Here is a 110,227-nt window from a genome sequence, read left to right as displayed (position 1 = left end):
TTGACGATTTCCAGCATAGCGAAGAGGCGCAGGCGTGGTGGCAGTCCGCAGCGACGCAGCAGGCCTTGCAGGCGGCGCGGCAAACGGATGATGTGGACTATACCGCGGTCACCACGCTGAAAATGACCGCGCTGCGTATGGCGTGGAAACGATTCTCTCGTCGTGAAGATGAGCAGATGACGGCGTTCCGCGAGTTTGTTCTGCGTGAAGGGGAAAGCCTTTACTGGCAGGCCGCTTTCGATGCGCTGCACGCCTGGCAGGTTCAACAGGACCCGCTGCGTTGGGGCTGGCCGGCCTGGCCGAAGGCCTTTCAGGATATCGACAGCCCGGAGGTGAAAGCCTTCTGCGTCGAGCATGAGGACGACGTCAGTTTCTATCTCTGGCTGCAGTGGCTGGCCTGGAGCCAGTTTGCCGCCTGCTGGGAAACCAGCCAGCGCGATGGGATGCCGATCGGCCTCTACCGCGATCTGGCGGTGGGCGTCGCCGAAGGCGGGTCGGAGACCTGGTGCGACCGTGAGCTGTACTGCCTGAAAGCGTCCGTGGGCGCGCCGCCGGATATTCTGGGTCCGCTGGGGCAGAACTGGGGCCTGCCGCCGATGGATCCGCATATTATTGCCGCTCGCGCCTATGAGCCGTTTATCGACCTGCTGCGCGCCAATATGCAGAACTGCGGCGCGTTGCGCATCGATCACGTGATGTCAGTGCTGCGTCTGTGGTGGATCCCCTATGGTGAAACCGCCGACCATGGCGCTTACGTTCAGTATCCCGTCGACGATCTGCTGTCGCTTCTGGCGCTGGAAAGCCAGCGTCATCGCTGCATGGTGATCGGCGAAGATCTGGGCACGGTACCGGTGGAGATCGTCAGCAAGTTACGCAACAGCGGCGTCTATTCTTATAAGGTGCTCTATTTTGAGAGCGATGCAGAGAAAACGTTCCGCGCGCCGGCGCTGTACCCGGAGCAATCAATGGCTGTGGCGACGACGCACGACCTGCCCACCCTCCGCGGCTACTGGGAAAGCGGCGATCTGACGTTAGGTAAAGCGCTGGGTCTCTATCCTGATGAGGTGGTGCTGCGCGGCCTGTACCAGGACCGTGAGCTGGCGAAACAAGGGCTGCTGGATGCGCTGCATAAGTACGGCTGTCTGCCCAAGCGTGCCGGTCATAAGGCCTCCCTGATGAGCATGACGGGGATCCTCAACCGGGGGATGCAACGTTATATTGCCGACAGCAACAGCGCCCTGCTGGGCCTGCAGCCGGAAGACTGGCTGGAGATGGCGTCGCCGGTCAATATTCCGGGCACCAGCACCGAGTACCCGAACTGGCGCCGGAAGCTTTCCGTCACCCTTGAGCAGATGTTTGCCGATGAACAGGTCAATAAGCTGATTAAGGATCTGGATAAACGGCGCAAGGCGGCGAGCAAAAAAGCCGCCTCCTGATGACTCCCCGCCGCGCGCTCCTCTGCGCGGCGAAGAGGATGTCCGATAAAAAAGGCCGGTCCGCATCATGCGGACCGGCCTTTTTCTGTGGCGGGAGTAACCTTAGACCACCATCCCCAGCAGCAGACAGCCTACCAGGCCGCAGACCGAGATAATGGTTTCCAGCACCGACCAGGACCTGATGGTCTCGCCGATGGTCAGGTTAAAGTACTCTTTGAACAGCCAGAAGCCCGGATCGTTCACGTGGGAGAAGATAACGCTGCCGGAGCCAACCGCGATAACCATCAGCTCAGGGCTGACGCCGGTGGTGGCGATCAGCGGCGCGGCGATCCCGCCCGCGGTGATGGCGGCAACGGTCGCCGAACCCAGCGCGATACGCAGTACCGCGGCGATGGACCATGCCATAAACAGCGGAGACATATTCGATTCGTGCATGATAGAAGCGATGTATTTATCCATGCCGCTATCCACCAGCACCTGTTTGAAGGCGCCGCCGCCGCCGATGATCAACAGCATCATGGCGATGATTTTAATAGAAGAGGTCAGGGTGTCGTTGATCTGCTCCATGGAGCGGCCGCGGTTCAAACCGAAGGTGAACAGGGCGATCAGTACCGCAATCAGGGTGGCCATGACCGGGTCGCCGAAGAATTCGGCAATCGGCAGGAAGGCGTGGCCCTTCGGCAGGATCATCTCGGCCACGGCGCGCATCGCCATCAGGATCACCGGAACCAGCGAGGTCCAGACGCTGACGCCAAAGCCAGGCATCTCTTCTTCAGTGAACACTTTCGGGTTATGCAGGCCTTCCGGGATCGGCTTATCAATGCCTTTCAGGAAACGGGCGAAAACCGGGCCGGCGAGAATAACCGTCGGGATAGCCAGAATGGTGCCGTAGAGCAGCGTTTTACCCATATCGGCGTGGAAGATGGTGGCGATCGCGGTCGGACCCGGGTGCGGCGGCAGGAAGCCATGGGTGACGGAGAGCGCGGCAGCCATCGGTACGCCGACGTACAGCAGCGGAATACGGGCCGAGGCGGCGATGGTAAACACCAGCGGCAGCATCAGTACGAAGCCCACTTCATAGAACAGGGCGAAACCGACGGTGAAGCCGGTCAGGACCACCGCCCATTGAATATGCTTCTTACCGAACTTATTGATAAGCGTGGTGGCGATACGCTGAGCGCCGCCGCAGTCTGCCAGCAGCTTACCGAGCATAGCGCCGAAGCCCATGATCAGCGCGAGGCTGCCAAGGGTGCCGCCAACGCCGTTTTTGATGGAAACGATCACTTTATCCAGTGGCATACCCTGCATTAATCCGACGGCGAGCGCCACCAGAACCAGCGCAATGAAGCCGTTCATTTTGAAACGGATCATTAACAGCAATAACAGGGCAACCCCGATAGCAACGATGACTAATGGCATGATTTACCTGGCCTTAATTTGTTATGGGTAACGTCAAAGTTTGAACCTGTAGAGCATCCGCTCCGTCAGGGAGCAAAATAGTCTGGCACCGTAAACGCTTGCATTATCCTTACCCAGAGAAAGGATAGCTGGCTATTTTTTTGCCGGTGGTGCCTGAAGTGGATGATACGGGTAACATGTGAGGGTTGAGAATCACCTGACCGGGGAAAATGTTAAATATGAGACTTAAGTCATACTCTTTCCCCGGTTTTTGCCGGTCGTTTAGTAAGAGATGTTGCGCGGTAACACAGAAAGGAGCAAGGAGAGCCGGCGACAGGGTGCCGCCGGAGGAAAGGCTTAGTAGTAGGAGTGCTCGCCGCGCTGGTGCTCGGTCAGATCGCGAACCCCTTTCAGCTCTGGAAACTCGTTCAGCAGCTGTTTTTCAATACCTTCTTTCAGGGTTACGTCGACCATCGAGCAGCCATTGCATCCGCCGCCGAACTGCAGGATAGCCAGACCGTCGTCGGTGATCTCCATCAGCGACACGCGACCGCCGTGGCCGGCCAGCTGCGGGTTAATCTGCGACTGCAGCAGGTACTCGACGCGCTCCATCAGCGGGGCATCGTCAGCGACTTTGCGCATTTTGGCGTTCGGCGCTTTCAGGGTCAGCTGCGAGCCAAGCTGGTCGGTGACGAAATCAATTTCAGCGTCTTCCAGATAGGGCGCGCTGAGCTCATCGACATAGGCGGTCAGCTGTTCAAATTTCAGCGCCGTGTCGGTGTCTTCCACCGCATCCGGTGGGCAGTAGGATACGCCGCACTCAGCGTTTGGGGTGCCGGGATTAATCACAAATACGCGAATTTGCGTCCCTTCTTCCTGATTTACCAGCAGTTTGGCAAAGTGCGCTTGTGCAGCATCGGAAATACGGATCATAGCGTTGGCCTAATAGTTGACTATTTTACTGGGTTATAATACGCCCATCAGCGGGGGTCTACAAGGTACGGCATATACACCATACCTGAACCGTCGCGGCGCCGTTTCGCAAAAGCAGGCGGGATATCTCGGCGACGGTGCTGCCGGTCGTGACGACATCATCCACCAGAGCGATATGGAGTCCCTGGACGGCAAATTCAAGCTGAAAGGCATTTTTCAGGTTCTGCCTGCGCAGGCGGGCATTGAGCGAATGCTGCACGGCGCCCGCTCGCTGGCGCGTCAGGCCGTCGCGACGCCAGACGCACCCACGCCAGCGGGCCAACGGTCGGCACAGCTCATCGCACTGATTATAACCCCGGCGCCAGCGGCGGCGATGCCACAGCGGCACGCCGACCAGCGCGTCTACCGGCGGCAAATCGTCGCGCTGTTTAAGGCGCAGCAGCAGCAGGCGCGCCAGGGCGGGGCCCAGTTCCGGACGATGGTGAAACTTCAGCTGCCGCACCAGGTCGCTCAGCGGCGAACGATAGTCATTGACCGCCACCATTCGATGCCAGGGCGGCGGCTTTTGCAGGCAGCGGCCGCAGGGATGCCGGGACATTGCCGCCGGCAGGCCGCACTGCGGGCAGAGCGGGGGGCAGGCGAGCAGGGCGCGGCTGCAGCGAGAGCAGATCCCCCAGCGGGCGACCGCCAGCGGCATTTGGCATAGCCAGCATAAGCTGTGTGCTGTTAGCATATTTGGCCTTCTGTCCAGTAAAAAAGAGAACGGTAACGGATGAACGACATCTGGTGGCAAACAATCGGCGAAGGTGATTGTCATCTTGTGCTGCTGCACGGTTGGGGACTGAACGCTCAGGTCTGGGATTGCATCACGCCGCAGCTGGCTTCGCATTTTACCCTTCACCTGGTGGACCTGCCTGGCTATGGCCGTAGCGGCGGGTTTGGGGCGATGTCACTGGAGGCGATGGCGCAGCGGGTGCTGGAGCAGGCTCCGCCTCAGGCGGTGTGGCTGGGCTGGAGCCTGGGCGGGCTGGTGGCCAGCCAGGTCGCGATTATGCGTCCGCAACGGGTGCAGGCGCTGGTAACGGTTGCCTCTTCCCCCTGTTTCGCGGCTCATGAGGACTGGCCCGGCATCAAGCCGGAGGTGCTGGCCGGATTTCAGCAGCAGCTGAGCGAGGATTTCCAGCGCACCGTCGAGCGGTTCCTCGCACTGCAAACCATGGGCACGGAGAGCGCCCGTCAGGATGCGCGGGCGTTAAAGCAGGCGGTGCTCTCGCTGCCGATGCCTTCCGCTGAGGCGCTGAACGGCGGTCTGGAGATCCTCAGAACCGTCGATCTGCGCCAGGCGCTGGTCGGGCTGCCGATGCCGTTTCTGCGGCTGTACGGTCGACTGGACGGGTTGGTGCCGCGCAAGATTGTCCCGCTGCTGGATAAGCTATGGCCGGAAAGCGAGTCAATTCTCTTTGACAAGGCAGCGCATGCGCCGTTTGTTTCCCATCCCGCAGCCTTTTGCGAGCCGCTGATGGCGCTCAAAAAACGGCTGGAGTAATTTTTTTTGCCGCGCCATGGTAAAAGGGCCATTCACAGCAATACTTAGGTTGTTACGGTGGTTGATTATTTCATTCCGCCACCGTGACCTACAATAACAACCTAATGGAGAGTAGAGGCTATGAAACTTGTTACAGGAATGGTTGCATCTCTGGTGATTGGCTGTCTTTCTTTTGGCGCATTCGCAGCGAAAGAGATCCAAAAAGAGGACGTGGCGAAGATGAATCTGACCAAGGTCGGCAGCATCACGACCTCAAGGACGACCTCGCCGATGGACGCCCGACGCGATCTGTCGAAAAAAGCTGATGAGCTGGGTGGAAAATACTTTGTGGTGATTGCCGGGCAGAAAAACGAAAAAACCGTTCACGCTAACGCTGACGTGTATAAATAATCCAGTCATAAAAAACGGGCCTGTTGGCCCGTTTTTCTCTGCTGTCACACTCGTTTTACCTCATGGCGCTGGCTGGCCTTACTCCCTTCATCGCAGCGCCCACCACTCCTGCTGGCACGCCGCTTTCCCTTCAGGACAGCTTTTACAGCTGCCGGAGAGGCAGCCCTCGCTCGTTTCGCTGATCCGTACCACCTTGCCCATGGCTTCCATGCGTTCGAGCATGGCGTCAATCAGCGGCTGAGGCGTCCGCAGGCGGGCGCTGAGCTGTTTCGCCTCCATGCGGCCCTGCAGGGCCAGCATATCGCGGACTTCCATTAACGACGCCACCGCTCCTCCTTAGTGGCAATCGCCAGCCGGGCTGGAACAGCAGGAGGTCGGCGTTTTCCGGGTGGCCAGCAGCGAGACGTCAACCCGGCTGCGCGCCCGACGCAGCAGACCGAAGAGCACCACGTTGAATAATACCACCGCCAGGATACACGCCAGGCTGTAGCGCGGATGGTCGCTAAAGCTGACGGTCTGGTAGTAGAGCGTCGAGAGCGAATAGGCGATATTCAGCCCCCACAGAATGGAGAAGGTCATCCAGCCGCGGCTCGATTCGCGGGCGATGGCGCCCATCACCGAGATGCAGGGGATGTAGAGCAGAACGAAGATCAGATAGCTGTAAGCCGCCGCGGCGCTGCCAAATTTACTGCCCATCACGCCCATCGCGCCGGTGGCCATTTCGCCATCGCCTTTGCTGGCTTCGATGGGGTTGGCCAGGACGCTGAGGCTGAAGGTGTCTTTCAGTCCCTGCCATGTCTCGTCGACGGCCGCCAGCAGTTCTTCGCCGAGGCTGAAGGTCTGCGGATTGAACTCCTCGTTCTGGATATCTTCGGCGGTATAGAGGGTGTTCAGCGTACCGACCACCACCTCCTTCGCCATCGCGCCGGTAAACAGGCCCACGGTGGCCTGCCAGTTATCTTCATGCACGCCGATCGGTTTAAACACCGGAGTAATGACCCGGCTCACCGAGGCCAGCGCGGAGTCGTTGATGTTGTCGACGACCTTACCGCTCAGCGAGAAGCTGTTCAGCGCGCTGAGGAAGATGCTGACAATGACGATCACCTTCCCGGCGCGCAGCACAAAGCCTTTCAGGCGCTGCCAGGTCTGGATAATCAGGCTCTTGATATGCGGGACGTGGTACACCGGCAGCTCCATCACGAACGGCGAGGCTTCGCCGCGCATAATGGTGTGCTTCAGCATCAGGCCGGTGAGAATGGCCATCACAATGCCCAGCACGTAGAGCGAGAAGACCGCCAGCGCGCCGTTCTGACCAAAGAACGCGGCCGCGAAGACGGCGAAGATCGCCAGCCGCGCGCCGCAGGACATAAACGGCGCCATCATAATGGTCATCAGACGTTCGCGCGGGGCGTCGAGGGTGCGGGCGCCCATCACCGACGGCACGTTACAGCCGAAACCGACAATCAACGGGACAAAGGATTTTCCCGGCAGGCCGAGAGCTTGCATCAGGCGGTCCATGACAAAGGCGGCGCGCGCCATGTAGCCGGAGTCCTCAAGGAAAGAGAGGAACAGATACATCATGCCGATCTGCGGCACCAGCGGCAGCACGGTGTTGATACCGCCGCCGATCCCCTGGGCGAGGAACACGGTCAGCCAGTCCGGGAAGTGCAGGGTGTAGCCCAGCCATTGAATACCGTGAATAAAGACCGCGACCGAGCCGGCGTCAAAAATCGGCTGCAGCGCGCCGCCGATGTTGATCGCCAGCAGGAACATCAGATACATGACAAAGAGAAAAATCGGCAACCCGAGGAAGCGGTTGAGGATCACCTTGTCCATCGCCGCGGTAAAGCGGCTTGGCTCGGCGGTCAGGGTGTTGCTGACGGCGTCGCAAATGGCGGCGATGGTCTGATAGCGCGCGTCAGCGATATGCAGCGCCGGGTCGTCGATCTCGTCGCTAAGATTCGCCAGGGCGATATCCAGTTTATCGGCGGCGTCGCCGGCATAGGCCCGGCTGTAGATGTCGCCCTCCAGCATCTGCAGACCGAGCCAGCGCCGTTGCTTGACCGGGATCTGCGCTGACATCTGCTGCGCCAGCAGGTCAGCTTCGCGCAGCAGCGGCTGCGGATAATGGACCAGCTCAATATCGCTGTTCGCCTGATGACGGTCGAGGGCAATCTTCAGCGCTTCGATCCCGCGTCCGCGGGTCGAAACCAGCGGAATGACCGGGCAGCCGAGGCGCGCGGCGAGGGCATCGATATCGATACGCACCTGCTGCTTTTTGGCAATATCCAGCATGTTCAGCGCCACGACGCAGGGGATCCCCAGCTCAAGCAGCTGCAGCGTCAAATAGAGGTTTCGCTCGAGGTTGGAGGCGTCGACCACGTTAATCAGCATGTCGGCCTCGCCGCTGAGGATGTAGTGGCAGGCGATCTGCTCGTCCAGCGAGGTCTGCGAAGAGATGGTGGTCAGAGAGTAGGTCCCGGGGAGGTCAACCAGCGTGACATGGTGGTCAGTGGTGGCGAACACGCCCTCTTTACGCTCAACGGTGACCCCGGCCCAGTTGCCCACGCGCTGGCGGGCGCCGGTCAGTTGATTAAATAAAGTGGTCTTGCCGGAATTAGGATTACCAATTAAACCAACGGTTAATTTTTTCATATTTCAGACTCTTGTGCCGGGCCAGCCGTTATTGTGCAACCGCTTCCAGTTCGATTAAGGCGAGATCTTTTTTGCGTAATACCAGACTGACGCGTCGGGTTTCAATATGAACAGGATCGCCGAGCGGCGCCACGCGCACCACATGAAAAGAGGATCCGGGCAGCATGCCGAGGGAGAGCAATTTTTGACGGTATGCTGGGCTAATATCGCGGGAGAATCCAATGATTTTCCACGCACTATCAGGTGTGAATTGCATAGGGCCTACTTGTCTATCGCTAACCGAAGATGAATTGACCGGGCGTCGGGATGTCACCGCGCCGGATACCATAGCCAACGAAAAAAGAAAAAATCATTCTGAAAGTGATGATAATGAGAATGGTTTTTATCATCAATACATATGATGCGATCAACGCTATTTTTAAAGCGGAAATCACTTTTTTATTGATGTGCCGCAAAATCTGTCTGTGATCGAAAATGCACGAAATATTATTTCGGCGATCTAATGTTTAATTAAGGTTTCTTAAGTTAACGAAATGAAAATATTAATTTCGCTGTCTTCAGGCGTGGAATAAAAACAGGTTATCAGAAACAACTGAACCTGTTTTGCGCGTGATGGCGATGGCCTGGTCATGAAAAGAAAACTGCCCCTGAAAAGGGGCAGGGTGGGATTAGCGTTTTTTACCCATCGCCGCCGCGAGGGCATCCATCATCGCGCTGTTGCCGGCAGGCTGCGCGTCGCGACCGCGAGGTTTGGCGGCTTTCGCGGCCGGGCGGTTGCCCTGCGGGCGATCCTGACCGCCGCCGCGGCGGGCGTTGCTGTCGCCCGGCTGCTCGTCGAGACGCATGGTCAGGGCGATACGCTTACGCGGCAGATCGACTTCCATGACCTTGACCTTCACGATGTCGCCCGCTTTCACCACGGTGTGCGGATCTTCAACAAACTTGTCAGAAAGCGACGAAATGTGGACCAGTCCGTCCTGATGGACGCCGATATCGACAAATGCGCCGAAGTTGGTGACGTTGGTGACGGCCCCTTCCAGAATCATCCCCGGCAGCAGATCGTTCATGGTCTCTACGCCGTCGGCGAACTTCGCTGTCTTAAACTCCGGACGCGGGTCGCGGCCCGGTTTTTCCAGCTCTTTGATGATGTCGGTCACGGTCGGTACGCCGAACTTCTCATCGGTGAAATCCACGGCCTTCAGGTGGCGCAGCGCACTGCTATTGCCCATCAGATCTTTCAGCGCCTGCTGGGTAGCGGCCAGAATGCGTTCGACCACCGGGTAGGCTTCCGGGTGAACGGTGGAGGCATCCAGCGGGTTGTCGCCGTGGTTGATACGCAGGAAGCCGGCGCACTGTTCAAAGGCTTTCGGCCCCAGGCGGCTGACCTTCAGCAGCTGCTGGCGGTTCTGGAACTGGCCGTTCTCGTCGCGCCAGGCGACGATGTTCTGTGCCATCATGCGGGTCAGGCCGGCCACGCGGGTCAACAGCGGCACGGAGGCGGTATTCAGGTCAACGCCGACGGCGTTCACGCAGTCTTCCACCACCGCGTCCAGCTTACGCGCCAGCTGGGTCTGGCTGACATCGTGCTGATACTGGCCGACGCCAATGGATTTCGGGTCGATTTTCACCAGCTCGGCCAGGGGATCCTGCAGACGGCGGGCGATGGAGACCGCGCCACGCAGCGACACGTCGAGGTCAGGGAACTCCTGCGCCGCCAGCTCGGAGGCGGAGTAAACGGAAGCCCCGGCTTCGCTGACGATCACCTTCTGGGCGGTGACCTTCGGGAACTGTTTCTGCACGTCGAGGAAGAAACGCTCGGTTTCACGCGAGGCGGTGCCGTTGCCGATCGCCACCAGCTCGACGTTGTGCTTCTCGCACAGCGCCGCCACGACAACCGCCGCTTTAGCCGCCTGGCCGGTGTGGGGGTAGATGGTATCGGTGGCCACCAGTTTGCCGGTACCGTCAACCACGGCCACTTTCACCCCGGTGCGCAGGCCCGGGTCAAGGCCCATGGTAGCGCGCAGCCCGGCGGGCGCAGCCATCAGCAGGTCGTGCAGGTTGCGGGCGAAGACGTTAATAGCTTCGTCTTCGGCGCGCTCGCGCACAGTGCCCATCAGCTCGGTTTCGAGATGCATCAGGACTTTGATCCGCCAGGTCCAACTGACGACGCCTTTACGCCAGCTGTCCGCCGGGGCGTTATTCAGGCGCAGGCCCAGATGGTCGATAATAATCTGCTCGCCGTGGCTCTCTTTCGGCGGCTCGTCAAACTGCGGGTCAGCGTTTAAAGAGAGCTGCAGGACGCCTTCGTTGCGACCGCGGAACATCGCCAGCGCGCGATGCGACGGCACGGTGGCGATCGGTTCATGGTGATCGAAGTAGTCGCGGAATTTGGCGCCTTCCTCTTCTTTGCCGCTGACGACGGTGGAGACCAGGTGGGCGTTTTTCCACAGATAGTCACGGACCTTCGCCAGCAGCGCGGCGTCTTCGGCAAAACGCTCCATCAGGATATAGCGCGCGCCATCCAGCGCCGCTTTGCTGTCGGCCACGCCTTTATCGGCATCAATATATTTTGCGGCTTCCGTTTCCGGATCGTGGGACGGTTCGTTCCACAGCAGGTCAGCCAGCGGCTCCAGCCCGGCTTCGATGGCGATCTGCCCGCGGGTACGGCGCTTCGGCTTGTACGGCAGGTAGAGATCTTCCAGTTCAGTTTTGCTGAGCGTGGTGTTGATGGCTTTTTCCAGCGCGTCGGTCAGTTTGCCCTGTTCAGCGATGGATTTGAGGATCGCCTGACGACGGTCTTCCAGTTCGCGCAGATAGCCGAGGCGGGTTTCCAGATTACGCAGCTGCGTGTCATCCAGACCGCCGGTGACTTCTTTACGATAACGTGCAATAAACGGCACGGTGTTCCCTTCATCAAGCAGGCGAACGGCAGCTTCTACCTGTTCGGCTCTGGCCTGAAGTTCACCCGCAATAATGCGGCAGAGCGAATCATTCATCATGGCTTTTAATTCATCTTTAGGGTCAAAAATCAGGGACTAGTTATACGGACTGACGGCTGAAAATGCCAGTCGCGCCGGGCGTCTCTCGGAAAGTTCTTGTCTATTTAACGTATTCGATCTCGTTGACATACCAGCTGGCTTCGCCCGCCGGCGTGTTGACGATGGCCAGATCGCCAACCTCTTTTTTTAACAGTGCGCGCGCCATCGGCGAGTCGATGGAGATATAGTCTTTGCGGCCAAAAATTTCATCGTAACCGACGATGCGAAAGCGCTTGATATCGCCTTCATCGTTTTCAATCTCTACCCAGGCGCCGAAGAAGACTTTGCCCTCCTGCTGTGGGGAGTAATCGACGATCTTTAACTGTTCCAGACATTTGGTCAGATAGCGGACCCGGCGATCGATCTCGCGCAGGCGCTTTTTGTTGTACTGGTAATCCGCGTTCTCGCTGCGGTCGCCAAGGCTGGCGGCCCAGGTCACCTTTTTGGTCACTTCCGGGCGCTCCTGGCGCCACAGGTAGTCCATCTCCTGCTTCAGTTTTTCATATCCCTCGCGGGTGATCAGCGGCGTTTTCATCGTGAGTTCAACCTTCTGACAGTCTGTCGTTGCGCACAATTTGTAGCGCGTAATAATACCGACAGGATAAATACTGTGTCTTATGATTAAATGTATACTTAACCTGCTGTTAAATATGCTTTGTAACAATTTAGCCTGGAATATATACCAGATTTAGCTGGTGAGCGCGCCGGGCTTTTTTGAGAATACGCACTGACTATTGCAGTGAACCTTTGGGAGTACAAACAATGCAAGAGAATTATAAGATTCTGGTTGTGGATGACGACATGCGCCTGCGTGCGCTGCTCGAACGTTATCTGACCGAGCAGGGCTTCCAGGTTCGTAGCGTGGCGAACGCCGAACAGATGGATCGTCTGTTAACCCGCGAATCCTTCCACCTGATGGTGCTGGATCTGATGCTGCCTGGGGAAGATGGTCTCTCGATTTGCCGCCGTCTGCGCAGCCAGAGCAACCCGATGCCGATCATTATGGTGACGGCGAAAGGCGAAGAGGTTGATCGTATCGTGGGCCTGGAGATCGGGGCCGACGACTACATTCCGAAGCCGTTCAACCCGCGTGAACTGCTGGCCCGCATCCGGGCGGTGCTGCGCCGTCAGGCGAACGAGCTGCCGGGCGCGCCGTCGCAGGAAGAGGCGGTTATCGCCTTTGGTAAATTCAAACTGAACCTGGGCACCCGCGAGATGTTCCGTGAAGACGAGCCGATGCCGTTGACCAGCGGCGAGTTTGCGGTCCTGAAGGCGCTGGTAAGCCATCCTCGTGAGCCGCTGTCGCGCGATAAGTTAATGAACCTCGCTCGCGGCCGCGAATACTCTGCGATGGAGCGTTCCATCGACGTACAGATCTCCCGCCTGCGCCGCATGGTGGAAGAGGACCCGGCGCATCCGCGCTATATCCAGACCGTCTGGGGTCTGGGCTACGTCTTCGTCCCGGACGGTTCTAAGGCATGAAACGCGTGCGCTTTTCGCCGCGCAGCTCCTTTGCTCGCACGCTGCTCCTGATCGTCACCTTGCTGTTCGTCAGCCTGGTGACGACCTATCTGGTAGTACTGAATTTCGCGATCCTGCCAAGTCTCCAGCAGTTTAATAAAGTATTGGCCTACGAAGTGCGTATGCTGATGACTGATAAGCTGCAGCTGGAGGATGGCACCCAGCTGGTGGTGCCCCCGGCGTTTCGCCGTGAAATTTATCGCGAGCTGGGGATTTCGCTCTATTCCAATGAAGCGGCGGAAGACGCAGGCCTGCGCTGGGCGCAGCATTATGAATTCTTGAGCCAGCAGATGGCTCATCAGCTTGGCGGCCCCACTGAGGTGCGGGTGGAGGTCAATAAAAGCTCCCCCGTGGTGTGGCTGAAGACCTGGCTGTCGCCCAATATTTGGGTGCGGGTGCCGCTGACCGAGATCCATCAGGGCGACTTCTCGCCGCTGTTCCGCTATACCCTGGCGATCATGCTGCTGGCGATAGGCGGCGCCTGGCTGTTTATCCGTATTCAGAACCGCCCGCTGGTGGATCTGGAGCATGCGGCCCTGCAGGTCGGGCGCGGCATTATTCCGCCGCCGCTGCGCGAGTATGGCGCCTCCGAAGTGCGTTCGGTGACGCGCGCCTTCAACCACATGGCCGCGGGCGTGAAGCAGCTGGCCGACGACCGTACGCTGCTGATGGCTGGGGTCAGCCATGATTTACGGACTCCGCTGACCCGCATTCGTCTGGCCACCGAGATGATGGGCGAGCAGGACGGCTATCTCGCGGAGTCGATCAACAAAGATATCGAAGAGTGCAACGCCATCATCGAGCAGTTTATCGACTATCTGCGCACCGGGCAGGAGATGCCGATGGAGCTGGCGGATCTGAATGCGGTGCTGGGGGAAGTGATCGCTGCGGAGAGCGGCTATGAGCGGGAGATCGCTACCGCCCTGCAGGCCGGCGAAATTCCGGTACGCATGCATCCTCTGTCTATCAAGCGCGCGCTGGCGAATATGGTGGTCAACGCGGCCCGCTATGGCAATGGCTGGATCAAGGTCAGCAGCGGCAGCGAAGCGAGCCGGGCCTGGTTCCAGGTAGAAGATGACGGACCTGGGATTAAACCTGAGCAGCGAGAGCACCTGTTTCAGCCGTTTGTACGCGGCGACAGCGCCCGCAGCACCAGCGGCACCGGGCTGGGGTTGGCGATTGTTCAGCGTATTATCGATAATCACAACGGGCGGCTGGAGATTGGCTCCAGCGAACGCGGCGGGTTACTGATCCGCGCCTGGCTGCCGGTGCACCGGGTGCTGGCGCCGATGAAACAGGCCAAAGAGAGCTGATCGCGCCCGCGGTTGGTTGGTCAGAACGCTGCACAATAAAAAGCCGGGCAAGCCCGGCTTTTTCATCTTTGCGCCCGTTAGCGCTGCGGCCCTGCCGCCACCAGCGCGGCGCCCGCTGGCGTATCGGTATACTTCTCAAAGTTCTCAATAAACAGCTTCGCCAGCTGGTCGGCTTTTTCCTGCCACTGCTCCGGGGAACCATAGGTGCTGCGCGGATCGAGGATCTGGGGATCCACGCCCGGGAGGGCCGTCGGGATCTGCAGGTTAAACATCGGCAGGGTAAAGGTCTCCGCGTTGTCCAGCGAGCCATTGAGGATGGCGTCGATGATGGCGCGGGTATCTTTAATCGAGATGCGCTTGCCGGTGCCGTTCCAGCCGGTATTGACCAGATAAGCCTGCGCGCCGGCCGCCTGCATGCGTTTGACCAGCACTTCGGCGTACTGTGTCGGGTGCAGCGACAGGAAGGCGGCGCCGAAGCAGGCGGAAAAAGTTGGCGTGGGTTCGGTCACGCCGCGCTCGGTGCCGGCCAGTTTGGCGGTAAACCCGGACAGGAAATGGTACTGCGTCTGATCGGCGGTCAGGCGGGAGACCGGCGGCAGTACGCCGAACGCATCGGCCGTCAGGAAGATCACTTTGGTGGCGTGACCCGCTTTGGAGACCGGTTTGACGATATTATCGATATGGTCGATGGGGTAGGAGACGCGGGTGTTTTCGGTCTTTGAGCCGTCATCGAAATCGATTGTCCCGTCGGCGCGCACTACTACGTTTTCCAGCAGGGCGTTACGGCGAATGGCGTGATAGATATCCGGCTCGGCCGCTTCAGAGAGCTTGATGGTCTTGGCGTAGCAGCCCCCTTCGAAGTTAAACACCCCGTCGTCATCCCAGCCATGTTCGTCATCGCCAATCAGGCGGCGTTTCGGGTCGGTGGAGAGGGTGGTTTTGCCGGTGCCTGAGAGGCCGAAGAAAATGGCGACATCGCCTTTCTCGCCCACGTTGGCAGAACAGTGCATGGAGGCGATGCCCTTCAGCGGCAGCAGGTAGTTCATGATCGAGAACATCCCTTTCTTCATCTCGCCGCCGTACCAGGTGCCGCCGATCAGCTGAATGCGCTCGGTGAGGTTGAAAGCGATGAAGTTTTCCGAGTTCAGGCCCTGCTCTTTCCACTGCGGGTTGGTGCACTTCGCGCCGTTCATCACGATGAAGTCGGGCGTGAATTCCGCCAGCTCTTCGTCGCTCGGGCGGATGAACATGTTTTTAACGAAGTGCGCCTGCCAGGCCACTTCGGTAATGAAACGTACGCTGAGACGGGTATCGGCGTTAGCGCCGCAGAAGGCGTCGACGATAAACAGGCGTTTACCGGACAGCTGCTGTGTTACCAGCCCTTTCAGATGCTGCCAGGTTTCCTGCGAAAGCGGCTTGTTGTCGTTTTTACCCTTGCCTTTATCGGACCACCAGACGGTATCGCGGGTGGTGTCGTCGCGCACGAGGTACTTATCTTTCGGAGAACGACCGGTAAAAATGCCCGTGTCGACGGCGATAGCACCCAGACTGGTTAATACGCCACGTTCGTAGCCTTCCAGGTTGGGGTCGAGCTCTTCCTGAAACAACATGTCGTAGCTGGGATTGTGGACGATATCCTGAACGTCATTGATACCATAAGCCTTGAGATCCTGCGGGGTTAAACCATGATTAACGCGCATGTCACTGCTCCTTAGCCAAGATGTACTGCTGTAAATTGTAGGGTTTATTACCGGGTATTGACCGCGACCAGGCTCATAGATTTACGTATCTCGACATTCTTCAGAATGACGAAAAAAACGGTGACTCCTGTCACGAAGTGAAGTGGATTATCTCAGGAAATGGCCGGATGGTGGGGTTAGATGTTTCTCAATGGTTAAAAAGGAATTAAAAAAACTGCTGAAATGTGAATGTAATCGCTTTCCTGGAATAAAATTACGTAACTCTTTCAGCGAAAATCGATTCAACTCGTGAATAAAAAGTCAGGCACCGGGCGACATACCACATCGCCGCCCGGTGCCTGAAGAAGAAGTGAGGATTAATGGACCTGCGGATCGGCCGGAGAGGCGTTGTTACGGATCTCGGCGATGTCCATGGCGTTGAAGATATAGTGGTTACCGCAGTAGTCGCAGTGCATATCAATCTCGCCTTCGTCGGCAAGGATGCTATCTATCTCTTCGTCCGGCAGGGTTTTCAGCGCGCCGGCGCAGCGTTCGCGGGAGCAGGTGCACTTGAACTCCACGCTCTGCGGATCGTAGACCGTGACTTCTTCTTCATGGTACAGACGCCACAGCACATCGTTCGCCGGCAGGGTGAACAGCTCTTCAGCCTTGATGGTCTCGGTGAGCGTCGCCAGGTGCTCAAAGTCGGCAGTCTGGGCATCCTGCGCCGGCATCACCTGCAGCAGCATCCCGCCCGCCATCGGCTGACCTTCATGTTCGCCGGTGCGGATAATAAGGCGCGTCGGCAGCTGCTCTGAACGCTGGAAGTAATCTTCCAGGCAGGCGGCCAGCGTATCGCCTTCCAGACCGACCACGCCCTGATAACGCTCACCTTCTTCCGGGGAGATGGTGATGACCAGATAGCCGTTGCCGACCATCGCTTTCAGATCCGCATCGTCCGCAATCTCGCCCTGCACGCGCGCGACGCCGCGCAGCTGCTGCTGGTTATTGCCGTTGATGACCGCCAGCTGTAAAGGCCCATCGCCCTGCAGCTGCACGGTGATGTCGCCGGCAAATTTCAGCGTTGCAGTCAGCAGGCTGGTGGCGACCAGCAGCTCCGCCAGCACCGTTTTCACCGGCTGGGGATAAGTGTGATTCGCCAGAATCTGTTCCAGGGTTTCCGACACCGTCACCAGCTCGCCGCGCACGGCATAGTTTTCAAACAGATAACGATGTAATTGATCGTGTTGAGTCATAATCATCTCTCTTTCTGGCGCGAGTTACTCACTCTCGCCGTGTTTAAATCTCATCAGGTCGCGGCGCTCTTTCTTGTCCGGACGTCTGTCAGGGTGCGGCATGGTCAGGGCGTTCATTTTGCGCGCCAGGGCCATTTTTTCACGCTTCTCGATACTCTCAGCCGTCTCTTCATACAGGGTGACGGCTTCGCTTGCCGGGCGGCGCTGTTCGGTGATACCGACGATGCGCACCGTCCGCTCGTCGTTGCCCTGACGCAGCGTTAGCATGGCGTCCAGTTCGACGATTTTCCCGGGCTTGCTGCGTTGTCCGTTGTAATGCACCTTGCCGCCTTCAATCATCTCTCGCGCCAGCGCGCGGGTCTTGTAAAAGCGGGCGGCCCAAAGCCATTTGTCCAGTCTGACGGTTTCGGTAGGCTTCTCTTTCATCGCCTCTCCTTCGGGGTAAGCGAAGGGATCAGTCGTCGGTAATCATTCAGCCCCGGATGGCGCAGATACTGCTTTTCCGCCAGCCCGGAGTCGGGATTGGTAATGCCCAGGCAGTAACGAATGCCAAACTCCCTCGCGGCATCCAGAATTGCCTCGCTGTCGTCGACAAACAGCGTTTTATGCGCCTCAAGGCCGGTTTCCTCCGCCACGGCGCGCCACAGACGCTGATCCTCTTTCGGATAACCAAATGTGTGGGTGGAAAGTAATAAATCAAGGTGCGCATCCAGGCCGGTGTGTTTGAGTTTCACCGCCAGATTGTGGGGATGGGCATTGGTCAACAGAATACGTCGCTTACCGCTGGCCTTGAGCGCATCAAGGAACGGCACGGTATCCTCACGCAGCGTGGCGCGCGGACCCTGTTCGCTGGTCATCGCACAAATATCCAAACCCAGGCGCTCGCTCCAGTAATCCAGACAGTACCAGTTTAGCGTATGCTGCACGGCGTGATACTCCTGGTGCATGGCCTCTTTCGCCTGTTGCAGATTGAGGCCGCGGGCGGCCCCCCAGGTTTCCGGCACCAGCGTTTGCCAGAAATAGTTGTCGAAAGCGAGATCCAGGAGCGTGCCGTCCATATCCAGCAGAACGGTATCGACCTCCTGCCAGGCGATATCAAAATGCATGATGACTCTCCAGCGAGCGGGAAATGGGCGACAGGGTATCACACCCTGTCGCCGGGAAAATTAATCTTGCGGGTCAGACGAGGGGAGCAGCACCGGGTTCAGGCAGCTTTCGTAATATTTCTGAATCTCTTCCATACGCTGGCGATGGCGTTGATAACGACGCAGCGCCTGCACCCCGTGGTAAGCCATGCATCCCACCATCGACAGCAGCAGCAGGGTGATGCCCAGATAGCGCCACAGGCCGCTGCGGTCAGGAATGCGGTGCAGGTTGATATGCTGAGTGCCGTTGGCGTCAGTAAACAGATTGGTGACTATCCCTTCGGCATGGAAGGGGGTATGCATCAGCATACCGGCCAGCCGCCGCAGTTCCCCCCACTGCTCATGCGCCGGGTAATCATACAGGCTCACCGCCGGCCACGGCTGATTGACCAGCACGCTACCCTCGTCGCTGGCGATGAGGAAGCCGCCCGGGGCCGGGCTGTTGAGCGCCTGCGCCGCCCGCGAGGTTTCACGCATGACAAAGGGGGCGGTTGAGGTGGTCACCAGATTCTCCAGCGACTCGGCGCTGACTGGCCGCAGCAGCACGTTCACGCCATCCAGTTTCCCGGCGGACGCACGCTTAGTTAACGTCTCCCAGTTACGGGTATTGCCGAGATTAACCAGCGCATTCTTCAGCCGCAGGCAATCATCGGCAGCGGAACAGAGATCGTTGGTTTTCTGAACGATATCGCCGAAATCATCCAGTAGCACCATGCCAGATTTTTGAATGGCGGAGCGCAGCGCCGGGCTGACGCGGGAGTCGTCGTCGGTTTCCGGGTGCAGCTGACGCTGGACGGACTGCATCAGAGCAGTCGCTTTGCTGACAATGTCAGACTCCGGCAGCGGCAGAGGAGGGGCATCGTTCCACACAATCTGCGAACAATCGAAAGGCAGGAACGGCGAATCCTCTTTGGCCGTCCAGCTGCCCGGCGTGCGGATGTTGCACATCCCGGTGCCGGTCAGGCGCAGCGTATCGCCAATGCGCACATGGGCCTTTTCCAGCTGGCTGACGGTCGTGGCTTCAATGGTCTGCGCCCCCTTCAGCCACGACAGGGTGAACTTAAACGGCATATTCAGCGGTACGCTGGCCCATAGCATGATTACCACCACCAGGGCGCCGGCGGCGATAATCGCGCTGCGCAGCCAGTACTGCAGCGGGAAGTTTTTCACTTCATCATGAAGCGACAAGTAGCGTCCCTGACGGGCTACATGGCGGTTGAGATAGATATCAATATCGGTCTGCTGTCCGAGGTCCTGGGCGATCCAGGGCTGCCAGTGGCGCGGATAGATGAGATCGATAATGCCCAGCGAGATATTATTGATATGCTCCTGATCGTTTTCGCCAAACAGCCCCCAGCGCTTAGGGACGCCGCGCAGGCAATGGATTTCGCGCAGCGAGGCGCGGCGCGGCGGGGCATAGATCCCCAATAGGCCGGCGGCGAGCAGCAGCAAACCGGCAGCCACCAGCCATGGGGTAAAGACGGCAGGCCCAATCAGACTGAAATAAAAGAACAGGAAAGAGGCGACGATCAGGATCGCTTCGCGCAGACCATCCGGGCGGTTCAGGGCGTGTTCTTCCGGGCTTTCCCGACGGATCTGCCGCAACTCTACCTGTTCGCTCTCTTCGCCGCGAATTGAGGCCTGGGTGGCCGAGGCGCGTTCCAGCGCGTAGCTTTGCGCTTCCTGACGATAGTCGCTCAGGGTATGGCCGTTAAGGGTGATAACCAGCGGCAGGCTGTCGGTGGGGATCAGCTCGACGCTGTTTTCATCGTTGATATGCTGTTCCCAGAACGGCGGCAGATGTACCTCCACCGAATCGAGAAAATAGCGCCATTTATTCGGCGCGTCGGTAGTGATCCCGTAGCGGGTGATGGCTCGCGTCACCCCATAGACGGTATCGCTCTGTTCGTTTAGCGCCAGAGCGATGGGCGCGCTGGTGGCGCCGGACGCGGGAACCTGCTGGGCGCGGCTCAGTTCGGCAAGATACTTTTCGATGGCCTGGCGCTCATCGGCCGCGATCGGCCGCGTGGTGGCATCGCTAAAGGCGTGCAGTAGAGGGAGCCGGCGGCGTCTGGCGTGCGTGCGATACCACCATCCAATGAGCAATACGCAGATTAGCAGAGCTGTAAGGAATATCAGAAAGGTGCCCATGCCCATCCCATCATAGTTATATTTTTCTTACGAAATCGTCGGTGAACGTGAAGACTAACGTCAAGCTGCAGTGTTAGCGGCGCACCTGCTTGCAGGGTAGTAAATATGTCATGCAGCAGCGTATTAGTTTACCAAAAACGTTAAAGGCCAGAAATCGGTAAATTCTCAAAGATAATTCAAGCTATTGACTTTTTTATCTTTATTACTTTCCCCTTTGCAGGGAAAAGGTTACAACTCTGTAAATAAGTAGCGATTTGGATTGCCGAAAGCGTGTTGCGTATCGCACAATGACTGCTTAATCACAGCATAGACCGATGACAATGAGCAAATCATTACAAAAACCCACCATTCTCAATGTTGAAACTGTCGCCCGTTCGCGCCTCTTTAATGTCGAAAGCGTCGATCTGGAATTCAGCAACGGTGTGCGTCGCGTTTATGAACGTATGCGGCCTTCCACCCGCGAAGCGGTGATGATTGTGCCGATTGTTGATGATCATATTATTTTGATTCGCGAGTATGCCGTCGGGACGGAATCCTACGAGCTGGGCTTCTCCAAAGGGCTGATTGATCCGGGTGAAACCGTGGATGAAGCGGCCAATCGCGAGCTGAAAGAAGAGGTTGGCTTCGGCGCCAATAAGCTGACGTTTCTGAAGAAGCTCAGTATGGCTCCCTCTTACTTCTCCAGCAAAATGAACATCCTGGTGGCGGAAGATCTCTATCCGGAGTCGCTGCCGGGCGATGAGCCCGAGCCGCTGCCGCAGGTGCGCTGGCCGCTGGCGCAGTTGATGTCGCTGCTGGATGAAGAAGATTTTAACGAGGCCCGCAACGTTAGTGCGCTGTTTTTAGTGCGGGAATGGTTGCAGGCCCAGGGCCGACTCTGAACGAGCGTTTACGCTAAGCAGCAATAAAAAAGCGCCCGCAGGCGCTTTTTTGTCAGAACAGCTCGTGGGTTTCACCGCCGCCGTCAGTCAGGGTGGTGCCCACCTCATGGACCGCCTGCTGCGTGGGCTGGGTACCCTCAATAAAGTATTCCGCCCGGCTGTTGCCACCGTTCGCCAGCTGACCGGTGCTGCGATCGATATTCACCGTGACGATTCCCGGCGGCGGCGTTAATGGCTCTTCCGGAACGCCTTCCAGCACGCTCTTCATAAAGCTGTCCCAGGCCGGCTGGGCGCTTTTGGCGCCGCCTTCGTAGCCGGAGATCTGATCTTTAATCGCCCCCGATGCGGTGGTCCGGCCAAGATCGCGACGATGATCGTCAAAGCCGATCCAAACCGAGGTCACCACGCCCGGTCCGTAGCCTGAGAACCAGGCGTCCTTCGAGCTGTTGGTGGTCCCGGTTTTGCCGCCGATGTCATGCCGCTGCAGGTCACGTCCGGCGCGCCAGCCGGTTCCCATCCAGCCCGGTTCGCCAAAGATGTTGCTGTTCAGCGCGCTCTTGATCAGGAAGGCCAGCGGGGTGTTGATCACATGCGGCGCGTATTCCTGGGCGCCGCTCTGCGCCACCAGTGACTGATTGGCCTGCTCCAGCTGCGGCTGCGGCGGCACGGTGCCATTCTGCGGTTCCGTCGAGGTGGCGACATCTTCCACATCTTTGTTTTCCAGCACGTTGGATTTTGGCGTATCGCCGTAAATCACCGGTAAATCACACTGCGGGCAGGCGATTTTCGGACGCTCTTCGAAGAGGACCCCGCCCTGATCGTTCTCAATCTTACTGATAAAGAACGGGTTCACCAGGAAGCCGCCGTTGGCCATCACCGAATAACCGCGGGCGACCTGCAGAGGCGTAAAGGAGGCGGAGCCCAGCGCCAGCGATTCGGTGTGGACAATGTTTTGCGCCGGGAAGCCAAAGCGCTGCAAATACTCGGCGGCATAGTCAACGCCCATGGCGCGCATGGCGCGCACCATGACCACGTTTTTTGACTGCCCCAGGCCCTGGCGTAAACGAATCGGACCGGCATACTGCGGCGGCGAGTTTTTCGGCCGCCAGTCGGAACCGGCTCCGGCGTCCCAGCGCGAGATTGGCACATCGTTGAGCATGCTTGCCAGAGTTAAGCCTTTATCCATCGCAGCCGTGTAGAGGAATGGCTTGATGTTGGAGCCGACCTGGCGCAGCGCCTGAGTGGCGCGGTTGAACTTGCTCTGGTTAAAGTCAAACCCACCGACAAGGGCGATAATCGCGCCGTTTTGCGGGTTAATGGAGACCAATGCCGAGTTGACGTCCGGCACCTGCGACAGCCACCAGCTGTCTCCCACTTTGCGAACCCAGATCTGCTGCCCGGCCTGCACGACGTCGTTGACTTTACGCGGGGTTGCCCCCTGCTGCGTATCGGAGATAAAGCGGCGAGCCCAGCGCACGCCGTCCATCGTCAGCGAAACGGAGTCGCCGTTAGCCAACAGCGCGACAGCCTCTTGGGCATTCGCGGAGGTGACCACCGCAGGAGAAAGCGGGCCAAAGCCAGGCTGGCGCTTCAGGGCGTCAACGATCTTTTTCGCCTCCCACGGCGTTTCGCCGACCTTCCACAGCACGCTGGCCGGGCCGCGGTAGCCGTGACGCATATCGTAATCCAGCACGTTATTGCGGACCGCCTGCTGGGCCGCCTGCTGGTTTTTGCGGGTAATCGTGGTGTACACCCGGTAGCCATCTTCGTAGGCCTGCTCGCCGTAGCGATTCACCATCTCCTGGCGCACCATTTCGCTCAGATAGGGCGCGGAGAAGGCGATTTTCGGCGCGTGGTAGCTGGCGTCGATGGGTTCGCTGCGCGCCTCATCGTATTGCGCCTGGGTGATGTACCCCTCGCTCAGCATACGCGACAGCACCACGTTGCGCCGGGCTGTGGCGCGATCCATCGAATAGAGCGGGTTAAAAGTGGACGGGGCTTTCGGCAGACCGGCAATCACCGCCATTTCGCTGAGGGTCAGCTGGTCGATAGGTTTGCCAAAATAGACCTGCGCTGCGGCGCCGACGCCATAGGCGCGGTAGCCGAGGTAAATCTTGTTCAGGTACAGCTCAAGGATTTCATCTTTGTTCAGCAGCTGCTCGATGCGGATAGCCAGAAAGGCCTCTTTAATCTTACGCATCAACGTCTTCTCGGGGCTGAGGAAGAAGTTACGCGCTAACTGCTGGGTGATGGTGCTGGCGCCCTGCGAGGCGTGGCCTGAAAACATCGCCACGCTGGCGGCGCGGAAAATACCCACCGGATCGACGCCGTGATGCTCATAGAAACGACTGTCTTCGGTAGCGATAAACGCTTTCACCAGCTCGGGGGGAATTTGCTGCAACGTGACAGGGATACGGCGCTTTTCGCCGTACTGCGCAATAAGCTCACCGTCGGCGCTATAGACCTGCATCGGGATCTGCAAACGCACATCCTTCAGGGTTGCGACGTCGGGGAGTTGCGGCTCTATGTATTTGTAGAGGCCAAAAATCGAGCCTGCTCCCAGCAGTACGCAACAGACTGCAAGGATCAATAGATACTTTACGAACTTCACCGGTGTTTTCCCATTTAGTTTTATTTGGGCAGTTTATAAACAAACGCGCGGTAGTATAAAGGCAAGCCAGGTGCATTGATATAGCCGGACAGTTTTGCCGGATAAGGAGATCATAAGCATGGCTTTCAGAAACTGGCGGATCGGAATGCATATCCAACAAGATAGCATTGCCATTGTCGCGCTACTGTTTGAGCGCTCACACTGGGCGCTGCGCCGCTGGTGGCGCATTCCGTTGCCGCCAGGCCTGGTGCGGCAGGGGATGGTGGCGGACGTCAGCGCCCTCGGCTCACGGCTGGCCGCCTGGCGGCGGGAGCTACCGGTACAGCATCAGATCAATATCGCCTTCCCCGCAGCTCGCACGCTGCAAAAACGCGTGCCTTATCCCCAGTTCGCCCTGCGAGAGCGGGAACAGGCGACGTGGATAGCCAGCGCCATGACCCAGCAGCTGGCGATGCCCGCCTCCTCTCTCTGTATTGATTATGCGCCCACCTCGCGAAATGACGGCTGGCAGGTTACGGCGGCGCAGCGGCTGGATATCAATGTTCTGCGGGAGCTGGCAGGGCGGCTGCGCCTGCGGGTAACTGCCATCGTACCGGATGCCAGTGCGCTCGGCGCTTTTTTCCCCTGGGTGACGGCAGCAGAGCAAGGCCTGGCGTGGCGGGATGAAAAGCACTGGCTATGGGCGACCCATGAGGCCTGGGGCTGTGACGCCTGCGATGCGATAGGGTCCTTGAGCCAGCTGGCGGGGCAGCTTCAGGTTCCTCTGCGCTTGTGCGCTGACGCGGGCGACGAGGCCAGTCGTTTTGATGTCTGGCAGGTGGTTCACCGCCGGCAGCCTCCGCTGCCAGCCGATGGCGATCGCTACGCCATTGCCCTTGGGCTGGCGCTGGGGGGGCGGGCGCCATGACGCATGTCGTTAATCTTCTCCCCTGGCGTGACCTGCGTCGCCGCCAGCGCCTGCGCTACACCCTGTTGTTAGCCATCGGTATCGTGCTGCTGGCGGGGATGACCCTGCAGGTGGGGCGAACGGCTGGTCTACAGCGCGACGCCCTGGCGAGGCTCCACGCGACGGCCGACGCAGCGCTGCTCGCCTCGCTCAAACAACGTGAACAGGCGATGCGCGAAGCGTGGCAGCAGCATCAACGCCAGCGCGAGCAGCTCCAGCGCAGATCGACGATCGCTGCCTGGCAACCCCGACTAATGGCGCTCGCGGCGGACCTGCCCGCTCAGGCATGGCTGACGCGGCTGGAGTACCAGGGGGCGCGCCTGACGCTGGATGGCCTGGCCCTCAACCTGCAGGCGCTGGCCGGAGTGGAGGCTTCTCTGGCCAGCGTCACGGGATTCGCGCCGGCTAAAGCCGGCGGAACGCAGCGCGACGCCGAGGGGCGCTGGCGGTTCAGTTTCACCCTGTCGGGAGCGCGCGCCGATGAGGATTAATACCCTGCGCACCCGGGCGGGGCTGCTGATCCTGCTCGCGATGGGGCTGACGGGGGGCGGCGTGGCGCTTTGGCGCGATGCCCGGCCGCCGCTGGCGGCGCTGTCCCGCGATGGCGCTCTGCAAACGCAGTGGCGGCGGATCATGGCGCTGCGCATCCCTGACGGTGAAAGATCCGGGGAGCGCATCGACAAGCAGCCGTTCTCGCCCATAGCCATTCCGCTCGCCGGGGCGAAGCTAATCGCCTGGCATCCGCAGGGGAGCGGCGGCGAGATGGAGCTGGCTCTCTCCTGGCCGACGGTACCCGCTCTGTTTTCATGGCTGGCGCGCAGCGGGATGAACCCGCGTTCGTTCTCGCTGGAGCGCGAGGGGCAGGCGCTGCGCATGCGGCTGCAGCTGGAGGCGGAAGATGGTTGGTAAATGCTGGGTTTTGCTGTGGTTGCCGCTGTCGCTGCTGGCGGCCGAGCGCGATCCTTTTCAGCCGGTTGAGGATCCCTGCCGCGCGGCGCAGCTGTCGCAATGGCGTTATGGCGGCGCGGCCGGCGATGGTGCAGGCTGGATGGGTTTTTTGCAGGACGGAAGCGGCACGTGGCGACGGGTGCGCCTGGATGAGCAATTGCCCACGGGCTGGCGGGTGAACCGGCTGACGGACAGTGAACTGGACATCGTCACGCCTCCGGGATGTGAACCGCCAGCGTGGCGCTGGCAACGTAAAGGAAAACAAGATGATGCGATGGATAAGCCTGCTTTTGCTGCTACCGCTGGCGGTGGTCGCCGCGCGAAATGATAAGCCGGTTTCGCTGGTCGTTGACGACGCGCCAGTGGCCCAGGTGCTGCAAGCCCTGGCCGAAATGAACCAGAAGAATCTCGTTGTCGCACCGGACGTCAGCGGCACGCTCTCCCTGCGCCTGCAGAAGGTTCCCTGGACCCAGGCGCTGCGGGCAGTGGCGGATAGCGCAGGCCTCTCTTTGCAACAGCAGGGAACGGTCATCTACGCACATACGCAGGCCTGGCAAAAGGCCAACCTGGCGCAGCGCGAAGCGGAACAGGCGAAACGTCTGCAGAATCTGCCGCTGCGGGCGGAGAGCGTGACCCTGCACTATGCCGATGCCGAGGAGCTGGCTAAAAGCGGCGGTAAGTTGCTTAGCGCCCGGGGAAACCTGATGGCGGACAAGCGGACCAATCGGCTGCTGATCCGCGATGATGCCCGCCATCTACCGGCGCTGAAGGCCTGGGCGCAGGAGATGGATCTGCCGGTCGGACAGGTGGAGCTGGCCGCCCATATCGTGTCAATGAGCGAAACCAGCCTGCGTGAACTGGGGGTGAAATGGCGGCTGGCGGAGGCTGAAAGCACGCCGGGATCCGGGCACATCACCACCCTAAGCAGCGATCTGTCAGTCAACGACGCCAGCACCCGCGCAGGCTTTAACATCGGCAAAATTAACGGGCGCTTGCTTGAGCTGGAGCTTTCCGCGCTGGAGCGCAAGCAGCAGGTCGAGATTATCGCCAGTCCTCGTTTGCTCGCCTCTCATATGCAGCCCGCCAGTATCAAGCAGGGGAGCGAGATCCCCTATCAGGTCTCCAGCGGTGAAAGCGGCGCCACGTCGGTGGAGTTTAAAGAGGCGGTGCTGGGCATGGAGGTGACGCCGACGGTGCTGCAGCAGGGGAGAGTGCGGTTGAAGCTGCGAATAAGCGAGAACACGCCAGGCCAGGTGCTGAAGCAGGATAACGGCGAGGCGCTGGCCATTGATAAACAGGAGATCGAGACCCTGGTGGAAGTCCGCAGCGGCGAGACCCTGGCGTTGGGCGGCATCTTTTCGCAGAAAAACAAAACCGCCCGCGACAGCGTCCCGCTGCTTGGCGATATCCCGGTGCTGGGGCGTCTGTTTCGCCGCGACGGGAAAGATAATGAACGCCGTGAACTGGTTGTCTTTATTACGCCACGGATTCTGGCAGTACGTTAAGCAGGTTTTTCATGCTAAACACGTTTCAGGTGTTTGACGTGAGGACGGATTTAGCATACAAGGGGTACCGATTTGAGAGTCGGGTACGACATCAATCCTCCCTATATTGTCCGGCGATTTTATTCAGTTGCCAAACCAGCCGGAGTATTGAGATAATTTTTAGTCTGACTCTCGCTCTATTGCATATGAGGTTTCAGTTCATGCCCTGCGGCGCTGGGTGTCTGCGAAGCGGGTTTATCATTAACGAATAGTCTTAGTAGTACCGAAAAAATGGCAGAGAAACGCAATATCTTTCTGGTTGGGCCTATGGGTGCCGGCAAAAGCACTATTGGGCGCCAGTTAGCCCAACAGCTCAACATGGAATTTTACGATTCCGATCAAGAGATTGAGAAACGCACTGGCGCTGATGTGGGCTGGGTCTTCGATGTTGAAGGCGAAGAAGGCTTCCGCGACCGTGAAGAAAAAATTATCAATGAGTTGACGGAAAAACAGGGAATTGTGCTGGCGACTGGCGGCGGCTCTGTAAAATCCCGTGAAACGCGTAACCGTCTCTCCGCCCGCGGCGTGGTGGTCTACCTGGAAACAACGATCGAGAAGCAGTTGGCCCGTACGCAGCGCGATAAAAAGCGTCCTTTGCTACAAGTCGATGCGCCGCCTCGTGAAGTACTGGAAGCGCTGGCTGACGAGCGTAACCCGCTGTATGAAGAGATCGCCGATGTGACTATCCGCACAGACGATCAGAGTGCGAAAGTCGTCGCGAACCAGATTATTCATATGCTGGAAAGCAACTGATTCTGGCTTAATAAAAGTGCGTCAGAGTAAAAGTCACTGAGGTGGATGTCGCGTTATGGAGAGGCTTACTGTTACCCTCGGGGAACGTAGTTACCCGATTACCATCGCGGCTGGTTTGTTCAACGATCCAGCTTCCTTCCTGCCACTTAAGTCGGGCGACCAGGCTATGCTGGTCACCAACGAAACGCTGGCGCCGCTTTATCTGGATACCGTCCGCTCTGCGCTTGAGCAGGCAGGGGTCAACGTTGACAGCGTAGTCCTGCCCGACGGCGAGCAGTATAAAAGCCTGGCGGTGATGGATACCGTATTTACCGCGCTGTTGCAAAAACCCCATGGCCGCGACACCACGCTGGTGGCGCTCGGCGGCGGTGTTATCGGTGATTTAACCGGTTTCGCCGCGGCAAGCTATCAGCGCGGCGTGCGTTTTATCCAGGTCCCTACCACCCTGCTGTCGCAGGTCGACTCGTCGGTCGGCGGCAAAACCGCAGTGAACCACCCTCTCGGCAAAAACATGATTGGCGCCTTCTGGCAGCCGGTTTCCGTGGTGGTTGATCTTAACTGTCTGAAGACGCTGCCGAAGCGCGAACTTGCTTCCGGACTGGCTGAGGTCATCAAGTATGGGGTGATCCTCGACGGCGCCTTCTTCAGCTGGCTGGAAAACAACATTGATGCCTTGCTGGCGTTGGATGAAAAGGCCATGGCGTACTGCATTCGCCGCTGCTGTGAGCTGAAAGCGGAAGTTGTGGCTGCCGACGAGCGTGAAACCGGGTTACGTGCTTTACTCAATCTTGGACATACCTTCGGCCATGCTATCGAAGCGGAAATGGGCTACGGTAACTGGCTGCACGGCGAAGCGGTGGCGGCAGGTATGGTTATGGCGGCGCATACGTCCGAACGGCTGGGGCAGTTCCGCGCGCAGGATACTCAGCGCCTTATCGATCTGCTCAAGCGTGCAGGCTTACCGGTACGCGGCCCGCAGGAAATGCGTGCGCAGGCGTATTTGCCCCATATGATGCGCGATAAGAAAGTACTGGCTGGCGAAATGCGGCTGGTGCTCCCGCTCGCAATAGGAAGCAGCGAGCTGCGCGGCGGAGTGCCGCACGATGTGGTTCTTGGCGCGATTGCTGACACTCAGCAGGCGCAACAATAAGAAGGTCTGGCCGCGTTCGCGCGGCGTTATCATTTCGGGTGATGTGCAATAATCGTGAGCATAAGCCTTTTAGTGGGGTGTTAAATGGATGATTTCAAACCAGAAGACGATATGAAAGCCGATCGCAACGATCGTCGTGCTGGTCGTTCCCGTCAGTCTTCCGAGCGTGATGCCGATCCGCAGATCAATTTTGACGATGTCGATCTTGATGCCGATGAAGGCCGTCCGACGCGCGCCGGCAAGGCCCGTCGTGAGCGTGAAGAGGAAGAATTCGAAGAAGAACTGGATGCGGAAGATGAGGAGATGCTCGAAGAGCAGCCTGTAGAGCGTCGTCCGCGTAAGCGTAAAAAAGCGCCGGCGAAACCCGCTTCCCGCCAGTACATCATGATGGGCGTGGGCATTCTGGTACTGTTGCTGTTAATCGTGGGTATCGGTTCCGCGCTGAAATCGCCATCTTCTTCCAGCCAGCAGACCGCTTCCGGCGAGAAGAGCATTAATCTGTCTGACGACCAGTCCACCAGCACGCCAGCTGCCGGCCAGGATCAGACTGCCGCCAATACCACCACACAGCAGGACGTCACGGTACCGCCTATTGCCGCGAACCCGACCCAGGGCCAGGCCGCGGCAGAGCCGCAGGGCCAGCAGCGCGTTGAAGTTCAGGGCGATCTGAATAATGCGTTGACCCAGCAGCAGGGCCAGCTGGACGGCGCCGTAGCTAACTCGACGCTGCCAACTGAACCGGCAACCGTCGCGCCGATCCGTAATGGCGCCAGTGGCACCGCGGCGCCGCGCCAGACGACCGAACGTCAGACGGCGGCAACGCCGCGTCCGGCTGAGCGTAAGCACACCGTCATCGAAGCGAAGCCGCAGCCGAAACCACAGGCGGTGGCAAAAGCGCCGGTAGAAACGAAGCCGGTTCAGCCGAAGCATGTTGAAAGCGCGGCGACCACTGCCCCGGCGAAAACGACCGTCGCGGAAAGCAAACCGGTAGCCACCGCGCAGAGTAAACCTGCAGCACCAGCAACCACCACCACCACTGCTGCGCCAGCCGCAACGGCGGCCGCGGCAGCGCCGGCGGCGAAGAGCGGTAAAACGGCAGGCGACGTCAGCTCGATGAAATCTGCGCCGTCGGGTAACTATACCCTGCAGCTCAGCAGCTCCTCTAACTATGAAAACCTGAACAACTGGGCGAAGAAAGAGAAGCTGGACAGATATGTTGTCTATGAAACATCGCGTAACGGCCAACCGTGGTACGTGCTGGTGAGCGGTATCTATTCATCGAAAGATGAAGCGAAACGCGCGGTCACCTCGCTGCCGCCGGACGTGCAGGCGAAAAATCCATGGGCAAAACCACTGCATCAGGTTCAGGCTGATCTGAAATAATGCCGTGGGGTAGTCTTAAGCGCAGGATGCTGTCGGAGCTTTCTCCACAGCCGGAGAACGTGTAATTAGTTAGGCAGCATGAAAAAGAATCGCGCTTTTCTAAAGTGGGCAGGGGGGAAGTACCCCCTGCTTGACGATATTAAAAAGCATTTGCCGGAAGGTGAGTGCTTAATCGAGCCCTTTGTGGGCGCCGGGTCGGTATTTCTCAATACCGACTTTTCTCGTTATATCCTCGCGGATATCAACAGTGATTTAATCGGCCTGTACAACATCGTCAAATTGCGCACCGACGAGTACGTCGCTGCCGCCCGCGAGATGTTTACCCCGGAAAATAACGTCGCTGAGCGCTACTACCAGTACCGTGATGAGTTCAATCAGAGCCAGGACCCGCTGCGTCGCGCGGTGCTGTTCCTGTATCTGAACCGTCACGGTTACAACGGCCTGTGTCGCTACAATTTGCGCGGCGAGTTCAATGTGCCGTTTGGCCGCTATAAGAAGCCCTATTTCCCCGAGGCTGAGCTCTATCATTTTGCCGACAAGGCGCAAAACGCTGAGTTTTACTGCGAATCTTATGAAGAGTGCATGCAGCGTGCGGATAGCCGCACGGTGGTGTATTGCGATCCGCCCTATGCGCCGTTGACGGCGACGGCGAACTTTACCGCCTACCACACCAACAGCTTCAACCTGGAGCAACAGGTGCTGCTGGCGCAAAAGGCGGAGTCGCTGATGAAGAAACGGATCCCGGTGCTGATTTCCAACCACCGCACGCCGTTGACGCAGGAGTGGTATAAAAACGCGGCAGAAACGCATATTGTGAAGGTTCGGCGCAGCATCAGCAGCAACGGTGGTACGCGTAAAAAGGTGGACGAGCTCTTAGCGCTCTACCGTCCGCCTAAGACCAAATAAATTTCAAGGAGATGCGGATGAAGCAGTATTTGATTGCCCCTTCGATTCTGTCGGCTGATTTTGCCCGTCTGGGTGAGGATACCGCGAAGGCGCTGGCGGCGGGTGCGGATGTCGTGCACTTCGACGTCATGGACAACCACTACGTGCCGAACCTGACGATTGGCCCGATGGTGCTGAAGTCGCTGCGTAACTACGGTATTACCGCGCCGATCGACGTCCACCTGATGGTGAAGCCGGTCGACCGCATCATTCCTGATTTTGCCGAAGCTGGCGCCAGCATCATCACCTTCCACCCGGAAGCCTCCGAACACGTCGACCGCAGCCTGCAGCTTATCAAAGAGCATGGCTGTAAAGCGGGCCTGGTGTTTAACCCCGCGACGCCGCTGAGCTATCTCGATTATGTGATGGATAAACTGGACGTGATCCTGCTGATGTCGGTTAACCCGGGCTTTGGCGGCCAGTCCTTTATTCCCCAGACGCTGGATAAACTACGTGAAGTGCGCCAGCGCATCGATGCGTCCGGCTACGACATCCGTCTGGAAGTGGATGGCGGGGTGAAAGCGAGCAATATCGGCGAAATCGCCGCGGCGGGCGCGGATATGTTCGTTGCCGGTTCGGCGATCTTCGGCCAGCCGGACTACAAGAAAGTGATTGATCAAATGCGTAGTGAATTAGCGAAGGTGAGTCATGGATAAATTACAGGCGATCCGCGGCATCGCGTTTGATCTCGACGGCACGCTGGTGGACAGCGCGCCGGGTCTGACCGCCGCCGTTGATAACGCCCTCTACGCCCTGGAACTGCCGGTGGCGGGAGAAGAGCGCGTCGTAACCTGGATCGGCAACGGCGCCGATGTCCTGATGGAGCGGGCGCTGAGCTGGGCTCGCCAGGAGCGTGCCACGTTACGTGCGGCGATGGGCAAGCCTTCCGTCGACGATCATGATATTCCGCAAGACGAACAGCTGCGCATTTTGCGTAAACTGTTTGACCGCTATTACGCCGAAGCGGCGGAAGAGGGCAGTTTCCTGTTTCCGGCAGTGGCCGATACGCTCGGCGCGCTGCAGGGCAAAGGTCTGCCGCTGGCGCTGGTGACCAATAAGCCGACGCCGTTCGTCGCCCCGCTGCTGGACGCGCTCGATATTGCGAAATATTTTACCGTGGTGATCGGCGGCGATGACGTCCAGAACAAAAAGCCGCATCCGGAACCGCTGCTGCTGGTAGCGCAAAAGCTCGGCCTGACGCCGGAGGCGCTGCTGTTCGTCGGCGATTCACGTAATGATATTCAGGCGGCCAAAGCGGCTGGCTGCTGCTCGGTTGGCCTGACCTACGGTTATAACTATGGCGAACCGCTTGCGCTGAGCGAGCCGGACTATCTCTTCGACCAGTTTAATGAACTCTTACCCGCTCTCGGGTTACCGCACAGTGAAACTCAGGAATTGAAACATGACTAAGCCCATCGTTTTTAGTGGCGCACAGCCCTCAGGTGAACTGACCATTGGCAACTACATGGGTGCGCTGCGTCAGTGGGTAAACATGCAGGACGATTACCACTGCATCTATTGCATCGTGGACCAGCACGCCATCACCGTGCGCCAGGATCCGCAGCAGCTGCGTAAGGCGACGCTGGACACCCTGGCGCTGTATCTGGCCTGCGGCATCGACCCGCAGAAAAGCACTATCTTCGTTCAGTCGCACGTGCCGGAACACGCCCAGTTAGGATGGGCGTTGAACTGCTACACCTATTTCGGCGAACTGAGCCGCATGACCCAGTTTAAAGACAAGTCCGCGCGCTACGCGGAGAACATCAACGCCGGTCTGTTTGATTATCCGGTACTGATGGCCGCTGACATCCTGCTGTACCAGACCAACCAGGTTCCGGTGGGCGAAGATCAGAAACAGCACCTTGAACTGAGTCGCGATATTGCCCAGCGTTTTAACGCCATCTACGGCGATATTTTTAAAGTGCCTGAGCCGTTTATCCCTAAATCCGGCGCGCGCGTGATGTCGCTGCTGGAGCCGACGAAAAAGATGTCCAAGTCCGACGACAACCGCAACAACGTCATCGGCCTGCTGGAAGACCCGAAATCGGTGGTCAAGAAGATCAAACGTGCGGTCACCGATTCCGACGAGCCGCCGGTGGTGCGCTACGACCTGAAAGAGAAAGCGGGCGTCTCCAACCTGCTGGATATCCTCTCCGCGGTCACCGGGAAAACCATTCCTGAGCTGGAGCAGCACTTCGAAGGCAAAATGTATGGCCACCTGAAAGGCGAAGTCGCCGAAGCGGTATCGGGCATGCTGATTGACCTGCAGGAGCGCTATCACCGTTTCCGTAACGACGAAGCGTTTCTCAATCAGGTGATGAAAGACGGCGCAGAAAAGGCCAGCGCGCGGGCTTCTCAAACCCTGAAAGCGGTATACGAAGCGATTGGCTTTGTCGCCAAGCCGTAAGCGACGCAACAGCTAAACAGGGCGGGATTATCCCGCCCTTTTTTATGCCTGTCGTTCACGCCGCGAGGCGAAGGTTAGTGGTTCGAGAACCAGTTCAGTTTATCCCGCAGGCCGACCACGCGGCCGACAATGATCAGCGCCGGGCTGGCCATCTGCTGCGCCAGAATATCCAGCTGTCCTAAGGTGCCGCTGACCACTTTTTGCGTCACGGCGGTGCCGTTCTCGACGATGGCGGCAGGCATATCTTCCGCCATGCCGTGGGCGATAAGCTTCTCGCGGATCGCCGGCGCCTGGTTCAGACCCATGTAGAACACCAGGGTTTGCTTCTCCACCGCCAGGTTCGCCCAGTCCAGCTCGCCGCCGGTTTTCAGATGGCCGGTGACCAGGCGCACGCCCTGGGCGAAATCGCGATGGGTCAACGGGATCCCCGAGTAGGCGGAGCAGCCGGAGGCGGCGGTGATGCCTGGCACAACCGAGAAGGGGATGCCCGCCTCGCAGAGGGTCTCCAGCTCCTCTCCGCCGCGGCCAAAGATAAAGGGATCGCCGCCTTTCAGCCGGACCACGCGTCTTCCTTTTTGCGCTTCGCGCAGCAGGATCTGGTTGATCTCCTCCTGAGGCACGCAGTGATAGCCTGAGCGCTTGCCAACGAACACCCGGTCGGCATCGCGGCGCACCAGATTCATGATGTCGTCGGAGACCAGTCGGTCATAGACCACCACGTCGGCCTGCTGGATCTGCTGCAGGCCTTTGAGCGTGAGCAGCCCGGCGTCACCGGGGCCGGCGCCAACCAGGACGACCTCGCCGCGATGCTCTAACGGCTCGGTCAGCAGTTGCTCGGTGGTATCCGCCACCGCCTGCCGATCATCATTGGCCAGCGACTGCGCCAGGCGGTCGTTAACGAACAGCTTCTCCCAGAACCGTCGGCGTTCGCCTACGGTGGCAAACTGCTGCTTGACGCGAGTGCGCAGATGGCCGGCGTAGCGGGCCAGCTGACCAAGATGCAGGGGTAAGATTGACTCCAGCTTCTCGCGCAGCAGGCGCGCCAGCACCGGTGATGTCCCGCCCGAGGAGACGGCGACCATCAGCGGCGAGCGGTCGATGATCGACGGCATGATAAAGCTGGCCTGGCGCGGGGCATCCACCACGTTACAGAAAATACGCCGCGCTTCGGCCGCGTCGCTGACCTGCTGGTTTACCGTTTCATTATCGGTAGCGGCGATGGCCAGCCAGCAGTTGTCCAGCAGCGAGGGGATAAACTCCCCCTGCACCAGGGTCAGCATCTGTGAATCGGCCCACACCTGAAACTGAGGGGTAAAGTCGAGCGCATTGACCGTGACGTTTGCGCCAGCATCCAGCAGCAGACGGGCCTTGCGTTCGGCGACATCCCCGCCGCCAACCAGTAAACAATCCCGCTGGCGTAACTGGCAGAATATGGGTAAGTGATCCACAGAATAACCTCATAAAAATAAGGGGTAGAAAGTGAGTGGTCGTAGAATAGCAGCAAAGGTAATACAAAACATGCGACATATCCCGCACTCATGCGCTGTCGGTCAGAAGTGTTACTTATATCTCCCCCCGTGACCGGGGGGAGGAAGCGGGACTCACGCTTTAAGCTGAACGTGGCCGTCTTTTACCCGGGCGTCGAAACGGGCGATAGAGTGGCTGGCATCTTCCATACACAGGCCGTCGCTCAGGCGGAAGCGCTGTTTTTTCAGCGGGCTGGCAACCCACAGGGCGCCGTCATGCTCAGCGATAATCCCGCGGGACAGCACGCTGGCATTGAAGAATGGATCGATATTGCTGATGGCGAACACCCTGTCGTCATGGTACGGACGGAAGATCGCCACCTGCTGCTGACCGAGCAGGGCGCAGACGCCGGTGGCGGGCAGGATGTCGTCAATTTTGCAGATGTTTACCCACTGGCTCATGCTTTTTCCTCCACCAGAGTAACCGGGATACGCTCATACGGCGTGGCCGGGCGATGCTGGTCACGTTCCGGCACCACCTGAACGTTCGGGTCGCGCTGGTCGCTGTTGATAAAGTGTTTGAAGCGAGTCTGCGCCGCCGGGTTATTGACGGTCTCGGTCCACTCGCAGGCGAAGGCGGCGCGCAGGCGAGCCAGCTCCTCTTCCAGATGGTCGTTCAGACCGAGCTTGTCATCGATGATCACGCTGCGCAGATAGTCGATCCCGCCTTCCATGTTGTCCAGCCACGGCGCGGTGCGGGTCAGCTTATCGGCGGTGCGGATGTAGAACATCATAAAGCGGTCGAGATACGTAATCAGCGTCTCGCGATCGAGGTCCGCGGCCAGCAGATCGGCGTGGCGCGGCTTCATCCCCCCGTTACCGCATACGTACAGGTTCCAGCCTTTCTCGGTGGCGATGATCCCGACGTCTTTGCCCTGGGCTTCCGCGCATTCGCGGGTACAGCCGGAGACGCCGAACTTCATTTTGTGCGGGGTGCGGATGCCTTTGTAGCGGTTTTCCAGTTCGACGCCGAAGCCGACGCTGTCGCCGACCCCGTAGCGGCACCAGGTGCTGCCGACGCAGGTTTTCGCCATCCGCAGCGCTTTAGCGTAGGCGTGGCCGGTTTCGAAGCCCGCTTCAATCAGCTGCCGCCAGATTTCCGGCAGGTCGTCTTTCTGCGCGCCAAACAGGCCGATGCGCTGGGAGCCGGTGATTTTGGTGTACAGATTGAATTCACGAGCGATACGGCCCACGGCGACCAGCCCTTCCGGGGTGATTTCGCCGCCCGCGGAGCGCGGAATGACCGAGTAGGTGCCATCTTTCTGGATGTTGGCGAGGAAGTTGTCGTTGGTGTCCTGCAGCGGCGTGTGCTGAGGCTTGAGGATGTACTCATTCCAGCAGGAGGCCAGCAGGGAGCCGACGGTTGGTTTACAAACTTCACAGCCGTAGCCCTGGCCGTGTTTGGCCAGCAGTTCGTCGAAGGTTTTGATGCCTTCCACGCGGATCAGGTGGAACAGCTCCTGGCGGGAGTAAGCGAAGTGTTCGCACAGGTTGTTGTTGACCTCGATGCCCTGTTTCGCCAGCTCGGCGTTGAGCACCTGGGTGACCAGCGGGATGCAGCCGCCGCAGCCGGTACCGGCCTTGGTTTCCGCTTTCAGCGCCGCGACGGTATGGCAGCCTTTGTTGATGGCGGCGATCAGGTCGCCTTTGCTGACGTCGAAGCAGGAGCAGATTTGCGCGCTGTCCGGCAGTTTATCGACGCCGATCGACGGCTTGCCGCTGCCGGCGTGGGCCGGGAGGATCAGCGAATCCGGATTCTCCGGCAGCTCGATGGCGTTGAGCACCAGCTGCAGCAGGTTGCCGTAGTCACTGGTGTCGCCGACCAGCACCGCGCCGAGCAGGGTTTTGTTGTCGGCGCTGACGATCAGACGCTTATAGACTTCTTTGCTTTCGTCAAGATAGACGTAGCTGCGGGCGCCCGGCGTGCGGCCGTGGGCATCGCCGATGCCGCCCACGTCCACGCCCAGCAGCTTCAGCTTGGCGCTGAGGTCGGCGCCGGTGAAGCTGTTTTCACTGCCGAGGAGGTGATCGACGGCCACCTGGGCCATTTTATAACCCGGCGCGACGAGGCCATACACGCGGTTGTTCCAGCTGGCGCATTCGCCGATGGCATAGATATCCGGGTCGGAGGTCTGGCAGCTATCGTTGACCATGATGCCGCCGCGCTGGGCAACCGCCAGCCCGCACTGGGTGGCCAGTTTATCGCGCGGGCGGATCCCGGTAGAGAAGACGATGAAATCGACCTGCAGCTCGCTACCGTCGGCGAAGCGCATGGTTTTGCGCGCCTCGATGCCCTGCTGAACGATCTCTTTGGTGTTTTTACTGGTGTGAACTTTCACGCCCATGCTTTCAATTTTGCGCCGCAGCTGCTCGCCGCCCATCTGGTCGAGCTGCTCGGCCATCAGCATCGGCGCGAATTCGATGACGTGGGTTTCCACGCCGAGGTTTTTCAGCGCGCCTGCGGCTTCGAGGCCGAGCAGACCGCCGCCGACCACCGCGCCGCGTTTGCTGCGACGGGCGCAGGATTCAATGGCGTTGAGATCTTCAATGGTGCGATAGACGAAGCAATCCTGGGTTTCCGCGCCTTTAATCGGCGGGATCCAGGGGTATGAGCCGGTCGCCATGATCAGCTTGTCGTAGAACACCGTGCGCCCGGCGCTGGAGTGGATCACCTTCTCCTGGCGGTTGATAGTGATGGCCCTTTCGCCGACCAGCACCTTGACGCCGTGTTTCTCATAGAAACCTTCGCGGACCAGCGACAGCTCTTCTGCGGTATGGTGGGAGAAATAAGACGACAGGTGGACACGGTCGTAGGCGATACGCGGCTCTTCACAGAACACGGTAATGTCGAATTGTCCGGCAGGCGCCTTATCAAGAAGCTCTTCGATAAAGCGATGGCCAACCATGCCGTTACCGATAATAGCGATTCTGACTTTGCTCATTTTTGCCTCGATTTCTTTTCTATTACCGCCTACCTTAACGATTCAGCCATCAGGCTTATTGATGCAAATCAATGACAACTTCACCTACCACTTAATGGGTATATAATTGATTTGTCTGTATTTTTCTAAGTTGTGGAAAACGCTGACTTTTCCTTTTTGCTGATTTTGTGTACAAGAATTGGGTGGGTCGCGATTGGGGTTGAGTAGAAAACAAGCCGTATTGAATGGAGAGGTTGATATGACAGCAGCGCCGCTTTGGTTGATTCAGAACGTACGCCTGGCAGACCGCGACGGCCTGTGGCAGATAGCGATAGATAAGGGGCGCTTTGGCGAGATCACGCCGATGGGGGAGGCGCGGGACGAAAGCTACGAAGTGTTGAACGCTCGCGGCGGGCTGGCGATCCCGCCTTTTATTGAGCCGCATATCCATCTGGATACCACCCAGACGGCCGGCGAGCCAAACTGGAACCAGTCCGGCACTCTGTTTGAGGGGATTGAGCGCTGGGCGGAGCGGAAAGCGCTGCTCAGCCATGAAGACGTTAAAGCCCGGGCGTGGAAAACCCTCAAGTGGCAGATCGCCAATGGCGTGCAGTTTGTCCGTACCCATGTCGATGTCTCCGATCCGACGTTGACGGCGCTGAAGGCGATGCTGGAGGTCAAACAGGAGGTGGCGCCATGGGTCGAGCTGCAGATTGTCGCTTTTCCGCAGGAGGGGATCCTCTCTTACCCCAACGGCGAGGCGCTGCTGGAAGAGGCCCTGAAGCTGGGGGCGGATGTCGTTGGGGCGATCCCGCACTTTGAGTTCACCCGTGAATATGGGGTGGAATCGCTGCATATCGCTTTCCGACTGGCGCGGAAATATGACCGCCCGCTGGATATTCACTGCGATGAAATTGACGACGAACAGTCGCGCTTTGTGGAAACCGTTGCCGCGCTGGCGTTAAAAGCGGGAATAGGGCCGCGGGTGACGGCCAGCCATACCACCGCCATGCACTCCTATAATGGCGCTTATACCTCGCGCTTGTTCCGCCTGCTTAAGCTCTCCGGCATCAATTTTGTCGCCAATCCGCTGGTCAATATTCATCTGCAGGGCCGGTTTGACGACTACCCGAAGCGACGAGGCATTACCCGGGTGAAGGAGCTGATGGCGGCGGGGATCAACGTTTGCTTTGGTCATGATGATGTCTTTGACCCGTGGTACCCGCTGGGGACCGGTAATATGCTGCAGGTCCTGCATATGGGGCTCCACGTTTGCCAGCTGATGGGCTACCAGCAAATTAACGACGGCCTGCAGCTTGTCACCGACAACAGCGCCCGCACGTTTGGCCTGACGGATTACGGCATCGTCAGCGGCAATCCGGCTAACCTGATCATTCTGCCGGCGGAGAATGGCTTTGAGGCGGTACGCTGCCAGGTGCCGGTGCGCTGGTCAATTCGCGAGGGAAGGGTGATTGCGACCACCCAACTGGCGCAAACCTGGATCCAGACCGACCGCGGTGGCGAGGAGCTTTCTTTTATGAGAAACAGCCCCCTTGCGGACGCAAAGGGGCCGAAGGCTTAGTGAGACGCCGCCTGAGCGTTGTTCTGGCGGTGACGGGAGACGAAGCCGAGGATAAAGCACATCACGAACACCACGGCGTAGAGGCCGTTAGCGGTGTGCAGCGCGGCCAGCGGACCGCTGGCTGCCACAATCGGGCCGGTGACCACGAAAGTCAGCATGGTGCCGATGGTGCCGCAGGTGAGGATAAAGTTCACCAGCTTTGGTGAAGCGACTTTAGTTTGCTGCGAACCGAGCGTAATGATCGAGGTGTAGATGGCGCTGGAGAAGAAGCCCAGGGTCAGAATAAACCACGGCATATGCTCCGGCGAACCATTGATAAACAGGTACATCAGCACCGTCGCGAGGCCGGCGAGGACGGTTAAGATGCGCTGCAGGTCGAAGAAGCGCAGGATAAAGCTGAATGACCACATGCCGATCATGTAGGACATCCAGAAATCGCTCACCAGCTTACCGGCATCGCCGAGGCTCATGCCAAGGCTCTTGGCATATTCCGGTACCCAGGAGATAAAGCCCAGCTGACCGAGGATATAGCACAGCGCCGCGACGGAGAGGAACAGCACGCCGATGCCCCACTTCTCTTTCACCACCGGCTGGCTGTTTTCGCTCTGCGCTTTTTTGCCGAGTACCGGGAAGTCACAGCCGAATGTCAGGACGAAAATAGCGACATACACCAGACCGATACAGGCGTAGACCCAGTACCACTCGATGCTGCGCGCCAGCAGGACTGCGGCGACCATCGGGAAAATCATTCCCGCCATGCTAAAGAAGGAGTCGGTAAACAGCAGACGCGCCCCGCGCTGACGGCCTTCATACATATGGGTGATCAGGAAGGTCCCGATCGACATGGTGATCCCGCTCACCAGGCCGAGAACGAACATTGATGCGGAGAACAGCGCCAGGCTGTGGCTGAGCATCAGGCCGGCCACCGCCAGCACCATCAAAATAAAGCCAAAACGCAGCTGAGTTTTCAGCGGCACGATCTCCATCAGCCAGGCATTGAGGAAGATGGAGATCAGAATACCGGCGTTCAGAAAGGTAAAGGTGTTGCTCATACTGGAAACGGGCAGATGGAAATAATCCGCAATGTTACCCATCACCATCCCGGTGACGATCACCAACGCGCCGGTCAGGGCGTAGGAGAAGAAGCTGATCCATGTGAGCTTAATACGGTTGCTGTTAGTCATGACTGGCCTGTGAATAGAAAGGTAAAGCGCGTTGACGCCGCGCCGGGCGGACAGATTTTAGTCGTTCAGGTGATGTAATTAAATGTTTATTGTGAAATACGTTATCTTTTGCATGTTTTAATGTGACTTGAATCACGTTTTTTCGACGCCAGAGAGAACGTTTGCGCGGTTACAATTATTACAGCTAAGTAAAATTTGGTAAAAGGCTGGCCCAGGATGCAAAGGCTCTTTAGAATCAAGGCACTCGCTTTTATTCTGCTCCGTTAAGGATTTTCCATGCTCAAATCAACACTGGCGGCGATGGCTGCCGTTTTCGCCATTTCAGCGTTCTCCCCGGCCATGGCGGCAAAGGGCGATCCGCATGTGCTGCTGACCACCTCGGCAGGTAACATTGAGCTTGAGTTAAACAGCCAGAAAGCCCCGATTTCCGTGGATAACTTCCTGAAGTACGTTAACAGCGGCTTCTACAACAACACTACCTTCCATCGCGTGATCCCGGGATTCATGGTGCAGGGCGGCGGCTTCAACGAGCAGATGCAGCAGAAACAGCCTAACCCGCCGATCAAAAATGAAGCAGACAACGGCCTGCGCAACACCCGCGGCACCATCGCCATGGCGCGTACCGCCGATCAGGATAGCGCCACCAGCCAGTTCTTCATCAACGTGGCGGATAACGCCTTCCTCGACCATGGCCAGCGCGACTTTGGCTATGCGGTGTTTGGCAAGGTAGTGAAAGGCATGGACGTTGCGGATAAGATCTCCCAGGTTCAGACCCATAACGTCGGCCCATACCAGAATGTGCCGACTAAACCGGTTGTTATCCTCTCTGCGAAAGTGCTGCCCTAATCTTCCCACGGCGCGGTAGTCTATCGCCGCGCCGGTTGCCTCCCGGCATAACCTGTAATTGCTGCTTATACTTGTGGCACACAGGGGACGATAAGGGGGCGACGATGCGTCCACTCACCGATAAGCAAAAATCCCGACTCTGGGAACAGACACGTAATAGCAATTTTCAGGCCAGCCGTCGCCTCGAAGGCGTATCGGTGCCACTGGTTACGCTGACTGCCGAGGAGGCGCAGGCGCGCCTCGCGACGCTGCGGAGGGAGTATGAGCGATAAATTTGGCGATGAACGCGATCCTTACCTCTATCCGGCCCTGAACGTCCTGCGCAACCGCCTCGGCATCCGCCAGGCCAACACTCTGCAGCAGGCTGCCCTGGAGATGACATCGCTGCGGGCGGCTACCCTGCCGCTGGGTCCGCGGGTGCGCGGCTTACCCTATCTGTGCGCTATTCATCATCAGCTTTATCAGGATCTGTTTGACTGGGCGGGTAGGCTGCGTGAAGTGAACCTCTACCTGGGCGATACGCCGTTCTGTCACTTTGCCCGCATCGAAGAGGAAGGGAACGCCCTGATGCAGGCCCTGGAGCAGGAGGATTATCTCTTCGGCCTGCCGCGGGATACCTTTATCGAACGCCTGAGCTGGTTCTATGGTGAAATTAATGTGCTGCACCCTTTTCGTCTCGGCAATGGCCTGACCCAGCGCATTTTCTTTGAACAGCTGGCGATACATGCCGGCTACCTTCTTGACTGGCGTGACGTCGATCCTGCCGCCTGGAGCACCGCCTGCCAGCAGGGCGCGATGGGCGATCCGGACCCGCTGGCGGCGATCTTTCGCAAAGTGGTAAGCGAAGCGCGGGAATCTGAGTAGAATAGCCCGGTTTGATTGTTCCGGAGCCGCTATGATCCTGCTTATCGATAACTATGACTCTTTCACCTGGAATCTGTATCAGTACTTTTGCGAACTGGGGGCGGAAGTGCTGGTCAGGCGCAACGATGCGTTGACGCTGGAGGAGATAGCGTCGCTGGCGCCGGAGAAGATGGTGATTTCGCCCGGTCCCTGTACGCCGGATGAAGCGGGGATTTCCCTCTCAGTAATCCGTCACTATGCAGGAAAAACGCCGCTGCTGGGCGTCTGCCTCGGGCATCAGGCGATAGCCCAGGCGTTTGGCGCGACCATTGTGCGGGCGGCGCAGGTGATGCATGGAAAAACTTCGCTTATCGAGCATAACGGCGAAGGGGTGTTTCAGGAGCTGAATAATCCTCTGACGGTGACCCGCTATCATTCGCTGGTGATTGACCCGCCGACGCTGCCGCCTGAGTTTATCGTCACCGCCCGCAGCGCCAGCGGTGAGATCATGGGGATTCGTCATCGCGACTGGGATCTCGAGGGCGTGCAGTTCCATCCGGAAAGCATCCTTAGCGAACAGGGCCATCAATTGCTGGCGAACTTTATTAAGCGGTGATTTCGGTTGCCATTGACTGACTTTTTATGCATATTTTGTGATTATATTATCATAATCATATCTGCATAACGAAGAGGGATGGGCAAGACATGGCAACTGAACAACCGGCAATCACCCGCGCCACATTCGATGAAGTTATTTTGCCAATTTATGCACCGGCAGAATTCATCCCGGTAAAGGGGAAAGGCAGCCGCGTCTGGGATCAGCAGGGCAAAGAGTATATTGATTTCGCCGGCGGTATCGCGGTGACGGCGCTGGGCCATTGCCACCCGGCGCTGGTGGCGGCGCTTCACGAGCAGGGCGAAACGCTGTGGCATACCAGCAACGTCTTTACCAATGAGCCAGCGCTGCGCCTGGGACGTAAGCTTGTCGATGCCACCTTCGCCGAGCGAGTGGTGTTTATGAACTCCGGTACCGAAGCCAATGAAACAGCCTTTAAGCTGGCGCGTCACTATGCGGTGACCCGCCATAGCCCATATAAAACCAAAATCATCGCCTTCCATAACGCTTTTCATGGCCGCTCTCTGTTTACCGTCTCGGTCGGTGGGCAGCCGAAGTACTCCGATGGTTTCGGCCCTAAACCGGCGGATATTGTCCATGTTCCCTTCAACGACCTGCAGGCGGTAAAAGCGGTGATGGATGACCACACCTGCGCGGTGGTGGTGGAGCCGATTCAGGGCGAAGGTGGCGTGACGGCAGCAACGCCGGCGTTCCTGCAAGGACTGCGCGAACTGTGCGATCAGCACCAGGCGCTGTTAGTCTTTGATGAAGTGCAGTGTGGTATGGGGCGTACCGGATCGCTGTTCGCCTATATGCACTATGGCGTAACCCCGGATATTCTCACCAGCGCGAAAGCGCTGGGCGGCGGTTTCCCGGTCAGCGCCATGTTGACCACCCACGAGATCGCCAGCGCCTTCCATGCCGGTTCCCATGGGTCAACCTACGGCGGCAACCCGCTGGCCTGCGCGGTCGCCAACGCCGCTTTCGATCTGATCAATACTCCGGCGGTGCTGGATGGCGTGAACGCGAAACGCGAACTGTTCGTCAAACACCTGCAGCAGCTGGATGCCGAGTTTGATCTGTTCAGTGATATTCGCGGGATGGGCCTGCTGATTGGCGCCGAACTTAAGCCGCAGCACAAGGGCCGCGCGCGCGATTTCCTCTATGCCGCTGCGGAAGCCGGCGTCATGGTGCTTAACGCCGGGCCGGACGTGATGCGTTTTGTTCCCTCGCTGATCATCGAAGAGCAGGATATCGCCGAGGGGATGGCGCGCTTTGCCCTGGCAGTGGCAAAGGTGATTAACGGCTGATCTTCCGTAGCCAGATGCCATGATGCGGCCGCTGACGCCATGCTACAGACGAGATAGTGTGCATGGTGTTCAGATGGCCCAGAATGCGTTGCAGATGCTGCTCCAGGGTGCTTAACGGACCGATCGGCACCTCGCTTTCCGGTGACTCCATAATATTGACATCCCCTGTGCTGCCGGGGCCATCGCTGTCCAGCCGCTGCTGACAGCGCTGCAGGGCAATCTCACAGGATTCGAGATAGCGCTGGGCAAGATCCGGGGTGAGCATCGTATGCTCCCGGGCCAGGGTGGTCATGGCGTTGATATGTTCGACGATAAACTGGCTGTGCGTCACCCATAGCTTCATATCTTCCAGGTAGTGGGTATTGAACCCCGGCTCCTGCATCGCCTGATTCAGGGAGTTGTAGAGCGCGTTGTGCGCCTGATTAACGCGCATACGTTGATAGGCCAGCGCGGGCGCTTTGGGATCGGGGCTGAGGATCAGGCGAATCGCCTGCTGGTCGGCCTCCAGCGCATCGTGGGCGTTTTTTTTCAGCAGGCCGCTCTGCCACTGCGGCCACAGCCAGACCATCCCGCCGAAGGCGATCAGGCAGCCGATCAGCGTGTCGATCAGCCGGGCGATAATAAACTGTTCGCCGTTGAGCGTCAGCAGCTGCAGGGTATATACCGCCGTCACCGTAAAGCCCACCATCGCCCAGCCATAGTGTTTGCGGATAATCAGATAGCTGAGCAGTGTGATCAGCAGCATCCCGCTCAGGGTGTAGCTCTCCGGAACGTGAAAGTGCAAGGTCAGCCCGGCTATGATCAGGCCGGCGAGCGTCCCCGCCGCCCGGTGGACAATACGAACCCGCGTGGCGCCATAGCCATTCTGGGTAACAAAGAGCACCGTCATCAGGATCCAGTAGGGCTTCGGCAAATGCAGGGCGTTGCCCATCAGGCTGGCGATGCTCAGCATCACGCTGATGCGGGCGGCATTGCGCAGCGCGGGCGATTTCAGCGACAGATAGTTTTTTAGCGCGGGAAACAGCGGTAAACGACGCTCTTTGTCAGCCATCAGATCCCGGGCATACAGCGGGCGCTGGGTATGCAGCACCCGGGCGATGCGGCTGAAGTGCCAGGCGCAGAAGTGGCCGACCGGGTTGTCCGGATGCTGGCGGGCGATCTTTTCCAGGGCGCCGATCTGTTTATCCATCTGGAAGCGCTGCGGAAAGCGATGATAGAGCATGTCATCCGCCAGCACCCGCAGACGGGCGGCGACGGTCTGCGCGTTCCAGCGGATCACCGCTTCGGCATGGCTGCGTTCTACCAGTTTTTGCACCTCTTCCGGCTGATGCAGGCTGACCGAAATATGCTCCTGTAGATCCAGCCCCATCTGGAACGCCCGCAGAAGACGTTTGTGGTCGTTACGTTGGTTGGCGGCCAGCATATGCATCTGCTGATAGCACTGGGTGATTAAATCGACCACCTTCTGCTGGCGGATGAGCAGCGGCGGCAGGGCGGTCGAGGGATCGGTATGCTGGGTCAACAGGCTATATTTGGCTTCGCAATAATTGGCCAGTTCCCGGTAGAGCAAACTGAGCGACTCCCGCAGCGGCTGTTCACGCCACAGCCAGAACCAGAACCAGTTAAACACGCCGTACCATAGCGTGCCGAAGGCGTAGATCAGCAGCGGCTCCCAGATGGGCATATTGCCCGCCAGGCTGAGAGTAAAAATGGCGGCGATCAGCGACGCGGGCAGCAGGCGCGCGTGCAGCGAACTGATCTCCGCGGTGACGCCGAGCAATAGCGCCAGGCCGCTGAGAATAAGCGGCAGAGGAATCGCCTGGGCGAGCAGCAGCTGCACCACCAGGCTGCATCCGGCAAACAGACAGCCGCCGATAATCAGACGTTTAAAAAAGCGCTTATGCGGGGTGTCGAGGCCGGCGATGTTGCAGCAGGCGGGGACTAAGGAGAACAGGAGCCCCTGCTGGAGATGGCCGAGCAGAAGACCGATGGCCACAGGCAGACACAGCACCAGCGTTTGCCGCAGTGCATAGTTAACTTCCGGGTGGTAAATCAGCCTGCGCCACATGAGGGAAAAACAAAAACGGCGTACTGCAGGAGCAATACGCCGCTTAGCAACTTAACGGGTACCGTAGACGACGATAGTTTTACCGTGGGCGGAAATCAGGTTCTGATCTTCCAGCATTTTCAAAATACGGCCAACGGTTTCACGAGAGCAGCCGACGATCTGACCAATTTCCTGACGGGTAATTTTAATTTGCATACCGTCCGGGTGGGTCATGGCATCGGGTTGCTTCGCCAGGTTCAGCAGCGTCTGGGCGATACGGCCCGTCACGTCGAGGAAGGCGAGGTTGCCCACTTTCTCAGACGTCACCTGCAGACGGCGAGCCATTTGCGAAGAGAGACGCATCAGAATGTCCGGGTTCACCTGGATCAGCTGACGGAATTTCTTATAAGAGATTTCGGCCACTTCACATGCGGTTTTCGCCCGTACCCAGGCGCTACGCTCCTGACCCTCTTCAAACAGGCCTAATTCACCGATGAAATCGCCCTGGTTGAGGTAGGAGAGGATCATCTCTTTACCTTCTTCATCCTTGATGAGTACAGCCACGGAGCCTTTAACGATGTAGTACAGCGTTTCTGCTTTCTCACCCTGGTGGATCAGCGTGCTCTTTGATGGGTACTTATGAATGTGGCAATGAGACAAGAACCATTCAAGGGTAGGGTCTGTTTGCGGTTTGCCAAGCACCATGCGCGGTTATCCTCTGTTATAAGCTATCTCCGGGCGCCGACACTACACGGCGTCCGGGCATGCAATCGTATTGTTTCCCTATACCTGGGAAGCTGGCTGATGATTTTTCGACAGCCCGTAATGTGAACTCCTCTGCATACATGCAGTACATCAATGTATTACTGTAGCATCCAGACTGTTTTAGCATAGCTTTCGCCGCATGTCTCCTGGTGTCTCGCTTCAGCATGACGCAGGTCGCCTTCCGTTGCGAGAATTGTTATGTGCGCGTAATCTGACAAGAATATTGCGATACTGGAGTTAAATTTTATGCAAGCGCGTGTGAAATGGGTTGAAGGGTTAACCTTTATCGGGGAGTCCGCGTCAGGACACCAGATTCTGATGGATGGCAACTCCGGGGATAAGGCGCCCAGTCCGATGGAAATGGTGCTGATGGCGGCGGGCGGTTGCAGTGCGATCGATGTGGTCTCCATTTTGCAAAAAGGTCGCCATGAGGTGACTAACTGCGAAGTGAAGCTGACCTCTGAACGCCGGGAAGAGGCGCCGCGCCTGTTCACGCATATTAATCTGCACTTTATCGTCACCGGTAAGGCGCTGAAAGATGCCGCGGTCTCCCGTGCGGTGGATCTGTCGGCAGAGAAATACTGCTCGGTGGCGCTGATGCTGGAAAAAGCGGTGAAGATCACCCATTCCTATGAAGTGATCGAGGCGTAGTCTTCGCCTGCTGTTGTGAATTTTCTTAACCCCGGCCTGGCCGGGGTTTCTTCTGTTAGCCGATCTTGCGGCCTTCCATCAGGCGTTCGACCAGCGGCGCCATAATAAGCTCCATCGCCAGCCCCATTTTACCGCCCGGCACCACCAGAGTGTTCATGTGCGAGATAAACGAGCCCTGTAGCATCGCCAGCAGCCAGGGGAAGTCGATGTTCTGCAGATTGCGGAAATGGATCACCACAAAGCTCTCGTCCAGAGAGGGGATCGCTTTCGCGGCAAACGGGTTGGAGGTGTCCACCGTCGGCACGCGCTGAAAGTTGATGTGGGTGCGGGAAAACTGCGGGGTGATGAAGTTGATGTAATCTTCCATCGATCGGACGACGGAGTCCATCACCGCCTCCCGGGAGTGGCCGCGCTCGCTGGTGTCGCGAATGAGTTTCTGTATCCACTCGAGATTAACGATAGGCACGACCCCGACCAGCAGGTCGACATGGCTGGCGACATCATGCTGCGGCGTGACAACCCCGCCGTGCAGCCCCTCATAGAACAGCACGTCCGTCGGCTCCGGCAGCGGCTGCCACGGGGTGAAGGTTCCCGGCACCTGATTCCACGGCACGGCTTCGTCATAGGTGTGGAGGTATTTACGCGACTGACCTTTGCCATGGCGGCCATAGTCGACAAAGGTCTGTTCCAGCAGACCGAAGTCGTTCGCCTCCGGGCCAAAGTAGCTGATATGTTTGCCCTGATCCCGCGCTTTGCGGATCGCCATGTCCATTTCCGGGCGGGTGTAGCGATGAAAGCTGTCGCCTTCCACCTCCGCAGCGTGCAGATTTAGCTGCGCGAAGATTTTGCGAAAGGCGAGGCTGGTGGTGGTAGTGCCCGCGCCGCTGGAGCCTGTGACGGCGATCACCGGATGTTTGGCAGACATAACAACTCCCTGGTTAAACGATGTAGTGGCGTCGCCTTAGCCGTTAAACAGGGCGCGCGGCATAATATTGACCGTCTCATGCAGTTCCGACCACACGAGGACTGCCTCTCCGCGTTTCAGCTGCTGTTTTACATCGGCGACTTTATCGGCAAGTGAACGTTCATGTTCACCATAATCGGTGCCTTCACGTAACACAAAGCTTTCAATCAGGTTATCCAGCGTTTCGGGATCCAGATCCTGCCAGGGAATAATCATACGGGAACCTCCAGCCAGCGGTTTAACCAGTCGGGAATGCGTCTTTCCAGCCACATCTCCGGTTTACGCAGGGTGCCGCCGACGAAGCCAACGTGGCCGCCTTGTTCAGTCAATTGATACTCGACGTTCGCCGGCAGTTGTTCCTGCGGGGGAATGGAATGGTGGTCCATAAACGGATCGTCTTTCGCGTGAATGATGAGCGTCGGCTTAGTGATATCGCTGAGCCGCGGCATGGCGCTGCATTGCCGGTAGTAATCCAGCGCATCGGCAAAGCCATGGATTTTGGCGGTGATCATATCGTCAAATTCCCGGATGCGGCGCATCCCTTTGAGCTGACGTAAATCGACGGGCAGCGAGCCAGGATACGCTTTCAGCTTGCGTGAGGCGTTGGCTTTTAACAGATTGAGCAGGTAGCGCTGATAAACCCGCGAGAAGCCCTTATCCATATGATAGCTGCAGGCTTCCAGCATGAAAGGCGCGGAGACGATCACCGCCGCATCCAGCGGGCAGCGGTCGCCTTCTTCTGCCAGCAGGCAGCCCAGCATATTGCCGCCCAGCGAATAGCCGACGGCGGCGGTCGGCGCGGGGCCAAACTCGCGCTGCAGCCAGTGCAGAAACCAGGTGCCATCTTCCGTTTCGCCGGAGTGATAGATGCGGTGATTGCGGTTAGGTTCGCCGCTGCAGCCGCGAAAATGCATGACTACGCCAAGCCAGCCGCGCTGCATCGCCGCGTGGATCAGTCCATGGGCATACGGGCTGTGCAGACTCCCTTCCAGACCATGAAAGACGACGAGGCGCGGCTTGTGGCACGCCTGGTGCGGGTCTTCGCTCCAGGCGAGATCGACAAAATCGCCGTCTGGCAGCTCAAGGCGCTGCCAGTGCGGGGTAAAGCGCAATTTACGGCGGATCAGCCGCGGCAGCATGGTTTGCAGATGACGATTGCCCACGCCGCGCATGGGATGGAACTCACGCGAATCGTTTTCGGGGGGCGTCATGTCTGTGGGGATGATTTCAACCATAGCACCAGAATAATTAATAAACGTGATGATGACTATACCGCGCAGGGCGCGCAGGAGTTAGCCAATATGTGGTCTTGTGGCCAGTGACGCCAGGTTACACCACAACAAACCATTGATGTCACTGATGGCCAGACCGCGAGGGCGGGCAGAAATACACTCTGCCCGCGCCGTAGTAGGCGCAGGCAGAATGATGACGCGGCGATTAGCCTTCCTGAAGCATGCGCTCCAGCTGCTCCTGTGCCTCCAGCCAGGCCATTTCGCACTCCTCCAGCCCGGATTTCGCGCTGGCCTGCTGCTGCAGGCATTCAGTTAGTTCTGCTTTACGCGAGGCGTCGTAGAGTTCGCTGTCGCCAAGTTTCTCTTCTGCACTGGCCAGCTGCGCGTTGAGCTTATCCATCTCTTTTTCCAGACGGGCGATCTCTTTGCGCAGCGGTTGGGTCTGGCTGCGTAGCTCCGCTTCCCGACGCTTCTGGTCTTTGCGCGCTTGCGCGCTGTTGCCGCTCTCTTTTGGCGCGTCGCCGCTCTGGGACTCCTGTTTTTGCGAGTCGCTGAGCCACTGCTGATAATCTTCCAGATCGCCGTCGAACGGTTCGACTTTGCCATCGTGGACAAGGTACAGATCGTCGGTGGTGGAGCGGATCAGGTGGCGATCGTGCGATACGACCACCAGCGCCCCTTCAAAGTCGATCAGCGCTTCGGTTAAAGCCTGACGCATATCGAGGTCGAGATGGTTGGTCGGTTCGTCGAGCAGCAGCAGGTTAGGGCGCTGCCAGACGATCAGGGCCAGCACCAGACGCGCCTTTTCTCCACCGGAGAAGCGGCGGGTCTCTTCGCTGACCTTATCGCCCTGGAAACCAAAGCCGCCCAGATAATCGCGCAGCTTCTGCTCCAGCTCCTGCGGCGCCAGGCGCGCCAGGTGCTGCAGCGGCGACTCATCGGCGCGCAGAAACTCCAGCTGATGCTGGGCGAAGTAGCCGAGCTTGATGCCTTTGGCGAGGCCGATCTCCCCGCTTACGGGCTGGAGTTCGCCAGCCAGGAGCTTAATCAGCGTCGATTTCCCGGCGCCGTTGCGGCCCAGCAGGCCGATACGCGACCCCGGCACCAGATTGAGCTTGATGGAGTCGAGGATAATACGCTCGCCATAGCCGGCGCTGACTTTCTCCATCTTCAGCAGCGGGTTAGGCAGGCTCTCCGGCTGGCGGAAGCTGAAGTGGAACGGGTTATCCACGTGCGCCGGGGCGATGAGCTCCATCCGCTCCAGCATTTTAATACGGCTCTGCGCCTGCTTGGCTTTGGTGGCTTTGGCGCGGAAGCGATCGATATAGCTTTGCAGATGCGCGACACGCTGCTGCTGGCTTTCGTACATCGCCTGCTGCTGAGCGAGCCGGGTGGCGCGCTGCACTTCAAACGAACTGTAGTTGCCGGTGTACTCAAACATCGTCTGCTGTTCGATGTGGATAATTTTGTCGACGATAGGATCGAGGAAATCGCGATCGTGGGAGATCAGGATCAGCGTCCCCGTGTAGCCCTTCAGCCACTTCTCCAGCCAGATCACCGCATCAAGGTCGAGGTGGTTAGTCGGTTCATCGAGCAGCAGCAGATCGGAGCGGCAGATCAGCGCCTGCGCGAGGTTAAGGCGCATACGCCAGCCGCCGGAAAAATCGCTGACCGGCCGCTCAAGCTGTTCATTGCTAAAACCCAGGCCGTGCAGCAGGCTGGCGGCGCGGGAGCGGATGGTCCAGGCGTCGATGGCGTCCAGCTTGCCGTGGACGGTGGCGATGGCATGGCCGTCGTTGCGCTCGTTAGCCTGCTGGAGCGCGGCTTCCAGCTGGCGATATTCACGATCGCCGTCAATGACATAATCGATTGCCGGCTGCGGCAGGGCCGGGGTTTCCTGATTCACCCAGGCCAGCTGCCAGTTGCCGGGAAAGGTCATACTGCCGCCGTCAGCGCTTATCTCGTTTTTCAAAAGCGATAGCAGCGTCGATTTCCCGCAGCCGTTTTTCCCCACCAGACCGACCTTCTGGCCAGGGTTGATGGTAGCGGTGGCGTTGTCCAGCAGTACGCGTACGCCGCGACGAATTTGTAACGAGGAGAAAACAATCATAAGGCGCCGTATGTTCAGACTATGTTAATTTGTCATTATGATAATGTAGTTTGGAAGCGAATCGCTTCACCGGGCCGCCATGGTAGCCCAAAACGAAGACGATACACAAAGTCATTCTGGCTGTGTCAAAAAGCCGGGGCTGTGCAGGCCGCCAGAAGACCTACGGGAGGGGAATGATGTCTCAGACAGCGAAAGTGTTGCTGCTGTATGCCCACCCAGAATCTCAGGATTCCGTGGCCAACCGGGTTTTATTACAACCCGCCTTACAGTTGCCGAACGTCACCGTGCACGATCTCTACGCGCACTATCCGGATTTTTTTATCGATATTGCTCACGAACAGGACCTGCTGCGCCAGCATGAGGTGATTGTTTTCCAGCATCCTTTATATACCTGGAGCTGTCCTGCGCTGCTCAAAGAATGGCTGGATCGTGTCTTAAGCCGCGGCTTCGCCAGCGGCGCCGGAGGGAACGAACTGGCGGGAAAGTACTGGCGCAGCGTGATCACCACCGGCGAACCAGAGAGCGCTTACCGTCGCGATGCAAATCGCTATCCGATGAACGATATTCTGCGTCCTTTTGAACTGACCGCCGGTATGTGCCGTATGCACTGGATGAGCCCCATCATTGTCTACTGGGCCCGGCGGCAGCAGCCAGAGGAGCTGCGCAGCCGCGCCCTGGCCTATCGGGACTGGCTGGCCAACCCCCTTGCCGCCGGAGGTGTCCATGGCGGGATTTGATCTGCTGCTGGCGGGGGTGCTGTTTTTGTTCGCGGCCGTCATCGCCGTCCCTCTGGCTTCAAGACTGGGGATTGGCGCGGTGCTGGGCTATCTGCTGGCCGGGATCGCCATTGGTCCGTGGGGGCTCGGATTTATCAGCGATGTGGATGAAATTCTCCATTTCTCTGAACTCGGCGTGGTGTTTCTGATGTTTATCATCGGCCTGGAGCTCAATCCCGCCAAGCTATGGCGGCTGCGAAGCTCCATCTTCGGCGTTGGCGCGGCGCAAGTGATGCTCAGCGCGGCGATCCTCGGCGGTCTGTTGATGACGACAGGGTTTTCATGGCAGGCGGCGGTGGTCGGCGGGATTGGCCTGGCGATGTCCTCTACCGCGATGGCACTGCAGCTGATGCGCGAGAAGGGAATGAGCCGCAGCGAATCAGGGCAGTTAGGCTTTTCGGTCCTGCTGTTTCAGGATCTGGCGGTGATCCCGGCGCTGGCGCTGGTGCCTCTGCTGGCTGGTTCCGCGGATGAGCATGTGAACTGGCTGACAGTCGGCATGAAGGTCCTGGCGTTTGCCGGGATGCTGATTGGCGGTCGCTATCTGCTGCGGCCGGTATTCCGCTTTATCGCCAGCTCCGGGGTCAGGGAAGTGTTCACTGCCGCCACGCTGCTGCTGGTTCTCGGATCCGCCCTGTTTATGGAGGCGCTGGGACTGTCGATGGCGCTGGGTACCTTTATCGCCGGCGTGCTGCTGGCGGAAAGCGAGTATCGCCATGAACTGGAGATCGCCATCGATCCGTTCAAGGGGCTGCTGCTTGGGCTGTTCTTTATCTCCGTCGGGATGGCGCTGAACCTTGGCGTGCTGTACACCCATCTGCTGTGGGTGGCGGTGAGCGTGGCGGTGCTGGTGGCGGTAAAAATGCTGGTGCTTTATCTGCTGGCCCGTCTCTATGGCCTGCGGAGTTCCGAACGTATGCAGTTTGCGGGCGTATTAAGCCAGGGCGGCGAGTTCGCGTTTGTCCTCTTTTCGCTGCCCGCCTCGCAGCGGTTGTTCCAGCACGACCAGATGGCGCTGCTGCTGGTGGCCGTCACCTTGTCGATGATGACCACGCCGCTGCTGATGAAAGGGATCGATAAGATACTGTCGCGACGCCTGAATCCAGCGGAGGATACCGATGAGGCGCCGTGGGTAGAGGATGATAAACCGCAGGTGATTATTGTTGGCTTTGGCCGTTTCGGCCAGGTCATCGGTCGCCTGCTGATGGCTAATAAGATGCGTATTACGGTGCTGGAGCGAGACATCAGCGCGGTAAATCTGATGCGCAACTATGGCTATAAAGTCTATTTTGGTGACGCTACCCAGCTGGAGCTGCTGCGCTCGGCAGGGGCGGAGGAGGCGCAGTCGATCGTCATTACCTGTAATGAGCCGGAAGACACCATGCGGCTGGTGGAGATGTGTCAACAACACTTTCCACATCTGCACATCCTGGCCCGCGCTCGCGGGCGCGTCGAGGCGCATGAGCTGCTGCAGGCCGGCGTGACGCAGTTTTCTCGTGAGACTTTCTCCAGTGCGCTTGAGCTGGGGCGTAAAGCCCTCATTACCCTGGGGATGCATCCTCACCAGGCCCAGCGCGCGCAGCTGCACTTCCGACGCCTCGATATGCGAATGCTGCGTGAGTTAATGCCGGTGCATACTGATACGGTACAGATATCACGCGTGCGGGAAGCCCGGCGCGAACTGGAAGAGATTTTTCAGCGCGAAATGCAGAAAGAGAGCCGGCAGCTGGACGGCTGGGACGAGTTTGAATAAAGGTAAATCATATGGCAGTGCGTAAACGTTTTATTGCCGGGGCGAAATGTCCGGCGTGCCAGGCGCAGGATTCACTGGCGATGTGGCGTGAGAATAATGTCGATGTTGTTGAATGCGTTAAGTGCGGTCATCAGATGCGTGAGGCGGATAAAGAGGCCCGTGAGCATGTACGCAAAGAGGAGCAGGTGATTGGCATTTTTCATCCCGACTAGCGTTATCCGTCGGCTTTTTTTAAGCTAAAGGGTACACGGCAGCAGAATTCCGCTACAATCTGCGCCACTATTCTTCCCATCTCAGGAGATATCATGAAAGTAGCAAAAGACCTGGTGGTCAGCCTGGCCTATCAGGTACGTACAGAAGACGGTGTGTTGGTTGATGAGTCTCCGGTAAGCGCGCCGCTGGATTACCTGCACGGTCACGGCTCCCTGATTTCCGGTCTGGAAAACGCGCTGGATGGCCACGAAGTGGGCGATAAATTTGACGTAGCCGTCGGCGCTAACGACGCTTACGGTCAGTATGACGAAAACCTGGTGCAGCGTGTACCGAAAGACGTCTTCATGGGCGTTGATGAACTGCAGGTTGGCATGCGCTTCCTGGCGGAAACCGATCAGGGTCCGGTACCAGTAGAAATCACTGAAGTTGAAGACGACCACGTTGTGGTTGATGGCAACCACATGCTGGCAGGCCAGAACCTGAAATTCAATGTGGAAGTTGTCGCCATCCGCGAAGCGACCGCTGAAGAGCTGGAGCACGGTCACGTGCACGGCGCGCATGGTCACGATCACGACCACGATCATGGTCACGATGGCTGCTGCGGCGGTCACGGTCACGACCACGATCATGGCCACGACCATGGTAAAGGCGGCTGCGGCGGCCACGGTGGCTGCGGCTGCCACTAATCTTTGCGCCTCGGCACGAAGACGACAAAAAGCGGGGAAACCCGCTTTTTTTACGCCTCAATAGTGCGGCGGTGGCGTCTCTTCAGCCTGGGAGGCGATATGGGAGGGTTGGGTCGCCTTCAGCTTCTCGATCATCAGACGCATATGCTCCCGCATCTTCGCCATCTCGATCTCGTGGGCGGTCACGGTTTTGTTGAGGTCTTCGATGGTGATTTCCTGAAACGCCAGCCGGCTTTCCAGCTCCGCAAGGCGCGTTTCTAATGTGCTATCGTGCATGGGTAACCTCTTTAGTCTGATCCTGCGGGCGGATTCTACTTAAGTTTCCCCCGGCGCGCAGCATCGCTGCGTCCTACAGGAAACTTATTCATACAAAAATAGTCCTAAAAGAGGCGATATTCAGGAACGTCCGTATGTAGATTTTAACGGCGACGTTCTATAGTACGTTTTTTGCTTTTTACGATAACCCTGGGGTGAGAGGCCCCGGCCCTGGAGAAATGGATGAAATCACTGTTTAAAGTAACGCTGCTGGCGACCACAATGGCCGTCGCCCTGAATGCACCGCTGACCTTTGCTGCAGATACCGCGGCGAAAGCAGCCCCGGCGGCTGAGAGTAAATCGGCATTTAAAAATGACGATCAGAAATCAGCCTATGCGCTGGGCGCGTCCCTGGGGCGTTACATGGAAAACTCCCTGAAAGAACAAGAAAAACTGGGCATTAAGCTGGATAAAGCCCAGCTGATCGCCGGCGTACAGGACGCGTTTGCCGATAAGAGCAAACTGTCCGACCAGGAGATCGAACAGACTCTGCAGGCCTTTGAAACACGCGTGAAGACCGCAGCTCAGCAGAAAATGGAAAAAGACGCTACTGAGAACGAAACCAAAGGTAAAGCTTTCCGTGACAGCTTTGCCAAAGAGAAGGGCGTGAAAACGTCTAAGACTGGCCTGCTGTATAAAGTCGAGAAAGAAGGCACTGGCGATGCGCCTAAAGACAGCGACACCGTGGTGGTTAACTACAAAGGTACGCTGATCGACGGCAAAGAGTTTGATAACTCTTATACCCGCGGCGAGCCGCTCTCTTTCCGTCTCGACGGGGTGATCCCGGGCTGGACTGAAGGCCTGAAGAACATCAAGAAAGGCGGCAAAATCAAGCTGGTCATTCCGCCAGATCTGGCCTACGGCAAAACCGGCGTCCCGGGGATCCCGGCCAACTCCACGCTGGTCTTTGATGTAGAGCTGCTGGATATCAAACCGGCGCCGAAAGCAGATGCTCAGCCGGAAGCCGCTGGCGATGCGAAAGCCGCAGACGCGAAAGCTGACGCTAAGAAGTAATCGGGTTCAGGCCGCCGTCTCGTTAGAGGCGGCGGCTTTTTTATTGCGCGCAGATATAATTAAAACTGGAAAGATCCTCAGGCGCTGTATTACTTTAGATAGCTTAATAATGATGATGAGCCTGCCCTGACAATAACGACAGGCTCCTGAAAAGGAGTGCTTTTTTTCATGTCCAGGTCGCTTTTAACCAACGAAACCAGCGAGCTTGACCTGCTGGATCAACGTCCCTTTGACCAGACCGATTTCGATATTCTTAAATCTTATGAAGCGGTGGTGGACGGGTTGGCGATGCTCATCGGTTCGCACTGTGAAATCGTGCTGCATTCTTTGCAGGATCTGAAATGCTCTGCCATCCGTATCGCCAATGGTGAACATACCGGCCGCCAAATCGGTTCACCGATTACCGATCTTGCGCTGCGCATGCTGCACGATATGACGGGCGCCGATAGCAGCGTTTCCAAATGCTACTTTACCCGCGCCAAAAGCGGCGTCCTGATGAAGTCGGTGACGATTGCCATCCGCAACCGCGATCACCGGGTGATTGGTCTGTTGTGCATCAACATGAATCTGGATGTGCCGTTTTCGCAGATCATGAGCACCTTTATTCCACCAGAAACGCCTGAGGTTAACTCGCCGGTGAACTTTGCTTCCTCGGTTGACGATCTGGTCGCCCAGACTCTGGAATTCACCATCGAAGAGGTGAATGCCGATCGCAGCGTGTCGAACAATGCTAAAAACCGTCAAATCGTGCTGAATCTCTACGAGAAAGGGATCTTCGATATTAAAGACGCCATTAACCAGGTGGCCGATCGTCTGAATATCTCCAAGCACACCGTCTACCTCTATATTCGCCAGTTCAAAAGCGGTGATTTCCAGGGGCTGGATAAGTAATGCGTTTTGCCCTCACGGTGACCGGACCTGCCTATGGCACGCAGCAGGCGAGCAGCGCCTGGCAATTTTCTCAGGCCGTGCTGCAGGAAGGCCATGAGCTGGCGTGCGTTTTTTTCTATCGCGAAGGCGTGCTTAACGCTAACCAGTTGACGGCGCCCGCCAGCGATGAGTTCGATCTGGTGCGCGGGTGGCAATCCCTCCACAATGAGCACGGCGTCGCGCTGCATATCTGCGTGGCGGCCGCCCTGCGTCGTGGCGTAACGGACGAACGCGAAGCGCAACAGCTCGCTCTGCCTGGCCATAATCTGCAGCCGGGTTTTACGTTAAGCGGACTTGGCGCGCTGGCGGAAGCGGCGCTCACTTGCGATCGGATGGTACAGTTCTGATGAAACGTGTGGCTTTCGTTTTTTCTTCCGCGCCGCACGGCAGCGCCGCCGGCAGGGAGGGCCTCGATGCCTTATTAGCCACCTCCGCCCTCACCGACGAGATTGGCGTGTTTTTCGTGGGCGACGGCGTGTTTCAGCTGTTGCCCGCCCAGCGGCCTGGCGCTGTGCTGGCCCGCGACTACATCGCCACCTTTAAACTGCTGTCGCTATACGATATCGACCAGTGCTGGCTGTGCGCCGAGTCGGCGCGAGAGCGCGGCCTGGATCCCGCGACCCCGTGGGTGGTGGATGCCGAATGCCTGGCGCCGGATGCCCTGCGCGCCCGTCTGCATGAATTTGATGTGATTTTGCGTTTCTGAGGCCCCCATGCTCCATACGCTCAGTGTTTCTCCCTGGCATGCCGATATCGCAGCAATGCTTCGCTTGATGGAGCAGGGTGACGATCTGTTACTGCTGTCTGATGGCGTCGCGGCGGCTATCGCCGGCGGCCGCTTCCTTGAGATCCTGCAATCCGCCCCCATAACCCTTTACGTGCTGCAAGACGACGTTGACGCCCGCGGGCTAACTGGTCAAATTGCGGACAGTGTCGGCAGGGTTAGCTATACTGATTTCGTCAGACTCACAGTCAAACATGCCGGTCAGTTGGCCTGGTGATGGCGGGATCGTTGTATATTTCTTGACACCTTTTCGGCACCGCCCTAAAATTCTGCGTCCTCATAATATATGAGGCGATTTATTACGTGTTTACGAAGCAAAAGCTAAAACCAGGAGCTATTTAATGGCAACAATTAACCAGCTGGTACGCAAACCACGCGCGCGCAAAGTTGCAAAGAGCAACGTGCCAGCGCTGGAAGCCTGCCCGCAGAAACGTGGCGTATGTACTCGCGTATATACCACCACTCCTAAGAAACCGAACTCCGCACTGCGTAAAGTTTGCCGTGTGCGTCTGACTAACGGTTTCGAAGTCACCTCCTACATCGGTGGTGAAGGTCACAACCTGCAGGAGCACTCCGTGATCCTGATCCGTGGCGGTCGTGTTAAAGACCTTCCGGGTGTTCGTTACCACACCGTTCGTGGTGCGCTTGACTGCTCCGGCGTTAAAGACCGTAAGCAGGCTCGCTCCAAGTACGGCGTGAAGCGTCCTAAGGCTTAATGGTTCTCCGTTAAGTAAGGCCAAACTGATTTATCTTAATGTCATACTAAACTCTTAGAGTTTTGGACAATCCTGAATTAACAACGGAGTATTTCCATGCCACGTCGTCGCGTCATTGGTCAGCGTAAAATTCTGCCGGATCCGAAGTTCGGATCAGAACTGCTGGCTAAATTTGTCAATATCCTGATGGTAGATGGTAAAAAATCTACTGCAGAAACTATCGTATACAGCGCGCTGGAGACCCTGGCTCAGCGTTCTGGTAAATCTGAACTGGAAGCCTTCGAAGTTGCGCTCGAAAACGTGCGCCCGACTGTCGAAGTTAAGTCCCGCCGCGTAGGTGGTTCTACTTATCAGGTTCCAGTTGAAGTTCGTCCGGTCCGTCGTAATGCCCTGGCAATGCGTTGGATCGTTGAAGCTGCTCGTAAACGCGGTGATAAATCCATGGCTCTGCGCCTGGCGAACGAACTCACTGATGCTGCAGACAACAAAGGTACTGCAGTTAAGAAACGTGAAGACGTTCACCGTATGGCCGAAGCCAACAAGGCGTTCGCTCACTACCGTTGGTAATCCCTTCGGAGTCATAGTCACCAGGCGGGCGCTTCAGATGAGTCGCCCGCTCTGGATAACTTAACTGAACGCCTAAAGAAATAAACGAGGAATCAAATGGCTCGTACAACACCCATCGCACGCTACCGTAACATCGGTATCAGTGCGCACATCGACGCCGGTAAAACCACTACTACCGAACGTATTCTGTTCTACACCGGTGTAAACCACAAAATCGGTGAAGTTCATGACGGCGCCGCTACCATGGACTGGATGGAGCAGGAGCAGGAACGTGGTATCACCATCACTTCCGCTGCGACTACTGCATTCTGGTCTGGTATGGCTAAGCAGTATGAACCGCACCGTGTAAACATCATCGACACCCCGGGGCACGTTGACTTCACTATCGAAGTAGAACGTTCCATGCGTGTTCTTGATGGTGCGGTAATGGTTTACTGCGCAGTTGGTGGTGTTCAGCCGCAGTCTGAAACCGTATGGCGTCAGGCAAACAAATATAAAGTTCCGCGCATCGCGTTCGTTAACAAAATGGACCGCATGGGCGCTAACTTCCTGAAAGTTGTTGGTCAGATCAAAACCCGTCTGGGCGCGAACCCGGTTCCGCTGCAGCTGGCAATTGGTGCTGAAGAAGGTTTCACCGGCGTTGTTGACCTGGTGAAAATGAAAGCCATCAACTGGAACGATGCAGACCAGGGCGTAACCTTCGAATACGAAGATATCCCGGCTGACATGCAGGACCTGGCTGACGAATGGCACCAGAACCTGATCGAGTCCGCAGCTGAAGCTTCTGAAGAGCTGATGGAAAAATACCTGGGTGGTGAAGAACTGACTGAAGAAGAGATCAAAAAAGCTCTGCGTCAGCGCGTTCTGAACAACGAAATCATCCTGGTAACCTGTGGTTCTGCGTTCAAGAACAAAGGTGTTCAGGCGATGCTGGATGCGGTAGTTGACTACCTGCCATCCCCGGTTGACGTTCCGGCGATCAACGGCATCCTGGACGACGGTAAAGATACTCCGGCTGAGCGTCACGCAAGCGACGACGAGCCGTTCTCTGCACTGGCGTTCAAAATCGCTACCGACCCGTTCGTGGGCAACCTGACCTTCTTCCGCGTGTACTCCGGTGTGGTTAACTCTGGTGATACCGTACTGAACTCCGTGAAAGCTGCACGTGAGCGTTTCGGTCGTATCGTACAGATGCACGCTAACAAACGTGAAGAGATCAAAGAAGTTCGCGCGGGCGACATCGCTGCTGCAATCGGTCTGAAAGACGTAACTACTGGTGACACCCTGTGTGACCCGGATGCGCCGATCATTCTGGAGCGTATGGAATTCCCTGAGCCGGTAATCTCCATCGCCGTTGAGCCGAAAACCAAAGCTGACCAGGAAAAAATGGGTCTGGCTCTGGGTCGTCTGGCTAAAGAAGACCCGTCTTTCCGCGTATGGACTGACGAAGAGTCTAACCAGACCATTATCGCCGGTATGGGTGAGCTGCACCTCGACATCATCGTTGACCGTATGAAGCGTGAATTCAACGTTGAAGCGAACGTCGGTAAACCTCAGGTTGCTTACCGTGAAGCGATTCGCGCGAAAGTTACCGATATCGAAGGTAAACACGCCAAGCAGTCTGGTGGTCGTGGTCAGTACGGTCACGTTGTGATCGACATGTACCCGCTGGAGCCGGGCTCTAACCCGAAAGGTTACGAGTTCATCAACGACATCAAAGGTGGTGTAATTCCTGGCGAATACATCCCGGCCGTTGATAAAGGCATCCAGGAACAGCTGAAAGCTGGTCCGCTGGCAGGTTACCCGGTAGTTGATATGGGTATCCGTCTGCACTTCGGTTCTTACCACGACGTTGACTCCTCTGAGCTGGCGTTTAAACTGGCTGCGTCTATTGCCTTTAAAGAAGGCTTTAAGAAAGCAAAACCAGTTCTGCTTGAGCCGATCATGAAGGTTGAAGTAGAAACTCCGGAAGAGAACACTGGTGACGTTATCGGTGACTTGAGCCGTCGTCGCGGTATGCTGCGCGGTCAGGAATCCGAAGTAACCGGCGTTAAGATCCACGCTGAAGTACCGCTGTCCGAAATGTTCGGTTATGCAACTCAGCTGCGTTCTCTGACCAAAGGTCGTGCATCATACACCATGGAATTCCTGAAGTATGATGATGCGCCGAACAACGTTGCTCAGGCCGTTATTGAAGCCCGTGGTAAATAATCCACAGGATTAAAACCTAAGTCCCGTGCTCTCTCCGAAGGGGAGAGCACTATAGTAAGGAATATAGCCGTGTCTAAAGAAAAATTTGAACGTACAAAACCGCACGTCAACGTTGGTACTATCGGCCACGTTGACCATGGTAAAACTACCCTGACTGCTGCCATCACTACCGTTCTGGCTAAAACCTACGGTGGTTCCGCTCGCGCATTCGACCAGATCGATAACGCGCCGGAAGAAAAAGCTCGTGGTATCACCATCAACACCTCTCACGTTGAATATGACACCCCGACTCGCCACTACGCGCACGTAGACTGCCCGGGCCACGCCGACTATGTTAAAAACATGATCACCGGTGCTGCGCAGATGGACGGCGCGATCCTGGTTGTTGCTGCGACTGACGGCCCGATGCCGCAGACTCGTGAGCACATCCTGCTGGGTCGTCAGGTAGGCGTTCCGTACATCATCGTGTTCCTGAACAAATGCGACATGGTTGATGACGAAGAGCTGCTGGAACTGGTGGAGATGGAAGTTCGTGAACTGCTGTCTCAGTACGATTTCCCGGGCGACGACACCCCGATCGTTCGTGGTTCTGCTCTGAAAGCGCTGGAAGGCGACGCAGAGTGGGAAGCGAAAATCATCGAACTGGCTGGCCACCTGGATACCTATATCCCGGAACCAGAGCGTGCGATTGACAAGCCGTTCCTGCTGCCGATCGAAGACGTATTCTCCATCTCCGGTCGTGGTACCGTTGTTACCGGTCGTGTAGAGCGCGGTATCATCAAAGTGGGTGAAGAAGTTGAAATCGTTGGTATCAAAGAAACCGCGAAAACCACCTGTACTGGCGTTGAAATGTTCCGCAAACTGCTGGACGAAGGCCGTGCTGGTGAGAACGTAGGTGTTCTGCTGCGTGGTATCAAACGTGAAGAAATCGAACGTGGTCAGGTACTGGCTAAGCCGGGCACCATCAACCCGCACACCAAGTTCGAATCTGAAGTGTACATCCTGTCCAAAGACGAAGGCGGCCGTCATACTCCGTTCTTCAAAGGCTACCGTCCGCAGTTCTACTTCCGTACAACTGACGTGACTGGCACCATCGAACTGCCGGAAGGCGTAGAGATGGTAATGCCGGGCGACAACATCAAAATGGTTGTTACCCTGATCCACCCGATCGCGATGGACGACGGTCTGCGTTTCGCAATCCGTGAAGGCGGCCGTACCGTTGGCGCGGGCGTTGTAGCTAAAGTTCTGGGCTAATTCGTTAGCTTTGAATAAAAAAGGGCGCTTCGGCGCCCTTTTTGCTGTCCGTCGTTCAGCGAAAAAGACGGTTATGCTGGCGATTCATAACGTGCGCTGCGGCGGATAATGAGTAAATAGTCTATTGTAATCATAACTATTCTCATTTAATATTTGTGCATAAATTGAACGGGAGTTTATATGTACGTTTGTTTGTGCAATGGCATCAGCGATAAAAAAATTCGCCAGGTTGTCCGCCAGTTTCAACCGCAATCTTTTCAGCAATTACGTAAGTTTGTTCCCGTTGGAAATCAATGCGGTAAGTGTGTTCGCGCGGCGCGGGAAGTTATGGAAGATGAATTAACCACCATGCCGGAATTCAAAGAAATCGCCTGAAGTCCACGCTTCTCTTTTGACATCCCTATAGGCCGGACTACGCTTCAATGAGTGGAAGCGGAGGGACTATATAATGAAAGGTGATGTCAAAATCATAAGTTATCTCAATAAATTATTGGGAAATGAGCTGGTCGCAATTAATCAGTACTTTCTCCATGCGAGAATGTTCAAAAACTGGGGCCTGATGCGCCTCAACGATATCGAGTACCACGAATCCATCGACGAAATGAAGCATGCCGATAAATACATCGAGCGTATTCTTTTTCTCGAAGGTATCCCTAATCTGCAGGATCTCGGCAAACTTGGCATCGGTGAAGATGTGGAAGAGATGCTGCAGTCCGATTTAAGACTGGAGCTGGAAGGGGCGCAAAATCTGCGCGAGGCGATCGCCTACGCCGACAGCGTCCATGACTACGTCAGCCGCGATATGATGATTGAGATCCTGGCGGATGAAGAAGGCCATATTGACTGGCTGGAAACCGAACTCGATCTGATCGGCAAAATCGGCCTGCAAAATTACCTGCAGTCGCAGATCAAAGTGTCAGACTAGCCAGCGTCTGACACCCGCACCAGAAACCCGCGGCCGCCAGAAATGGCCCAAACGGCAGCGGGTTGTGCCCCCTCCATTTACTGCTCCCGCCGTACCTGGCGTGCAAACCTGATACTGCCCACACCGTGCCGGCGAGCAGCGATGCCACCAGTAGCAGCTGCGGCAACAATTGCCAGCCATGCCAGGCGCCGAGGGCGGCGAGATATTTGATATCCCCATACCCCAACCCCTCATAGCCGCGGATCCCGCGATATAGCCAGTAAAGCGCAGCCAAACACAGATAGCCGCCTATCGCCCCCCAGACGGCATCATGAAGCTGGTGCGGCGCCAGACAAAGATAAAAAAGTAAACCGCTCCACAGCAGGGGACAGGTGTAACGGTCGGGCAGCAGGCCGTGACGCAGGTCCTGGAGGCATAAGGCTAAGGTCAATCCGCTATAGCACAGCAAGAAGGGGAGGGCGGCGAGCATGGTTAACCCCGTAATCGTCAAAGAACATCGCCTCACTATGCTTATTGTCACCCGTCCGGTGCAAAAAGGACTTTCCAGGAATGGATGGCGCCATCCGCGTTAATTTGCCGTGTTTTCGGCACGTACAATTCTCTAGCGCGAAGGCGCGCAAATCCTGGTGATGATTTTCTAAACAGCACTTGCGTAGCGCCAGAATTTGCGTATAATGCGCGGGCCTGTCAAAGTTGACGGCCGGTTCAATATGAACCCTGGTAATCGCAGTTGGGTTATCAAACAATGTCCCCAATCGGGGGGCTATGTAAGAACGGTTACACTCTCCCATCAATCGTAATGGGTATGAGGAGTAATCATTTCGTCTATAAAATAATTGGAGCTCTGGTCTCATGCAGAACCAAAGAATCCGTATCCGCCTGAAAGCGTTTGATCATCGTCTGATCGATCAATCAACCGCGGAAATCGTCGAGACTGCTAAGCGCACTGGTGCGCAAGTCCGTGGTCCGATCCCGCTGCCGACCCGCAAAGAGCGCTTTACCGTTCTGATCTCCCCGCACGTCAACAAAGACGCGCGTGACCAGTACGAAATTCGCACTCACAAGCGTCTGGTTGACATCGTTGAGCCAACTGAAAAAACCGTTGATGCTCTGATGCGTCTGGATCTGGCTGCCGGTGTAGACGTGCAGATCAGCCTGGGTTAATCAGGTCATCGAGCGATTGAGAGGTTGAAACAATGATTGGTTTAGTCGGTAAAAAAGTGGGCATGACCCGCATCTTCACTGAAGATGGCGTTTCTATCCCAGTAACCGTAATCGAAGTTGAAGCAAACCGTGTTACTCAGGTTAAAGACCTGGCTAACGATGGCTACCGCGCAATCCAGGTTACCACCGGTGCTAAAAAAGCTAACCGTGTAACCAAGCCGGAAGCGGGTCACTTCGCTAAAGCTGGCGTTGAAGCTGGCCGTGGTCTGTGGGAATTCCGTCTGGCTGACGGCGAAGAATTCACCGTAGGTCAGAACATTAGCGTTGAACTGTTTGCTGACGTTAAAAAAGTTGACGTAACCGGTACCTCTAAAGGTAAAGGTTTTGCTGGTACCGTTAAGCGCTGGAACTTCCGTACCCAGGACGCTACTCACGGTAACTCCTTGTCTCACCGCGTTCCGGGTTCTATCGGTCAGAACCAGACTCCGGGCAAAGTGTTCAAAGGCAAGAAAATGGCAGGTCAGCTGGGTAATGAGCGTGTAACCGTTCAGAGCCTGGACGTAGTACGTGTTGACGCTGAGCGCAACCTGCTGCTGGTTAAAGGTGCTGTCCCGGGTGCGACCGGTAGCGACCTGATCGTTAAACCAGCTGTGAAGGCGTGAGGAGATAGCAATGGAATTAGTATTGAAAGACGCGCAGAGCGCGCTGACTGTTTCCGAAACTACCTTCGGTCGTGATTTCAACGAAGCGCTGGTTCACCAGGTTGTTGTTGCTTATGCAGCTGGTGCGCGTCAGGGCACTCGTGCTCAGAAGACTCGTGCTGAAATCACTGGCTCCGGTAAAAAACCGTGGCGCCAGAAAGGTACCGGCCGTGCGCGTTCTGGTTCTATCAAGAGCCCGATCTGGCGTTCCGGTGGCGTGACCTTTGCTGCTCGTCCGCAGGACCACAGTCAAAAAGTTAACAAGAAGATGTACCGCGGCGCGCTGAAAAGCATCCTGTCCGAACTGGTACGTCAGGATCGTCTGATCGTTGTCGAGAAGTTCTCTGTTGAAGCGCCGAAAACTAAGCTGCTGGCACAGAAACTGAAAGACATGGCTCTGGAAGATGTGCTGATCATCACCGGTGAGCTGGACGAGAACCTGTTCCTGGCCGCACGTAACCTGCACAAGGTTGACGTACGTGATGCGAACGGTATCGACCCGGTTAGCCTGATCGCCTTCGACAAAGTCGTAATGACTGCTGATGCTGTTAAGCAAGTTGAGGAGATGCTGGCATGATTCGTGAAGAACGTCTGCTGAAGGTGCTGCGCGCACCGCACGTTTCTGAAAAAGCGTCTACTGCGATGGAAAAAACAAACACCATCGTTCTCAAAGTTGCTAAAGACGCGACCAAAGCAGAAATCAAAGCTGCTGTGCAGAAACTGTTTGAAGTCGAAGTCGAAGTCGTTAACACCCTGGTTGTTAAAGGGAAAGTTAAACGTCACGGACAGCGTATCGGTCGTCGTAGCGACTGGAAAAAAGCTTACGTCACCCTGAAAGAAGGCCAGAATCTGGACTTCGTTGGCGGCGCTGAGTAAGTCGGAGGAGTAATACAATGGCAGTTGTTAAATGTAAACCGACATCTCCGGGTCGTCGCCACGTCGTTAAAGTGGTTAACCCAGAGCTGCACAAGGGCAAACCTTTTGCTCCGTTGCTGGAAAAAAACAGCAAATCCGGTGGTCGTAACAACAATGGCCGTATCACCACCCGTCATATCGGTGGTGGCCACAAGCAGGCTTACCGTATTGTTGACTTCAAACGCAACAAAGATGGTATCCCGGCAGTTGTTGAACGTCTTGAGTACGATCCGAACCGCTCCGCGAACATCGCGCTGGTTCTGTACAAAGACGGCGAGCGCCGTTACATCCTGGCCCCGAAAGGCCTGAAAGCTGGCGACCAGATTCAGTCTGGCGTTGATGCTGCAATCAAAGCAGGCAACACCCTGCCGATGCGCAATATCCCGGTTGGTTCTACCGTTCATAACGTAGAAATGAAACCAGGTAAAGGCGGTCAGCTGGCTCGTTCCGCTGGTACTTACGTTCAGATCGTTGCTCGCGACGGTGCTTATGTCACCCTGCGTCTGCGTTCTGGTGAAATGCGTAAAGTCGAAGCAGACTGCCGCGCTACTCTGGGCGAAGTTGGCAATGCTGAGCATATGCTGCGCGTTCTGGGTAAAGCAGGTGCTGCACGCTGGCGTGGTGTTCGTCCTACCGTTCGCGGTACTGCGATGAACCCAGTAGACCACCCACATGGTGGTGGTGAAGGTCGTAACTTTGGTAAGCACCCGGTATCCCCGTGGGGCCTGCAGACCAAAGGTAAGAAGACCCGCAGCAACAAGCGTACTGATAAATTCATCGTACGTCGCCGTAGCAAATAATTTTAGAGGATAAGCCATGCCACGTTCTCTCAAGAAAGGTCCTTTTATTGACCTGCACTTGCTGAAGAAGGTAGAGAAAGCGGTGGAAAGCGGAGACAAGAAGCCCCTGCGCACTTGGTCCCGTCGTTCAACGATCTTTCCTAACATGATCGGTTTGACCATCGCTGTCCATAATGGTCGTCAGCACGTTCCAGTATTTGTTTCCGACGAAATGGTCGGTCACAAACTGGGTGAATTCGCACCGACTCGTACTTATCGCGGCCACGCTGCTGATAAAAAAGCGAAGAAGAAATAAGGTAGGAGGAAGAGATGGAAACTTTAGCTCAACATCGCCATGCTCGTTCTTCTGCTCAGAAGGTTCGCCTTGTAGCTGACCTGATTCGCGGTAAGAAAGTGTCGCAGGCCCTGGATATTCTGACCTACACCAACAAAAAAGCTGCTGTACTGGTCAAGAAGGTACTGGAATCTGCCATTGCTAACGCTGAACACAACGATGGCGCTGACATTGATGATCTGAAAGTTGCGAAAATTTTCGTAGACGAAGGCCCGAGCATGAAGCGCATTATGCCGCGTGCTAAAGGTCGTGCAGATCGCATCCTGAAGCGCACCAGCCACATCACTGTGGTTGTGTCCGATCGCTGAGACTCTGGAGACTAGCAATGGGTCAGAAAGTACATCCTAATGGTATTCGCCTGGGTATTGTCAAACCATGGAACTCTACCTGGTTCGCGAACACCAAAGAATTCGCTGACAACCTGGACAGCGATTTTAAAGTACGTCAGTTCCTGACTAAAGAACTGGCTAAAGCGTCTGTATCTCGCATCGTTATCGAGCGTCCGGCTAAGAGCATCCGTGTGACCATTCACACCGCTCGCCCGGGTATCGTTATCGGTAAGAAAGGCGAAGACGTAGAAAAACTGCGCAAGGTCGTAGCGGATATCGCTGGCGTACCTGCACAGATCAATATCGCCGAAGTTCGTAAACCTGAACTGGACGCAAAACTGGTTGCTGACAGCATCACTTCTCAGCTGGAACGTCGCGTTATGTTCCGTCGTGCGATGAAGCGTGCTGTACAGAACGCAATGCGTCTGGGCGCTAAAGGTATCAAAGTTGAAGTTAGCGGCCGTCTGGGCGGCGCGGAAATCGCACGTACCGAATGGTACCGTGAAGGTCGCGTACCGCTGCACACTCTGCGTGCTGACATCGACTACAACACCTCTGAAGCGCACACCACTTACGGTGTAATCGGCGTTAAGGTATGGATCTTCAAAGGTGAGATCCTGGGTGGTATGGCTGCTGTTGAACAACCGGAACCGGCTGCTCAACCTAAAAAGCAGCAGCGTAAAGGCCGTAAATAAGGAGCGTCGCTGATGTTACAACCAAAGCGTACAAAATTCCGTAAAGTGCACAAAGGCCGCAACCGTGGTCTGGCGCAGGGTACGGATGTTAGCTTCGGCACTTTCGGTCTGAAAGCTGTTGGCCGTGGTCGTCTGACTGCACGTCAGATCGAAGCAGCACGTCGTGCTATGACCCGTGCAGTTAAGCGTCAAGGTAAGATCTGGATCCGTGTATTCCCGGACAAACCGATCACCGAGAAGCCGCTGGAAGTTCGTATGGGTAAAGGTAAAGGTAACGTGGAGTACTGGGTTGCCTTGATTCAGCCGGGTAAAGTCCTGTATGAAATGGACGGTGTACCGGAAGAGCTGGCCCGTGAAGCATTCGGCCTGGCAGCAGCGAAACTGCCGATCAAAACCACCTTTGTAACTAAGACGGTGATGTAATGAAAGCAAAAGAGCTGCGTGAAAAAAGCGTTGAAGAGCTGAACGCTGAGCTGCTGAACCTGCTGCGTGAGCAGTTCAACCTGCGCATGCAGGCTGCAAGTGGCCAGCTGCAACAGACTCATCTGCTGAAGCAAGTGCGTCGTGATGTTGCACGCGTTAAGACTTTACTGACTCAGAAGGCGGGTGCGTAATGACCGATAAAATCCGTACTCTGCAAGGTCGCGTAGTTAGCGACAAAATGGAGAAATCCATTGTTGTTGCTATCGAACGTATGGTGAAACACCCGGTTTACGGCAAATTCATCAAACGTACGACCAAACTGCACGTACATGACGAGAACAACGAATGCGGTATCGGCGACAAGGTTGAAATCCGCGAATGCCGTCCGCTGTCCAAGACTAAGTCCTGGACGCTGGTTCGCGTTGTAGAGAAAGCGGTTCTGTAATAGAGTACGCATTCTCGATACGGATAAACGGCTCAGCGATGAGCCGTTTATTTTTTCTACCCATATCTGGTTTGTGGTGTTATAATGCCGCGCCCTCGATATGGGGCTTTTTAACGACCCTAATTTTCGGGTCTCAGTAGTAGTTGACATTAGCGGAGCACTAAAATGATCCAAGAACAGACTATGCTGAACGTCGCCGACAACTCCGGTGCACGTCGCGTAATGTGTATCAAGGTTCTGGGTGGCTCGCACCGTCGCTACGCAGGCGTAGGCGACATCATCAAGATCACCATCAAAGAAGCAATTCCGCGTGGTAAGGTCAAAAAAGGTGATGTGCTGAAGGCGGTAGTGGTGCGCACCAAGAAGGGTGTTCGTCGCCCGGACGGTTCTGTCATTCGCTTCGATGGTAATGCATGCGTTATTCTGAACAATAACAGCGAGCAGCCTATCGGTACGCGTATTTTTGGGCCGGTAACTCGTGAACTTCGTACCGAGAAGTTCATGAAAATTATCTCTCTGGCACCAGAAGTACTCTAAGGAGCGAATCATGGCAGCGAAAATCCGTCGTGATGACGAAGTTATCGTGTTAACCGGTAAAGATAAAGGTAAGCGCGGTAAAGTTAAGAATGTCCTGTCTTCCGGCAAGGTCATTGTTGAAGGTATCAACCTGGTTAAGAAACACCAGAAGCCGGTTCCGGCTCTGAACCAACCAGGCGGCATCGTTGAAAAAGAAGCTGCAATTCAGGTTTCTAACGTTGCAATCTTCAATGCGGCAACCGGCAAGGCTGACCGTGTAGGCTTTAGATTCGAAGACGGCAAAAAAGTCCGTTTCTTCAAGTCTAACAGCGAAACTATCAAGTAATTTGGAGTAGTACGATGGCGAAACTGCATGATTACTACAAAGACGAAGTAGTTAAGAAACTCATGACTGAGTTTAACTACAATTCTGTCATGCAAGTCCCTCGGGTCGAGAAGATCACCCTGAACATGGGTGTTGGTGAAGCGATCGCTGACAAGAAACTGCTGGATAACGCAGCAGCTGACCTGGCAGCAATCTCCGGTCAAAAACCGCTGATCACCAAAGCACGCAAATCAGTTGCAGGCTTCAAAATCCGTCAGGGCTATCCGATCGGCTGTAAAGTAACTCTGCGTGGCGAACGCATGTGGGAGTTCTTTGAGCGCCTGATCACTATTGCTGTACCGCGTATTCGTGACTTCCGCGGCCTGTCCGCTAAGTCTTTCGACGGTCGTGGCAACTACAGCATGGGTGTCCGTGAGCAGATCATCTTCCCAGAAATCGACTACGATAAAGTCGACCGCGTTCGTGGTTTGGATATTACCATTACCACTACTGCGAAATCTGACGAAGAAGGCCGTGCTCTGCTGGCTGCCTTTGACTTCCCGTTCCGCAAGTAAGGTAGGGTTACTTAATGGCTAAGCAATCAATGAAAGCACGCGAAGTAAAGCGCGTGGCTTTAGCTGATAAATTCTTCGCTAAACGCGCTGAACTGAAAGCTATCATCTCTGATGTGAACGCAACCGACGAAGATCGTTGGAATGCCGTTCTCAAGCTGCAGACTCTGCCGCGTGATTCCAGCCCGTCTCGTCAGCGTAACCGCTGCCGTCAAACAGGTCGTCCGCATGGTTTCCTGCGGAAGTTCGGGTTGAGCCGTATTAAGGTCCGTGAAGCCGCTATGCGCGGTGAAATCCCGGGTCTGAAAAAGGCTAGCTGGTAATTGTCACCAATTGAATCACGGGAGTAAAGACAGATGAGCATGCAAGATCCGATCGCGGATATGCTGACCCGTATCCGTAACGGTCAGGCCGCGAACAAAGCTGCGGTCACCATGCCTTCCTCCAAGCTGAAAGTGGCAATCGCCAACGTGCTGAAGGAAGAAGGTTTTATCGAAGATTTTAAAGTTGAAGGCGACACCAAGCCGGAACTGGAACTGACTCTTAAGTATTTCCAGGGTAAAGCTGTTGTAGAAAGCATTCAGCGTGTCAGCCGCCCAGGTCTGCGCATCTATAAGAAAAAAGATGAGCTGCCGAAAGTTATGGCCGGTCTGGGTATCGCAGTTGTTTCTACCTCTAAAGGTGTTATGACTGATCGTGCAGCGCGCCAGGCTGGTCTTGGTGGCGAAATTATCTGCTACGTAGCCTAATCGGAGGAAAAAATGTCTCGTGTTGCTAAAGCACCGGTCGTTGTTCCTGCCGGCGTTGATGTAAAAATCAACGGTCAGGTTATTACGATCAAAGGTAAAAACGGCGAGCTGACTCGTACTCTCAACGATGCTGTTGAAGTTAAACATGCAGATAATGCACTGACCTTCGGTCCGCGTGATGGTTACGCAGACGGTTGGGCTCAGGCTGGTACCGCGCGTGCCCTGCTGAACTCAATGGTTATCGGTGTTACCGAAGGCTTCACTAAGAAGCTGCAGCTGGTTGGTGTAGGTTATCGTGCAGCGGTCAAAGGGAATGTAGTAAACCTGGCTTTAGGTTTCTCTCACCCGGTTGATCATCAGCTGCCTGCGGGTATCACTGCAGAATGTCCGACTCAGACTGAAATCGTGCTGAAAGGCGCTGATAAGCAGGTGATCGGCCAGGTTGCAGCAGATCTGCGCGCCTACCGTCGTCCTGAGCCTTACAAAGGCAAGGGTGTTCGTTACGCCGACGAAGTCGTGCGTACCAAAGAGGCTAAGAAGAAGTAAGGTAACACTATGGATAAGAAATCTGCTCGTATCCGTCGTGCGACCCGCGCACGCCGCAAGCTCCAGGAGCTGGGCGCAACTCGCCTGGTGGTACATCGTACCCCGCGTCACATTTACGCACAGGTAATTGCACCGAATGGTTCTGAAGTTCTGGTAGCTGCTTCTACTGTAGAAAAAGCTATCGCTGAACAACTGAAGTACACCGGTAACAAAGACGCTGCTGCAGCTGTGGGTAAAGCTGTCGCTGAACGCGCTCTGGAAAAAGGCATCAAAGATGTTTCCTTTGACCGTTCCGGGTTCCAATATCATGGTCGTGTCCAGGCACTGGCAGATGCTGCCCGTGAAGCTGGCCTTCAGTTCTAAGGTAGAGGTGTAAGATGGCTCACATCGAAAAACAAGCTGGCGAACTGCAGGAAAAGCTGATCGCGGTAAACCGCGTATCTAAAACCGTTAAAGGTGGTCGTATTTTCTCCTTCACAGCTCTGACTGTAGTAGGCGATGGCAACGGTCGCGTTGGTTTTGGTTACGGTAAAGCGCGTGAAGTTCCAGCAGCGATCCAGAAAGCGATGGAAAAAGCCCGTCGCAATATGATTAACGTCGCGCTGAACCACGGCACCCTGCAGCACCCGGTTAAGGGTACTCACACGGGTTCTCGTGTATTCATGCAGCCGGCTTCCGAAGGTACCGGTATCATCGCCGGTGGTGCAATGCGCGCCGTTCTGGAAGTCGCTGGGGTTCGTAACGTTCTGGCTAAAGCGTATGGTTCCACTAACCCGATTAACGTGGTTCGTGCAACTATCGACGGTCTGGAAAACATGAAGTCCCCGGATATGGTCGCTGCCAAGCGTGGTAAATCCGTTGAAGAAATTCTGGGGAAATAAACCATGGCAAAGACTATTAAAATTACTCAAACCCGCAGTGCAATCGGTCGTCTGCCGAAACACAAGGCAACGCTGCTTGGCCTGGGTCTGCGTCGTATTGGTCACACCGTAGAGCGCGAGGATACTCCTGCTGTTCGTGGTATGGTCAACGCGGTTTCCTTCATGGTTAAAGTTGAGGAGTAAGAGATGCGTTTAAATACTCTGTCTCCGGCCGAAGGCTCCAAAAAGGCGGGTAAACGCCTGGGTCGTGGTATCGGTTCTGGCCTCGGTAAAACCGGTGGTCGTGGTCACAAAGGTCAGAAATCTCGTTCTGGCGGTGGCGTACGTCGCGGTTTCGAGGGTGGTCAGATGCCTCTGTACCGTCGTCTGCCGAAATTCGGCTTCACTTCTCGTAAAGCGATGATCACCGCAGAGATCCGTCTCTCCGATCTGGCTCACGTAGAAGGCGATGTAGTAGACCTGAACGCGCTGAAAGCGGCTAACATTATCGGTGTCCAGATCGAGTTCGCGAAAGTGATCCTGTCTGGTGAGGTAACTCGTCCGGTAACTGTTCGTGGCCTGCGTGTGACTAAAGGTGCTCGTGCTGCTATCGAAGCTGCTGGCGGTAAAATTGAGGAATAAGTAGCAGATGGCTAAACAACCGGGATTAGATTTTCAAAGTGCCAAAGGTGGCCTTGGCGAACTGAAACGCAGACTTCTGTTTGTGGTCGGTGCGCTGATAGTGTTCCGTATTGGCTCTTTTATTCCGATCCCTGGTATTGATGCCGCTGTACTTGCCAAACTGCTTGAGCAACAGCGAGGCACCATCATTGAAATGTTCAACATGTTCTCTGGTGGTGCTCTCAGCCGTGCTTCTATCTTTGCACTGGGGATTATGCCGTACATTTCGGCATCAATCATCGTGCAGCTGCTGACGGTGGTTTATCAACCGTTGGCAGAACTGAAGAAAGAAGGGGAGTCTGGTCGTCGTAAGATCAGCCAGTACACCCGCTACGGTACTCTGGTGCTGGCGATATTCCAGTCGATCGGTATTGCTACCGGTCTGCCGAATATGCCTGGTATGCAGGGCCTGGTGATTAATCCAGGCTTTGCATTCTATTTCACCGCTGTTGTCAGTCTGGTCACAGGGACTATGTTCCTGATGTGGCTCGGCGAACAGATCACTGAACGCGGTATCGGTAACGGTATCTCGATCATTATCTTCGCCGGTATCGTTGCGGGACTCCCGCCGGCCATCGCCCATACTATCGAGCAAGCGCGTCAAGGCGACCTGCACTTCCTCCTGTTGCTGTTGGTTGCAGTATTAGTATTTGCAGTGACCTTCTTTGTTGTATTCGTTGAACGTGGTCAACGCCGCATTGTGGTAAACTACGCGAAACGTCAACAGGGTCGTCGTGTCTATGCTGCACAGAGCACACATTTACCGCTGAAAGTGAATATGGCGGGGGTAATCCCGGCAATCTTCGCTTCCAGTATTATACTGTTCCCGGCAACCATCACGTCATGGTTCGGGGGTGGTACTGGTTGGAACTGGCTGACAACAATTTCGCTGTATTTGCAGCCTGGGCAACCGCTTTATGTGTTACTCTATGCGTCTGCAATCATCTTCTTCTGTTTCTTCTACACGGCGTTGGTTTTCAACCCGCGTGAAACAGCAGATAACCTGAAGAAGTCCGGTGCATTTGTACCAGGAATTCGTCCGGGAGAGCAAACGGCGAAGTATATCGATAAAGTGATGACTCGCCTGACTCTGGTTGGTGCGTTGTACATTACTTTTATCTGCCTGATCCCGGAGTTCATGCGTGACGCGATGAAAGTGCCGTTCTACTTCGGTGGGACCTCGCTGCTTATCGTTGTTGTCGTGATTATGGACTTTATGGCTCAAGTGCAAACTCTGATGATGTCCAGTCAGTATGAGTCTGCATTGAAGAAGGCGAACCTGAAAGGCTACGGCCGCTAAAACTGGTCGCCCGAGAAGTTACGGAGAGTAAAAATGAAAGTTCGTGCTTCCGTCAAGAAATTATGCCGTAACTGCAAAATCGTTAAGCGTGATGGCGTCATCCGTGTGATTTGCAGTGCCGAGCCGAAGCATAAACAGCGCCAAGGCTGATTTTTTCGCATATTTTTCTTGCAAAGTTGGATTGAGCTGGCTAGATTAGCCAGCCAATCTTTTGTATGTCTGTACGTTTCCATTTGAGTATCCTGAAAACGGGCTTTTCAGCATGGTGCGTACATATTAAATAGTAGGAGTGCATAGTGGCCCGTATAGCAGGCATTAACATTCCTGATCACAAACATACCGTAATCGCTTTAACCGCTATTTTCGGTATCGGCAAAACCCGTTCTAAAGCCATCTGCGCTGAAACGGGCATCGCTGAAAATGTTAAGATCAGTGAGCTGTCTGAAGAACAAATTGATATTCTGCGTGAAGCAGTAGGTAAATTTGTCGTTGAAGGTGATCTGCGCCGTGAAATCACCCTGAGCATCAAGCGTCTGATGGACCTTGGTTGCTACCGTGGTTTGCGTCATCGTCGTGGTCTCCCGGTTCGCGGTCAGCGTACCAAGACCAACGCACGTACCCGTAAGGGTCCGCGTAAACCGATCAAGAAATAATCGGGGTGATTGAATAATGGCAAAGGCACCAATTCGTGCACGTAAGCGTGTAAGAAAACAAGTCTCTGACGGCGTGGCTCATATCCATGCTTCTTTTAACAACACCATCGTTACCATTACTGATCGTCAGGGTAACGCACTGGGTTGGGCAACAGCCGGTGGTTCCGGTTTCCGTGGTTCTCGCAAATCCACTCCGTTCGCAGCTCAGGTTGCAGCAGAGCGTTGCGCAGAAGCCGTAAAAGAATACGGCATCAAGAATCTGGAAGTTATGGTCAAAGGTCCGGGTCCGGGTCGCGAATCTACCATTCGTGCACTGAACGCCGCTGGTTTCCGCATCACTAATATTACTGATGTGACTCCGATCCCTCATAACGGTTGTCGTCCGCCGAAAAAACGTCGCGTATAACGCTGCGTTTTCCAGGTTAGTTGGAGAAAGAAAATGGCAAGATATTTGGGTCCTAAGCTCAAGCTGAGCCGTCGTGAGGGCACCGACTTATTCCTTAAGTCTGGCGTTCGCGCGATCGATACCAAGTGTAAAATTGAACAAGCTCCTGGCCAGCACGGTGCGCGTAAGCCGCGTCTGTCTGACTATGGTGTGCAGTTGCGTGAAAAGCAAAAAGTTCGCCGTATGTACGGTGTGCTGGAGCGTCAGTTCCGTAACTACTATAAAGAAGCAGCACGTCTGAAAGGCAACACCGGTGAAAACCTGTTGGCTCTGCTGGAAGGTCGTCTGGACAACGTTGTATACCGTATGGGCTTCGGCGCCACTCGTGCTGAAGCACGCCAGCTGGTTAGCCACAAAGCGATTATGGTAAACGGTCGTGTTGTTAACATCGCTTCTTATCAGGTTAAAGCGAATGACGTTGTCAGCATTCGTGAGAAAGCGAAAAAGCAATCTCGCGTGAAAGCCGCTCTGGAGCTGGCTGAGCAGCGTGAAAAGCCAACCTGGCTGGAAGTTGATGCTGGCAAGATGGAAGGTACGTTCAAGCGTCAGCCGGAGCGTTCTGATCTGTCTGCGGACATTAACGAACACCTGATCGTCGAGCTTTACTCCAAGTAAAGCTTAGTACCAAAGAGAGGACACAATGCAGGGTTCTGTGACAGAGTTTCTAAAACCGCGCCTGGTCGATATCGAGCAAGTGAGTTCGACGCACGCCAAGGTGACCCTTGAGCCTTTAGAGCGTGGCTTCGGCCATACTCTGGGTAACGCACTGCGCCGTATTCTGCTCTCATCGATGCCGGGTTGCGCGGTGACCGAGGTTGAGATTGATGGTGTACTGCACGAGTACAGCACCAAAGAAGGCGTTCAGGAAGACATCCTTGAAATCCTGCTCAACCTGAAAGGGCTGGCGGTGAGAGTTCAGGGTAAAGATGAAGTCATCCTTACTTTGAATAAATCTGGCATTGGCCCTGTGACCGCAGCCGACATTACCCACGACGGTGATGTCGAAATCGTCAAGCCGCAGCACGTGATTTGCCACCTGACTGATGAGAACGCTGCTATCAGCATGCGTATCAAAGTTCAGCGCGGTCGCGGTTATGTGCCGGCTTCTGCCCGAATTCATTCGGAAGAAGATGAGCGCCCAATCGGCCGTCTGCTGGTCGACGCCTGCTACAGCCCTGTAGAGCGTATTGCCTACAATGTTGAAGCTGCGCGTGTAGAACAGCGTACCGACCTGGACAAGCTGGTCATCGAAATGGAAACCAACGGCACAATCGATCCTGAAGAGGCGATTCGTCGTGCGGCAACCATCCTGGCTGAACAACTGGAAGCTTTTGTTGACTTACGTGATGTACGTCAGCCAGAAGTGAAAGAAGAGAAACCAGAATTCGATCCGATCCTGCTGCGCCCTGTTGACGATCTGGAATTGACTGTCCGCTCTGCTAACTGCCTCAAGGCAGAAGCTATCCACTATATCGGTGATCTGGTACAGCGTACCGAGGTTGAGTTGCTGAAAACGCCGAACCTGGGTAAAAAATCTCTTACTGAGATTAAAGACGTGCTGGCTTCCCGTGGACTGTCTCTGGGCATGCGCCTGGAAAACTGGCCACCAGCAAGCATTGCTGACGAGTAACCGGATCACAGGTTAAGGTTTTACTGAGAAGGATAAGGTCATGCGCCATCGTAAGAGTGGTCGTCAACTGAACCGCAACAGCAGCCATCGCCAGGCTATGTTCCGTAACATGGCAGGTTCGCTGGTTCGTCATGAAATCATCAAGACGACCCTGCCGAAAGCGAAAGAACTGCGTCGCGTAGTTGAGCCGCTGATTACTCTTGCCAAGACTGATAGCGTTGCTAATCGTCGTCTGGCATTCGCCCGCACTCGTGATAACGAGATCGTGGCAAAACTGTTTAACGAGCTGGGCCCGCGTTTCGCGAGCCGCGCCGGTGGTTACACTCGCATTCTGAAGTGTGGCTTCCGTGCAGGCGACAACGCGCCGATGGCATACATCGAGCTGGTTGATCGTGCTGAGCCGAAAGCAGAAGCTGCTGCAGAGTAATCTGTAGTAACGTAAAAAAACCCGCCCCGGCGGGTTTTTTTATATCTACCTCATCCCCACTTCACTACAATATCTGTACTCTTTTTGTTCATCCCCCGGAGCCGTAGAATGTGGTTACTGGATCAGTGGGCAGAACGCCATATCCTCGATGCCCAAACCAAAGGCGAGTTCGATAATTTACCCGGTAGCGGCGAGCCGCTAACTCTCGATGACGATTCGCATGTACCGGCCGAGCTGCGGGCAGGCTATCGCCTTCTGAAGAATGCAGGGTGTCTTCCCCCGGAGCTGGAGCAGCGCAGAGAGGCGGTGGCTCTGGCAGACTTGCTTAAGGGTGTGCGTCAGGACGACCCGCGGCATGGCGAACTCAGCAAGCGCCTTGCTCTGCTCGAGCTTAAGCTGCGTCAGGCAGGACTGAACACCGACTTTTTACGCGGTGAGTACGCCGATGCGTTGCTGCATAAAATCAATCAGGAGTGAATATGTATCGTATTGGTGAGCTGGCAAAACTGGCTGATGTGACGCCAGATACCATCCGTTATTATGAAAAACAGCAAATGATGGATCATAACGTGCGCACTGAGGGGGGATTTCGTCTTTACTCGGATAACGATCTTCAGCGTCTGCGCTTTATTCGCTATGCCCGTCAGCTAGGCTTTACTCTGGAAGCGATCCGCGAATTATTGTCGATCCGTATCGATCCGGAACATCACACCTGTCAGGAGTCGAAAGGGATCGTTCAGGCGCGATTAAGCGAAGTTGAGGCGAGGATCAACGAGCTACAAACGATGCGTCGCTCTCTGCAACGGCTCAACGACGCCTGCTGCGGCACAGCTCACAGCAGCGTTTACTGTTCGATCCTCGAGGCCCTTGAGCAAGGCGCCAGTAACGGCAATGCCAGCCGTTGATTTTTTGTGCGCGCGGATCTACACTCGCGCGGAATTCACACATGTACTGGAGTTACTATGAGTCGCTATCAGCATACCAAAGGGCAAATTAAAGATAACGCCATTGAAGCACTTCTCCACGATCCATTATTCAGGCAGCGTGTAGAGAAGAACAAGAAAGGGAAGGGAAGCTATCAACGTAAAGATAAACATGCAGCAAGGATGGACCGGGAGGCCAGTGGCAAGCAAGCGAATCGCTTTTTTACCACTGGTCTTCTGCTTTCGCTGCTGATTAAGAACGCTTGTTTTGTTCTTTCAACAGATCGCGAATTTCGCTCAGCAGGACTTCTTCTTTAGAGGGCGCTGGCGGTGCCGCCGGAGCCTCTTCTTTCTTGCGATTTAACTTATTCATCAGTTTAATCGCCATGAAAATGGCAAATGCGACGATGATGAAATCGAAAACGTTCTGAATAAACACCCCATAGTGCATCACCACTGCCGGTACATCACCCTGGGCATCGCGCAGCGTGACGGCAAACTGTTTAAAATCGATCCCGCCAATCAACAGGCCGAGCGGCGGCATAATAATATCCGCGACCAGCGACGAAACAATTTTACCGAATGCTGCGCCGATGATCACACCCACTGCCAAATCGACAACGTTCCCGCGCATCGCGAATTCGCGAAACTCTTTTAAAAAACTCATTTTATTCTCCTTGAGCCAGCTGACGTTGTAAGTTTAACAAATGTATTTTCATTTGCCATTCCCCGTAGAGCGTTACAGGAAAATATTAACCTTTGAATAATAAGGGATAATAAAAGGCGCCTGTTCGACGCCCTGGGAATTAGAGGAAGAAAGGACTTGGCTGGAACAGCCTTTCTACATCGGAAATAAACTTTTTATCAGTCAAAAACATGATCACATGATCGCCCTGCTCGATCCGCAGATTATTATTGGCGATCATCACGTCATTCCCGCGCACGACGGCGCCAATGATCGTGCCTGGCGGAAGCTTGATCTCATCGATCGATCGCCCGACCACCCGCGAGGTGCTCTCATCGCCGTGTGCCACTGCTTCGATCGCTTCCGCAACGCCGCGGCGCAGGGAGGAGACGCCGACAATATCGGCTTTACGAACATGGCTGAGTAGGGCGGAAATCGTGGCCTGCTGAGGCGATATCGCGATATCGATGACGCTACCCTGAACCAGATCCACATAGGCTCTACGCTGGATCAGCACCATCACTTTTTTAGCCCCCATTCGCTTGGCCAGCATCGCAGACATGATGTTTGCTTCGTCATCGTTAGTGACGGCAATAAACAGGTCCACCTGGTCAATATGCTCTTCGGCCAGCAGCTCCTGATCCGATGCATCACCGTAGAAGACGATAGTATGCTGCAGTTTTTCTGCCAGCTCAGCGGCTCGCTGCTGATTGCGCTCAATAAGCTTAACGCTGTAGTCTTTTTCCAGCTTATGGGCCAGGCCCGCGCCAATATTGCCGCCGCCGACCAACATGATGCGTTTATAAGGCTTCTCCAGACGCTGGAGTTCGCTCATGACCGCCCTGATATGCTGCGAGGCGGCAATAAAGAAGACTTCATCGCCGGCCTCGACAATCGTCGAACCCTGTGGGCGAATGGGGCGATCGTGGCGGAAAATGGCGGCCACGCGCGTATCGATATGCGGCATATGCTCACGCATGGTGGACAACGCATTCCCCACCAGCGGACCACCGTAATAGGCTTTCACCACGGCGAGGCTGACTTTACCTTCCGCGAAGTTCACGACCTGCAGCGCGCCGGGATATTCTATCAGGCGATGAATATTGTCGATGACCAGCTGTTCCGGAGCGATTAAGTGATCGATGGGCACAGCTTCAGAATTGAAGAGCTTTTCCGCATCGCGGACGTAATCAGGCGCACGAATACGGGCTATACGGTTTGGCGTATTGAATAATGAATAGGCGACCTGACAGGCCACCATGTTGGTTTCATCCGAACTGGTGACCGCCACCAGCATATCGGCATCATCGGCTCCTGCCTCGCGCAGTACGCGGGGATGAGAACCGTGCCCCTGGACGACACGCAGGTCGAACTTATCCTGCAGGCTGCGCAGACGGTCGCCATTGGTATCAACCAGCGTAATATCATTGTTCTCGCCGACGAGGTTCTCCGCCAGCGTGCCGCCGACCTGGCCGGCGCCCAGAATAATAATCTTCATCTGCAGTGATCCATTAGTTCCGACGTTTGATTAGCTTAGCGTAAAAGAAGCCATCGCCTTCTTCCGCACCCGGCAGATTTTGCTGTCCCGGGCTTGCCGGCGTACCGGTTGCGTGAAGCTCTGCATCCGGGGTCCGCGCGAGGAACGCGGCAATTTGCTGACTATTCTCTTCCGGCAGAATAGAACAGGTAGCGTAAACCAACGTGCCGCCTGGCTTCAGATGCCCCCAGATGGCATTGAGGATCTCGGCCTGCAGCTGGGCTAAATCGCCGATATCCCGATCCCGGCGCAGCCATTTGATATCCGGGTGGCGGCGGATAACGCCGGTGGCGGAACAGGGGGCATCCAGCAGAATACGATCGAACTGCTCGCTGCCACACCACTGCTCAGGGAAGCGACCATCGCCCTGTTTGACTTCGGCTTTCATGCCCAGCCGTTTCAGGTTGTCATAGACGCGGGAAAGACGCTGTTCATCAATGTCCACCGCCATGACCTCAGCCTGGGGAGCGACTTCCAGAATATGCGTCGTCTTGCCGCCCGGCGCGGCGCAGAGATCGAGAATGCGCTCGCCGTTTTCCGGCTGCAGATAGCGCATGCAGCCCTGGGCCGAGGCATCCTGAACGGTTACCCATCCTTCGGCAAAACCCGGCAACGCATGGACCGGGGCAGGGGTGGCCAGACGCACGGCGTCGGGATAGTCAGGGTGGGTGAAGCCCTCTAAGCCAGCCTCTTTAAGCAGAGCAAGCCATTCGTCTCGGGAATGATGGTTGCGGTTAACGCGCAGCCACATCGGCGGGCGCTGGTTGTTCGCATCGACGATCTCCTGCCATTGTTGCGGCCAGGCCTGCTGCAGACGCTTCAGCAGCCATTTGGGATGAAGGTAGCGGTTTTCCTGCCCGGCGAATTCTGCCAGTAGCTCTTCCTGCTGGCGCTGAAACTGGCGTAACACCCCATTGATCAGCCCTTTAAGCTGCGGGCGCTTAATCGCCACCGCGCCTTCTACCGTTTCAGCCAGCGCGGCGTGCGGAGGGATGCGGGTGTAGAGTAACTGATAGAGCCCAACCATAATCAGAAAGTGCACGGTGCGCTGTTTGCCGGTCATCGGACGCGCCATCAGCTTGCTGATAAGCCACTCCAGCTGGCTGAGCGTACGCAGTACGCCAAAACACAGCTCCTGCAGCAGCGCTTTGTCTTTATCGCTGACTTTTTGCTGTAGAGGGGGCAGGACGTTGCTTAAAGACTGACCTTTTTCAACGACTTGCTCGATAGCCTGGGCGGCCAGGCTGCGTAAATTTATATTCTTTTTCATAAGCGCAAAAATAAAAATGCCCGGCGAACCCGGGCTTCAGAAGAGACGACCGTCAGGCGAGACGGGTGCCAGGCGTAAACCACTCCCGGCGGGAATTGAGTAAATCCTGGGCGCTCATCGCTTTTTTACCCGCAGGCTGTAGCGATTCCAGACTGAGGATCCCATCGCCTGTGGCGACCTGGATACCCTGTTTGGTTGCTGCCACGATAGTACCTGGTTCGGCATGTGCGGCTTCGGCAATGACCGATGCCCGCCACACTTTTAGCGGCTGCCCGTCAATTTCCAGCCAGCTCATTGGCCACGGATTAAAGGCGCGGATGCAGCGCTCCAGCTGTGCGGCGGAAAGCGACCAGTCGATGCGAGCTTCTTCTTTACTCAGCTTCTCGGCGTGGCACACCAGCGATTCATCCTGTACTTCAGGCTGCGCGGTGCCGTTGGCCAGCTGGGCTAAAGTTGCCAGCAGACCTTGAGGGCCGAGCTCGGCCAGCTTATCGTACAGGCTGCCGCTGGTATCCTCTGCGGTAATGGGGCAGGAAAGCTTATAAAGCATATCACCCGTATCAAGGCCGACGTCCATCTGCATGATGGTTACGCCTGTTTCGCTATCCCCCGCCCACAGCGAACGCTGGATCGGCGCTGCGCCACGCCAGCGCGGCAGCAGGGAGCCGTGAACGTTGATGCAGCCCAGACGGGGCATCTCCAGCACCGCTTTCGGCAGAATCAAACCGTACGCCACCACCACCATAATATCGGCGCCGAGATCGGCGACTAATTGTTGGTTGTCCTGCGGGCGCAGGGAGGATGGCTGGAATACAGGTAAGTTATGGGCTTCAGCCAGCACCTTTACCGGGCTCGGCATCAATTTTTTGCCGCGGCCAGCAGGGCGGTCTGGCTGAGTGAATACGCCAACAACCTGATGTTCAGACGACAACAGCGCGTCAAGATGACGCGCTGCAAAATCGGGGGTGCCGGCGAAAATGATACGTAGTGATTGTGACACGGTATTCCTTGTTATCAGGCACGGGAACGTAAACGATCCAGTTTCTCAACCTTCTGACGAATGCGCTGTTGTTTGAGCGGTGACAGATAATCAATAAACAGTTTGCCGACCAGATGATCCATCTCATGCTGAATACAGATAGCCAGCAGGCCATCGGCCTCCAGTTCAAATGGCTTACCGTCGCGATCCAGCGCGCGGATCTTCACTTTTTCCGCACGCGGCACCAGGGCGCGCTGTTCCGGAATAGACAGGCAGCCTTCTTCGATGCCGGTTTCGCCATCTTTTTCCAGCAGCTCCGGGTTGATTAACACCAGCTGCTCTTCACGATTTTCCGACACATCAATAACGATAATGCGCTGATGGATATCGACCTGGGTCGCGGCCAGACCAATGCCCTCCTCAGCGTACATGGTGTCGAACATATCATCGACGATACGCTGAATTTCCGCATTCACTTCTTTGACCGGCTCGGCGACTTTGCGAAGGCGCTCGTCCGGAATATGTAACACTTGCAAAACTGCCATAAAGTTCCAGAGTCGTATTCAGGAGTTGATAAGATTATTAGCTCTATTCTAGACAAAACACCCTGCAATTGACAGTCTCACTGTCCAATCGCAAAGATTGTCAATACCGCTTATGGCAGGGGGTAAGGATGACGCCTGACGAGATTTGGCTGCGGCTGATGAAGGTCAGTAGCTTGTATGGCGACAGGATGGTAGAGATCGCTCAGCGCTTATGCGCAGCCGCCAGCGTTGATCATGAAGCGCTGCATGCCGTCGGGATGACCGCGGCGCAGGCAACGTTATTTTTCCGGCTTGACGAGCATGAGCTTGACGAGACGCGGCGCTGGCTGGAACAACCGGATCATCATCTGTTACGGGGTGACGATCCGCGCTATCCATTGCGGTTAAAGGCTATCGCTGATTACCCCGGCGCGTTGCTGGTCAGCGGCGATCCCGCTCTGCTTCACAGCGCGCAGCTTGCCGTTATTGGCAGTCGCTTGCATTCCTGGTATGGCGCTCGCTGGGGGAAGCTGTTCAGCGAAACGTTGGCGCGTAAAGGGATGACTATCACCAGTGGGTTGGCGTTAGGCATTGATGGCGTCGCGCATCGCGGCGCGCTCGCGGCCGAGGGCAAAACCATCGCGGTACTGGGCAACGGACTGGGCCAGGTTTATCCGCGGCGCCATGCGAGCCTCGCCCAGCAGATCGTCGATAATGGCGGTGCGCTGGTGTCTGAATTTCCACTTATAACGCCGCCGCTTCCCGCGCATTTCCCCAGGCGCAACCGGATTATCAGCGGCCTGAGCCTGGGCGTGCTGGTGGTTGAGGCGGCATTGAGAAGCGGTTCGCTGGTTACCGTCCGCTGTGCTCTGGAACAGGGAAGGGATGTGTTTGCCCTGCCTGGGCCGATAGGCAATCCGGGATCGGAAGGCCCACACTGGTTAATTAAGCAAGGCGCGGTGCCGGTGACCTCGCCAGAGGATATTGTGGAATACTGGCACAACGAGCTGGCCTGGCTAACTGATACGTCTGATTCGATAAATAATTGCGCCGATCAGCCGTCTGTAGCATTGCCATTTCCGGAGCTCCTGGCTAACGTAGGAGATGAGGTAACACCTGTTGACGTTGTCGCTGAACGTGCCGGCCAATCTGTGCCAGTAACCGTAGCTCAGCTACTTGAACTGGAGTTAGCAGGCTGGATCGCAGCTGTACCCGGCGGCTATGTCCGATTAAGGAGGGCAAGCCATGTTCGACGTACTCATGTATTTGTTTGAAACTTACATCCATAGCGAAGCAGAAATGCGTGTGGATCAGGACAAACTGACGCGGGATCTTACCGACGCAGGTTTTGAGCGGGAAGATATCTATAACGCGTTAATGTGGCTCGAGAAACTGGCTGATTATCAGGAAGGTCTCGTTGAACCCATGCAGCTCGCTTCCGACCCGCTGTCGCTTCGGGTATATACCGAAGAGGAGTGCCAGCGTCTGGACGCCAGTTGCCGGGGGTTTTTACTCTTCCTCGAGCAGATTCAGGTGTTGAACCTCGAAACGCGAGAAATGGTGATAGAGCGCGTACTGGCGCTGGATACGGCAGAATTTGAGCTGGAGGACCTGAAATGGGTCATCCTGATGGTACTGTTCAATATTCCGGGCTGTGAAAACGCCTATCAGCAAATGGAAGAATTACTCTTCGAAGTAAATGAAGGTATGCTGCATTAATCTTTTTGCAGCAACATCGAGTTGTTATGACCAAATCAGCACTGTTTTCGGTGCGTAAAAATGAGCCCTGCCCACAGTGCGGGGCTGAACTGGTGATCCGTTCCGGGAAACATGGCCCGTTTCTCGGCTGTTCGCATTATCCGGACTGTGACTATATCCGTCCCCTGAAAAGTCAGGCAGACGGGCATGTCGTTAAGGTGCTGGAGGGGCAAGCATGCCCATCGTGCGGCGCGGTTATGGTGCTACGTCAGGGGCGTTTTGGGATGTTCATTGGCTGTAGCCGCTATCCGGAATGCGAACATACTGAGCTAATTGATAAACCAGATGAGACGGCTATTGCTTGCCCGCAGTGCGGACAAGGCCATCTGGTCCAGCGTCGTTCCCGTTTCGGTAAAACCTTTCACTCCTGCGATCGCTATCCTGATTGCCAGTTCGTTATCAATTATAAACCGGTGGCGGGCGAATGCCCTGAATGCCATTACCCGCTGTTAATAGAAAAGAAGACGGCGCAGGGGCTCAGATGCTTCTGTGCCAGTAAACAATGTGGAAAGCCGATCCCGGCGGAATAAATCAGTGAACAATAACCTGCCCTCAGAAGCCGTCGCCCATGCCGTGGCGGTCCTGAATAATGAACATGTCATCGCCTATCCCACGGAAGCCGTTTTTGGCGTCGGCTGCGACCCTGACAGCGAAACGGCCGTTATGCGTCTGCTGGAGCTGAAGCAGCGTCCTGTTGAGAAGGGATTGATTCTTATCGCCGCTAGCTTTGAGCAACTCAAGCCATATATTGATGATTCACGGTTAAGTGATTCGCAGCGGGCAGCGATCTTTTCCTGCTGGCCAGGACCGGTGACGTTTGTATTCCCGGCGCGTCCTGAAACACCACGCTGGCTGACTGGTCGTTTTGATTCGCTGGCTGTACGCGTGACCAACCATCCGCTGGTGATTGAATTGTGTGAAGCCTACGGAAAACCGCTGGTCTCGACGAGCGCCAATCTCACCGGGCAACCGCCTTGCCGCACCACCGCAGAGGTCCGTGCTCAGTTTGGTGACAGCTTCCCGGTCGTGGATGGCGCTACGGGCGGACGGCAAAATCCATCTGAAATACGTGATGCCCTGACGGGTGAACTGTTCCGCCAGGGGTGAACCATGGAAACCTATGCTGTTTTTGGTAATCCGATCGCGCACAGCAAGTCGCCTTCTATTCACCAGCTGTTTGCCCGCCAGTTAGGGATTACCCATCCTTATGGACGTGTGCTGGCGCCGCTGGACGATTTTGTCTCTTCTCTCAATCAGTTTTTTGCGCAGGGAGGAAAGGGCGCCAATGTTACCGTTCCTTTTAAAGAAGAAGCCTTTGCGCGCGCGGATGAACTGACAGAACGCGCTGCGCTGGCGGGAGCGGTGAATACCCTGAAACGTCTCGAAGACGGGCGTTTGCTGGGCGACAACACGGACGGTATTGGTCTGCTGAGCGATCTGGAGCGTCTGGGATTCATTAAGCCACGCCAGCGGATCCTGCTTATCGGTGCCGGTGGCGCATCGCGTGGGGTGCTGCTGCCGCTGCTGTCGCTGGGATGTGCCGTCACGATCGTCAATCGCACCTACGCTCGTGCCCATGAGTTAGCCACGCTCTTCGCTCATACCGGCAGCGTCAGCGCAAGGGAGATGGATACCTTATCCGGGGAAACATTCGATCTGATCATCAATGCGACGTCCAGTGGAATAGACGGTGATGTACCGGCTATCCCGGCATCTGTTGTCAACGCTGACGTGTATTGCTATGACATGTTCTACCAGAAAGGGCCGACACCGTTTCTTCACTGGTGCCAGCAGCATGGCGCAACCCACTGTGCTGACGGGCTGGGAATGCTGGTGGCGCAAGCCGCCCATGCCGTTCTGCTATGGCACGGCGTCCTGCCGGCTATCACCCCGGTTATAGAAAGGCTGCAACAGGAACTGAATGCATGAATCAGGCGATTCAGTTTCCCGATCGGGAATCATGGGATGCCGAACGGCAGGGCGTGGTGTTTCCCGCGCTGGTTAATGGGATGCAATTAACCTGCGCAATTTCAGGGCAGATCCTGCAGCAGCGTTTTGGCGCAGAGGGGCCAGCGCAGTGGCTGGCCGCATTCCAGAAACATCGTTGGGATCTTGAGGAAGAGGCAGAGGCATTGATCCGCGATAATCAGGAGGATGCTCAGGGTTGGGTCTGGCTCTCCTGATCCAGATATTCATCTTTCCATTTCACATAGTTATTCGCTGAATACTTAAGGCCTTCCCGCTCCGCCTCTGTCAGGGGGCGGATCTGTTTGACCGGATTGCCAAAGTAAAGGAAGCCGCTTTCTAGCTGTTTGTTCTGCGGTACCAGACTTCCCGCGCCAATCATGACGTCATCGCCAACGACGACACCATCTAATAAGATCGAACCCATACCAACCAGTACGCGGTTGCCGATAGTGCAGCCGTGCAGCATCACTTTGTGGCCAACCGTCACATCCTCTCCAATGATCAGTGGATTTCCCTCAGGCTTGTAAGAGGATTTATGGGTCACGTGTAGAACGCTGCCGTCCTGAATATTACTGCGTTGACCTATCGATACATAGTTGACGTCGCCGCGAATGGCTACCAGAGGCCAGACGCTGACGTCATCGGCAATTCTGACATCACCGATAACGACGCTGGATGCGTCAATCATGACGCGAAGACCGATTTGCGGGAAAAATGCTTTATAGGGGCGCAGTTGAGCAGACATGTTGACCTCAAAAATACGGGAGCGTAAGAAGACTTTGGTGGCTTTTATCTCGCTCTGCAACCCCTGAAAACGGTGAAAATTGAGCAAATCGTGCAATTACACGGCGAAAAGGGTGAAAAATCACCATTCAGAAAAAAAGATCGAAAAAAGGCTTGTGCAAAAAAATGGGATCCCTATAATGCGCACCCACTGACACGGCAGATGTGAATCACTTCACACAAACAGCCGGTTCGGTTGAAGAGAAAAATCCTGAAAAACGGGTTGACTCTGAAAGAGGAAAGCGTAATATACGCCACCTCGCGACAGAGCGCTAAAGCGCGTCGCAACTGCTCTTTAACAATTTATCAGACAATCTGTGTGGGCACTCAAAGTGACATGGATTCTTAATGTCTTCGGACAATAAATGAATACCAAGTCTCAAGAGTGAACACGTAATTCATTACGAAGTTTAATTCTTTGAGCATCAAACTTAAATTGAAGAGTTTGATCATGGCTCAGATTGAACGCTGGCGGCAGGCCTAACACATGCAAGTCGAGCGGTAGCACAGAGAGCTTGCTCTCGGGTGACGAGCGGCGGACGGGTGAGTAATGTCTGGGAAACTGCCTGATGGAGGGGGATAACTACTGGAAACGGTAGCTAATACCGCATAACGTCGCAAGACCAAAGTGGGGGACCTTCGGGCCTCATGCCATCAGATGTGCCCAGATGGGATTAGCTAGTAGGTGGGGTAACGGCTCACCTAGGCGACGATCCCTAGCTGGTCTGAGAGGATGACCAGCCACACTGGAACTGAGACACGGTCCAGACTCCTACGGGAGGCAGCAGTGGGGAATATTGCACAATGGGCGCAAGCCTGATGCAGCCATGCCGCGTGTATGAAGAAGGCCTTCGGGTTGTAAAGTACTTTCAGCGGGGAGGAAGGCGATAAGGTTAATAACCTTGTCGATTGACGTTACCCGCAGAAGAAGCACCGGCTAACTCCGTGCCAGCAGCCGCGGTAATACGGAGGGTGCAAGCGTTAATCGGAATTACTGGGCGTAAAGCGCACGCAGGCGGTCTGTCAAGTCGGATGTGAAATCCCCGGGCTCAACCTGGGAACTGCATTCGAAACTGGCAGGCTAGAGTCTTGTAGAGGGGGGTAGAATTCCAGGTGTAGCGGTGAAATGCGTAGAGATCTGGAGGAATACCGGTGGCGAAGGCGGCCCCCTGGACAAAGACTGACGCTCAGGTGCGAAAGCGTGGGGAGCAAACAGGATTAGATACCCTGGTAGTCCACGCCGTAAACGATGTCGATTTGGAGGTTGTGCCCTTGAGGCGTGGCTTCCGGAGCTAACGCGTTAAATCGACCGCCTGGGGAGTACGGCCGCAAGGTTAAAACTCAAATGAATTGACGGGGGCCCGCACAAGCGGTGGAGCATGTGGTTTAATTCGATGCAACGCGAAGAACCTTACCTGGTCTTGACATCCACAGAACTTGCCAGAGATGGCTTGGTGCCTTCGGGAACTGTGAGACAGGTGCTGCATGGCTGTCGTCAGCTCGTGTTGTGAAATGTTGGGTTAAGTCCCGCAACGAGCGCAACCCTTATCCTTTGTTGCCAGCGGTTAGGCCGGGAACTCAAAGGAGACTGCCAGTGATAAACTGGAGGAAGGTGGGGATGACGTCAAGTCATCATGGCCCTTACGACCAGGGCTACACACGTGCTACAATGGCATATACAAAGAGAAGCGACCTCGCGAGAGCAAGCGGACCTCATAAAGTATGTCGTAGTCCGGATTGGAGTCTGCAACTCGACTCCATGAAGTCGGAATCGCTAGTAATCGTAGATCAGAATGCTACGGTGAATACGTTCCCGGGCCTTGTACACACCGCCCGTCACACCATGGGAGTGGGTTGCAAAAGAAGTAGGTAGCTTAACCTTCGGGAGGGCGCTTACCACTTTGTGATTCATGACTGGGGTGAAGTCGTAACAAGGTAACCGTAGGGGAACCTGCGGTTGGATCACCTCCTTACCTTAAAGAACCTGCCTTTGTAGTGCTCACACAGATTGTCTGATGAAAAACAGCAGTAAAAACCTCTACAGGCTTGTAGCTCAGGTGGTTAGAGCGCACCCCTGATAAGGGTGAGGTCGGTGGTTCAAGTCCACTCAGGCCTACCAAATTTGCGAAGCAAATTTGAAGAGGTTGCAAACGATGGGGCTATAGCTCAGCTGGGAGAGCGCCTGCTTTGCACGCAGGAGGTCTGCGGTTCGATCCCGCATAGCTCCACCATCTTTACTGCGAACACAAGAAAACTTCAGAGTGAACCTGAAAAGGTGCACTGCGAAGTTTTGCTCTTTAAAAATCTGGATCAAGCTGAAAATTGAAACGACACACAGTTAATGTGTGTTCGAGTCTCTCAAATTTTCGCAACACGAAGTGAAACATCTTCGGGTTGTGAGGTTAAGCGACTAAGCGTACACGGTGGATGCCCTGGCAGTCAGAGGCGATGAAGGACGTGCTAATCTGCGAAAAGCGTCGGTAAGGTGATATGAACCGTTATAACCGGCGATTTCCGAATGGGGAAACCCAGTGTGATTCGTCACACTATCATTACGTGAATACATAGCGTAATGAAGCGAACCGGGGGAACTGAAACATCTAAGTACCCCGAGGAAAAGAAATCAACCGAGATTCCCCCAGTAGCGGCGAGCGAACGGGGAGCAGCCCAGAGTCTGAATCAGCATGTGTGTTAGTGGAACGGTCTGGAAAGTCCGACGGTACAGGGTGATAGTCCCGTACACAAAAATGCACATGTTGTGAACTCGAAGAGTAGGGCGGGACACGTGGTATCCTGTCTGAATATGGGGGGACCATCCTCCAAGGCTAAATACTCCTGACTGACCGATAGTGAACCAGTACCGTGAGGGAAAGGCGAAAAGAACCCCGGCGAGGGGAGTGAAAAAGAACCTGAAACCGTGTACGTACAAGCAGTGGGAGCACCTTTATGGTGTGACTGCGTACCTTTTGTATAATGGGTCAGCGACTTATATTCTGTAGCAAGGTTAACCGTATAGGGGAGCCGCAGGGAAACCGAGTCTTAACTGGGCGTTAAGTTGCAGGGTATAGACCCGAAACCCGGTGATCTAGCCATGGGCAGGTTGAAGGTTGGGTAACACTAACTGGAGGACCGAACCGACTAATGTTGAAAAATTAGCGGATGACTTGTGGCTGGGGGTGAAAGGCCAATCAAACCGGGAGATAGCTGGTTCTCCCCGAAAGCTATTTAGGTAGCGCCTCGTGAACTCATCTTCGGGGGTAGAGCACTGTTTCGGCTAGGGGGTCATCCCGACTTACCAACCCGATGCAAACTACGAATACCGAAGAATGTTATCACGGGAGACACACGGCGGGTGCTAACGTCCGTCGTGAAGAGGGAAACAACCCAGACCGCCAGCTAAGGTCCCAAAGTCATGGTTAAGTGGGAAACGATGTGGGAAGGCACAGACAGCCAGGATGTTGGCTTAGAAGCAGCCATCATTTAAAGAAAGCGTAATAGCTCACTGGTCGAGTCGGCCTGCGCGGAAGATGTAACGGGGCTAAACCATGCACCGAAGCTGCGGCAGCGACACTATGTGTTGTTGGGTAGGGGAGCGTTCTGTAAGCCTGCGAAGGTGACCTGTGAGGGTTGCTGGAGGTATCAGAAGTGCGAATGCTGACATAAGTAACGATAAAGCGGGTGAAAAGCCCGCTCGCCGGAAGACCAAGGGTTCCTGTCCAACGTTAATCGGGGCAGGGTGAGTCGACCCCTAAGGCGAGGCCGAAAGGCGTAGTCGATGGGAAACAGGTTAATATTCCTGTACTTGGTGTTACTGCGAAGGGGGGACGGAGAAGGCTATGTTAGCCGGGCGACGGTTGTCCCGGTTTAAGCATGTAGGCTGGTTATCCAGGCAAATCCGGATAATCAAGGCTGAGGTGTGATGACGAGGCACTACGGTGCTGAAGTAACAAATGCCCTGCTTCCAGGAAAAGCCTCTAAGCATCAGGTAACATCAAATCGTACCCCAAACCGACACAGGTGGTCAGGTAGAGAATACCAAGGCGCTTGAGAGAACTCGGGTGAAGGAACTAGGCAAAATGGTGCCGTAACTTCGGGAGAAGGCACGCTGGTGTGTAGGTGAAGTCCCTGCGGATGGAGCTGAGACCAGTCGAAGATACCAGCTGGCTGCAACTGTTTATTAAAAACACAGCACTGTGCAAACACGAAAGTGGACGTATACGGTGTGACGCCTGCCCGGTGCCGGAAGGTTAATTGATGGGGTTATCCGTAAGGAGAAGCTCTTGATCGAAGCCCCGGTAAACGGCGGCCGTAACTATAACGGTCCTAAGGTAGCGAAATTCCTTGTCGGGTAAGTTCCGACCTGCACGAATGGCGTAATGATGGCCAGGCTGTCTCCACCCGAGACTCAGTGAAATTGAACTCGCTGTGAAGATGCAGTGTACCCGCGGCAAGACGGAAAGACCCCGTGAACCTTTACTATAGCTTGACACTGAACACTGGTCCTTGATGTGTAGGATAGGTGGGAGGCTTTGAAGTGTGGACGCCAGTCTGCATGGAGCCATCCTTGAAATACCACCCTTTAATGGCTGGTGTTCTAACGTGGGCCCGTAATCCGGGTTGCGGACAGTGTCTGGTGGGTAGTTTGACTGGGGCGGTCTCCTCCCAAAGAGTAACGGAGGAGCACGAAGGTTAGCTAATCCTGGTCGGACATCAGGAGGTTAGTGCAAAGGCATAAGCTAGCTTGACTGCGAGAGTGACGGCTCGAGCAGGTGCGAAAGCAGGTCTTAGTGATCCGGTGGTTCTGAATGGAAGGGCCATCGCTCAACGGATAAAAGGTACTCCGGGGATAACAGGCTGATACCGCCCAAGAGTTCATATCGACGGCGGTGTTTGGCACCTCGATGTCGGCTCATCACATCCTGGGGCTGAAGTAGGTCCCAAGGGTATGGCTGTTCGCCATTTAAAGTGGTACGCGAGCTGGGTTTAGAACGTCGTGAGACAGTTCGGTCCCTATCTGCCGTGGGCGCTGGAGAATTGAGGGGGGCTGCTCCTAGTACGAGAGGACCGGAGTGGACGCATCACTGGTGTTCGGGTTGTCATGCCAATGGCACTGCCCGGTAGCTAAATGCGGAAGAGATAAGTGCTGAAAGCATCTAAGCACGAAACTTGCCCCGAGATGAGTTCTCCCTGAGACTTTAAGTCTCCTGAAGGAACGTTAAAGACGATGACGTTGATAGGCCGGGTGTGTAAGCGCAGCGATGCGTTGAGCTAACCGGTACTAATGAACCGTGAGGCTTAACCTTACAACGCCGAAGATGTTTTGGCGGATTTGAGAAGATTTTCAGCTGATACAGATTAGTCGATGCGTCCGCAGGACGTGTTGATAAAACAGAATTTGCCTGGCGGCACTAGCGCGGTGGTCCCACCTGACCCCATGCCGAACTCAGAAGTGAAACGCCGTAGCGCCGATGGTAGTGTGGGGTCTCCCCATGTGAGAGTAGGGAACTGCCAGGCATCAAATTTAGCGTGCTGATATGGCTCAGTTGGTAGAGCGCACCCTTGGTAAGGGTGAGGTCCCCAGTTCGACTCTGGGTATCAGCACCACTTTTTAGGTTAAAGTTCGGCACGTTGTAAAGAATTTGCCTGGCGACAATAGCGCGGCGGTCCCACCTGACCCCATGCCGAACTCAGAAGTGAAACGTCGTAGCGCCGATGGTAGTGTGGGGTCTCCCCATGTGAGAGTAGGGAATCGCCAGGCATCAAATAAAGCAGAAGGCCCAGTCGAAAGACTGGGCCTTCTGCTTTTGTGCTATCTGTTATCTGTTGATAAACAGTCCTGCCACCAGGGGGAAACCCGTCAAAGTCGATTTGCTCGTAATGCAGCAAGGGACAGAGAGTTTATTTGCCCGGTTGTCATGTGGATGATGCGCAGAAGAGCAGATACAGGTTCGACGCTAGCCCCAGTATCTGCTGGTCGGGGGTGAATTAGCGGGTCAGTGCGACGATCCCTAACGTGAGGCCGGCTACCGCGGCGGCCCCCCCGGCGATCGCGCCTGCCGTGTCCCAGTTGTCTTCTGTTGTGCCCTTCATACAGGTATTGGTGTGGACTAAGCGGCCTTGCGAGTCATAAACCGGCACGCAGGGAGAGTCATGGGCACAGCCTGCCAGCAGAGAGGCCAGCAGCGCCACGATTAAATACTTTTTCATGATATTACCTCTGGATAATCCGCAGGGTTGTACTGAGAGCCAGTGCAGAACGGAATGGCTTATTTTATCACCGCGGATTGTCCGGCCCGGATGCCGAAATCATCTCAATATATGAGCCACGTAAATATCGTGAAGATAAGCAGGGGAATATGCAGAAAAGATGGAGAGAAAGATCGTCTCCCCGCGCTGCCGCATGTGATAGAGGTTGTCAGATAGCGGGAAGCTGAGCGGGTTGCTAATATGCCAGGCGAAAAAAAAAGCGCCCGCAGGGGGCGCCTTTAAAACCAGGCCGGGTTATTCAGCGTGCCGGGTAAAACGTCGTCTGACGACCACAAAGAAGACCGGAACAAAAAAGATCGCCAGCAGTGTCGCGGTTAGCATCCCGCCCATGACGCCGGTACCTACCGCATTCTGCGCCCCGCTGCCGGCACCATGGCTAATCACCAGCGGCATGACTCCGAGAATAAAAGCCAGAGAGGTCATCAGAATGGGTCGCAGGCGCATCCGCGATGCCTCCAGGGTTGCTTCAATGATCCCTTTCCCCTCTTTCTCCATCAGATCCTTGGCGAATTCGACGATCAGGATCGCGTTCTTCGCCGACAAACCGATCGTGGTCAGAAGGCCTACCTGGAAGTACACGTCATTATTCAGCCCACGCAGCGTGGCGGCTAACAGCGCGCCGATCACCCCCAGCGGAACCACTAACATGACTGAGAATGGAATCGACCAGCTCTCATACAGCGCCGCCAGGCACAGGAAGACGACAATCAGCGAGATGGCATAAAGCGCGGGAGCCTGGTTGCCGGAAAGGCGTTCCTGGTAAGACATCCCGGTCCAGTCGTAACCAATGCCGCTCGGCAGCTTACTGGCCAGCGCTTCCATCAGCGCCATGGCTTCCCCGGTACTTTTACCCGGCGAGGCTTCACCGAGGATTTCCATGGAGGGTAAACCGTTGTAGCGTTCCAGACGCGGCGAGCCATAAATCCAGCGCGAAGTGACGAAGGCGGAGAACGGGACCATTTCGCCATTGGCGCTACGAACATACATATTGTTAATGTCGCTCGGCAGCATACGGAAATGGGCATCAGCCTGGACGTACACTTTCTTGACGCGACCACGGTCAATAAAGTCATTGACGTAGTACCCGCCCAGCGCGGCTGATATCGTTTCATTGATATCGGAGAGCGATACGCCCAGCGCCTGCGCTTTTTCCTGGTCGACATCCAGTTTGAACTGCGGCGTATCTTCCAGCCCATTAGGCCGTACCCGCACCAGCTGATCCGGATGCTGTTTCACCATGCCCAGCAGTTGATTGCGCGCCTGCGTCAGGGCGGTATGACCTAGCCCGCCCTGGTCGATCAGCTCAAAGTCGAAGCCGGTGGCGGTACCCAGCTCAATAATGGCAGGCATGTTGAACGGGAAAACCATGGCGTCTTTGATCTGGCTGAAAGCCACGGTGGCTCGCTTGATGATGGACTCCACGCTGTTTTCATCACCGCTGCGCGCCTCCCAGGGTTTCAGGCTGACAAACGCCATGCCGGAGTTTTGCCCCTGGCCGCTGAAGCTGAAGCCGTTCACGGTAAAGACGCTGTCGACGTTAGCCTTCTCGTTATGCAGATAGTAGTCGGTCACGGTATCCAGCACTTTCTGTGTCCGCTCCTGGGTGGCGCCGGAGGGCAACTGGATCATGGTCAGGAAGACCCCCTGGTCTTCATCGGGTAGAAAGGATGTCGGGAGACGCATAAACAGCACGGCCATTCCCACGACGATCAGCAGATAGATCACCAGGTAACGGCCGGTTCCACGCAAAATACCGCTGACGCTGTTGGTGTAGTGGTTAACGCTCTGGTCAAAGCGGGCGTTAAACCAGCCGAAGAAGCCTTTTTTCTCATGGTGTTCGACCGAGGACGGCTTTAACAACGTGGCGCAGAGCGCTGGCGTCAGGACCAGGGCAACCAGCACGGAGAGCGCCATGGCGGAAACGATGGTGATCGAAAACTGGCGATAAATCGCGCCGGTGGAACCGCCGAAGAAGGCCATCGGCACGAATACCGCAGAGAGCACCATGGCGATACCCACCAGCGCCCCCTGGATCTGCGACATCGACTTTTCCGTCGCTTCTTTTGGCGAGAGTTTTTCCTCAACCATCACGCGCTCAACGTTTTCCACTACGACGATAGCGTCATCGACCAGCAGACCTATCGCCAGCACCATGCCAAACATCGTCAGGGTGTTGATGGAGTAGCCAAACATCGACAGTACGGCGAAGGTGCCCAACAGCACGACGGGCACGGCAATGGTCGGAATGAGCGTTGCGCGCATGTTCTGCAGGAACAGATACATGACAAGGAAGACGAGAATAATCGCTTCAAATAGCGTTTTGACCACTTCGTGAATAGAGATTTTAACGAAAGGGGTCGTATCGTACGGATAGACCACCTTCATTCCCTGGGGGAAGTAAGGCTGCAGTTCGGCCAGCTTCGCTTTAATCGCCGTGGCGGTATCCAGCGCGTTGGCGCCGGTCGCAAGCTTAATACCCAGACCAGAGGCGGGCTTACCGTTAATTCTGGCGACGACGTTGTAGTTCTCTCCGCCCAGCTCAATGCGGGCGACATCTTTCAAATGGACGACAGAGCCATCGGCATTGACCCGCAGCGTGACCTTGCCAAACTCCTGCGGATCTTTAAGCCGCGTCTGGGCAATGATCGACGCATTGAGCTGCTGGCCTTTTAGCGCTGGCGTACCGCCCAGCTGGCCGGCGGCGATCTGATCGTTCTGAACCTGCAGCGCATTAATGACATCCACTGGCGTCAGGTTGTATTTGTTCAGCAGGTTGCCATCCAGCCAGATGCGCATGGCGTACTGTGCGCCAAACAGCTGGACATCGCCCACACCGTTGAGGCGGCTGATGGGATCTTTAACATTAGAGGCGACATAGTCGGAAATATCGTCCTGGGTAGTGACCGGGTTATCAGAGATAAAGCCGGCCACCAGCAGGAAGCTGCTGCTGGACTTTTCTACGCTAATTCCCTGCTGCTGGACTTCCTGAGGCAGCAGCGGGGTGGCCAGCTGCAGTTTGTTTTGCACCTGCACCTGGGCGATATCCGGATCGGTGCCGGACTTAAAGGTAAGCGTGATGGTTACTGAGCCGGCGGAATCGCTGGTCGACGACATATACATCAGGTTGTCGATACCGTTCATGTTCTGCTCAATAACCTGAGTGACCGTGTCCTGCACGGTCTGGGCATCCGCACCAGGATAGGTAGCGGAGATCGCCACCGCAGGGGGCGCTATCGTCGGATACTGCGCTATCGGCAACTGCAGAATGGCCAGACCTCCGGCAATCATCATGATGATCGCCAGCACCCAGGCAAAGACTGGTCGATGGATAAAAAACTTAGACATGGCTGGGTATCCTTATTGTGCGACCGGTGCCGCACGCTCCGCTTCTGCTTTAACGGTGACGCCTGGACGGACTTTCTGTAAGCCGCTGATAATCACCTTATCGCCCGGCTTCAGCCCGCTGGTGATAAGCCACTTATCGCCCACGGCCTGGGAAGCTACCACCTGACGGGTTTCAACCTGGTTTTTGTCATTCACCAGCATGACGGAGGCATCGCCCCGCGGCGTACGGGTCACCCCCTGCTGCGGCACCAGGATGGCCTGCGGATCGGTGCCTTCATCGATGCGGGCGCGAACGAACATTCCCGGCAGCAGGATATGCTGTGGGTTAGGGAAGATAGCGCGCAGGGTAATTGAACCTGTACTTTCATCGACAGTCACGTCGGAGAACTGCAGCGAACCCTTAAGCGGATAGGCCTGACCGTTCTCCATCACCAGCTCAACGCTTTTGGTGTCGCCGCCGCGTTGCAGGCTTTCCTGCTTAAGGCGCATGAAGTCATTGCTGGATTCCGTCACGTCGACGTAGATCGGATCGAGCTGCTGGACGGTAGCCAGGGTATCCGACTGACCGTTGGTGACCAACGCTCCCTCGGTGACGCTCGATTTACCGATGCGTCCGCTAATGGGAGAGGTCACTTTGGTGTAGGCCAGGTTGATGCGGGCGCTTTCCACGGAGGCTTTGGTGGCGATGACGTCAGCGTCGGCCTGGCGGGCGGTGGCCACCGCCTGATCGTATTCCTGCTGACTGATATACTTGGTGCCCAGCAGCGGAACGTAGCGTTTCACCGTTAAGTGGGCGATGGCGGCTGCGGCTTCGGCTTTAGCCTCATCGCCCTTGGCGCTGTTCCACGCCGCCTGGTAGGTTGCCGGATCGATCTGATAGAGCGACTGGCCTGCTTCGACATCGCTTCCTTCAACAAAGTTACGCTTCAGGATGATTCCGCTTACCTGAGGGCGGACTTCCGCCACGCGAAAAGCTGAAGTTCGGCCTGGCAGTTCGGTGGTGACCGACAGCGGCGCGCTGTTCACGACATGGACCGTCACCTGCGGCGCCTGGGCATGGGGTTGCGGGTTGTCCGAATTATCGCAGCCGGTAAGCAATAAGGCCGAGATAATTAAACCGGATAAAAGTGTCACTCTGGCGTGAGTTGTCATGGCGGTTCCTTATAGATTACGTGCCAAATTCGGCGGCGAATCTGTGAAAGAAAGAGGGAATTAAAAAGCAGTTTGCCATCCTACAAATAAACGCCGCTGGATGTAAGGGATACTTATTTTTGAGCAATCAGCAAGGCACGCAAAAACAAAAAAGCGCGCAGGATTTTTTTGCTATTTACCTCAATTGTAAAACTTAATAAATAGACATCAATTCAGTGAATGGGTTATTTATTAATATTCTTTTGGGTAATTTATTTGGCGACAGCTTCAGAATTAACTTGTCTGCATTTTTGCTAAAAAATATTCCATGACAAATGTTAGGTTAAGCGATCTTCAGAAAATCCTGAATAACCTGTCTGACGGGAAGGGGCTTGTATGGCTAGAAAAACGAAAGAAGAGGCGCTACGCACGCGGCAGCTCCTGATTGAGTCCGCGATCCAGCAGTTCGCCCTGCGGGGGGTGACCAACACAACCCTGACGGATATTGCTGATGCGGCGGGAGTGACCCGCGGCGCCGTATACTGGCATTTTGCCAGTAAGACTGAGCTGTTTAATGAAATGTGGCAGCAGCAGCCACCGCTCAGGGATTTGATTCAGCATAGCCTCGTAACAGAGAATGAACAGGAGCCGTTAAATGCATTGCGCGAGCGGTTTATTACCGGGCTCCGCTATATTGCTGCGAATCCTCGCCAGCGCGCGCTGATGCAAATTCTTTATCAGCGCTGCGAGTTTGCCAATGATATGCTTTCGGAAAACGAAATTCGCCAGCGCATTGGTTTTAATTATTCGCTGATTGGCGGCATGCTTCAGCGCTGTGTGCGTAACAATATATTGCCAGCCGAAACAAATATTGAAGTGATATTAATTGTTTTACACAGCGCCTTTTCCGGGCTGATTAAAAACTGGCTGCTCGATCCGCAACGCTTCGATCTTTATCAGCAGGCGCCTGCGCTGGTGGATAATGTTATGGCGGTAGTCTGTGCTGCTCATGTATCGGAGGCGCCGGTACTGCGGGCGGTGAATCAGTGATGTGTCCCGCTGTCGCAGGTAATAAAAAAGGCGCTTCCCCATGCCGAAGAGCGCCTTTTATATCAAGCAAGCAACTGACTAGTATCAGTTCATGCCGTATTTTTTCAGTTTTTTACGCAGCGTACCGCGGTTGATGCCCATCATCAGGGCAGCGCGGGTCTGGTTACCACGGGTGTATTGCATCACCATGTCCAACAGGGGCTGTTCAACTTCAGCCAGTACCAGCTCATACAGGTCATTCACATCCTGACCGTTCAGTTGAGCAAAATAGTTCTTCAGTGCCTGTTTAACCGAGTCACGCAGGGGCTTTTGAGTTACCTGATCCTGAGAGTTAACGGTAGAAACGGTCAGTACGTCAGAATTTACGCGTTGTTCGAACATAGTTCTGTCAGCTCTTTATTTCTATTACGCAAAATTTTCGAAGTATGCCTCCAACGCCTCCAGCTGTTCGCTGGCATCCTCAATGGCGTTGAATGTGCGCCGAAACTGGTCATCTGGAGCATGTTCCTGAAGATACCAGGAGACGTGTTTACGCGCGATTCGGTACCCTTTTGCCTGACCATAAAAGTCATGCAATTCCCGAACGTGCGCACAAAGCAAGCGCTTGACCTCTGCCAGCGGCAGCGGGGGCAGCAGCTCTCCAGTGTCCAGATAATGCTGGATTTCCCGAAAGATCCAGGGTCTTCCCTGAGCTGCACGGCCTATCATCAGGGCATCAGCCCCTGTATAGTCGAGCACAGCTCTGGCTTTAAGCGGGTCAGTAATGTCGCCATTCGCGATAATCGGAATGGAAACTTTCTGCTTAACTGCCCGAATACTGTCGTACTCAGCGTCTCCGTTAAACAAGCAGGCGCGGGTGCGTCCGTGAATAGTCAGAGCCTGAATGCCACACTCTTCGGCCAGTTGGGCAATCTCTACGCAGTTACGGTGTTCCGGTTCCCAACCGGTGCGAATCTTGAGAGTCACAGGAACGTCCACCGCATTCACGACCGCCGTCAGGATCGACTTCACCTGGTCGGGGTACTGCAAGAGGGCTGAACCTGCAAGCTTGCGATTCACCTTTTTCGCCGGGCATCCCATATTGATATCAATAATCTGGGCGCCGCTTTCCACGTTAATCCGCGCGGCGGCAGCCATCTCTTCCGGCACGCTACCGGCGATTTGCACGGTACGAATACCGGGCTCATCAATATGCACCATCCGTAAACGGGACTTGTCGCTCTCCCACACCTGTGGGTTAGAGGACATCATCTCGGAAACGGTTAAACCCGCTCCCATCTCGTAGCACAGCGTCCGGAATGGTCTGTCAGTAATGCCAGCCATGGGCGCTGCGATCAGGCGATTTCTGAGCTGGTGGTGTCCGATGCGCATGAGTTAAGAAATGACCATACTGTGACTGCAAGGCGGCGTATATTACGCATTTTTTGCACGAGATGAAAGGCCAAACTTTGAGCAATCCTCTGTTGCAGATCAATGAATCCGGGACTAACGTAAAAGGGATGAATAAATACTTATATTAATCATTGATTTAATGGCTGATGGATAATTTGTGTCCATTTATAAAATCATAAAACTTCTCGATTTTTCTTAGACAAACTCGCTACCGGGCGATATAAAACGCTGTTTTTATAGTCAAAAAAGTGCTCTGTAGTGCGATCTGCCTCTCATTTCCTGGCATTATTTGGTGGCTACTGGAAACAAAAATGCGGCCCACAGGCCGCATTGCACTTAGTTTTTCCGGCCGGTGATCCGGCACCACTCCTCTTTCTCGACCACCGGGTCAAGGGTGAAGAGATCGGCGTAGGCTTCACAGACGCTCTCCGCCTGGCTGGCAAGGATGCCGGAAAGCCCCAGCAAACCGCCTGAAACGGGCAGGACGCTGATTAACGGCGCCAGCTCACGTAACGGGCCAGCCAGGATATTGGCGACCACGACGTCGGCTTTCATCGACTCGGGCTGGTCCTGAGGAAGATAGAGCTCCAGACGCTCAGAGACGCCGTTACGCTGCGCGTTATCGCGGCTGGCCTGAATAGCCTGCGGGTCGATATCTATGCCGATCGCTTTTGCGGCTCCCAGCTTCAGCGCGGCAATCGCCAGGATGCCGGAACCGCAGCCGAAATCAATGACCGTTTTTCCGTTGAGGTCGAGTCCATCGAGCCACTGCAAGCACAGGGATGTCGTCGGGTGCGTGCCGGTACCGAAGGCCAGACCCGGATCGAGCATCACGTTGACGGCATTTTCATCCGGAACGTCGCGCCAGCTCGGGCAGATCCACAGCCGCTCACCGAAGCGCATCGGATGGAAGTTATCCATCCATTCCCGCTCCCAGTCTTTATCTTCCAGCTGCTCGATCTTATGCGCGAATCCGGCGCCCAGCAGCGGGTGCTGCTCCAGTTGGGCAACGACCGCTTTCATATCGGTTTCGGCATCGAACAGGCCGATCACGTCGGTGTCGCCCCACAGCCGGGTTTCCCCGGGCAACGGCTCAAATACCGGCGTATCGTGCGTATCCTGGAAGGTGATCGAGACCGATCCGGCCTCCATCAGCGCATCGCTAAGATCTTCAGCGTTCGCGCCGGTGGTATTTAGTTTCAGTTGGATCCATGGCATAGCAAAACTCTTTATTTATCAGTAGGCAAAATAGGTGGCTGTGGTGCGGGACGGCCGAAACGATTCCCTGCCACAAACGCCAGTAAACTCAGCAGCAGCGCGGGAACGATCGGATGGAAGCCGAGAAACTGCACTTTCAGCGTGGCAAGTACGGCATACAGTACACCGCCCACGATCATCGCGCTCAGCGCGCCAGCCGCGTTGGCACGTTCCCAATACAGGCCCAGCACCAGCGGCCACAGAAAGACGGCTTCCAGGCCGCCGAAGGCCAGCAGGTTCAGCCAGATAATCATCTCCGGCGGTCGCCAGGCCGCGAGCAGCAGCAGGACACCCAACAGGAGCGTAATGCCGGCGGACATGCGTTTTAGCCGCTTTTCGTTAGTCGCTTGATCCGGACGCCAGTTCAGATACAGATCCTTGATGATCGTAGCGGAACTTTGCAGAAGCTGGGCATTGATCGTCGACATAATCGCCGCCATCGGCGCGGCCAGAAAGATCCCTGCCGCAAAGGGCGGGAGCACTTTGACCATCAGCGTCGGGATCACCAGATCCGGTACGGTGAGGTCAGGGATCACCGCCCGACCTAACGCGCCGGCCAGGTGCATGCCAAACATCAGGATCGCCACCACGATGGTGCCGATAATGATGCCGCGATGCACGGCTTTGCTGTCTTTGTAGGAGATACAGCGCACGGCGGTATGCGGGAGGCCTATCACGCCGAAGCAGACCAGCACCCAAAACGAGGCCATAAAGGTTGGCGAGAGGATATCTTCCGCCCCCTGAGGGGACACCAGCTTGACATCGATCGACTGCAGGGTCTCTACCGCATGGCCAATCCCGCCGGCGGCGTGGATCACCCCCACCAGCAGCACGATCGTGCCGATCAGCATCACCATGCCCTGCATGGTGTCGTTGAGCACGCTGGCGCGAAAGCCGCCATAAGCGGTATACAGCGCGATGCTGATGCCGAAGATCAGCAGACCGGTATCGTAGGGAATACCCGCAGCCGTCTCCAGCAGGCGGGCGCCGCCGATAAACTGGACGGTCATGGCGCCAACGAAGGCTACCAGCAGACTCAGGCTGGCCAGCCAGACCAGCAGACGACTCTGGTAGCGCGCAAACAGCATGTCATTGAGGGTGACGGCGTTGTAACGGCGCGCAAGAATGGCGAATTTTTTTCCCAGTACGCCCAGCGACAGCCAGATGGCGGGAAGCTGGATCATTGCCAGCAGCACCCAGCCCAGGCCGTATTTATAGGCGGCGCCGGGTCCGCCGATAAATGAGCTGGCGCTGATATAGGTGGCGGTTAGCGTCATGGCCAGCACGAAGCCGCCCATCGAGCGGCTGCCGAGAAAGTACTCATTCAGAAAGCTTCCTGAGGCTCGTTTTCGCATGGCGTAAAGGGATAAGCCGAACACCACCACCAGATAGGCGATCAGGGGAATAATGACCTCAAACTGCATCATCGTCCTCCAGAGGAATGTCGCGAAAAACCAGTTTGACCATCGCCCAGCACAGCAGAATAAACAGCAGCGGAACCAGCAGGCAGGCCATTTCAAACCAGTGGGGCAGGCCGGTAAAACCGATAGCCACCCCCGGCAGATAGGCGGCGGCCAGCCAGGCGGCAAGATAGAGAAGGGTCAGCCACAGCGCCCAGCGCGCTTCTTTGTGGGCCTGAACAAAGCGTTTGTCCATTTTTTGTCCCTTGAGGATGAAGAAAGCGGGGATTGTACCGCATGGTATAGATGAGGAGAGAGAAAAAGAAAAAAGGCCGGAAAATCCGGCCTTTTGCTGAGAATGCAGAATTATTTTTCCTGCAAGCCGAGTTTTTTCTCCAGATAGTGGATGTTGGTGCCACCATGCTGGAAGTTCTCGTCGCTCATAATGCGCATCTGCAGATCGACGTTGGTCTTGATGCCATCGATGATCAGCTCCTGCAGCGCATTCTTCATGCGGGCAATCGCCACGTCACGGCTTTCGCCGTAGCAGATCAGTTTGCCGATCATGGAGTCATAGTACGGCGGTACGGTGTAACCGGCGTAAATATGGGACTCCCAGCGCACGCCAAAGCCGCCCGGCGCGTGGAAACGGGTAATTTTACCCGGGCTCGGCAGGAAGGTGTTCGGGTCTTCGGCGTTGATACGGCATTCCACCGCATGGCCGCGAACCACCACTTCATCCTGCTTGATGGACAGCGGCTGACCGGCTGCGATACGCAGCTGCTCTTTGATCAGGTCAACGCCGGTGATCATTTCAGTTACCGGATGCTCTACCTGGATACGGGTGTTCATTTCAATGAAGTAGAACTCGCCGTTTTCGAACAGGAACTCAAAGGTACCCGCCCCGCGGTAGCCGATATCGACACAGGCTTTCGCGCAACGCTCGCCGATGTAGCGACGCAGTTCCGGGGTGATGCCCGGCGCCGGCGCTTCTTCGACCACTTTCTGGTGACGGCGCTGCATGGAGCAGTCACGTTCAGCCAGATAGATAGCGTTACCCTGACCGTCCGCCAGCACCTGAATTTCGATGTGACGCGGGTTTTCCAGGTATTTCTCCATGTAGACCATGTCGTTGTTGAAAGCCGCTTTGGCTTCCGCTTTGGTCATGGAGATGGACTGGGCCAGTTCAGCATCGCTGCGCACAACGCGCATACCGCGACCGCCGCCGCCGCCGGAGGCCTTGATGATCACCGGATAGCCGATGCGTTTGGCATGGGCGCGGTTAGCGTCCATGTCGTCGGTCAGCGGGCCGTCAGAACCGGGTACGGTCGGGACGCCGGCTTTTTTCATGGCGGTGATCGCGGACACTTTGTCGCCCATCAGGCGGATGGTGTCGGCTTTCGGGCCGATGAAGATAAAGCCGGAGCGCTCAACCTGCTCAGCAAAGTTGGCGTTCTCAGAGAGGAAGCCATACCCCGGGTGAATTGCTACCGCGCCGGTGATCTCAGCGGCGCTGATGATAGCCGGGATGTTCAGATAGCTTTTTACGGACGGAGCCGGACCGATGCAGACCGTCTCATCCGCTAACAATACGTGTTTTAGATCGCGATCCGCGGTGGAATGCACAGCAACGGTCTTGATGCCTAGTTCTTTACAGGCACGCAGGATGCGCAGTGCGATCTCGCCACGGTTAGCGATGACAATTTTATCCAGCATGTTCGCCTCGTTACTCGATAACTACCAGCGGCTCGTCGAATTCTACCGGTTGGCCGCTTTCGATCAGAATGGCTTTCACCACGCCGGCTTTGTCGGCTTCGATCTGGTTCATCATTTTCATCGCTTCGACGATGCACAGGGTGTCGCCCACGTTAACTTTCTGGCCAACTTCCACAAACGCTTTCGCGTCCGGGCTTGGCGTACGATAGAAAGTACCAACCATCGGGGAACGTACGATGTGACCACTGATTTCCGCTTTTGCCGGCGCTTCTGCTGCTGCAGCTGGCGCGGCAGCCGCGGCGGCAGGTGCCTGAGGCTGCATCATCGGCGCAGCATAAGCCTGCTGCATAACCGGATAGCTTGCGGCCGGTGCAGAGCGGCTGATGCGAACAGACTCTTCGCCTTCAGAAATTTCCAGTTCGGAGATACCTGATTCTTCAACCAGCTCGATCAGTTTTTTAATCTTACGAATATCCATGAGTGGGTTCCGTACTCTTTGTTTAGTGTGATTGTGACAGGCGTTTTACCGCCGTCTGTAAAGCGTATGAATAGCCGTCCGCCCCCAGTCCGCAGATAACGCCAGCGGCGATATCTGACAGATACGAATGCTGGCGGAAGGGTTCGCGTGCATGCACATTGCTCAGGTGAATCTCGATAAACGGGATGTTCACGGCAAGCAACGCGTCACGGATTGCTACGCTGGTATGCGTGAACGCGGCCGGATTAATCAGGATATAGTCCACGTTGTCTTTAGCCTGATGAATTCGGTCGATTAACGCATGCTCCGCGTTGGACTGCAGGTGATCCAGGCTCACATTCAGCGCCGCTGCTTCAGATGTTAAATGGTTAACAATCTCAGCCAGCGTGAGAGATCCATACTTCTCTGGCTCGCGGGTACCGAGCATGTTAATGTTTGGACCATTCAAAAGCAAAATGTGAAACTTGTCTGCCATCGTGTGGCGATCTCCTGCCATTTTCGGGTAAAAAACAACATATACCTTCAATGCGCCCTTGTCACCTTTTCAGGGTCAGAAAACCCTGTCAGGAAAGCCAAAGTCGCACATTATAACGATTTCGTAGCAATTGGCAGCTAAATACTGGTCTTATCAGGGAAGATTATCAACCGCTATCTTAAAAAGAGTCGCGGTTGATAAAGGATCTGCGGGAAACTGCACATTACCGGATTCAGCGCCACCACTGGCGAAACTTCTTGTAACGCCATGCCAGGAGCGCGACTGCCAGCAGGGCATAAATGATGGGCTGCGGTGAGAGGATCTTCACTGACCACAGGTAGTGAATCGGCGCGAGGATCGCCACCAGATAGACGAAGTTGTGTAAAATTTGCCAACGGCGGCCCAGTTTTCGCTGCATCGCCTGCGTCGACGTCGCCGCCAGCGCCAGCAGGATCGCCCAACTGACCATGCCTAACGTCAGATAGGGGCGGTTGATAATCTCCGAGCCCAGCAGCGCCAGATTGTTAATGCCCAGCTCCAGCAGGGTATAGCTGGTCAGGTGCAGGGTCGCCCAGGCGAAACACCATAAACCTAACAGGCGGCGAACGCGAATCAATAATGGCTGTTTCGCGTAGCGCGCCAGCGGGGAGACCAGCAGCGTCGCCAGCAGAAACTTCAGCGCCATCCTGCCGGTAAAATGCTGGATATCCTTGGCCGGATCGGCGCTAAAGTAGCCCTGGTGCCCGGCCCAGAATAACCAGACCAGCGGCAAAAACCCCGCCAGATGAAGTAAAACCTTCAACCAGGCGATCTGTTTGACGGTGAAACGCACTAGAAGTTCTCCCGCAGATTCATGCCGCGATACAGCGACGCCACCTCGTCGGCATAGCCGTTAAACAGCAGCGTCGGTTGACGTTTCACATCGAGCACGCCGCCGGCACCGATAAACCGCTCGCTAGCCTGTGACCAGCGGGGGTGATCGACGTGCGGATTGACGTTGGCGAAGAAGCCGTATTCGTCCGGCGCCGCGAGGTTCCAGGTGGTCGGTGGCCGCTCGCGGGTCAGTTCAATGCTGACGATGGATTTAATGCCTTTGAAACCGTACTTCCACGGCACGGTAAGGCGGACCGGCGCGCCGTTTTGCGGCGGCAGCGCTTTGCCATACACCCCGACGGTGAGCAGCGTCAGCGGGTGCAGCGCTTCATCCAGCCGCAACCCCTCCACGTAAGGGTAAGCGAGCCCGCCGCCGATAAACCGATCTTTCTGCCCGGGCATTTGATCCGGGGCATAGAGGGTTTTGAAGGCCACATAGCGCGCGTTGCTGGTGGGCTCCACCAGCGCCAACAGCTTATGCAGCGGGAAGCCGACCCAGGGGACCACCATCGACCAGGCTTCCACGCAGCGCATACGGTAAATACGCTCTTCCAGCGGGAAGCGTTTGGTCAGATCGTCATGGTCAAGGGTCAGCGGCTTCGCCACCTCACCGCCGATGGTCAACGTCCAGGGATCGGTGCGCAGGCTACCCGCGTTCGCCGCCGGATCGGCTTTATCGAGGCCGAATTCATAAAAGTTATTGTAGCCGGAGACTTTATCTTCCGGAGTAAGCGTCAGGTTAGCCTGCCATTCAGCGGGTTTAGCAAAGTCCAGGGCCTTGCCCGCCGGGGCTGGCGGACGGTCGTGGCCTTTAAACCAGTCCAGCAGGTCGGCCTGTGCGGCGGCGGGAAGCGAAAGGGCGGTCGCGCTGATGCCCAGCATTTTCAGCACCTGGCGCCGCTGGAGCATAAAAACGGATTCGGCCGTGACGTCGGCTTCCGTCAGTTTTTTTCTTTTCATGGTGTCCTCCGTCATGCGTTTCCCTAAGCATGACGGAGGCGGCGATGAATCGCGAATATGTCACGAAAAATTGCACATTAGGCGCATTCGCCACCGCCGAAGCTGGGGCGCGGTCGTCCAGGAATCATCGGAAAGTGGCGCAAGACGTTTCCTTTAACGCGCCTGACCCGGCATCT

General features: G+C 56.0%; 121 protein-coding genes, 3 tRNA genes, 4 rRNA genes and 2 pseudogenes (1 of these 130 running past the window's edge). 85 read left to right on the top strand and 45 right to left on the bottom strand.

Annotated elements, in window-relative coordinates; genetic code table 11:
* A protein-coding gene (gene malQ / locus GQR96_RS23030; protein WP_065903834.1) for a 4-alpha-glucanotransferase crosses the window boundary here: on the top strand, positions 1-1,436 show its 3' portion. 658 nt of this gene lie to the left of the window's left edge; the window shows 1,436 of its 2,094 coding nt (coding positions 659-2,094); its start codon lies beyond the left edge, outside the window; it ends in the stop codon at positions 1,434-1,436.
* A gap of 102 nt (positions 1,437-1,538) precedes the next feature.
* Here the strand turns inward: malQ and gntT are convergent, their stop codons facing one another.
* From gntT to gntX, 3 genes are all read right to left on the bottom strand, one after another.
* On the bottom strand, positions 1,539-2,855 hold the full coding sequence (gntT, locus tag GQR96_RS23025) for a gluconate transporter (protein WP_004202142.1): 1,317 nt from the start codon (positions 2,853-2,855) through the stop codon (positions 1,539-1,541).
* A 336-nt stretch (positions 2,856-3,191) separates the two neighbouring features.
* Positions 3,192-3,767 carry a Fe-S biogenesis protein NfuA gene (gene nfuA / locus GQR96_RS23020; RefSeq protein WP_069734273.1) on the bottom strand — a complete coding sequence of 192 codons (576 nt, stop codon included), beginning with the start codon at positions 3,765-3,767 and terminating at the stop codon, positions 3,192-3,194.
* Positions 3,768-3,825: 58 nt separating this feature from the next.
* Complete coding sequence (gene gntX / locus GQR96_RS23015; protein WP_048295667.1) at positions 3,826-4,500, bottom strand: DNA utilization protein GntX; 675 nt, start codon at positions 4,498-4,500, stop codon at positions 3,826-3,828.
* 39 nt (positions 4,501-4,539) lie between these two features.
* On the opposite strand from gntX, the gene bioH reads away from it, so the two are divergent.
* Together bioH and GQR96_RS23005 are read left to right on the top strand one after the other, a co-directional pair.
* Positions 4,540-5,313 carry a pimeloyl-ACP methyl ester esterase BioH gene (bioH, locus tag GQR96_RS23010; RefSeq protein WP_017899964.1) on the top strand — a complete coding sequence of 258 codons (774 nt, stop codon included), beginning with the start codon at positions 4,540-4,542 and terminating at the stop codon, positions 5,311-5,313.
* A 120-nt stretch (positions 5,314-5,433) separates the two neighbouring features.
* Entirely contained in the window at positions 5,434-5,703 is a 270-nt protein-coding gene (locus tag GQR96_RS23005) for a YdgH/BhsA/McbA-like domain containing protein (RefSeq protein ID WP_004202149.1), read from the top strand.
* Between the two features lie 87 nt (positions 5,704-5,790).
* Here the strand turns inward: GQR96_RS23005 and feoC are convergent, their stop codons facing one another.
* From feoC to greB, 5 genes are all read right to left on the bottom strand, one after another.
* Positions 5,791-6,030 carry a [Fe-S]-dependent transcriptional repressor FeoC gene (feoC, locus tag GQR96_RS23000; RefSeq protein ID WP_004202151.1) on the bottom strand — a complete coding sequence of 80 codons (240 nt, stop codon included), beginning with the start codon at positions 6,028-6,030 and terminating at the stop codon, positions 5,791-5,793.
* Positions 6,031-6,039: 9 nt separating this feature from the next.
* On the bottom strand, positions 6,040-8,358 hold the full coding sequence (gene feoB / locus GQR96_RS22995; protein WP_236948537.1) for a Fe(2+) transporter permease subunit FeoB: 2,319 nt from the start codon (positions 8,356-8,358) through the stop codon (positions 6,040-6,042).
* Positions 8,359-8,386: 28 nt separating this feature from the next.
* The gene (gene feoA / locus GQR96_RS22990) at positions 8,387-8,614 is read right to left on the bottom strand and encodes a ferrous iron transporter A (RefSeq protein ID WP_004202154.1); all 228 of its coding nucleotides are present in this window, start codon (positions 8,612-8,614) and stop codon (positions 8,387-8,389) included.
* A 412-nt stretch (positions 8,615-9,026) separates the two neighbouring features.
* Entirely contained in the window at positions 9,027-11,357 is a 2,331-nt protein-coding gene (locus GQR96_RS22985; RefSeq protein WP_023319252.1) for a Tex family protein, read from the bottom strand.
* Between the two features lie 100 nt (positions 11,358-11,457).
* Positions 11,458-11,931, bottom strand: coding sequence for a transcription elongation factor GreB (gene greB / locus GQR96_RS22980; RefSeq protein WP_002920503.1), 474 nt, complete (start codon positions 11,929-11,931; stop codon positions 11,458-11,460).
* A gap of 227 nt (positions 11,932-12,158) precedes the next feature.
* Here greB and ompR point away from each other — a divergent pair, with 227 nt between their 5' ends.
* Positions 12,159-12,878: an osmolarity response regulator transcription factor OmpR gene (ompR, locus tag GQR96_RS22975; protein ID WP_001157751.1), complete on the top strand. Its 720-nt coding sequence runs from the start codon at positions 12,159-12,161 to the stop codon at positions 12,876-12,878.
* Positions 12,875-14,230, top strand: coding sequence for a two-component system sensor histidine kinase EnvZ (gene envZ, locus GQR96_RS22970; protein WP_017899961.1), 1,356 nt, complete (start codon positions 12,875-12,877; stop codon positions 14,228-14,230). The genes ompR and envZ overlap by 4 nt, the downstream gene beginning before the upstream one ends.
* A 77-nt stretch (positions 14,231-14,307) precedes the next feature.
* Here envZ and pckA read toward each other — a convergent pair whose 3' ends face one another.
* The 5 genes from pckA to GQR96_RS22945 form a co-directional block, all read right to left on the bottom strand.
* A complete protein-coding gene (gene pckA, locus GQR96_RS22965; protein WP_004202159.1) occupies positions 14,308-15,930 on the bottom strand; it encodes a phosphoenolpyruvate carboxykinase (ATP) in 1,623 nt (540 codons plus the stop codon).
* 356 nt (positions 15,931-16,286) lie between these two features.
* Entirely contained in the window at positions 16,287-17,171 is an 885-nt protein-coding gene (gene hslO, locus GQR96_RS22960) for an Hsp33 family molecular chaperone HslO (RefSeq protein ID WP_017899960.1), read from the bottom strand.
* Between the two features lie 18 nt (positions 17,172-17,189).
* Positions 17,190-17,591 (bottom strand): ribosome-associated heat shock protein Hsp15, encoded by a 402-nt coding sequence (gene hslR, locus GQR96_RS22955; protein ID WP_017899959.1) that lies wholly within the window; start codon positions 17,589-17,591, stop codon positions 17,190-17,192.
* A complete protein-coding gene (yrfG, locus tag GQR96_RS22950) occupies positions 17,588-18,271 on the bottom strand; it encodes a GMP/IMP nucleotidase (RefSeq protein WP_004202162.1) in 684 nt (227 codons plus the stop codon). Before yrfG ends, hslR begins: the two co-directional genes overlap by 4 nt.
* 60 nt (positions 18,272-18,331) lie before the next feature.
* Entirely contained in the window at positions 18,332-20,461 is a 2,130-nt protein-coding gene (locus GQR96_RS22945; RefSeq protein ID WP_065903836.1) for an intracellular growth attenuator family protein, read from the bottom strand.
* Positions 20,462-20,781: 320 nt separating this feature from the next.
* On the opposite strand from GQR96_RS22945, the gene nudE reads away from it, so the two are divergent.
* A complete protein-coding gene (gene nudE, locus GQR96_RS22940) occupies positions 20,782-21,342 on the top strand; it encodes an ADP compounds hydrolase NudE (protein WP_004202164.1) in 561 nt (186 codons plus the stop codon).
* Positions 21,343-21,394: 52 nt separating this feature from the next.
* Here nudE and mrcA read toward each other — a convergent pair whose 3' ends face one another.
* Positions 21,395-23,953, bottom strand: coding sequence for a peptidoglycan glycosyltransferase/peptidoglycan DD-transpeptidase MrcA (gene mrcA, locus GQR96_RS22935; protein ID WP_023319249.1), 2,559 nt, complete (start codon positions 23,951-23,953; stop codon positions 21,395-21,397).
* A 118-nt stretch (positions 23,954-24,071) separates the two neighbouring features.
* Between mrcA and GQR96_RS22930 the strand changes: the two are divergent.
* The 12 genes and pseudogenes from GQR96_RS22930 to trpS all read left to right on the top strand — a co-directional run bounded on the left by GQR96_RS22930 (position 24,072) and on the right by trpS (position 34,029).
* Positions 24,072-24,873 (top strand): annotated as a pseudogene (locus GQR96_RS22930) (pilus assembly protein).
* The gene (locus GQR96_RS22925) at positions 24,857-25,390 is read left to right on the top strand and encodes a PilN domain-containing protein (protein ID WP_032456683.1); all 534 of its coding nucleotides are present in this window, start codon (positions 24,857-24,859) and stop codon (positions 25,388-25,390) included. The pseudogene GQR96_RS22930 and the gene GQR96_RS22925 overlap by 17 nt, the downstream one beginning before the upstream one ends.
* Complete coding sequence (locus GQR96_RS22920) at positions 25,380-25,808, top strand: HofO family protein (protein ID WP_049116364.1); 429 nt, start codon at positions 25,380-25,382, stop codon at positions 25,806-25,808. The genes GQR96_RS22925 and GQR96_RS22920 overlap by 11 nt, the downstream gene beginning before the upstream one ends.
* Positions 25,798-26,175 carry a HofP DNA utilization family protein gene (locus tag GQR96_RS22915; RefSeq protein ID WP_004202171.1) on the top strand — a complete coding sequence of 126 codons (378 nt, stop codon included), beginning with the start codon at positions 25,798-25,800 and terminating at the stop codon, positions 26,173-26,175. The genes GQR96_RS22920 and GQR96_RS22915 overlap by 11 nt, the downstream gene beginning before the upstream one ends.
* Positions 26,114-27,352, top strand: a complete 1,239-nt coding sequence (gene hofQ / locus GQR96_RS22910) for a DNA uptake porin HofQ (protein ID WP_048295660.1) — start codon at positions 26,114-26,116, stop codon at positions 27,350-27,352. The genes GQR96_RS22915 and hofQ overlap by 62 nt, the downstream gene beginning before the upstream one ends.
* 270 nt (positions 27,353-27,622) lie before the next feature.
* Entirely contained in the window at positions 27,623-28,144 is a 522-nt protein-coding gene (aroK, locus tag GQR96_RS22905; RefSeq protein WP_002920267.1) for a shikimate kinase AroK, read from the top strand.
* A gap of 55 nt (positions 28,145-28,199) precedes the next feature.
* Entirely contained in the window at positions 28,200-29,294 is a 1,095-nt protein-coding gene (gene aroB / locus GQR96_RS22900; protein ID WP_004202175.1) for a 3-dehydroquinate synthase, read from the top strand.
* An 84-nt stretch (positions 29,295-29,378) separates the two neighbouring features.
* Positions 29,379-30,677 carry a cell division protein DamX gene (gene damX / locus GQR96_RS22895; protein ID WP_065903839.1) on the top strand — a complete coding sequence of 433 codons (1,299 nt, stop codon included), beginning with the start codon at positions 29,379-29,381 and terminating at the stop codon, positions 30,675-30,677.
* A 78-nt stretch (positions 30,678-30,755) separates the two neighbouring features.
* Positions 30,756-31,583, top strand: a complete 828-nt coding sequence (dam, locus tag GQR96_RS22890) for an adenine-specific DNA-methyltransferase (RefSeq protein ID WP_004202178.1) — start codon at positions 30,756-30,758, stop codon at positions 31,581-31,583.
* A gap of 17 nt (positions 31,584-31,600) precedes the next feature.
* Complete coding sequence (gene rpe / locus GQR96_RS22885) at positions 31,601-32,278, top strand: ribulose-phosphate 3-epimerase (RefSeq protein WP_004202179.1); 678 nt, start codon at positions 31,601-31,603, stop codon at positions 32,276-32,278.
* Positions 32,271-33,032 carry a phosphoglycolate phosphatase gene (gph, locus tag GQR96_RS22880; RefSeq protein WP_004202180.1) on the top strand — a complete coding sequence of 254 codons (762 nt, stop codon included), beginning with the start codon at positions 32,271-32,273 and terminating at the stop codon, positions 33,030-33,032. Before rpe ends, gph begins: the two co-directional genes overlap by 8 nt.
* Complete coding sequence (trpS, locus tag GQR96_RS22875; RefSeq protein WP_002920253.1) at positions 33,025-34,029, top strand: tryptophan--tRNA ligase; 1,005 nt, start codon at positions 33,025-33,027, stop codon at positions 34,027-34,029. The genes gph and trpS overlap by 8 nt, the downstream gene beginning before the upstream one ends.
* A 74-nt stretch (positions 34,030-34,103) precedes the next feature.
* Here the strand turns inward: trpS and cysG are convergent, their stop codons facing one another.
* The 3 genes from cysG to nirB all read right to left on the bottom strand — a co-directional run bounded on the left by cysG (position 34,104) and on the right by nirB (position 38,497).
* Positions 34,104-35,477: a siroheme synthase CysG gene (gene cysG / locus GQR96_RS22870; RefSeq protein ID WP_032456680.1), complete on the bottom strand. Its 1,374-nt coding sequence runs from the start codon at positions 35,475-35,477 to the stop codon at positions 34,104-34,106.
* Positions 35,478-35,630: 153 nt separating this feature from the next.
* Entirely contained in the window at positions 35,631-35,957 is a 327-nt protein-coding gene (gene nirD, locus GQR96_RS22865) for a nitrite reductase small subunit NirD (protein WP_004202186.1), read from the bottom strand.
* Positions 35,954-38,497 (bottom strand): nitrite reductase large subunit NirB, encoded by a 2,544-nt coding sequence (nirB, locus tag GQR96_RS22860; RefSeq protein WP_017899950.1) that lies wholly within the window; start codon positions 38,495-38,497, stop codon positions 35,954-35,956. The genes nirD and nirB overlap by 4 nt, the downstream gene beginning before the upstream one ends.
* 238 nt (positions 38,498-38,735) lie before the next feature.
* Here nirB and GQR96_RS22855 point away from each other — a divergent pair, with 238 nt between their 5' ends.
* Entirely contained in the window at positions 38,736-40,058 is a 1,323-nt protein-coding gene (locus GQR96_RS22855; RefSeq protein WP_004202190.1) for a cytosine deaminase, read from the top strand.
* Here the strand turns inward: GQR96_RS22855 and tsgA are convergent.
* Entirely contained in the window at positions 40,055-41,242 is a 1,188-nt protein-coding gene (gene tsgA / locus GQR96_RS22850; RefSeq protein WP_004202192.1) for an MFS transporter TsgA, read from the bottom strand. The genes GQR96_RS22855 and tsgA overlap by 4 nt on opposite strands.
* A gap of 276 nt (positions 41,243-41,518) precedes the next feature.
* Between tsgA and ppiA the strand changes: the two genes are divergently transcribed.
* The 5 genes from ppiA to GQR96_RS22825 all read left to right on the top strand — a co-directional run bounded on the left by ppiA (position 41,519) and on the right by GQR96_RS22825 (position 44,857).
* Positions 41,519-42,088 (top strand): peptidylprolyl isomerase A, encoded by a 570-nt coding sequence (gene ppiA / locus GQR96_RS22845; RefSeq protein WP_002920238.1) that lies wholly within the window; start codon positions 41,519-41,521, stop codon positions 42,086-42,088.
* Between the two features lie 104 nt (positions 42,089-42,192).
* Positions 42,193-42,360, top strand: a complete 168-nt coding sequence (locus tag GQR96_RS22840) for a YhfG family protein (RefSeq protein WP_004202194.1) — start codon at positions 42,193-42,195, stop codon at positions 42,358-42,360.
* Positions 42,350-42,952 carry a putative adenosine monophosphate-protein transferase Fic gene (locus GQR96_RS22835; RefSeq protein ID WP_004202195.1) on the top strand — a complete coding sequence of 201 codons (603 nt, stop codon included), beginning with the start codon at positions 42,350-42,352 and terminating at the stop codon, positions 42,950-42,952. Before GQR96_RS22840 ends, GQR96_RS22835 begins: the two co-directional genes overlap by 11 nt.
* 31 nt (positions 42,953-42,983) lie before the next feature.
* Entirely contained in the window at positions 42,984-43,547 is a 564-nt protein-coding gene (pabA, locus tag GQR96_RS22830; RefSeq protein ID WP_004202196.1) for an aminodeoxychorismate synthase component 2, read from the top strand.
* Positions 43,548-43,636: 89 nt separating this feature from the next.
* Positions 43,637-44,857, top strand: coding sequence for a bifunctional acetylornithine/succinyldiaminopimelate transaminase (locus GQR96_RS22825; RefSeq protein WP_065903841.1), 1,221 nt, complete (start codon positions 43,637-43,639; stop codon positions 44,855-44,857).
* On the opposite strand, the gene GQR96_RS22820 is transcribed toward GQR96_RS22825, so the two are convergent.
* Together GQR96_RS22820 and crp are read right to left on the bottom strand one after the other, a co-directional pair.
* A complete protein-coding gene (locus GQR96_RS22820) occupies positions 44,847-46,925 on the bottom strand; it encodes a YccS/YhfK family putative transporter (RefSeq protein ID WP_032456678.1) in 2,079 nt (692 codons plus the stop codon). The two genes, GQR96_RS22825 and GQR96_RS22820, sit on opposite strands and share 11 nt — an antisense overlap.
* Before the next feature lie 51 nt (positions 46,926-46,976).
* A complete protein-coding gene (crp, locus tag GQR96_RS22815; protein ID WP_000242758.1) occupies positions 46,977-47,609 on the bottom strand; it encodes a cAMP-activated global transcriptional regulator CRP in 633 nt (210 codons plus the stop codon).
* A 306-nt stretch (positions 47,610-47,915) separates the two neighbouring features.
* Here crp and GQR96_RS22810 point away from each other — a divergent pair, with 306 nt between their 5' ends.
* Complete coding sequence (locus GQR96_RS22810) at positions 47,916-48,320, top strand: OsmC family protein (protein WP_004202200.1); 405 nt, start codon at positions 47,916-47,918, stop codon at positions 48,318-48,320.
* 55 nt (positions 48,321-48,375) lie between these two features.
* On the opposite strand, the gene GQR96_RS22805 is transcribed toward GQR96_RS22810, so the two are convergent.
* From GQR96_RS22805 to GQR96_RS22790, 4 genes are all read right to left on the bottom strand, one after another.
* Positions 48,376-49,245: a phosphoribulokinase gene (locus tag GQR96_RS22805; RefSeq protein ID WP_004202201.1), complete on the bottom strand. Its 870-nt coding sequence runs from the start codon at positions 49,243-49,245 to the stop codon at positions 48,376-48,378.
* A gap of 36 nt (positions 49,246-49,281) precedes the next feature.
* A complete protein-coding gene (locus GQR96_RS22800; RefSeq protein WP_002920151.1) occupies positions 49,282-49,500 on the bottom strand; it encodes a YheU family protein in 219 nt (72 codons plus the stop codon).
* The gene (locus GQR96_RS22795; RefSeq protein ID WP_072140368.1) at positions 49,497-50,495 is read right to left on the bottom strand and encodes a hydrolase; all 999 of its coding nucleotides are present in this window, start codon (positions 50,493-50,495) and stop codon (positions 49,497-49,499) included. Before GQR96_RS22795 ends, GQR96_RS22800 begins: the two co-directional genes overlap by 4 nt.
* A 226-nt stretch (positions 50,496-50,721) precedes the next feature.
* Positions 50,722-52,626 (bottom strand): ABC transporter ATP-binding protein, encoded by a 1,905-nt coding sequence (locus GQR96_RS22790; protein ID WP_017899944.1) that lies wholly within the window; start codon positions 52,624-52,626, stop codon positions 50,722-50,724.
* A gap of 173 nt (positions 52,627-52,799) precedes the next feature.
* On the opposite strand from GQR96_RS22790, the gene kefG reads away from it, so the two are divergent.
* The 4 genes from kefG (at position 52,800) to slyD (ending at position 56,054) form a co-directional block, all read left to right on the top strand.
* Positions 52,800-53,363, top strand: coding sequence for a glutathione-regulated potassium-efflux system ancillary protein KefG (gene kefG / locus GQR96_RS22785; RefSeq protein WP_004202208.1), 564 nt, complete (start codon positions 52,800-52,802; stop codon positions 53,361-53,363).
* A complete protein-coding gene (gene kefB / locus GQR96_RS22780; RefSeq protein WP_004202210.1) occupies positions 53,350-55,155 on the top strand; it encodes a glutathione-regulated potassium-efflux system protein KefB in 1,806 nt (601 codons plus the stop codon). Before kefG ends, kefB begins: the two co-directional genes overlap by 14 nt.
* Before the next feature lie 11 nt (positions 55,156-55,166).
* Positions 55,167-55,367, top strand: a complete 201-nt coding sequence (locus GQR96_RS22775; protein WP_002920143.1) for a YheV family putative zinc ribbon protein — start codon at positions 55,167-55,169, stop codon at positions 55,365-55,367.
* Positions 55,368-55,460: 93 nt separating this feature from the next.
* A complete protein-coding gene (slyD, locus tag GQR96_RS22770) occupies positions 55,461-56,054 on the top strand; it encodes a peptidylprolyl isomerase (protein ID WP_004202213.1) in 594 nt (197 codons plus the stop codon).
* A 57-nt stretch (positions 56,055-56,111) separates the two neighbouring features.
* Here the strand turns inward: slyD and GQR96_RS22765 are convergent, their stop codons facing one another.
* Positions 56,112-56,330 (bottom strand): protein SlyX, encoded by a 219-nt coding sequence (locus GQR96_RS22765; RefSeq protein ID WP_002920136.1) that lies wholly within the window; start codon positions 56,328-56,330, stop codon positions 56,112-56,114.
* Positions 56,331-56,552: 222 nt separating this feature from the next.
* On the opposite strand from GQR96_RS22765, the gene fkpA reads away from it, so the two are divergent.
* The 11 genes from fkpA (at position 56,553) to bfr (ending at position 64,770) form a co-directional block, all read left to right on the top strand.
* A complete protein-coding gene (gene fkpA / locus GQR96_RS22760; protein ID WP_004202215.1) occupies positions 56,553-57,383 on the top strand; it encodes an FKBP-type peptidyl-prolyl cis-trans isomerase in 831 nt (276 codons plus the stop codon).
* Between the two features lie 168 nt (positions 57,384-57,551).
* Complete coding sequence (locus GQR96_RS22755; RefSeq protein ID WP_002920130.1) at positions 57,552-58,274, top strand: helix-turn-helix transcriptional regulator; 723 nt, start codon at positions 57,552-57,554, stop codon at positions 58,272-58,274.
* Complete coding sequence (gene tusD / locus GQR96_RS22750; RefSeq protein WP_065903849.1) at positions 58,274-58,660, top strand: sulfurtransferase complex subunit TusD; 387 nt, start codon at positions 58,274-58,276, stop codon at positions 58,658-58,660. Before GQR96_RS22755 ends, tusD begins: the two co-directional genes overlap by 1 nt.
* Positions 58,660-59,019: a sulfurtransferase complex subunit TusC gene (gene tusC / locus GQR96_RS22745; protein ID WP_004202220.1), complete on the top strand. Its 360-nt coding sequence runs from the start codon at positions 58,660-58,662 to the stop codon at positions 59,017-59,019. Before tusD ends, tusC begins: the two co-directional genes overlap by 1 nt.
* A 7-nt stretch (positions 59,020-59,026) precedes the next feature.
* On the top strand, positions 59,027-59,314 hold the full coding sequence (tusB, locus tag GQR96_RS22740; RefSeq protein WP_004202221.1) for a sulfurtransferase complex subunit TusB: 288 nt from the start codon (positions 59,027-59,029) through the stop codon (positions 59,312-59,314).
* Between the two features lie 124 nt (positions 59,315-59,438).
* Entirely contained in the window at positions 59,439-59,813 is a 375-nt protein-coding gene (rpsL, locus tag GQR96_RS22735; RefSeq protein ID WP_002920115.1) for a 30S ribosomal protein S12, read from the top strand.
* A 96-nt stretch (positions 59,814-59,909) separates the two neighbouring features.
* The gene (gene rpsG / locus GQR96_RS22730; protein ID WP_002920113.1) at positions 59,910-60,380 is read left to right on the top strand and encodes a 30S ribosomal protein S7; all 471 of its coding nucleotides are present in this window, start codon (positions 59,910-59,912) and stop codon (positions 60,378-60,380) included.
* A 96-nt stretch (positions 60,381-60,476) separates the two neighbouring features.
* Complete coding sequence (gene fusA, locus GQR96_RS22725; protein ID WP_004202222.1) at positions 60,477-62,591, top strand: elongation factor G; 2,115 nt, start codon at positions 60,477-60,479, stop codon at positions 62,589-62,591.
* A gap of 69 nt (positions 62,592-62,660) precedes the next feature.
* Positions 62,661-63,845 carry an elongation factor Tu gene (gene tuf / locus GQR96_RS22720; protein ID WP_004174069.1) on the top strand — a complete coding sequence of 395 codons (1,185 nt, stop codon included), beginning with the start codon at positions 62,661-62,663 and terminating at the stop codon, positions 63,843-63,845.
* A 180-nt stretch (positions 63,846-64,025) separates the two neighbouring features.
* The gene (bfd, locus tag GQR96_RS22715) at positions 64,026-64,220 is read left to right on the top strand and encodes a bacterioferritin-associated ferredoxin (protein ID WP_017900608.1); all 195 of its coding nucleotides are present in this window, start codon (positions 64,026-64,028) and stop codon (positions 64,218-64,220) included.
* Positions 64,221-64,293: 73 nt separating this feature from the next.
* Positions 64,294-64,770 (top strand): bacterioferritin, encoded by a 477-nt coding sequence (bfr, locus tag GQR96_RS22710; protein WP_004206792.1) that lies wholly within the window; start codon positions 64,294-64,296, stop codon positions 64,768-64,770.
* Here bfr and GQR96_RS22705 read toward each other — a convergent pair.
* Entirely contained in the window at positions 64,754-65,239 is a 486-nt protein-coding gene (locus tag GQR96_RS22705; RefSeq protein WP_065905188.1) for a prepilin peptidase, read from the bottom strand. The genes bfr and GQR96_RS22705 overlap by 17 nt on opposite strands.
* 383 nt (positions 65,240-65,622) lie before the next feature.
* Between GQR96_RS22705 and rpsJ the strand changes: the two genes are divergently transcribed.
* From rpsJ to GQR96_RS22550, 31 genes are all read left to right on the top strand, one after another.
* Positions 65,623-65,934 carry a 30S ribosomal protein S10 gene (gene rpsJ, locus GQR96_RS22700; RefSeq protein ID WP_001181005.1) on the top strand — a complete coding sequence of 104 codons (312 nt, stop codon included), beginning with the start codon at positions 65,623-65,625 and terminating at the stop codon, positions 65,932-65,934.
* A 32-nt stretch (positions 65,935-65,966) separates the two neighbouring features.
* A complete protein-coding gene (gene rplC / locus GQR96_RS22695) occupies positions 65,967-66,596 on the top strand; it encodes a 50S ribosomal protein L3 (protein ID WP_002919796.1) in 630 nt (209 codons plus the stop codon).
* A 10-nt stretch (positions 66,597-66,606) separates the two neighbouring features.
* Entirely contained in the window at positions 66,607-67,212 is a 606-nt protein-coding gene (gene rplD / locus GQR96_RS22690; RefSeq protein WP_002919794.1) for a 50S ribosomal protein L4, read from the top strand.
* Positions 67,209-67,511 (top strand): 50S ribosomal protein L23, encoded by a 303-nt coding sequence (gene rplW, locus GQR96_RS22685; RefSeq protein WP_000617546.1) that lies wholly within the window; start codon positions 67,209-67,211, stop codon positions 67,509-67,511. The genes rplD and rplW overlap by 4 nt, the downstream gene beginning before the upstream one ends.
* Before the next feature lie 17 nt (positions 67,512-67,528).
* Positions 67,529-68,350 (top strand): 50S ribosomal protein L2, encoded by an 822-nt coding sequence (gene rplB, locus GQR96_RS22680; RefSeq protein ID WP_002919786.1) that lies wholly within the window; start codon positions 67,529-67,531, stop codon positions 68,348-68,350.
* Between the two features lie 16 nt (positions 68,351-68,366).
* Positions 68,367-68,645, top strand: coding sequence for a 30S ribosomal protein S19 (gene rpsS, locus GQR96_RS22675; protein ID WP_001138115.1), 279 nt, complete (start codon positions 68,367-68,369; stop codon positions 68,643-68,645).
* A 14-nt stretch (positions 68,646-68,659) separates the two neighbouring features.
* A complete protein-coding gene (gene rplV / locus GQR96_RS22670) occupies positions 68,660-68,992 on the top strand; it encodes a 50S ribosomal protein L22 (RefSeq protein ID WP_002919773.1) in 333 nt (110 codons plus the stop codon).
* Positions 68,993-69,009: 17 nt separating this feature from the next.
* Positions 69,010-69,708, top strand: a complete 699-nt coding sequence (gene rpsC / locus GQR96_RS22665; protein WP_002919766.1) for a 30S ribosomal protein S3 — start codon at positions 69,010-69,012, stop codon at positions 69,706-69,708.
* A gap of 12 nt (positions 69,709-69,720) precedes the next feature.
* Positions 69,721-70,131: a 50S ribosomal protein L16 gene (rplP, locus tag GQR96_RS22660; RefSeq protein ID WP_002919759.1), complete on the top strand. Its 411-nt coding sequence runs from the start codon at positions 69,721-69,723 to the stop codon at positions 70,129-70,131.
* Positions 70,131-70,322, top strand: a complete 192-nt coding sequence (rpmC, locus tag GQR96_RS22655; RefSeq protein WP_002919754.1) for a 50S ribosomal protein L29 — start codon at positions 70,131-70,133, stop codon at positions 70,320-70,322. The genes rplP and rpmC overlap by 1 nt, the downstream gene beginning before the upstream one ends.
* Positions 70,322-70,576, top strand: a complete 255-nt coding sequence (gene rpsQ / locus GQR96_RS22650; protein WP_002919751.1) for a 30S ribosomal protein S17 — start codon at positions 70,322-70,324, stop codon at positions 70,574-70,576. Before rpmC ends, rpsQ begins: the two co-directional genes overlap by 1 nt.
* Before the next feature lie 165 nt (positions 70,577-70,741).
* Entirely contained in the window at positions 70,742-71,113 is a 372-nt protein-coding gene (rplN, locus tag GQR96_RS22645) for a 50S ribosomal protein L14 (protein ID WP_002919748.1), read from the top strand.
* A gap of 10 nt (positions 71,114-71,123) precedes the next feature.
* Entirely contained in the window at positions 71,124-71,438 is a 315-nt protein-coding gene (gene rplX / locus GQR96_RS22640) for a 50S ribosomal protein L24 (RefSeq protein ID WP_000729185.1), read from the top strand.
* Positions 71,439-71,452: 14 nt separating this feature from the next.
* Positions 71,453-71,992, top strand: coding sequence for a 50S ribosomal protein L5 (gene rplE, locus GQR96_RS22635; protein ID WP_001096200.1), 540 nt, complete (start codon positions 71,453-71,455; stop codon positions 71,990-71,992).
* Positions 71,993-72,006: 14 nt separating this feature from the next.
* Positions 72,007-72,312, top strand: a complete 306-nt coding sequence (gene rpsN, locus GQR96_RS22630; RefSeq protein WP_002919667.1) for a 30S ribosomal protein S14 — start codon at positions 72,007-72,009, stop codon at positions 72,310-72,312.
* 33 nt (positions 72,313-72,345) lie between these two features.
* The gene (gene rpsH / locus GQR96_RS22625; protein WP_002919665.1) at positions 72,346-72,738 is read left to right on the top strand and encodes a 30S ribosomal protein S8; all 393 of its coding nucleotides are present in this window, start codon (positions 72,346-72,348) and stop codon (positions 72,736-72,738) included.
* 12 nt (positions 72,739-72,750) lie between these two features.
* Positions 72,751-73,284, top strand: a complete 534-nt coding sequence (rplF, locus tag GQR96_RS22620) for a 50S ribosomal protein L6 (RefSeq protein ID WP_002919662.1) — start codon at positions 72,751-72,753, stop codon at positions 73,282-73,284.
* A 9-nt stretch (positions 73,285-73,293) separates the two neighbouring features.
* Positions 73,294-73,647: a 50S ribosomal protein L18 gene (gene rplR / locus GQR96_RS22615; protein ID WP_000358960.1), complete on the top strand. Its 354-nt coding sequence runs from the start codon at positions 73,294-73,296 to the stop codon at positions 73,645-73,647.
* Positions 73,648-73,661: 14 nt separating this feature from the next.
* Positions 73,662-74,165 carry a 30S ribosomal protein S5 gene (gene rpsE, locus GQR96_RS22610; protein ID WP_002919545.1) on the top strand — a complete coding sequence of 168 codons (504 nt, stop codon included), beginning with the start codon at positions 73,662-73,664 and terminating at the stop codon, positions 74,163-74,165.
* Between the two features lie 3 nt (positions 74,166-74,168).
* Entirely contained in the window at positions 74,169-74,348 is a 180-nt protein-coding gene (rpmD, locus tag GQR96_RS22605; protein WP_001140434.1) for a 50S ribosomal protein L30, read from the top strand.
* A 3-nt stretch (positions 74,349-74,351) separates the two neighbouring features.
* Positions 74,352-74,786 (top strand): 50S ribosomal protein L15, encoded by a 435-nt coding sequence (rplO, locus tag GQR96_RS22600; protein ID WP_002919516.1) that lies wholly within the window; start codon positions 74,352-74,354, stop codon positions 74,784-74,786.
* A 7-nt stretch (positions 74,787-74,793) separates the two neighbouring features.
* Positions 74,794-76,125 (top strand): preprotein translocase subunit SecY, encoded by a 1,332-nt coding sequence (gene secY, locus GQR96_RS22595; protein ID WP_002919515.1) that lies wholly within the window; start codon positions 74,794-74,796, stop codon positions 76,123-76,125.
* 33 nt (positions 76,126-76,158) lie between these two features.
* A complete protein-coding gene (gene rpmJ / locus GQR96_RS22590; RefSeq protein WP_000868187.1) occupies positions 76,159-76,275 on the top strand; it encodes a 50S ribosomal protein L36 in 117 nt (38 codons plus the stop codon).
* Between the two features lie 146 nt (positions 76,276-76,421).
* Positions 76,422-76,778, top strand: coding sequence for a 30S ribosomal protein S13 (gene rpsM / locus GQR96_RS22585; protein WP_002919259.1), 357 nt, complete (start codon positions 76,422-76,424; stop codon positions 76,776-76,778).
* 16 nt (positions 76,779-76,794) lie between these two features.
* Positions 76,795-77,184 (top strand): 30S ribosomal protein S11, encoded by a 390-nt coding sequence (rpsK, locus tag GQR96_RS22580; protein ID WP_002919257.1) that lies wholly within the window; start codon positions 76,795-76,797, stop codon positions 77,182-77,184.
* A gap of 33 nt (positions 77,185-77,217) precedes the next feature.
* Positions 77,218-77,838 (top strand): 30S ribosomal protein S4, encoded by a 621-nt coding sequence (gene rpsD / locus GQR96_RS22575; RefSeq protein ID WP_002919224.1) that lies wholly within the window; start codon positions 77,218-77,220, stop codon positions 77,836-77,838.
* 25 nt (positions 77,839-77,863) lie between these two features.
* A complete protein-coding gene (gene rpoA, locus GQR96_RS22570; RefSeq protein ID WP_002919219.1) occupies positions 77,864-78,853 on the top strand; it encodes a DNA-directed RNA polymerase subunit alpha in 990 nt (329 codons plus the stop codon).
* 40 nt (positions 78,854-78,893) lie between these two features.
* A complete protein-coding gene (rplQ, locus tag GQR96_RS22565) occupies positions 78,894-79,280 on the top strand; it encodes a 50S ribosomal protein L17 (RefSeq protein WP_002919206.1) in 387 nt (128 codons plus the stop codon).
* A gap of 108 nt (positions 79,281-79,388) precedes the next feature.
* Positions 79,389-79,757 carry a DnaJ family domain-containing protein gene (locus GQR96_RS22560; protein ID WP_043523054.1) on the top strand — a complete coding sequence of 123 codons (369 nt, stop codon included), beginning with the start codon at positions 79,389-79,391 and terminating at the stop codon, positions 79,755-79,757.
* 2 nt (positions 79,758-79,759) lie between these two features.
* Entirely contained in the window at positions 79,760-80,185 is a 426-nt protein-coding gene (zntR, locus tag GQR96_RS22555) for a Zn(2+)-responsive transcriptional regulator (RefSeq protein ID WP_065905186.1), read from the top strand.
* 57 nt (positions 80,186-80,242) lie between these two features.
* The gene (locus GQR96_RS22550) at positions 80,243-80,521 is read left to right on the top strand and encodes an alternative ribosome-rescue factor A (RefSeq protein WP_004206797.1); all 279 of its coding nucleotides are present in this window, start codon (positions 80,243-80,245) and stop codon (positions 80,519-80,521) included.
* On the opposite strand, the gene mscL is transcribed toward GQR96_RS22550, so the two are convergent.
* From mscL to def, 5 genes are all read right to left on the bottom strand, one after another.
* Positions 80,457-80,870: a large-conductance mechanosensitive channel protein MscL gene (gene mscL, locus GQR96_RS22545; RefSeq protein ID WP_004206799.1), complete on the bottom strand. Its 414-nt coding sequence runs from the start codon at positions 80,868-80,870 to the stop codon at positions 80,457-80,459. The two genes, GQR96_RS22550 and mscL, sit on opposite strands and share 65 nt — an antisense overlap.
* 139 nt (positions 80,871-81,009) lie before the next feature.
* Positions 81,010-82,386 (bottom strand): Trk system potassium transporter TrkA, encoded by a 1,377-nt coding sequence (gene trkA, locus GQR96_RS22540; RefSeq protein ID WP_002919153.1) that lies wholly within the window; start codon positions 82,384-82,386, stop codon positions 81,010-81,012.
* A 13-nt stretch (positions 82,387-82,399) separates the two neighbouring features.
* Positions 82,400-83,695, bottom strand: coding sequence for a 16S rRNA (cytosine(967)-C(5))-methyltransferase RsmB (gene rsmB / locus GQR96_RS22535; RefSeq protein ID WP_023291170.1), 1,296 nt, complete (start codon positions 83,693-83,695; stop codon positions 82,400-82,402).
* Positions 83,696-83,747: 52 nt separating this feature from the next.
* Positions 83,748-84,695 carry a methionyl-tRNA formyltransferase gene (gene fmt / locus GQR96_RS22530; protein ID WP_017900611.1) on the bottom strand — a complete coding sequence of 316 codons (948 nt, stop codon included), beginning with the start codon at positions 84,693-84,695 and terminating at the stop codon, positions 83,748-83,750.
* Positions 84,696-84,709: 14 nt separating this feature from the next.
* Positions 84,710-85,219, bottom strand: a complete 510-nt coding sequence (gene def / locus GQR96_RS22525; protein ID WP_004206802.1) for a peptide deformylase — start codon at positions 85,217-85,219, stop codon at positions 84,710-84,712.
* Positions 85,220-85,347: 128 nt separating this feature from the next.
* Here def and dprA point away from each other — a divergent pair, with 128 nt between their 5' ends.
* From dprA to GQR96_RS22495, 6 genes are read left to right on the top strand one after another with little or no spacing between them, the layout of a single operon-like run.
* Complete coding sequence (gene dprA / locus GQR96_RS22520; protein WP_032456674.1) at positions 85,348-86,472, top strand: DNA-protecting protein DprA; 1,125 nt, start codon at positions 85,348-85,350, stop codon at positions 86,470-86,472.
* Positions 86,444-86,917 (top strand): DUF494 family protein Smg, encoded by a 474-nt coding sequence (gene smg, locus GQR96_RS22515; RefSeq protein WP_002919137.1) that lies wholly within the window; start codon positions 86,444-86,446, stop codon positions 86,915-86,917. Before dprA ends, smg begins: the two co-directional genes overlap by 29 nt.
* Positions 86,918-86,943: 26 nt before the next feature.
* Entirely contained in the window at positions 86,944-87,486 is a 543-nt protein-coding gene (locus GQR96_RS22510; protein WP_004206804.1) for a DNA topoisomerase family protein, read from the top strand.
* A 4-nt stretch (positions 87,487-87,490) separates the two neighbouring features.
* Complete coding sequence (gene tsaC, locus GQR96_RS22505; protein ID WP_004206805.1) at positions 87,491-88,063, top strand: L-threonylcarbamoyladenylate synthase type 1 TsaC; 573 nt, start codon at positions 87,491-87,493, stop codon at positions 88,061-88,063.
* 3 nt (positions 88,064-88,066) lie between these two features.
* The gene (aroE, locus tag GQR96_RS22500; protein ID WP_004206806.1) at positions 88,067-88,885 is read left to right on the top strand and encodes a shikimate dehydrogenase; all 819 of its coding nucleotides are present in this window, start codon (positions 88,067-88,069) and stop codon (positions 88,883-88,885) included.
* Complete coding sequence (locus GQR96_RS22495; protein ID WP_004206807.1) at positions 88,882-89,139, top strand: DUF1488 family protein; 258 nt, start codon at positions 88,882-88,884, stop codon at positions 89,137-89,139. Before aroE ends, GQR96_RS22495 begins: the two co-directional genes overlap by 4 nt.
* Here GQR96_RS22495 and GQR96_RS22490 read toward each other — a convergent pair.
* Positions 89,115-89,669: a gamma carbonic anhydrase family protein gene (locus GQR96_RS22490; protein ID WP_023319228.1), complete on the bottom strand. Its 555-nt coding sequence runs from the start codon at positions 89,667-89,669 to the stop codon at positions 89,115-89,117. The two genes, GQR96_RS22495 and GQR96_RS22490, sit on opposite strands and share 25 nt — an antisense overlap.
* A gap of 471 nt (positions 89,670-90,140) precedes the next feature.
* Between GQR96_RS22490 and GQR96_RS22485 the strand changes: the two genes are divergently transcribed.
* The 7 genes from GQR96_RS22485 (at position 90,141) to rrf (GQR96_RS22455) (ending at position 95,465) form a co-directional block, all read left to right on the top strand.
* A 16S ribosomal RNA gene (locus tag GQR96_RS22485) occupies positions 90,141-91,680 on the top strand.
* Positions 91,681-91,749: 69 nt separating this feature from the next.
* Positions 91,750-91,826, top strand: a tRNA-Ile gene (locus GQR96_RS22480).
* A gap of 36 nt (positions 91,827-91,862) precedes the next feature.
* Positions 91,863-91,938, top strand: a tRNA-Ala gene (locus tag GQR96_RS22475).
* A gap of 169 nt (positions 91,939-92,107) precedes the next feature.
* Positions 92,108-95,010 (top strand): 23S ribosomal RNA (locus GQR96_RS22470).
* Between the two features lie 95 nt (positions 95,011-95,105).
* Positions 95,106-95,221: ribosomal RNA gene (rrf, locus tag GQR96_RS22465) — 5S ribosomal RNA — on the top strand.
* Positions 95,222-95,235: 14 nt separating this feature from the next.
* Positions 95,236-95,311 (top strand) — tRNA-Thr (locus GQR96_RS22460).
* Between the two features lie 38 nt (positions 95,312-95,349).
* Positions 95,350-95,465: ribosomal RNA gene (gene rrf / locus GQR96_RS22455) — 5S ribosomal RNA — on the top strand.
* The 16S, 23S and 5S rRNA genes sit together here with 3 tRNA genes alongside, the layout of an rRNA operon.
* Before the next feature lie 227 nt (positions 95,466-95,692).
* Here the strand turns inward: rrf (GQR96_RS22455) and GQR96_RS22450 are convergent.
* The 3 genes from GQR96_RS22450 to GQR96_RS22440 form a co-directional block, all read right to left on the bottom strand.
* Complete coding sequence (locus GQR96_RS22450; RefSeq protein ID WP_004206262.1) at positions 95,693-95,914, bottom strand: putative periplasmic lipoprotein; 222 nt, start codon at positions 95,912-95,914, stop codon at positions 95,693-95,695.
* Positions 95,915-96,208: 294 nt separating this feature from the next.
* A complete protein-coding gene (locus GQR96_RS22445) occupies positions 96,209-99,319 on the bottom strand; it encodes an efflux RND transporter permease subunit (protein WP_004206260.1) in 3,111 nt (1,036 codons plus the stop codon).
* A 12-nt stretch (positions 99,320-99,331) separates the two neighbouring features.
* A complete protein-coding gene (locus tag GQR96_RS22440; RefSeq protein ID WP_004206259.1) occupies positions 99,332-100,471 on the bottom strand; it encodes an efflux RND transporter periplasmic adaptor subunit in 1,140 nt (379 codons plus the stop codon).
* A 375-nt stretch (positions 100,472-100,846) separates the two neighbouring features.
* Here GQR96_RS22440 and envR point away from each other — a divergent pair, with 375 nt between their 5' ends.
* Complete coding sequence (gene envR / locus GQR96_RS22435; RefSeq protein ID WP_004206257.1) at positions 100,847-101,500, top strand: acrEF/envCD operon transcriptional regulator; 654 nt, start codon at positions 100,847-100,849, stop codon at positions 101,498-101,500.
* Positions 101,501-101,584: 84 nt separating this feature from the next.
* Here the strand turns inward: envR and fis are convergent, their stop codons facing one another.
* From fis to msrP, 10 genes and pseudogenes are all read right to left on the bottom strand, one after another.
* Positions 101,585-101,881 (bottom strand): DNA-binding transcriptional regulator Fis, encoded by a 297-nt coding sequence (gene fis / locus GQR96_RS22430; RefSeq protein ID WP_000462905.1) that lies wholly within the window; start codon positions 101,879-101,881, stop codon positions 101,585-101,587.
* Positions 101,863-102,871, bottom strand: a pseudogene (gene dusB, locus GQR96_RS22425) (tRNA dihydrouridine synthase DusB). Before dusB ends, fis begins: the two are co-directional and overlap by 19 nt.
* Before the next feature lie 357 nt (positions 102,872-103,228).
* A complete protein-coding gene (gene prmA, locus GQR96_RS22420; RefSeq protein ID WP_004144971.1) occupies positions 103,229-104,110 on the bottom strand; it encodes a 50S ribosomal protein L11 methyltransferase in 882 nt (293 codons plus the stop codon).
* A gap of 11 nt (positions 104,111-104,121) precedes the next feature.
* Positions 104,122-105,573, bottom strand: coding sequence for a sodium/pantothenate symporter (gene panF / locus GQR96_RS22415; RefSeq protein ID WP_048325859.1), 1,452 nt, complete (start codon positions 105,571-105,573; stop codon positions 104,122-104,124).
* Positions 105,563-105,805, bottom strand: coding sequence for a DUF997 family protein (locus GQR96_RS22410; protein ID WP_004206253.1), 243 nt, complete (start codon positions 105,803-105,805; stop codon positions 105,563-105,565). The genes panF and GQR96_RS22410 overlap by 11 nt, the downstream gene beginning before the upstream one ends.
* A gap of 110 nt (positions 105,806-105,915) precedes the next feature.
* Complete coding sequence (gene accC / locus GQR96_RS22405; protein WP_004174096.1) at positions 105,916-107,265, bottom strand: acetyl-CoA carboxylase biotin carboxylase subunit; 1,350 nt, start codon at positions 107,263-107,265, stop codon at positions 105,916-105,918.
* Positions 107,266-107,275: 10 nt separating this feature from the next.
* Positions 107,276-107,743 carry an acetyl-CoA carboxylase biotin carboxyl carrier protein gene (gene accB, locus GQR96_RS22400; RefSeq protein ID WP_004206250.1) on the bottom strand — a complete coding sequence of 156 codons (468 nt, stop codon included), beginning with the start codon at positions 107,741-107,743 and terminating at the stop codon, positions 107,276-107,278.
* Positions 107,744-107,765: 22 nt separating this feature from the next.
* Complete coding sequence (aroQ, locus tag GQR96_RS22395) at positions 107,766-108,218, bottom strand: type II 3-dehydroquinate dehydratase (RefSeq protein WP_004206246.1); 453 nt, start codon at positions 108,216-108,218, stop codon at positions 107,766-107,768.
* A gap of 232 nt (positions 108,219-108,450) precedes the next feature.
* Positions 108,451-109,050: a protein-methionine-sulfoxide reductase heme-binding subunit MsrQ gene (gene msrQ / locus GQR96_RS22390; RefSeq protein WP_023319225.1), complete on the bottom strand. Its 600-nt coding sequence runs from the start codon at positions 109,048-109,050 to the stop codon at positions 108,451-108,453.
* Positions 109,050-110,051, bottom strand: a complete 1,002-nt coding sequence (msrP, locus tag GQR96_RS22385; RefSeq protein ID WP_017899937.1) for a protein-methionine-sulfoxide reductase catalytic subunit MsrP — start codon at positions 110,049-110,051, stop codon at positions 109,050-109,052. Before msrP ends, msrQ begins: the two co-directional genes overlap by 1 nt.
* Positions 110,052-110,227: the final 176 nt, after the last annotated feature.

The sequence above is a fragment of the Klebsiella sp. PCX genome, from assembly GCF_021869705.1.
Lineage (GTDB): Bacteria > Pseudomonadota > Gammaproteobacteria > Enterobacterales > Enterobacteriaceae > Klebsiella > Klebsiella quasipneumoniae.
Note: the sequence above shows the minus strand (reverse complement) of the source record. Positions and strands in the feature narration are given on the sequence as shown.

What these genes read in the sequence shown, in the direction of transcription:
- gntT (WP_004202142.1), bottom strand. Translation starts at nt 2,855, where the DNA reads ATGCCATTAGTCATCGTTGCTATCGGGGTTGCCCTGTTATTGCTGTTA.
- nfuA (WP_069734273.1), bottom strand. Translation starts at nt 3,767, where the DNA reads ATGATCCGTATTTCCGATGCTGCACAAGCGCACTTTGCCAAACTGCTG.
- gntX (WP_048295667.1), bottom strand. Translation starts at nt 4,500, where the DNA reads ATGCTAACAGCACACAGCTTATGCTGGCTATGCCAAATGCCGCTGGCG.
- bioH (WP_017899964.1), top strand. Translation starts at nt 4,540, where the DNA reads ATGAACGACATCTGGTGGCAAACAATCGGCGAAGGTGATTGTCATCTT.
- GQR96_RS23005 (WP_004202149.1), top strand. Translation starts at nt 5,434, where the DNA reads ATGAAACTTGTTACAGGAATGGTTGCATCTCTGGTGATTGGCTGTCTT.
- feoB (WP_236948537.1), bottom strand. Translation starts at nt 8,358, where the DNA reads ATGAAAAAATTAACCGTTGGTTTAATTGGTAATCCTAATTCCGGCAAG.
- feoA (WP_004202154.1), bottom strand. Translation starts at nt 8,614, where the DNA reads ATGCAATTCACACCTGATAGTGCGTGGAAAATCATTGGATTCTCCCGC.
- GQR96_RS22985 (WP_023319252.1), bottom strand. Translation starts at nt 11,357, where the DNA reads ATGATGAATGATTCGCTCTGCCGCATTATTGCGGGTGAACTTCAGGCC.
- greB (WP_002920503.1), bottom strand. Translation starts at nt 11,931, where the DNA reads ATGAAAACGCCGCTGATCACCCGCGAGGGATATGAAAAACTGAAGCAG.
- ompR (WP_001157751.1), top strand. Translation starts at nt 12,159, where the DNA reads ATGCAAGAGAATTATAAGATTCTGGTTGTGGATGACGACATGCGCCTG.
- envZ (WP_017899961.1), top strand. Translation starts at nt 12,875, where the DNA reads ATGAAACGCGTGCGCTTTTCGCCGCGCAGCTCCTTTGCTCGCACGCTG.
- pckA (WP_004202159.1), bottom strand. Translation starts at nt 15,930, where the DNA reads ATGCGCGTTAATCATGGTTTAACCCCGCAGGATCTCAAGGCTTATGGT.
- hslO (WP_017899960.1), bottom strand. Translation starts at nt 17,171, where the DNA reads ATGATTATGACTCAACACGATCAATTACATCGTTATCTGTTTGAAAAC.
- hslR (WP_017899959.1), bottom strand. Translation starts at nt 17,591, where the DNA reads ATGAAAGAGAAGCCTACCGAAACCGTCAGACTGGACAAATGGCTTTGG.
- yrfG (WP_004202162.1), bottom strand. Translation starts at nt 18,271, where the DNA reads ATGCATTTTGATATCGCCTGGCAGGAGGTCGATACCGTTCTGCTGGAT.
- GQR96_RS22945 (WP_065903836.1), bottom strand. Translation starts at nt 20,461, where the DNA reads ATGGGCACCTTTCTGATATTCCTTACAGCTCTGCTAATCTGCGTATTG.
- nudE (WP_004202164.1), top strand. Translation starts at nt 20,782, where the DNA reads ATGAGCAAATCATTACAAAAACCCACCATTCTCAATGTTGAAACTGTC.
- GQR96_RS22925 (WP_032456683.1), top strand. Translation starts at nt 24,857, where the DNA reads ATGACGCATGTCGTTAATCTTCTCCCCTGGCGTGACCTGCGTCGCCGC.
- GQR96_RS22920 (WP_049116364.1), top strand. Translation starts at nt 25,380, where the DNA reads ATGAGGATTAATACCCTGCGCACCCGGGCGGGGCTGCTGATCCTGCTC.
- GQR96_RS22915 (WP_004202171.1), top strand. Translation starts at nt 25,798, where the DNA reads ATGGTTGGTAAATGCTGGGTTTTGCTGTGGTTGCCGCTGTCGCTGCTG.
- hofQ (WP_048295660.1), top strand. Translation starts at nt 26,114, where the DNA reads ATGATGCGATGGATAAGCCTGCTTTTGCTGCTACCGCTGGCGGTGGTC.
- aroK (WP_002920267.1), top strand. Translation starts at nt 27,623, where the DNA reads ATGGCAGAGAAACGCAATATCTTTCTGGTTGGGCCTATGGGTGCCGGC.
- aroB (WP_004202175.1), top strand. Translation starts at nt 28,200, where the DNA reads ATGGAGAGGCTTACTGTTACCCTCGGGGAACGTAGTTACCCGATTACC.
- damX (WP_065903839.1), top strand. Translation starts at nt 29,379, where the DNA reads ATGGATGATTTCAAACCAGAAGACGATATGAAAGCCGATCGCAACGAT.
- dam (WP_004202178.1), top strand. Translation starts at nt 30,756, where the DNA reads ATGAAAAAGAATCGCGCTTTTCTAAAGTGGGCAGGGGGGAAGTACCCC.
- rpe (WP_004202179.1), top strand. Translation starts at nt 31,601, where the DNA reads ATGAAGCAGTATTTGATTGCCCCTTCGATTCTGTCGGCTGATTTTGCC.
- gph (WP_004202180.1), top strand. Translation starts at nt 32,271, where the DNA reads ATGGATAAATTACAGGCGATCCGCGGCATCGCGTTTGATCTCGACGGC.
- trpS (WP_002920253.1), top strand. Translation starts at nt 33,025, where the DNA reads ATGACTAAGCCCATCGTTTTTAGTGGCGCACAGCCCTCAGGTGAACTG.
- nirD (WP_004202186.1), bottom strand. Translation starts at nt 35,957, where the DNA reads ATGAGCCAGTGGGTAAACATCTGCAAAATTGACGACATCCTGCCCGCC.
- nirB (WP_017899950.1), bottom strand. Translation starts at nt 38,497, where the DNA reads ATGAGCAAAGTCAGAATCGCTATTATCGGTAACGGCATGGTTGGCCAT.
- GQR96_RS22855 (WP_004202190.1), top strand. Translation starts at nt 38,736, where the DNA reads ATGACAGCAGCGCCGCTTTGGTTGATTCAGAACGTACGCCTGGCAGAC.
- tsgA (WP_004202192.1), bottom strand. Translation starts at nt 41,242, where the DNA reads ATGACTAACAGCAACCGTATTAAGCTCACATGGATCAGCTTCTTCTCC.
- ppiA (WP_002920238.1), top strand. Translation starts at nt 41,519, where the DNA reads ATGCTCAAATCAACACTGGCGGCGATGGCTGCCGTTTTCGCCATTTCA.
- GQR96_RS22840 (WP_004202194.1), top strand. Translation starts at nt 42,193, where the DNA reads ATGCGTCCACTCACCGATAAGCAAAAATCCCGACTCTGGGAACAGACA.
- GQR96_RS22835 (WP_004202195.1), top strand. Translation starts at nt 42,350, where the DNA reads ATGAGCGATAAATTTGGCGATGAACGCGATCCTTACCTCTATCCGGCC.
- pabA (WP_004202196.1), top strand. Translation starts at nt 42,984, where the DNA reads ATGATCCTGCTTATCGATAACTATGACTCTTTCACCTGGAATCTGTAT.
- GQR96_RS22825 (WP_065903841.1), top strand. Translation starts at nt 43,637, where the DNA reads ATGGCAACTGAACAACCGGCAATCACCCGCGCCACATTCGATGAAGTT.
- GQR96_RS22820 (WP_032456678.1), bottom strand. Translation starts at nt 46,925, where the DNA reads ATGTGGCGCAGGCTGATTTACCACCCGGAAGTTAACTATGCACTGCGG.
- crp (WP_000242758.1), bottom strand. Translation starts at nt 47,609, where the DNA reads ATGGTGCTTGGCAAACCGCAAACAGACCCTACCCTTGAATGGTTCTTG.
- GQR96_RS22810 (WP_004202200.1), top strand. Translation starts at nt 47,916, where the DNA reads ATGCAAGCGCGTGTGAAATGGGTTGAAGGGTTAACCTTTATCGGGGAG.
- GQR96_RS22805 (WP_004202201.1), bottom strand. Translation starts at nt 49,245, where the DNA reads ATGTCTGCCAAACATCCGGTGATCGCCGTCACAGGCTCCAGCGGCGCG.
- GQR96_RS22800 (WP_002920151.1), bottom strand. Translation starts at nt 49,500, where the DNA reads ATGATTATTCCCTGGCAGGATCTGGATCCCGAAACGCTGGATAACCTG.
- GQR96_RS22795 (WP_072140368.1), bottom strand. Translation starts at nt 50,495, where the DNA reads ATGACGCCCCCCGAAAACGATTCGCGTGAGTTCCATCCCATGCGCGGC.
- GQR96_RS22790 (WP_017899944.1), bottom strand. Translation starts at nt 52,626, where the DNA reads ATGATTGTTTTCTCCTCGTTACAAATTCGTCGCGGCGTACGCGTACTG.
- kefG (WP_004202208.1), top strand. Translation starts at nt 52,800, where the DNA reads ATGATGTCTCAGACAGCGAAAGTGTTGCTGCTGTATGCCCACCCAGAA.
- kefB (WP_004202210.1), top strand. Translation starts at nt 53,350, where the DNA reads ATGGCGGGATTTGATCTGCTGCTGGCGGGGGTGCTGTTTTTGTTCGCG.
- GQR96_RS22775 (WP_002920143.1), top strand. Translation starts at nt 55,167, where the DNA reads ATGGCAGTGCGTAAACGTTTTATTGCCGGGGCGAAATGTCCGGCGTGC.
- slyD (WP_004202213.1), top strand. Translation starts at nt 55,461, where the DNA reads ATGAAAGTAGCAAAAGACCTGGTGGTCAGCCTGGCCTATCAGGTACGT.
- GQR96_RS22765 (WP_002920136.1), bottom strand. Translation starts at nt 56,330, where the DNA reads ATGCACGATAGCACATTAGAAACGCGCCTTGCGGAGCTGGAAAGCCGG.
- fkpA (WP_004202215.1), top strand. Translation starts at nt 56,553, where the DNA reads ATGAAATCACTGTTTAAAGTAACGCTGCTGGCGACCACAATGGCCGTC.
- GQR96_RS22755 (WP_002920130.1), top strand. Translation starts at nt 57,552, where the DNA reads ATGTCCAGGTCGCTTTTAACCAACGAAACCAGCGAGCTTGACCTGCTG.
- tusD (WP_065903849.1), top strand. Translation starts at nt 58,274, where the DNA reads ATGCGTTTTGCCCTCACGGTGACCGGACCTGCCTATGGCACGCAGCAG.
- tusC (WP_004202220.1), top strand. Translation starts at nt 58,660, where the DNA reads ATGAAACGTGTGGCTTTCGTTTTTTCTTCCGCGCCGCACGGCAGCGCC.
- tusB (WP_004202221.1), top strand. Translation starts at nt 59,027, where the DNA reads ATGCTCCATACGCTCAGTGTTTCTCCCTGGCATGCCGATATCGCAGCA.
- rpsL (WP_002920115.1), top strand. Translation starts at nt 59,439, where the DNA reads ATGGCAACAATTAACCAGCTGGTACGCAAACCACGCGCGCGCAAAGTT.
- rpsG (WP_002920113.1), top strand. Translation starts at nt 59,910, where the DNA reads ATGCCACGTCGTCGCGTCATTGGTCAGCGTAAAATTCTGCCGGATCCG.
- fusA (WP_004202222.1), top strand. Translation starts at nt 60,477, where the DNA reads ATGGCTCGTACAACACCCATCGCACGCTACCGTAACATCGGTATCAGT.
- bfd (WP_017900608.1), top strand. Translation starts at nt 64,026, where the DNA reads ATGTACGTTTGTTTGTGCAATGGCATCAGCGATAAAAAAATTCGCCAG.
- bfr (WP_004206792.1), top strand. Translation starts at nt 64,294, where the DNA reads ATGAAAGGTGATGTCAAAATCATAAGTTATCTCAATAAATTATTGGGA.
- GQR96_RS22705 (WP_065905188.1), bottom strand. Translation starts at nt 65,239, where the DNA reads ATGCTCGCCGCCCTCCCCTTCTTGCTGTGCTATAGCGGATTGACCTTA.
- rpsJ (WP_001181005.1), top strand. Translation starts at nt 65,623, where the DNA reads ATGCAGAACCAAAGAATCCGTATCCGCCTGAAAGCGTTTGATCATCGT.
- rplC (WP_002919796.1), top strand. Translation starts at nt 65,967, where the DNA reads ATGATTGGTTTAGTCGGTAAAAAAGTGGGCATGACCCGCATCTTCACT.
- rplD (WP_002919794.1), top strand. Translation starts at nt 66,607, where the DNA reads ATGGAATTAGTATTGAAAGACGCGCAGAGCGCGCTGACTGTTTCCGAA.
- rplW (WP_000617546.1), top strand. Translation starts at nt 67,209, where the DNA reads ATGATTCGTGAAGAACGTCTGCTGAAGGTGCTGCGCGCACCGCACGTT.
- rplB (WP_002919786.1), top strand. Translation starts at nt 67,529, where the DNA reads ATGGCAGTTGTTAAATGTAAACCGACATCTCCGGGTCGTCGCCACGTC.
- rpsS (WP_001138115.1), top strand. Translation starts at nt 68,367, where the DNA reads ATGCCACGTTCTCTCAAGAAAGGTCCTTTTATTGACCTGCACTTGCTG.
- rplV (WP_002919773.1), top strand. Translation starts at nt 68,660, where the DNA reads ATGGAAACTTTAGCTCAACATCGCCATGCTCGTTCTTCTGCTCAGAAG.
- rpsC (WP_002919766.1), top strand. Translation starts at nt 69,010, where the DNA reads ATGGGTCAGAAAGTACATCCTAATGGTATTCGCCTGGGTATTGTCAAA.
- rplP (WP_002919759.1), top strand. Translation starts at nt 69,721, where the DNA reads ATGTTACAACCAAAGCGTACAAAATTCCGTAAAGTGCACAAAGGCCGC.
- rpmC (WP_002919754.1), top strand. Translation starts at nt 70,131, where the DNA reads ATGAAAGCAAAAGAGCTGCGTGAAAAAAGCGTTGAAGAGCTGAACGCT.
- rpsQ (WP_002919751.1), top strand. Translation starts at nt 70,322, where the DNA reads ATGACCGATAAAATCCGTACTCTGCAAGGTCGCGTAGTTAGCGACAAA.
- rplN (WP_002919748.1), top strand. Translation starts at nt 70,742, where the DNA reads ATGATCCAAGAACAGACTATGCTGAACGTCGCCGACAACTCCGGTGCA.
- rplX (WP_000729185.1), top strand. Translation starts at nt 71,124, where the DNA reads ATGGCAGCGAAAATCCGTCGTGATGACGAAGTTATCGTGTTAACCGGT.
- rplE (WP_001096200.1), top strand. Translation starts at nt 71,453, where the DNA reads ATGGCGAAACTGCATGATTACTACAAAGACGAAGTAGTTAAGAAACTC.
- rpsN (WP_002919667.1), top strand. Translation starts at nt 72,007, where the DNA reads ATGGCTAAGCAATCAATGAAAGCACGCGAAGTAAAGCGCGTGGCTTTA.
- rpsH (WP_002919665.1), top strand. Translation starts at nt 72,346, where the DNA reads ATGAGCATGCAAGATCCGATCGCGGATATGCTGACCCGTATCCGTAAC.
- rplF (WP_002919662.1), top strand. Translation starts at nt 72,751, where the DNA reads ATGTCTCGTGTTGCTAAAGCACCGGTCGTTGTTCCTGCCGGCGTTGAT.
- rplR (WP_000358960.1), top strand. Translation starts at nt 73,294, where the DNA reads ATGGATAAGAAATCTGCTCGTATCCGTCGTGCGACCCGCGCACGCCGC.
- rpsE (WP_002919545.1), top strand. Translation starts at nt 73,662, where the DNA reads ATGGCTCACATCGAAAAACAAGCTGGCGAACTGCAGGAAAAGCTGATC.
- rpmD (WP_001140434.1), top strand. Translation starts at nt 74,169, where the DNA reads ATGGCAAAGACTATTAAAATTACTCAAACCCGCAGTGCAATCGGTCGT.
- rplO (WP_002919516.1), top strand. Translation starts at nt 74,352, where the DNA reads ATGCGTTTAAATACTCTGTCTCCGGCCGAAGGCTCCAAAAAGGCGGGT.
- secY (WP_002919515.1), top strand. Translation starts at nt 74,794, where the DNA reads ATGGCTAAACAACCGGGATTAGATTTTCAAAGTGCCAAAGGTGGCCTT.
- rpmJ (WP_000868187.1), top strand. Translation starts at nt 76,159, where the DNA reads ATGAAAGTTCGTGCTTCCGTCAAGAAATTATGCCGTAACTGCAAAATC.
- rpsK (WP_002919257.1), top strand. Translation starts at nt 76,795, where the DNA reads ATGGCAAAGGCACCAATTCGTGCACGTAAGCGTGTAAGAAAACAAGTC.
- rpsD (WP_002919224.1), top strand. Translation starts at nt 77,218, where the DNA reads ATGGCAAGATATTTGGGTCCTAAGCTCAAGCTGAGCCGTCGTGAGGGC.
- rpoA (WP_002919219.1), top strand. Translation starts at nt 77,864, where the DNA reads ATGCAGGGTTCTGTGACAGAGTTTCTAAAACCGCGCCTGGTCGATATC.
- rplQ (WP_002919206.1), top strand. Translation starts at nt 78,894, where the DNA reads ATGCGCCATCGTAAGAGTGGTCGTCAACTGAACCGCAACAGCAGCCAT.
- GQR96_RS22560 (WP_043523054.1), top strand. Translation starts at nt 79,389, where the DNA reads ATGTGGTTACTGGATCAGTGGGCAGAACGCCATATCCTCGATGCCCAA.
- zntR (WP_065905186.1), top strand. Translation starts at nt 79,760, where the DNA reads ATGTATCGTATTGGTGAGCTGGCAAAACTGGCTGATGTGACGCCAGAT.
- GQR96_RS22550 (WP_004206797.1), top strand. Translation starts at nt 80,243, where the DNA reads ATGAGTCGCTATCAGCATACCAAAGGGCAAATTAAAGATAACGCCATT.
- mscL (WP_004206799.1), bottom strand. Translation starts at nt 80,870, where the DNA reads ATGAGTTTTTTAAAAGAGTTTCGCGAATTCGCGATGCGCGGGAACGTT.
- trkA (WP_002919153.1), bottom strand. Translation starts at nt 82,386, where the DNA reads ATGAAGATTATTATTCTGGGCGCCGGCCAGGTCGGCGGCACGCTGGCG.
- rsmB (WP_023291170.1), bottom strand. Translation starts at nt 83,695, where the DNA reads ATGAAAAAGAATATAAATTTACGCAGCCTGGCCGCCCAGGCTATCGAG.
- def (WP_004206802.1), bottom strand. Translation starts at nt 85,219, where the DNA reads ATGGCAGTTTTGCAAGTGTTACATATTCCGGACGAGCGCCTTCGCAAA.
- dprA (WP_032456674.1), top strand. Translation starts at nt 85,348, where the DNA reads ATGACGCCTGACGAGATTTGGCTGCGGCTGATGAAGGTCAGTAGCTTG.
- smg (WP_002919137.1), top strand. Translation starts at nt 86,444, where the DNA reads ATGTTCGACGTACTCATGTATTTGTTTGAAACTTACATCCATAGCGAA.
- GQR96_RS22510 (WP_004206804.1), top strand. Translation starts at nt 86,944, where the DNA reads ATGACCAAATCAGCACTGTTTTCGGTGCGTAAAAATGAGCCCTGCCCA.
- aroE (WP_004206806.1), top strand. Translation starts at nt 88,067, where the DNA reads ATGGAAACCTATGCTGTTTTTGGTAATCCGATCGCGCACAGCAAGTCG.
- GQR96_RS22495 (WP_004206807.1), top strand. Translation starts at nt 88,882, where the DNA reads ATGAATCAGGCGATTCAGTTTCCCGATCGGGAATCATGGGATGCCGAA.
- GQR96_RS22490 (WP_023319228.1), bottom strand. Translation starts at nt 89,669, where the DNA reads ATGTCTGCTCAACTGCGCCCCTATAAAGCATTTTTCCCGCAAATCGGT.
- GQR96_RS22450 (WP_004206262.1), bottom strand. Translation starts at nt 95,914, where the DNA reads ATGAAAAAGTATTTAATCGTGGCGCTGCTGGCCTCTCTGCTGGCAGGC.
- GQR96_RS22445 (WP_004206260.1), bottom strand. Translation starts at nt 99,319, where the DNA reads ATGTCTAAGTTTTTTATCCATCGACCAGTCTTTGCCTGGGTGCTGGCG.
- GQR96_RS22440 (WP_004206259.1), bottom strand. Translation starts at nt 100,471, where the DNA reads ATGACAACTCACGCCAGAGTGACACTTTTATCCGGTTTAATTATCTCG.
- envR (WP_004206257.1), top strand. Translation starts at nt 100,847, where the DNA reads ATGGCTAGAAAAACGAAAGAAGAGGCGCTACGCACGCGGCAGCTCCTG.
- fis (WP_000462905.1), bottom strand. Translation starts at nt 101,881, where the DNA reads ATGTTCGAACAACGCGTAAATTCTGACGTACTGACCGTTTCTACCGTT.
- prmA (WP_004144971.1), bottom strand. Translation starts at nt 104,110, where the DNA reads ATGCCATGGATCCAACTGAAACTAAATACCACCGGCGCGAACGCTGAA.
- panF (WP_048325859.1), bottom strand. Translation starts at nt 105,573, where the DNA reads ATGCAGTTTGAGGTCATTATTCCCCTGATCGCCTATCTGGTGGTGGTG.
- GQR96_RS22410 (WP_004206253.1), bottom strand. Translation starts at nt 105,805, where the DNA reads ATGGACAAACGCTTTGTTCAGGCCCACAAAGAAGCGCGCTGGGCGCTG.
- accC (WP_004174096.1), bottom strand. Translation starts at nt 107,265, where the DNA reads ATGCTGGATAAAATTGTCATCGCTAACCGTGGCGAGATCGCACTGCGC.
- accB (WP_004206250.1), bottom strand. Translation starts at nt 107,743, where the DNA reads ATGGATATTCGTAAGATTAAAAAACTGATCGAGCTGGTTGAAGAATCA.
- aroQ (WP_004206246.1), bottom strand. Translation starts at nt 108,218, where the DNA reads ATGGCAGACAAGTTTCACATTTTGCTTTTGAATGGTCCAAACATTAAC.
- msrP (WP_017899937.1), bottom strand. Translation starts at nt 110,051, where the DNA reads ATGAAAAGAAAAAAACTGACGGAAGCCGACGTCACGGCCGAATCCGTT.